Below are 97,457 nucleotides of genomic sequence, written 5' to 3' on the forward strand. Positions count from 1 at the left end.
GAAGGTTTGTAGTCTTTGGCGCGAATCCCAGGTATATTGTTATTGCGGAATTTGCAGGTATGCCGTTTTGTAGCTTTAACCACGCAGTAATTGTGCCGGAATCATTGCTCTCTATCCATGCAGGTATTATTGCACCCCCATCATAGAAGAATTCGAAGTTCGCAGCATTTCCGTTATATGTCAAGTAACTGGAATAATCCGATTCAGGTATCTGAACCTCTTGCTGGAATGGTGCAGGTGTTGCTGTGCCCTGCGAATTAGTTATCACCACATTTGCATAATTTGTTATTCCAGAAGGCAGGGCGAATGATGTTGACGTAGTCGCAGTTGCGGAACTTGGAGTCAGCCCTGCTATTGTAACAGTTGCGATTTGCGACACCAGGTTAGAATAACTTGCCTCGTCATACTGCGCCCATATATGCCCACCCGCTCTGCTGCTGGATGAATCTATCGTGAAAGAATACGTGCCTGACATGCCGCTTTTCATGTCACCTGCGTTTACCGATGGATATCCTGCGCAAGAAGAAGGCGCAGGAGCGCCGTTGGGCACGAAGCACAGGACTACGTTGCTCCATGCAGTGCCTGTTGCCTGGCCTATGGTTGCAGTGAAAGTTGTTCCATGCGCAACAGGCCCGCTGCAAAGGAAGCCAGAATTCGGAAGGCATGTAGTGCCTACCAGAGAAGCAGAGCTGAAAACCCCAAGAGAGAACAGCGCTGCAAGCACTATTGCAATAATCAGTATCGCCCATCCGTATGTCATCAGGTATTCCATGGCGCTTTGCGCTTTGCGCTCGGATTCTAGCTGCATGATACCAAGTAAGATTAACAGGAAATAGATTTATACTTAATGCAGGGAGAGAGATTTGAACTCTCGAACCCGCTAAGGGAACGGGCCCTAAACCCGTCGCATTTGACCAGGCTTTGCTATCCCTGCACAAATCGCTATCTATCGCATATCTTTTTTATTAATCTATAAATAAATGAGCTTCGCAGCTTTATAAAAACAAGTGCCTTTGTATGCCGAAAAAGATAAGCGTGCCTGTGGCAACCGCGGTTGCGCTCGGCGCCATAATAGGCGCAGGTATATTCGTGCTTAGCGGAACAGCGATAGCCCTTGCAGGCACCTACGCCCTGGTGGCGTTTATATTCGTAGGCATAGTCGCAATACTTATTGCATTTCAGCTGGGCGAGCTGGGCTCAATAATGCCAAAGGCCAAAGGCGCAGCGTATTCGTTCGTTTATGAAGCTTTCGGGAGCCAGCTTGGCTTTATAACTGGCGTTCTGCTTTACTTCAGCTTTGCAACCGCAATATCAGCAGTTGCCCTGGGCTTCGGCTCGTACGCTTCAAGCTTCCTGGGCTTGGGCAGCGGCTATTCGATTTACCTTGCAATCGCGCTCATATTCGTGCTGTCCATTGTCAATATATACGGCATAAAGAAGGCAGCAAAGATGGATTTCGGCCTTGTTGTAGTGAAGATAGGCATACTCTCCATATTCGTTGCATTTGCAGTGATATTCGCGCTTTCTGGTGCAAGCCACTTCAGCCTTTCATATCTTGCAACACCTGCAAGCAAGGTGGGCCTTGCAGCCATTTTTGCGGCAAGCGTAGCCATATTCTTCGCATACTCAGGATTTCAGTCCATAAGCACATTTACGTTAGATGTGGACGGCGGCCCGAACATGGCAGCACGGGCAATACTGTATTCGGTAGTCATAAGCATGATAGTATACATATTGGTTGTGCTGGCGCTCATGCTGCTCGTGCCTGTAGCAAAGTTTACTGTTGCAGCAGACCCGCTGGCATTTGCGCTAAGCTATATACACGCGCCAGGCTACATATCGACAATAATAGACATAGGGGCAATGATAGCAACAACTTCCGCCACACTTGCAATGATACTCACATCTTCAAGGATATTATACCAAATAGGCAAGGACAGGCTTTTGCCACATCCTGTAACTAGGTTTAACAGGAAAAGGGACGTTGCAGTCAACGGCGTTGTAATATCTGCAGTGATAGGCGTAATAATGCTTTTCTCCGGGAACATATACATAATAGCTGCAATAAGCAATTTCGGCCTTCTATTCTCGTATTTGCTGGCAAGCTTTGCAGTCATACATTTCAGGCGCATAAAAAGGCTCGGAAGCTTCAAAACACCCTTATACCCTTACGTGCCGATAGTCTCAATCGTTGCGGTCATGGCATTCATGATAGGCATGCCAAAAGAGGCCCTTGTGCTTGGCGTAATGATTATAATATCGCTCATTGTTATCTACTACGCAATAATTGAGATAGACAAGAAAAGGCCGGTAAAGGAAAAGCTTTTCAGGTAGGTAATGCATGATAATCGGAATAATAGGCGCCCCTAACAAGGGCAAAAGCACGCTGTTCTCGGCAATGACGATGGTCGACGCCAAGATTGCAAATTATCCATTCACCACAGTGGACCCAAATAAGGGCGTTTGCTATGCAAGTGCGGAGTGCGCTGAAGCCAAAATAGGGAAGAAGTGCAACCCAAGAAATTCGATATGCATGAACGGGCACAGGTTCATACCTATAAACGTGGTAGATGTCGCAGGCCTCGTTCCAGGGGCCCACGAAGGCAAGGGCATGGGCAACCAGTTTCTCAGCGACCTGTCAATGGCTGATGCATTCATAATAGTTGTTGACGCTACCGGCAAAACCGACCAGGAGGGCAACAGCTGCGACTACTCCGACCCTGCCGAAGACGTCAAAATGGTGGTGGACGAGCTTGTTGAATGGATATCGGGAATCATAGAACGGCATATGCCTTCGCTCAGCAAAAGGGATGACGGCATAGCCGCGATGTGCGAACTGCTGACAGGGCTTAAGATAGGAAAGCGCGAAATAGAGGAAACCATCGACAAGCTGGCACTTACATCATCAAGGATAAACTGGAACGATGTGGGAATTGAGCGCTTTTCAAGGTCCATACTGATGGCCTCAAAGCGTTTCATCGTTGCGGCAAACAAATCAGATGCCAAATCAGAGAAGGCTATGGCATCGCTTAGGCAGTATTGCAGCAGCAATTCAATAGCAGTGGTAGAATGCTCTGCAGCAATAGAACTGGCCCTGCGCAAGGCTTCCTCTTCGGGGGCAATACGCTACGAGCCGGGATCAAGGAGCTTCGAGGTAACTGGCACCATCAACGAAGAGCAGGGCAAGGCGCTTGAAAGAATGGCAGCCTTCCTTAAGAATCAAGGCACCAACGTGCAGGAGCTCATAAACACGCTGGTCTTCAGCACAATGCACTTCATAGTGGTGTATCCCGTAGAGGACGAAAACAAATTCACAGACCATTACGGAAACGTGCTTCCTGACGCAGTGCTCCTTGCTGACGGCTCGACTGCGCAGGAGCTTGCTGCCGCCATACATTCGGAAATAGCGAAGAACATGCTCTACGCGATAAACGCAATCACGAAGATGAGAATAGGGAAGGACCACAAGCTTGCAGATGGGGACATAATAAAGATAGTAAGCGCTGCAAGATAGCTATTTCCTGACCCTGTTGAGAACTGCAATGAGCGTGGAAAACACTATTACTATCACTACGGGTATGCCTATCATGTACTCCTCAAAGTCCTGCAGCGGTATGATCGTAGAAGGGCCTGCATAATAGAGTATTATATACGCTATTACTATGACTACTGCATAGACTATTGAAGAATAAACTCCGTTCAGCACTCCGAGCTTTGTCGCGGTCTTAGTGTCTTCCGATCCCTCTCCAACTCTGTGGCCTATCCAAACCGATATAATCAATGGAAGTATTATTGCGCCCGGAAGATAAAGTATGTATTTGCCCATGCTGGTATAGAAGGCAGTATTGATATGCAGAAGCCCCCCGCCGCTGAACAGGCTTGGCACGACAGTTTCAAAGGCTATGCCTATTACTATGATGAATACCCATAAAAACATAGGCCCGACAAGGCTTATGTCGCGTTTTCGCCTTGCAGCCTTTGCTTCAGGTATCTGGCTCATCGGACTCTTTATCCAAGGGCTGCTGCTCTCTATATCTGTTCCGTCATCGTCGCTTTGCACCGCCACCTTATCACACCACTCATCTAATATATCTGTGAACAATTAAATATTAAAATAGTGGCATTATGACAGCAGCGCATGCAAATGCAGAAACCGCAACCTCTATTAATATTTTGCACCAAACTCCTAATGTGATTAAGTGGCTTCATTATTCTCACCTCAGTCGCAGGCAGGCGTACTGAGCTTTTACGATGCCCCGTCTAAAGGCCCAAAGATAAATCCAAAATTCGTGCTTGTGGCTGTGATAATCTTTGCCCTTGCAGTAATACTGATGGACCATTTCATATACGCATGAGCGCATTGCTCACGCAGCCCTGAATATATCCTTCCTGACTTCCGTGACTTCTCCGCTTTCAGCTATGACGTACAGGACCGACCTTACTGCCTCATCCTGCATCTTGCACTCTTTTGCTATGTCGCTTACCTGCATGCTCTTCTTGCTTATTATTGCCATAATCTGTGGTATCGTTGAGTTTATGAAAGAGCGCATGACTATGTAAAACTTCTTGTTGAAAGCCCTTGTGCCCACAACAACACCGCGCCTTATGCTGTCTTCAAGCGCTGCGGATATCGCCGAAGCTTCGGATTCTGTCGGAACCACTACAAAGCCGTTCTTCTGGAGCTTGCTTATGTAAAGCTCTATGGCATTCTGCTGCACTGGCCTGCCTTGGATTGCTGCAGGCTCGAGGCCCGCTGCGGCTTCGCTATACTGCGGCTTGCCCTTGCGCATCAGGTATAAGTCATACACCCTTTTCTGTATGCTGTAGTGCGTTTTCTGGTTTTCATCCTTGAAAGGCGTTATAACCTTTTTCTTTATAAGGTCCTTGAATACGCCCTTTTCCTTTTCATCGAGTATCTTTGCCACCTCAGGAGTAGTGCGCATGTTGTACCTAAGCGTGTCAAGCTTTTTCAGCACAGATATCTCTTGCTGGCTAAGCTCCGGGCTTGCAGGCTGGGCATTTGCGGCAGGAGCTTCCCTAGCCTTCTGCGCAGCGCCTTCGCTCCCTGTAATAAGCTTTGCTATGTCGCTCCTCTTCGCTATTATGTAATAGCGGTCCTTGTAAGCTATAAAATCAAGGTCGTCCCCTGGCCCAATCTCAAGCGACTTGACTATGTCGCGCGGTATGCTTATCGCAAGGCCATCCTTCGTCTTATAAACTTTAGCTATTCAAAACACCAGGTTTTTATTATTTTAATAATGAATTAATACGATGCAAAGTCTAAAAGAGTTTACCATATACACGAAAAAGTACTTCAGCATAGAGGATTCTTACGCCATACGGGCCAACGGCCAGGCAATGGGCATGGACGAAAAGATGATGGTTGAGAATGCTGGCTCAAAGATTGCTGACTACATAAGGCGCAGGCAAAAGGGAAAGCGCGTACTCTTTGCATGCGGCGTCGGCGGAAAGGGTGCCATAAGCATGTCCATAGCAAGGCACCTTATGAATTTCGCTGAAGTAAGCGTTGCGCTAATAGGCGATGCCTCAAGCATGCACAATGAAAGCGCCAAGTTCAATTTCAAGACCCTTGATGGAATATTGGACATAAAGGAAATAAGCCAGGACAACATTTCCGATCTTAGGAAGATGCTTTCCAATTCGGATGCTGTTGTAGACGGCATCCTCGGCGTAGGGATGCGCGGAAGGCTTTCCGGCCTTGTATCACAGGCTATCAAAGCCATTAACGAGTCAGGCAAATACGTCATGTCCATAGACGTTCCATCCGGCATAAACGCCGATACTGGCATGAAAAACATCCAGGCCGTAGAGCCAGATTTGCTCTTTGTGGTAAACAAGATGAAGGCTTACCTAAAAAGCGCGGGCCAGAGCTATGAGATCAGCGTGGTTGACATAGGGCTTCCCATAACGGCTGAGCTTTTTACTGGCCCTGGCGACGTGATGATAGCCACCAAGCCACGCGAGCTTTTTGCAAGCAAATACGACCACGGCAACGTCCTTGTCGTAGGGGGCAGCACGGATTACAAGGGCGCGCCGCTGCTGTCAGGCATGGCTTCCGAGCATGCGCTTGCCGCCCTTCGCACAGGCTCAGGATACGTGACCGTGTATGCGCCTGCAAATTCCTCAGAGCTTGTTCGAAGCATGAAGCCCGAGCTGATAGTGAAGCAGCTTTCGCCAAAGCAGCTTTCAGATGACGACGTAAAGGCAATCATTTCAACCAGGCATGAGGCAATGGTCCTGGGGCCAGGAATGCAAAATACCTACATGAGCGCAAAGCAGCTCAAATACATAATAAATGCAGAATACGACAAAGGCGTCCCGATGATAATAGATGCCGCAGGAATACGCATGCTCTCGCAGAACAAAAGCCTAATAAAAAAAGGTATGGTGATAACGCCGCATGACGGCGAGTTCAAGTACCTTTCAGGCATCGACACCTCAAAGAGGCCGCTGGAGATGCGCATACACGCAGCAATGGATTTTGCAAGCAATTACAAGTGCGTGCTTGTGCTCAAGGGCCATGAAACCATAATAACCAACGGCTCGCTGCTTAAAATAAACAGGCCAGCCAGCCCCGCGCTCGCCACAATGGGCAGCGGCGACGTACTTGCTGGCATGATAGCCGCATATGCGGCGCAGTGCAAGGAAAACCTTATCGAAGCTGCGACAGCCGCAGTATATGTCCATTCGAAAATAGGCGATGAGCTTTTCGCCGAGAAGGGCCTGCACATAACGGCTTCCGACATAATCGAGTCCATACCCAAAGCACTTAAGGGTTTTGACAGAATAAGCTACTAGCTTTTGCACAAGTGAAGCACAATGGAAGAGCAACCATACAAAAAGCTGCACAAGTCGATATACGGTGCATTGCTGAATGCCATTATGGCAAGCGGCTATGACGTGGATGAATCCACATTGCGCGATTCGATAGAACCCTCGAGGAACTTTGGGGACGTATCAACAAGCATAGCCCAGCGGATCGCAAGCGCCAAGGGCGCAAGCGCCAAGGAAGTTGCGGAGCGCATAATTGCAGCCCTAAAGAAGCCTGATGCGGTAGAAAGTGCAGACGCGGCGAACGGCTTCATAAACTTCAGCCTTGACCGGAGCAAATACTGCTCCAGCTCAATAGCGCAGCTTCTCAGCTCAGGCAGCATCTTCGCTTCCGAAGCAGGTGCTTCGAAAAAGGCAATAATAGAATATCCTAGCATAAACCCGGCGCACCCGATGCACATGGGCCAGGTCAGGAACGTGCTTCTCGGCGAAGCCATTGCCAACCTGATGGGCCGTGCAGGCTATGCCGTGGAGCGCGAGGATTACATAGACGACCTGGGTCTGCAGGTCGCACAAGTCGTATGGGGCCTTACGCACATGGAAAAGCTTGGCATGAAATTCGACCCTTCAAAGAAATTTGACCACATGATAGGGGAAATCTACGTCGCAGTAAACCGCATGCTCAAGGACGACGCAAGCATAAGCGAGGAAGTAAACAACCTGCTTCTTGCAATAGAGCAGCGCGGCACATACGAGTCCAAAATGGCCAGGGAAATGGCTGAGAATTTTGTGCTTGCAGAATACTCTACAATAATATCAATGGGCATATACCACGACGTGCTTGTATGGGAGAGCGACATAGTCCACGAGAAGCTGCTGGAATCTGCACTGAAGATACTTGAGGAAAAAGGAATAACGAGCAAGCCTGCGGATGGCAAGTATGCAAACTGCATAGTAATAGACCATTCAAAGATAGCAGGCATCCCTGATGAGTTCAAGGGCATGAAGGAGGGCACAAAGGTGCTTGTCAGGAGCAATGGAGCGCCGAACTACCTGGCAAAGGACATCGCATTCCACATGTGGAAGCTGGGCTTGATACCCGATACATTCAAGTACCACAAGTTCATGGACCAGGGCGCAATTAAGAAGCCGCTATATTCAACCGGCGAATCAGGAGTGCCAATGGAATTCGGCCGCGCTTCAAGGGCGGTCAATACCATCGACGCAAGGCAGAGCTACGAGCAGGCGATGGTAAAGCTCGCCATAAGGCTTGTCGGGGGCGCGTCGTACGAGGAAAGCATAAAGCACGTGGCTTATGGCGTGGTGGAGCTTGAGGACGCAGCGCTGTCTGGAAGGAAGGGCACATGGGTTGGCTACACGTGCGACGACCTTCTCAGGGAGGCGAAGGAAAAGGCCATGAAGCTCATAACCGAGCGATTCAAGCTCGGCGATGAAGAAAAGGAGGGCATAGCCTCAGACATAGGGATGTCCGCGATAAAATACGAGTTCCTTAAGCTGTCAAACGACAAGACGCTCACTTTCTCGTGGCAGCGCGCACTCAACTTCGAGGGCAATTCCGGGCCGTACTGCGAATACATGTATGCAAGGTCTGCAAGGCTCCTGGAGGATGCAGCTGCAAAGGGCTTTTCAACAGGCGCCATGCCTGAAGGCTATTCCGTAAGCGATGCAGAATTCATGCTTGTAAAGCACATCACGTACGCGCAGGAAATGCTCGAAAAGGCAGCAAGGGAATACAAGCCCAATATAATAGTGGAATATGTATCAAAGCTTGCGACCCTTTTCAGCAAGTTTTACGAGGAGGTGCCTGTGCTAAAGGCGCCTGATGAGGCAAGGGGCTTCAGGCTTTCCATAGTCAAGGCCTTCAACATGCTGATGAAGGAAGCGCTGCTCGCCCTTGGCATAAATCCCGTAGCAAGGATGTAAAACTATAAATTAATGCACTACACAAATCCATAAATATAGGGCCCGTAGCTCAGCTTGGATAGAGCGGCACCCTCCTAAGGTGAAGGTCGCGGGTTCAAAATGGTTTTGTTTAGGCAAAGCTGTGAAATTCCCGCCGGGCCCGAATAAGGTGATCTTATGGCATATGCAGAAGCAAAGGGACAAAAGAAAAAAGACGCAAAGGCAGTATTCCTTATCAAGCCCGCATCAAAGATGGGCGGTCTTGACTATCTGCACGTGGCGCTCATAGCTTTGGTCATAGTATTGGCGGCACTGGCATTTTCGCTTGCGAATTTCAAGACTACCATAGTGTGCCAGTACGGAATGTCGTCAAGCGGCGCATGCATAACTCCGAAATACAATGAATCGCAGGCGCTAGCCGCAGCATCAAAGGTCCTCGCAGGCTACCAGTATGTCAACACCTCGCTCTCAATCCTTGCGTATTACTCGCTGGTAAACCAGTCAAAGGCTTCATACATGCCTGCGACCAATTCATGGCTTGTAGTAGTGCCTTATAAGGATCCATTTTCCAATTCCATACTCAACGTGTCGCTGCAGTTCTACGGCTCAAACCTCACGCTTGAAACACCATACATACAGATGCTGCGCTCTCGAATAGTAACGAACAACAGCGTAGTCGCGCCTGGAGTGCTGCAGCTATCCGGAAAGACCTCCTGCGCCAGCACGCCGCCGATACCTGTTTACATGATAACCGACCCGTATGCGCCTGGCGCCATCGGCGCCATAGAGGAAGGCATAAACATGAGCAAGGAGTATGCAGGCAAGCTTAACATGAGCTACAAGTTCGTATTCTCAAGCTATTCCATAAGCAAGTACAGGGCATACGGAATACAGCAGACACAGCTTTTGGGCGCATATCTTGCATGCGCATCCGCACAGCCGAAGTTCGCGCAATTCGTAAGCACGCTTGGCAGCGTCTACGACGGGAACCCGCTGAGCAATGTCACTCTGTATTCCATGGCAAACGCCACAGGCTTCAACATGAGCGCATTCGGCCAGTGCATGGCAAGCGCGCCGACAACGCTTTCATACCAGGCCGAGCTGGCAAGCTTCTACAACGTAACATCAACCCCCATATTCATAGCAAACTGCAAATACGAAGCCATTCCAGAAACAGCACGCAACGCGATAAACTATTCGCTGGCCAGACTGGGCTGAGGAAATTGCTTGGCGCACATAATAGTTGGTGTTGACACAGGAAAGACCGTTGCGATAGCATGCCTAAGCCTTGAGGGCAAGATGCTGCTAACAGCCCACATGAAGAACGGCGGCATACAATGGCTCATAAACGAGATAAGGGAGACAGGCACCCCAAGCGTCATAGCAAGCGACAAAAAGGACAGGGGCGACACTATAAGGAGGGTCAATTCCGCATTCAATGCGATACTGTTCATGCCAAAATCCGACATATCAATGGCTGAGAAAAAGAGCGCTGCGAGAACTGCAACAATAAAGGACCAGCACGAGCGCGACGCGTATGTGGCGGCAGTAAAGGCTTATAATTATTACGCTAATAAGCTTAAACAGGCTGAGCGCATTGCTTCGAGCAAAAAAAGTGGCAACGTAGACGCGATACTTGACAAAGTAATAAAAAAGCACTCGATAAGCGAGGCGCTAAGCAACAAAAAGGCGAACAGGCAGGTCTCAAAAAGCGTATGGGGCTAAAAAGAACTAGGTGATAGTCTGGCGATCCTAAAGCAGAGAAACGCGAATGTTTCAATACCACGTGTTATACTCAACGAGTACAAGACCAGGCGCATACTCAACCTTTCCAACGCAGTGCCGATAAAGTCAATGCTCATGGCCATGCAGTACGCGACTAAATACGCCGGGCTGGTGTTCTCCAAAAATACAAGCAACCAGCGGCGCCTTTCGCGCATGCACACGTACAGCGCGCGGCTTTCAGCCCTTCTCGGAAAGCTGAACGCCAACGAGCCGGTTGATCCTGATGACCTGCACAGGGAGTTGAAGCTTGCAACAATCGCTTACACTAACCTGTTCTACGGTGCAAGCAGCAGGGACATAAGCTACTTCCTGTCGAGCTGCCTTAGCGAGAGCGTTGTGATAAGGGTGCCGCCTGAGCGCAACATAATAACAATGCCTGCGATATTTGCCGCAAACGGGATTAAGATAGGAAGGGCAACGCAGCTTCTACTAAAATCGCTGCACAGGAAATCGTTCATGGTGTTCAAGGATGCGTGCAAGGCTGCAACCATGGTTGAGCTTTTCCGTGCCTCATCCGCAATGGGCCCATCCAAGAGCGAGGCAGTCTCAAGGCTGGACTCCTATGCAAGCGAAATAGACGAAGTGCTTCGAAACATGGACTACTGGTCCAAGGATGCCGCTGCAAACTACAGCAAGAAGGTGGACCTTATAACAAAGCTTGCAGCGATGGAGAGCCATACTGGCATAAGTGCGACTGACATAATAGAAGGCAGCCTTGCGCCGTACAGCGATGCAAAGCATACAATTATAAGAAAATAGCGCGTAAATCTAAACTGTGCTCCCGTCGTCTAGTCCGGTCAAGGACGCAGGCCTCTCAAGTCTGAAACTCGGGTTCAAATCCCGGCGGGAGCATCTGAATATAGGGGTTATATATAAATCAAAGATTTTGAACATCTTTCGAACGTAAGATTTATGTATTTTACCTCCCTAACTTATTGGGGGTAAAATGGTTCAGAAAAAAATAACCAGTGCAGAATTGCGTTCGCTTGGCATAGCAGGAGTAATAGTTGCTGTTGTTCTTATCGCTGGAGGGTCTGGCAGTGGAACTTTTCAAACACATATCATCATATACCTCCTTTCAGCAATATTTGGGATACTGGGAATTGGCAGTATAGTAAAACCGGATAGCTTTGGGCCAATATTGGCTGCGCTAGTTAACGGGCTTCAAGGCTCTGGAAGCACCTTCTCTTCAAAAAGCAGAGCTAGTAGTTCCAGTAGTACCAAGAGCACATACATTTATCAAGATAATCGGGGTGCTAAAGGGCCAATCATAACGAGAGTTGGATCAGAAGGCGATGACAATATCAACACGGCAGACAACAAGTAAAAAGGATAATAAGGCAATCGGAGAAATGTAGATAGCCTTTGGGGGTTGCTTTAATTGCTGGGACGTTAGTTGGAGCTGCCACTACCGTAACACTAAATATTCTGCACATAGTTACTTTGGCCATATGCTTTGTAATAGGTGCTTTCTTCATCCACTCTAGTGTAAGAAAGAGGTATAGTTAAATGCATATAGGATCAGGAACTCAGTTGTAGATAATCTTTAATCAACTTTCTAGATAACTTAATCACATCTATCGTTTTACTGCTAATGTCAGCAAATTTTTTGTGCTCCATAATTTCCATATTTTGTTCTGAGTCTATATCTACAGACCCATGTCCTATATAGTTACGGAGATTCTGATAGGTATCTAAATCACTACCCTTGAAAGGTATATTTTTATTATTGAGAATTTTTTCTATGTATCTTCTTTTAAGACCAGATTCAGTGCGGCTACCACTGATATTTTTACCATATATCCATAAGTTTTGTATGTCTGCATACGCAGTTCCTTTTGCTAATTCATCGTTCCTGAACTCTCGTTTTGCCATAGTCTCTATAGATCTCCAAGCAGAGAAGAAAGACAGTTCTGGTATAAACCATGCACGGATAGCTTCTCCAGAGAAGATTATTGCTTTATCTAATAGTATATCAATATTCCCAAGTGCAAGTGTTTTGTTGGCTATGTCAGGCGCATTATGAATATTGCTTATTATTTCATTAGGTAGTACATCATCAAAAACAGGCAAGTCTGAGGTAAAGAATGGATCTAATATATCTTTATGCATATATGAACTTCTATCAAACATAATCAGAGATATTGAAAATTCGGCGCCAGCTGCAAAAAGTAAATGCCCCTGAACACGCCGGCGCATAGGTACGAATCCCTTATACCATCTTTCTGTTGAATCCTGATACAAATCCGATTTTAATTTAATTACTTTTTGAGAATCTTGTGCTGTAATCTGCGGTAGTTGATTTGTGCTTTGGTTTGGAATAGCGATATGCACAAACTGATTCGGAGTTAAATGTGCGAGCATGAAGTACTCAGAATCTTGTAACGCATTTCTGTTGACATATTCAGTTTGATTATACAGATCTATGAAATTTGTTTCATCAGCATCGATGGGGTTATTGAAAGTCTGGGTTTTATCTGCCCTTTCGAATCTGAGTATATATAGGAAAATTCCTAATGCCCATGCCCCTGTAATCCCTCCAAGAACTTCACGCAATGTTTCAATATTGACCTTAACTATAGAAAAATCGAAACTGATAAGTAATAAAATTAAGAGTATCGGTGCTGTTCGAATTAAGATGAGTATTGATCCAATTGCTATATATTTTATCCTATTCTTCCATCCAGAAGACCTCCTAAAACTCTGAAGAGCCTGTATTTTTTTAAATGAAAACACATACGCTATAAACCATTCATAAACAAAGATCGTATATGCGACAATGACTCCTACGATTGTTTCTGAGACAGCTATGGCCGGTTCCACTTTGAAATAAGCTAATCCTAAAAGCAAAAAAATCAAGAATAGTACAATTCCAGAACATAAACCGAGATAAATTAGGTGTTTATTTTTTAATATGCTGAATAAAGCCAAGTAATCACTCATATTTTTCTGAAAACTTTACCGTAGATTTTAATCTTCTTTCCCTCTTTTATGTGCTTCTTCATATACCACAGAGTTGACTTATTCACGCTTAACCTCTTGCGGTCTTGTGGAGTTAGGCTTAGCACCTTACTGCGGACACCTGTGCTGTCTTCACGCTTTATCTTGAACTCTGGTACTTTGAATTGTGGCTTGTCCGACTTGCCCATTATGTAGTTTGCAAGCAACCTGACGTTTTCGTACAGAATATTCTGGTAGCTGTAGTATTTACCATTGTATAACGCCCTTGCATTGAAGTTCAGCTTTATCTTCTCGATTAGTGCTTTAGCTGTGCTTTCCCTTAGCCTTATGTTGTAGTTCTCTGTTACGATAAAGTCCGCCTTCTTGAGCCTCTTTTCCTCTAGTAACTGTATTACAGATAGGTCTACCAGCCACCTATAAAGCTCTTGAACGTCGTAAACAAGCGAGGCTCTGCTGTTCGATAGCTCGTGCAAGAAGCTAATCGATGAATCAAGCCCTATGGAATTGAGGTCTTTCCTAACCTCTGATTCCAGTACAGCATAGCCATAGTTCAGCAAGGCGTTTATCTCATCTGAGGCGTTGCGGTTATGCGAGTTTAAGGTGTTGTTCCTGCTAACGAACTTGAACTCTGGGCACATTTTATTGAACACGTTTATGATCTGAGACCAGTAAATGTCTGCGATTCTACCCTCATACATCATAAGGTTGCGGTAATCGTAAGTTGTCTTCAACTTGAATATGGATTCTTTATTTGATTCTGAACTTATCGTATTTGCATCAATCTCGCTGTAGTATTTTGATAGCTCGCTCAGCAGATTTATGGACTGCTTGACCTTCTCCTTGATTATTGGGTATGCAATCCCATACCGCCTCTTCTCATCTTTATATATCTCATACTGCCTTAGCCTCAGTTTGCTTGATACCGTTTCTTTAGGCAACGTAACGCTTAGCAGATTGCCGTTCCAGTTGAGCATTGTGATAGAGATGTTGTGCTTTACCAGCCATCGCATAGCCTCGAAGCTTATACTGCCTGTATGCCCATCTACTATTACAGAGTCATGCTTTATCTGATGCGGATAGTATTCGTGCCTCTGGTTGTCCAGCTTGTTCTGAATGATTAGACGACGCTTATCTACGCTTATGTTAGTGCCGAATCCTGAGATTAGTAATGGGTTCATTTTGCATCACCATTTACCTAAGCGCACTAGGTTGCCATGAAGATTTTAGATAAGGTTTCTGTTTTGTATATTCTAACTGATCCAGATTTCTTATTGCTGAAGACCTAACCCAAGATATTAATCCAGCACTATGTTCTTTATTTTCATTCCTAAATCTTTTTTCCAGATTAAAAAGTTTTGTTCTATTCTCTTCTACTAATTTAGCTACAGACGGGTTGCAATACGTTTCCGTCAGGTAATTGAAAATGTCATTACTATAGTTTTCATTCAATGTGGTTGCGTCTTTAATTAGTTGGGTTACAACGATACTATCAGAATAATGCCCCAAAAGTTCTATCACCAATGATCGTATGCTATGTTGTTTATATGAGTCAAGGGAGTACACCTTTAAAAGCGAGTGCAAAATGCCCTTTGTCTGTATTATATCAGTAGGTTCAACACCTTTATTTATTTCGCCAAAAAGAAGCATGAAGATTGAATATCTTAGCTTGTCGTCTTTAATCTGTAACTTTTCTACAAATTTATCTAACTGAGTTCCATCTAAAATATATCTTTGTCTATACGCATCTAATTCGGTTAATACAAGCTGGATGTCTTCGCTTTTATCTGAATCAAGCAATTTTAGCACATTATTGATATGTTCTTTGATTTTAGTTGTTTCTTTGAAAAGTAAATATACTGCTTTTTTATCTGTTTCTTTTATTCCAAACTTCTGGATGTCGCCGTAGTAAATTCGGATGAGGATTTTGTCATCACATAAATCATTAATCTTTCGTTCTAACGTAACTTTACTATAGCCAACGATGTTTTGGTGCGCCACACTAAGTTTGGCGATTAAATCCCTTTTACGTATATATGGCATAGTTCCGAAGGCGTTCTTTATCTCTGCCAGAAGGTCTATATCGTTTTTTAATTTTTTCATATCAAAATACCTATTTTTCATATTCGTTCTATATATCAAATTGTATATCATTGTTAATATTAATCTATTTAAACCTTTCTATTAGACCATGCGCTGGAAAAAAGCGCAATATATGAAGTGGTTTCGATGAGATTCAGCAAAAGATACAGAAACTTTGAAGATTGGTTATTCACCCACGATAGGCATACTAGCTACATAAAACGTGTAGTCAGGTTACATTCGCTCTATCCTAAAGCGACTTTGGATCAGCTAAGGGGGCATGTTAAAATAGCTACAAAGAAGCTCAGTAAAAGCAAGCCAAAGCTCATATCCACAAGACCCTGGAACACGCTCAGCCCTAAAGAACAATTAGCAAGGGAGCGAGCTTTAGAGGTTCTGAGTCAAGCCAGGAGATCTAGATTATCACTATCAAAACTCGGCAAAGAACACGGAATATCGGTTAAATCAGTCCTAAAGGCTACTCGTGGCTTCAAGAAGGTAAAGGGTCGCTGGAAAGCAAAGAAGATAGACCATATCTCACGCATAATGGCAATAAACGAGAACGGCAAGGAGCTGTTCATAGAGGTAACTGATTCTCGCTATGCAACACTTATCGGCAAGTACCATAGCTCAGTAAAGGAATACCTCAACACTGGCAATACTGATGTTCTAGTCGATTTTGAAGATAAGAGAGTAAAGGATAGTTCAGGCAAGTGGCATACCCTTGAAACAAATCCCTCAGTTATACGTGAAATCAACGCAAGGCGAGAAGAGCCAGAGTTTTACGATATTTACCAGGTGAACGTATGATACAATGTCCATATTGCAAGCGCAGTTTTGGTAGTGAAGGGTCGTACAGGGTGCATAAGCACCGATTCCATAAAGGTATGGAATATAAGCAACCAGTATTTACGCATGAAGTGGTTCAGCAACCAACACCAGAGCCAGTTGAAGCTGAAAAAGGCATTGAAGAGTCAGACGTTATAACTGAGGATATCTACACGCCACTAAAGATGCGGTATGATGGTGCAATACCAGAACCACAGCCAGAGCAACCTAAACCACAAGAGCCAGAACACCATGATCATAGCATTGTAGAGCGAGGCAAAGATAGCGATGGTGACGGACTTGCCATTCTCGGTGGCATAGGGGCTATAGCAGTTGTTATCATTCTGGCATTACTGGGCAAGAAACAGTGATAACATGCATAAAAACGATAGAGATAGTGTTAAAATGACTGTAAAAATGGATGTAAAGATAAATGATAAAATAACGGATAATAATGATAAAAGGAGCATAAAAGAAGGTAAAAATACGGATAAAAAGCAGAAATTGTTATCAGATATTATCAGCTATTTCTTTGATTCAGCAGAAAAGAACAATCTGGATAACAAAAAGGTCAATAAGGTTGTAAAAGATGTTCAATACCTAGTCAAAAAAGACCCTAAACAGAGGGATACCAAGTGTTTTATATGCGAGAAAGATTAGAACTGCACCATATAGCAGGCAGAAACAACTCTGAGATGACTGTTTCTCTATGCGTACCATGCCACAATGAGATAACAAAGCATCAGAATACGTGGGATGTACGCTGGACTAATCAAAACAACACAGAAACACTACAAAACGGATTCATAATGCAAGGTATTAGGGAATTGCTTTTGCTGAAATACGTCAAAACAGGGGATTACACTTACTATTGCTTAGCAGATTCCCTATGTTATGGCGTAGGCAAAGCACTGGCGAGCAGATGAACGAAGGAATTAGCATAGCATTGCGATGTTATATAGACAACGAACTCAATCCACAGAACGATAACTTTACCTATTATAACGATAATTTAGTGTTTGTTTTTGACACAGAAACAACGATAGACCAGTATCAGAACCTAAAATTTGGGTCTTACAGCATATGGCAGAACGATAAACTGGATGAGTTTGGGCTGTTTTATGATAACAGTTTGGATAACAATGAAGTAAAAACGTTATCGGACTATTCCAATAAAAAGCACATAAAACTGATGACGAAAAGCCAATTTCTTGATTTGTTTATAAACATAGTCTATAAAAGAAGGGCAATTTGTGTTGGTTTTAATTTACCTTTTGACATATCGCGAATAGCGATAGATTATAGCGTATCCAGGAAAGATAGCAACGCCTTCTCTTTCAAGCTATTCGATAACGTCTATATACCTAGAATCATCATAAAGCACATCGATTCTAAACGTTCATTGATAAACTTCTCTACGCCTTACTCTAAAAACTATAAAAAAGTTAACAGATACAGAGGCATATTCGTTGATCTGAGAACGTTATCTTTTGCGTTAACCAACAATAATCACTCTCTTGAAAGTGCATGTAAACTGTTTAACGTTGAGCATAAAAAACTGAAGACTGAAGATCATGGCAAGATAACGCCAGAGTACATACAATACAACATAAACGATGTTTTTGCGTCTTATGACCTGTTTCTTGCATTGAAAAGCGAGTTTTCAAAGTATAAACTGTCAACACCACTGAGCAAACTGTTATCGCCAGCGTCTATAGGCAAGGAATACTTCAAGGAGATGGGCATCAAGCCGTTCCTAGAACTGAACCCCATGTTCCCTAAGCACTTGCTCGGATGGATAATGACCACCTATTACGGTGGTAGAACAGAAGTGCATATACGCAAGTCACCTGTAAAGGTATCATATATCGACTTTACATCCATGTATCCGTCGCAATTCGTATTACTCGGATTATGGGATTACGTTATCGCAGATAACATCGAAGTCATAGAAGATAACAAATTCGATAACTTGCTGGATAGCATACAGCTAAACGACCTTACAAACAAGGATTTATGGAAAACGCTCAATGGTATCGCTCTCGTGGACGTGGATAACGACATCTTGCCACTCAGAGCTAAATACAAAGGCAATGCGGCATACAATATAGGACTGAACTTTGCAAAAGGCAAGGCACTTTGGTACACTTATCCTGACATCATAGCGTCAAAACTGCTTACTGGCAAAGTACCTAAGATAATCAAGGCGTTTCGATTTGTTGCCAAAGGCAAACAGGGCAACCTACATTCAATAAACCTGTTTGGGAAGACAATAGATCCGTATAAAGACGATTTTATTCGCTATCTAATCGAGCATAGACTAGAGGTAAAGCAAAAATTGAAGCAAGACTCTGATAACAAAGATCTCAAGAAAGAGGACTTTATCGCCAAAATAATCGCAAATGCCACCTCTTATGGCATTTTCGTTGAAGTAAACACGCAAAACGAGAGGGTAAATGCAGAAATCTATGGAATAAATAAGTTTACGTGCGAGATAGACAAGAAAGAGCAGTTTGGCAGAGCGTTCAACCCTATTATTGCAACTATGTTAACATCAGGATCAAGGTTAATACTTGCCATGGTGGAAACAGTTGCACGTGAAAACCAAGGCTACTTTGCATATTGCGATACCGATTCACTCTTTGTTAACCCAGAATTAGTGGATAAGATTCAAGCATTCTTCAGGTCTCTGAATCCTTACACTACACCAGTTGAGATGTTCAAGGTAGAAAACGATGAGAATGGCAAGCCTCTAGACGATGTTTGGTTTTATGGCATTTCTGCAAAGCGGTATTGTATGTACAGCATGGAGAGCGGTAAAATCAACATCTTAAAGCATTCATCCCATGGCCTGGGTGGTTTGATAGGTATAAATGAAGATGGGGTAAAAGCTATTTGGAAAGATATACTAGGTCATCATTATAATACACTATCGAAAGCGGAGACAGAGAGCAAATATTCAAACAAATATGTGATTGGTAAACTTGCTTTGACTTCGCCGTTTGTCTTACGGCGTTTTAGACGCACAAACAAGAATAAAAAACTAAAGCCATTCAATTTTGTTATAGTTGGCATTGGGCATAGGTTGGATCCTTCAACCAGGGAACCAATAATACCCATGTTGGCTTACACCAAAAACACAGATATCGTGCCGTTTAGCTCATTTACTGATTACAAAACTGGCAAAGCGTATGTTGACAATACACAGTTTTATTGGAAACCGTTTTCAGAATTCCTCTTAGACTACATGAATCATAACGATGGCAAGTATGATGGGAATATAGGAGAGTTGAAAAGGAAACAAATTGATATCGGAGAGATAGAACACATCGGCAAAGAGTCAAACAACCTTGAAGAAAGCGAAGTTCTCGGCGTTTCTGACGATAATTATACCATATATGGTGCTAGAATTGATGAGAAACTGTGTAAGATAATCCCTAACCTAACTAATATAGATGCAAAACAAATTGGAATATCCAGAACAGAACTGTATTATCTTAATAAGATGGTTAAAGAAGGAAAGAAGATAAGAATGAAAAGGAAGACGTTGAGAAAACTATTAAATAACCTCTACTATTAGTTTAACTATGCCGGCTCGAAAACTAAAATCCTGGAGCTTAAAGGAGATAGCCCAGATAATAGTGATTCCGATCGTAATTGGAATAATCTCAAGCGCTATATATGCATACGTAGTAACTTCTACTGCTCCAGAGCCACTGATTTATATAAGAATCATACAGACCTCTTTTAACTTTCCAATTAATCAACCACATTATATAGCTATTCAATTTAGTAATTATGGCAAAGCTAATTGTGCATATATACACTTTAAGATAAACACGAGAGATGGTATCTTTATACTAACGCCGTCATCAAATATTACTATATATCCGCAGTCAATAATTAAAAGCGGAATTACATATGATAACAAAACAAATTCCGAATGGTTTACAGCTACTATGTCCAATATAGAACCATACGAGTATGGATATATCTCCTTCATAGTAAGTAATACAATCAAATATCCTGACAATCTCTATGTAAACATATCGGATCTTGAAGGATGCGCTTCTCAATACAGGATATTTACTTATGCTCAACTAGAAAATAACTCATCTCTTGTGAATGCGAAGAATTTAACTATAACTTGATAGAAAGATGTAGATTCCGTACATATAGATATAATGAAATTGGTATGTACTAAACTATAGATAAATATTATATTATAAAACAGTCATTTAGGGTGGCCCTCAAAGTTCTATCTTTTTTCTAAGAAGATGGCTAAACCCATCCCTGCAAAAACGACAACTATAGAAATGATTGAAGATAGGATTACATCAAAACTTACTACAGCAGGGGTTAAACTGGAAAGATCAGGCCAGAAAAGATAAAGGCCCACTAATGCTCCCATTCCAAATATTAATGTTTTATATTTCATTTTTAGACCGTTTTCGAAATCCTGAATAATCCAAATAATAGCTAATGCTCCAATGATTATTGCCATTGTGGATCCAAAATAAGCCATTGTGTTTGCAAAAGTAGGGGCCATAGATATGGCGGTGCCTATTATAATTTTGTGTGCCTGAGACAGAGCATAAATTAATTCAGAGTCTATTACTTGTATTACAGGCATGAAAAACCCGGAAATGAATATGCTTGCATAAATCTCCTTTTCTATTAGTTTTGGCATAATTTTTTTTAGTCTGAACTGATATTTATAACTTTCATAAATCTGAAAATGTGTTCAAAATCTTTGATTTATATATAACCCCAGCATCTGAATATAAAGCACAGAGTAACTTTTTGCTAGATAAATTGCTGCCGGGCTGTTAATAGCATGCTCATTCCTAGTTCACTCATGCAGCACTTCATTGTACGAAAGCAATAATAACATGCACAAAGATATCCGAACGATGCAATGCAGATAATAAAACCTAAAAGACTTAGCGAAGGCGATACGGTAGCTATAGTTTCGCCTTCGGCCGGGGTTCCGGCACGGTTTCCGCATATATATGGGCACGGGCTGGATATGATAAAAAAGCACCTCAGGCTTGAAGTTAAGGAGTATAATACAGCTAGGAAAAGCAATGATTACCTTTACACGCATCCGCGTGAAAGGGCGGAAGACATAAACAACGCCTTTGCAGACAAAGAGGTAAAAGCAATAGTCGCAAGCATAGGAGGTGACGATTCGGTAAGGATATTGGATTACCTTGACATGAAAGCCATAAAGAATAACCCGAAGATCATAATGGGATTTTCGGATTCTACTACGTTTTTAGATTATATACACCTAAAAACAGGACTCATTACATACAATGGGCCTACCATAATGGCTGGGTTTGCGCAAACAGAAAGATTTCCAAAATTGTTTTTGGACATGATTAGGAGTTTGCTTTTCGAGCCAACGGAAAAATACGAGTATCACAGCTTCCCTTTCTGGTCAGACGGCTATCCGGATTGGGCTGAAAAGAGCAACGTAGGAAAAATAAATGAAAGGCACAAGAACGATGGATGGCACTGGCTTCAGGGCAATGGCGTAGTGAAAGGCAGGCTTTTCGGTGGATGCGCAGATGCACTTGAATTCATGAAAGGAACGCGCTTTTGGCCTGGAAAAGATTTTTGGGATGGAAAGATATTATTTCTAGAAACTTCCGAAGACAAGCCCATGCCAGATACGGTAAAGTACTGGGTGAGGAATTACGGCAGCCAGGGGATACTAGAACGGATAGCTGCGCTGCTGATCGCCATGCCTTCTGGGTATTCAATGGAAGAAAAAGAGAAAATGGAGAACAAAGTACGCTCAGTCCTCAGCCTGGAATTTGGAGCAGGTAAGATTCCCCTTGTTACCAATATGGATTTTGGACACACAGATCCAAAATTCATCTTGCCAATAGGAGCAATGGCAGAAGTGGATGCATCAAAGAAAAGGTTTAGGCTCTTGGAAAATTCGGTTTCATGAGTTGAAGCCATGGCTCACTCAGGATGAATATCAATCATACGCTTCATATCCTTGTCCGAGAATATCCGAAGCGATCTTCAGGTCCTGTATCTCGTCAGTGCCCTCGTATATGCGCGCAACCCTGCTGTCGAGGAACAGCTGCCCCACTGGCGACATCAGCGAATACCCGAAGCCGCCGTGCACCTGCACTGCTTTGTCCGCAGACTCGAACGCAAGCCTTGACGCAATGCGCTTTGCCAAGGCGGAATGCAGATCAGCATAATTTAGCAGCTGCTTGTCATCAGGGTTTTTATCCGACGCCTCTTTTGCCATTATTGCTTTCAGAAGCGGCCACCTCGCCATCTCAAGGTTATGCCGCATTGCTGCAATGTGCTGCTGTATCAGCTGGTGCTTGCCTATCTCCTTGCCGTGCTGCACCCTCTCTTTAGCCCTCTTCAAAGACGAAGACAAAGATGCTTCTATTACGCCTATGCACGCAGAACCTATGCCTATCCTGCCGTTAACAAGGGCTGAATATGCAACATGGAGCCCCTTGCCCTCTGTTCCAAGTATGTCCTCTTTCTGCACCCTTACATTTTCGAAGCTCAGCATCGCGGTATCTGATGTGAACAGGCCTACCTTTTCCTTAAGCACCGCATCCACGCCAAAGCCTTCAGCCTTCGAATCTATTATGAAGGCTGTTATATTGCCGCCAGCTTTCGACTTAGCAAAGAGTATCATATAGTTGCATATCGATCCGTTGGTGATAAGGTATTTTGTGCCATTTATTATAAAGTCTTGGCCGTCCTTCTCATATGTTGTGCTCATAATGCTCGGGTCGCTTCCTGCCTCCGGCTCTGTAAGCGCAAAAGAAAATATCGAGTCGCCATTTGCCATGGGCTTAAGATACATGCCCTTTTGCTGCTCAGTGCCCCATCTTGAAATCGCATTTGCAGCTATGAATGTCTGTACGTCGTAAAGAGTGGCAAACCCTAAGCCGAGCTGCCCAAGCCTCATTTGCACAAGCGAGTGCGTTATCTGCCTTAAGCCCATGCCCCCCTGCTCCTTGCTTATCGGAATGCCGAAAAGCCCGTGCTTCCTTGCTATGCCTATCGCTTCAGTGTCAAATTCGTGGTTCATGTAGTGCTCGTATTCCGGCATTGCGAGCTCCTCTGCAGCAGCGTCTGCCTCTTCAAACGCATTGGCATCCTCTTTTGAGAAGTTGGTAAAACTCGATGCATATTTTATGTCTTCGGCGAATTCCTGGTCCATCCTATTACCTGCGTTTTTCAAGGTACTGCTTGGCGAGCTCCGCGTAGGCCTTCCAGTTTCTTGTTATCCTTGCCCTGTGCGCCTTACTCACCTTTGCCTTTATCGTTCCTGGAACGCCCATCACTATGCTTCCGTCAGGTATTGCTGTGCCCTCGGTCACAACAGACCCTGCAGCCACAATGCACCAGTCGCCTATTTTTGCTCCCTCCAGCACCATGCTGCCCATGCCTATGAGGCAGTTGTTGCCTATGGTGCAGCCATGCACTATGGCCCCGTGGCCTATTGTTACATTATCGCCGACTATCGTCGGGAACTTATCCGCGGTCCCGTGCATGACGGCATTGTCCTGCACGCTTACGTTCTTGCCTATCATTATGTAGTGCATGTCTCCGCGAAGCACTGCTCCATACCATATGCTGGAATGCTTTCCTATCCTGACATCGCCTATAAGCATTGCGGTTTCAGCTATAAAAGCTTCTTTATCAACTTTCGGAGCCTTTCCCTTGAACTGCATCATTGCCATTTAGTCACCTATACGCCTCATAGCCCTTGCCCAATAGCTCCGAAGCGATCTTTAGGTCCTGTATCTCGTCAGTGCCTTCGTATATGCGCGCAACCCTGCTGTCCAGGAACAGCTGCCCCACTGGCGACATCAGCGAATACCCGAAGCCGCCGTGCACCTGCACTGCCCTGTCCGCAGACTCGAACGCAAGCCTTGACGCAATGCGCTTTGCAAGCGACACGCGCAATTCTACTTCTTCCATGAGCTCCTTATTTTCCGGATTGGCCTCGTAATCCGCTTTCCTTAGCGCCGCGAAGTACGCGGGCCACCTCGCCATCTCAAGGTTCTGCCGCATTGCTGCAATGTGCTGCTGTATCAGCTGGTGCTTGCCTATCTCCTTGCCGTGCTGCACCCTCTCTTTAGCCCTCTTCAAAGATGCGTTAAGCGAGCCTTCAATGACACCCACGCAGCCGGCTGCGACACCGAGCCTTGCATTTAGCAACGCGGAATACGCCACGTTCATGCCCTTGCCCTTCGGCCCGAGCATTGAATCTTCCGGAACTTCCACTTCAGAAAGGTCTATCATGCCTGTATCTGATGTGAACAGGCCTATCTTTTCCTTAAGCTGCGTGCGCGAAACGCCATCGGAATGCGCATCCACTATGAATGCGCTTATCTCGTTCGCAGCATCTGCTGATCTTGCGAATACGATTATGTAGTCAGCTATGGTGCCGTTTGATATCAGGTATTTGGTGCCGTTTATGACATAGCCGGAGCCGGATTTTTTGTATTCGCTTTTGAGCGATGCCGGATCGCTTCCTGCCTCCGGCTCTGTAAGGCCAAAAGCGTATACCTTCTCGCCCTTTACGTTTTTTGGAAGATGTTCGGCTTTTTGCTGCTCAGTGCCCCATCTCTGGATAGTCTGTGCGCACAGGAACACCTGCACGTTGATGAAGCTTGACAGGCCCATGCCGAGCTGCCCAAGCCTCTCCTTTGCCAAAGTGGAAATTATCGGCTGCATGCCAAGGCCGCCATACTCAGTGCTTACAGGTATGCCTATGAGATTGTGCTTTGCAAGAACCTTCGGGCCTTCAGTGTCAAACTCGTGGTTCATGTAGTGCTCGTATTCCGGCATTGCGAGCTCCTCTGCAGCAGCGTCTGCCTCTTCAAACACGTGCAGCTCTTCATCGCTGAACCTGCGCATCATTCCTACATCTTTTACCGATCTGCCAAATAGCTCCTCCATATCACGCACCATGCTGCCCAGTAGATTCCAGCTTCGCTTTTAGGTTTGCGGCTATCTCCTCAACCTTCTCATCGGTGATCTTCCTTATTATCGGCTCGCTGACGCCGCTTATTATGCCTGAAAACTCCGCTACTGCATCCCACGAAACCTTCGATGAAGATGCGCCTGAGCCTGCAACGCTAAGCGTTATGCTTATGCTCACCTCGCTGCCAAGCCCCTTGCCTGAAAGGGAATACCTTGCGGCGCCCTCTTCAGTAGTTCCTACAGTGCCCGAAAGCTTGAACGGGCCCCTGACCATGCCTATGCCCAAATTGATCGTTATTGAAAAATGCGTGCTGTCAAGCTTCTTGAAATCCTTGGAATCCGGAATGCACGAAGCTACAAGCTCAACATTAGAAATCAGATTTTTGACCTCTTCTGGCCCGGCATCCAAGTCTATCGTGCCGCTGAACTTTGTCTGCATGATTATTCTTGCCTAAAAAACTTAATAGCCTTTCCGCATTCCTAAGCCAGGTTTTATTGAGAATGCAGATGCGTGCGCAATGCGGCTTCAGCACTCTAGCATTGCCCTGAACTCCCTTGCGTTCTGCAGCATGTCATGGTCGTTGTTGAAGAATGCGAATATCCTTGAAGGCCTATGCTCCATCGCCATGCTGGCCATAGTGCCAAGCTCTTTTTTGCTGTACATGTATGAATACCAGGAGCGCCTGCCATGGAAGCGCATATATACGACATTATTCTTGTCCCATATTCTGCCATGCACCTCTGGCGAATCTGGCGAAACAACCACGCCCTTAAAGTCCAGCCTTGAAAAATCAAAGGAATACCAGCTGCTGTGCCTGAATTCTACTGCAAGCCTCTTTTCATCGAAGCTCTTCACGAAATCAAGGAGCCTTCCCTGCATGTTTGCAGTAAATTTCGGAGGCATCTGTAGCAGGTAGAGCGATATGCTTTTGTCAAGGGGCCTGAACAGCTCAAGGAACCTGCCAAACAGATCGACAGCCTTGTCGTTAAGCATGTGCATATGCGTAACGTACCTGTTCACCTTTACAACCCAGTCAAGGCTTCTCTTTGCGCTCCATGCACTTACCTGGCTGCTTGACGGGAACCTGTAGAAGCTGGCGTTGAGCTCGATTGCGTTCAGGCCGCTGTTCCTTATGTACCAGTCAAGCGTATGGCCCTCGTTCCATGTATACATCCATCCGGATGTCCCAACACTGCAGCGCATAATATCACCTCTATTGCACAGGCGTGCCTTATGCCTAATGCGGAATTATGCCGTTTGCCGGAATGCTTTTTATAACGCCGTTTATGCCGAACAGCACAATGTGGCTGCCTATAACCACCGGGTTTCCGGGCCCCATATACACTCCTGTTTCAGATTTGCGCGCTACACTGCCGTTCGCAGTTATGGCGAAAGCGGTCCCATTGTAGTTGACATATATGAGATAGCCGTCCAGCACGTTAACGTTTGATGACCCTATGCCTGTGTAAACATCCCATAGCATGTTCCCGTCGGACGCGTTCAGGGCATACAGCGTATTAGACGATGTAGGTTCGACAAGGACCATGCCGTTATAGATGGAAAGCGGTGGCATTTCTATTGGAGGCGCAATCTGCGGCGGCTCCTGCACGCCGTAACCGACCATCCTGTCCCACACTATCTTCCCATTAGACGCGTTCATCGCCACTATGTATAGCCTATAGCCGTTGTCGGCTATTGCTTGCGTATAGCTTGTTATTACATCTCCCATGTATATTACTGGCGAGCAGTCGTCAAGCCCGCCATACGCGTTGATGCCGTCGCTCCATAAGACCTTGCCGTTTGAAGCGTTTATGGCGTAAAACCGGTAAGGCCTCGCGCCTCCGAAATAGACTATGCCGTCAAGCAGCGCAGGCGATGACATGCTGTCGAAAGAAGGTATGCTTGTGTTCCACACTTGGGATCCGGCAATGGCGTTAATTCCGTAAACAGCGCCTGCGCCAGTGGGCTCCACTATTATTCCATTGTAATAAGCTGGCGTTGGCATGTCTTCTCCAAAGGTATTGAATTCCCACATGAGGCTGCCGTTGCGTATGCTTATTGCTGCAATGTAGTTCGTGCCGTTTCCCCTTATTGAAATGCCTTTGAAGTTGTTGTTGCCAAGCCCTATTATCGCCTCGTTGCCTATAGTTATCGGCTGCGTCATAGCCTCATTTGGCAGCGCATCGTACCATATGGTATTGCCTGTTGTTGAGTTTATCGCTATCATGCCGCCAAGGTAAGTGCTCATATAGGTCAACCCGGCCAGTATCTCGCCATCGTAATAGGACGGATTCACTATTATTGAGCCGTTGATGCTGATGTTGAAAGTTCCTGCGCTTCCGTTTATCGCATAGGCATGGTAGTTATTCTGCTCGTATTGGTAGTTGTAGCCTGAATAAAACTGCGGCACGTAAGGCTTCAGGTCAGGTGCTGCTGAGCGCTGCGAGCCAAGCGCGTATGCAGACAGCAGCGCAGCTGCTATGGCAATTGCAATCACTGCAGCCAGTGCCTGTGCACTAGACCTTTTACCTGCTGCTTTCCTAGAAGCTGCCATAGTCTAATAAGGCTAAACCAATATTTAATAATCTGAAGCATTTGCAGCCTCCAGGCATAGAATATTAATTTTTTGTTGGAAAATACTCACTGCATGGGCTCGTAGTCGAGTGGTAAGACGTCCGCTTCACACGCGGGAGATCCGGAGTCCGATTCTCCGCGGGCCCACTAAAATTTTCCTCCATGCCATTGCAGCTTCTCCTGCGATGCAAACTCTATATATTAGGAATTGCAATAATTATTCGGAATTGCGCGTTTAGCCTTTTAAAGTTAATTATAGCATAAATAAATGATCAGGATGAAGCTCTTCAGGCCGGTTCTTGCAGCGCTGCTGTTCATAGTGTTCACTCTTTATTTCACTTACTACTTCGGGCCAACGCTTGTAATGCTTCACATGAACCCTTCATCAAGGCTTTCGTTCTTCATCTCTTCGCCGTTCAACGTTTCTACTGACGGAAGCCTGCTCCTAAATCTTTACATTCCTGCGGTTGTGATCTTCGCGCTGGGGTTCTACCTAAAGAATTTTAACACCGCTTTCCAAAAGAAGTGCAACCTCAGGTCCATATTCCTCATGAGCATTGTGGCGAGCTATGCGAAATCTGTTTTTTCAATGGTGCACTACAACGGCTATGCGGATTTTGGCATCTCCCTTGGGACTTCAGTGATAACGCTGTCGTTCATGGTCGCCTTCATGATTTCACTTGAAGTGTATATAGATGACAAGGAAAAGTACGAGCATCTTTACAGCAGGTTCATGTTTGCAATTATTGCATCGCTACTTGCAATTTTCGCCTTTCTAATAACAATGAGCTTCTTCTTCAATACCACCAGCACGCTGGTCCATGCGGTTGGCCTTACCGCATTCCTCATAATGTTCATTCCTTTCTATGAGCGAGCCAACATAGCTAAGTTTGCAAAGAGGGAAGAGCACGAAATTGAGCGGGCCCTGCACGCGGCAGGCCAGCCTGAATGAGCCCTTAATGCTAAGAAAGCTTTTTATTTGTTTCGCGGACCGCTTTTATGGAAAGATATATATATTTGCTTTGAGATGGCTTCGTGCGCTTTTGTAGGAAAAAGCTTTGTATTTTATGCTGTAGGGGTAGTCTTAATGTCTATTGGCAAATTCAAACCGGTTTTCGCAGCCATGTTGATGGCTGTATTCCTTATCGGAATCGTTCACGCAGCACCTGTTTTGACATCGCTGTCAGCGAGCAACAGTACGATAGATTTAGGCCAGTACGTCACATATAATGTAATAGCCAGCAATGTGATATCTCCTTTTACTGTAAATTTGATATATACTGGTGGTCCAGGGACTGTTGATGAAGAATCTGCAGTAAACGTCATAGAAACTAATTCGATAACATCAAACGGTGTGGTTACATTTACAAGCTTCAACGGCTTTTCTACAACAGGTTCTTATTCATTCAATGCAATAGGAACTTCAAACGGCATATCAGTATCAAGCAACGAAAATACAATAACCGTGAATTCTGCGCTTGGAACGCCAACCATATCATCAGCATCATCCTCTTATGATTCAGGTCAGACAGTCATCCTTACTGCTTCAGCTTCAGGCGGCACGACTCCTTATTCATATCAGTGGTATAATGATACATCAGGAACAGCAATAAGCGGTGCAACATCAAATGTGCTTAGCCTCACTGCAAACTCCCCTTCAACTAAAATATTCAGCTACTTCGTATCAGTCAAAGACAGCGCCACAACCCCAGAAACTGAAAACAGTGTAGCAGCAAGCGTGAAAGTGTATCCTCCACTTAGCGTTACAGTCACCAATTCTACGGTATATCTGGATGCAGGCCAGGAAATAGACTTTACGGCATCAGCTTCAGGCGGCACAGGAGCTGCAGATTATACTTATGAATGGACTTATGGATCTCTGACACCAGTAAGCGGCTGCACTTCAGGGAACACCGCAACAACATGCAAGGTTGAAGCTACTACTGCAGGTACATATACAATAAATGTTGCAGTGACAGACAATGGCATTCCAACCCCAGAGACTGCAAATGCAGAAGCATCTTTGACTGTAAACACCGATCCTGTAATAACCTTAACACCAACACCAGTTGCTGCTGATGGTGGACAGGCAGTAGTATACACTGCTTCAATCACAGGCGGCACCGGTCCCTTCAATGTAGAGCTTTACAATATAACAAAAGTAACCTCTTTTATACCAAATATAATCATTGATGAAGACTCCAGCGGTAATTTCGTATTTACTTCACCTGCATCAGGCGCAGTTGTGAATTTTAATGCCATTGCAACAGATACAGGCACCAATGTGCCATACTTATTTACGTCCGGCAATGTTGAGCTCACTGGCTCGCCATCACCTTATATAACAATAAGCCCGTACAGCGGCTCTAATGCTGGCAACCTGTTTGATGCAGGCCAGCCAATAACATACAAGTTTCAGATTACAGGCGGCACCGGCCCGTTCGAAGTCCTATTGCATAATGTAACTGGTTCAAGTACGCAAATCTCAAATATAAGCGTTCCAAGAAGTAGTACCCGCGTAGAAACTGGCAACTTCATGTTCGATTCAGGTACGGAAGCAGGGACATTTGAATACAATGCTATAGCTACAGATACTGGATTAACGCCTTCATACTATGTTTTCAATTCCATAACAAACACAATAGTGGTGCACGGCGCACCTTCTGTAAGCCTTGCCCCGAGCAATGCCATAGCCGATGCAGGCCAGTCCGAAACGCTTTTGGCATCAGTCACTGGCGGCACACCCCCATATACATACACATTCTACAATCTATCAGGCTCTACTCCAAAACCAATAAGCGGCTGCACTTCAATACCTTCAAGCACATGCACATTCACAACTTCTGCAACAGGCAGCTTTACGTATAATGTAGTGGTGACAGACAGCGCCACTACACCGGAAACCTTCAACTCGATACCGATATCAATAACGGTAAACACTGCACTGGTGGCAAACGCGCCGCTTGTAACTAATTCAATACTTGACCAAGGTCAGAGCTCTACATTAATATCTCAGGCTTCTGGCGGAACGCCACCATACACCTATGAATGGTTTGAAAATTCCGATGATGAAGGCACAGGGCCAGAATACCAGTTCATAACAAGTTCAAGCACACCTAAAGGAACGTATACCTTTGATTATAAAGTAACAGATTCCGCCTCTACGAATTCAGTAGTCACATCAGGTACAAACACGGTAACCGTTAACACAGCTCCTTCAATAACCCTTACGCCAAGCAATTCTGTCTTAGACGCCGGCCAGTACGAGACATTTACAATGCACGTAACCGGCGGCACCGGCCCGTTCGACGTAGAGCTCTACAATATTTCCGGTTCTAAAGCTGTCGGGAACGTGATAATATCCTCACCCGGTGGCAGCAACACAATAACTTTCAAGACATCAAAAACAGGCTCATTCGAATACAACGCCATCGCAACAGACGAAGGCACAACAGAGCATTATACATTCTCTTCTGTAACCAATACCATAACGGTAGACTCTGCCCTTTCCGCAAACCCGATATCGATAAACGGCACAAAGTTTGACATAGGGCAAAGCATCGCGCTTTCAACAACCCCACCAACAACAGGAACGCCACCATACACCTATGACTTCATAATAGAGAGTTCCACAGGAGCAACACTGTTCTCTTCAGGCTACACATCATCAAACACATACATGTACACTGCGAACACTCTTGGCACAGATATTGCCAACGTAATAGTAAAAGACAGCGCATCAACACCATCATTCTCAACATCAAACACTGTAACATTCACAACAGTATCAACTCCTTCAATAACACTAACGCCAAGCAATTCCGTCTTAGACGCCGGTCAGTACGAGACATTCACAATGTCTGTAACAGGCGGCACCGGTCCCTTCAATGTAGAGCTTTACAATATCACTGGCAATACTATAGTCGGCAGTGTCATAGTACCATACGATGGCAGCAACACAATAACTTTCAAGACATCAAAAACAGGCTCATTCGAATACAACGCCATCGCAACAGACGAAGGCACAACAGATCCATACACAGTCACCTCTTCAGTCAATACCATAACGGTAGACTCTGCCCTTTCCGCAAACCCGATATCGATAAACGGCACAAAGTTTGACATAGGGCAAAGCATCGCGCTTTCAACAACCCCACCAACAACAGGAACGCCACCATACACCTATGACTTCATAATAGAGAGTTCCACAGGAGCAACACTGTTCTCTTCAGGCTACACATCATCAAACACATACATGTACACTGCGAACACTCTTGGCACAGATATTGCCAACGTAATAGTACAAGACAGCGCATCAACACCATCATTCTCAACATCAAACACTGTAACATTCACAACAGTATCAACTCCTTCCGTAACCCTTACGCCAAGCAATTCAACGCTTGATGCAGGCCAGTACGAGACATTTACAATGTCTGTAACAGGCGGCACCGGTCCCTTCGATGTTGAGCTTTACAATATTTCAGGCGGAAAGCCAGTTGGCAACGTCATAGTACCATACGATGGCAGCAACACAATAAGCTTCAATGCCTTAAATTCAGGCTCAAGCCCGCTTACACTGAGTTACAACGCCATCGCAACAGACGAAGGCACATCAGATCCATACACAGTCACCTCTTCAGTCAATACCATAACAGTCAATACTAAACCTGTGCTCACAATAAGCCCAAGCAATCCAACAATAGACTCTGGCACCGAAGAAACATATACTATGCACGTAACAGGCGGCACCGGCCCGTTCGACGTTGAGCTCTACAACATTACCGGCGAAAAGCCTCAGGGAAGCAATGTAATAATATCGCTTCCAGGCGGCAGCAACACCATAAGCTTTACAATAAATTCACCAACAGCAATCACCTATTCATTCAACGGAATCGCAACAGACGAAGGCACCACAACACCTTACGTATTCAACTCAACAAAGAGCAGCATAGAAGTGGCCGCAAGCGTCGGAATAACCCTTACGCCCAGCAACATAACGCTTGACGCCGGCCAGTACGAGACATACAATGCCGGAATAACAGGTGGAGTCGGTCCGTTTAATACAGAACTATATAATATAACTGGCTCAAAGCAGCAGGGTGGCACCCACAATGATTCTATAATAAGCGGAGATTACGGCACGTTTACCTTCCAAACCGGAGTGCCAGGAACCTATGAATACAACGCCATCGCAACAGATACTGGCACAACACCACCAGAAAAGTTCAGCTCAAGCCCTCCAAATACCATAGTGGTATATAGTACACCAACAGTAAGTTTAAGCCCAAGCTCACTATATATAGATTATCCACAGCCCGAAACGCTATCTGCAACAGTGACTGGAGGAAGCGGAGACTTCCTTTACACATTCTATGAGCCTTCTAGCGGCACTGCGCCTATATGCTCCCAATCTACAAGCAGTACATGCACGGCTGTCGATGATTACAACGGTATCGGTACTGACACGTTTAATGTAATAGTGACCGATATCGGAGTAACAACGCCTTACACATTCAATTCGCCGCTTCTTAGCGTTTATCTGCATCCTGAGCTCGAGCCTGCTGTAGTGAGCCAACCTACCTCAACCTACACGCTTGACGTAGGTCAGACAATGACCATAAGCGCATCTTCAGCTAGCGGAGGAACCCCGCCATACACATATACATGGTCGATAGCTAGCGGCACATCATGCCCTAGATTTGTGGTACCTGGAAATGTGCATGAATTTAGCTATACCCCAACAGGTCCATCGAGCAATTGTGAATTTACCATAGCCACAGAAGATAGTGCATCTACACCAGAGACAGGTACAAGCACAACATCAAATATAATTATTGATTCTAAGCCTGTAGTTTCATTGTCACCAACAAATCCAGTAATAGATGCAGGCCAAAGCATAGCTCTACATGCATCAGTCACTGGCGGCACCGGTCAGTTCTCATACCAGTGGTATACAGGAATCCCAGGCGGCAGCAACACACTAATAAGTGGAGCCACTGGCACTTCGTATGACGCAAATACACCATCTACAACCTCATACTTTGTAGTGGTCACAGACACAGGCACAAATACGCCATATACATTCAATTCCATAAAAGACACAGTCACAGTAGATGCAGATCCATCAGTAACAGTATTGCCCCCAACTTCAACACTTGATGTAGGTCAGTCAGAAACGCTTTCTGCATCAGTCACTGATGGTACAGGCTCGTTCTCATACCAGTGGTACAACGACACAAAAGGAACAGGCGCAGCAATACCAGACGCAACATCATCCTCGTACACATTCAACGCAAACAACGCAAACACGTTCGAATATTACGTGGTGGTCACAGACACAGGCACAACAACAGGTGCAACGCCTACTATTACTGCTACGTCAAACAATGCAGTAATAACTGTTAACAAGGATCCGTCTATTGCAATATTCCCATCATCTGCCACAATTGACGCAGGCCAGACAATAAAGTTCACAAACAAAACGTCGGATGGAACAGGTCCGTTTACCTACTCGTATTCCGTATCTCCAAACAACGGATTCACTAAAAACGACAACAGCTTCACATTCACAACACCAAACACTTACACCGTGAAAGAAACCGTAACTGACGCAAACGGAGAAACTGCCAATGCAGTTTCAACAGTCACAGTTGATGCAGATCCATCAGTAACAGTATCGCCCCCAACTTCAACACTTGATGCAGGCCAGTCCGAAACGCTTTCGGCATCAGTCACCGGCGGCACCGGCACATATAGCTACCAGTGGTACAACGACACAACAGGCAAAGGCACAACAATATCCGGCGCAACATCATCCTCGTACGCATTCACCGCAAACAACGCAAACACGTTCAAATATTACGTGGTGGTCACAGACACAGGCACAACAACAGGTGCAACGCCTACGATTACCGCTACGTCAAACAATGCAATAGTAAATGTATATAACGACATTACTCCATCTGATATAATCATATCTCCAAGCCCATTCACCGTAGACGTGGGCCAAAGCATAGCCCTGCACGCATCAGTCACCGGCGGCACAGGCACATATAGCTACCAGTGGTACCTCAACGGCAATACATTCGGCACGGATTCAGACACTCTTACCTTTAACGGAAACAGCTCTACTCTATCAACTTCGGTAAATAGAATAGAATTAAAAGTAACAGATACAGGAACGTCTGTAACTCCATACCTAAGTGCAAACTCGCCAATAGATTATGGCACTGTTAACACAGCTCCTTCCGTAACCCTTACGCCAAGCAATTCCGTCTTAGACGCCGGTCAGTACGAGACATTCACAATGTCTGTAACAGGCGGCACCGGTCCCTTCAATGTAGAGCTTTACAACATAACAGGCAATACTATAGTCGGCAGTGTCATAGTACCATACGATGGTAGCAACACAATAACTTTCAAGACATCAAAAATAGGCTCATTCAATTATAACGCCATCGCAACAGACGAAGGCACATCAGGGCATTATACATTCTCTTCTGTAACTAATACAATAACTGTAGACTCTGCCCTTTCCGCAAATCCGATATCGATAAACGGCACAAAGTTTGACATAGGGCAAAGCATTGCGCTTTCAACAACCCCTCCAACAACAGGAACGCCTCCATACACCTATGACTTCATAATAGAGAGTTCCACAGGAACAACACTGTTCTCTTCAGGCTACACATCATCAAACACATACATGTACCCTGCGAACACTCTTGACACAGATATTGCCAACGTAATAGTAAAAGACAGCGCATCAACACCTTCATTCTCAACATCAAATACTGTAACATTCACAACAGTATCAACTCCGTCCGTAACCCTAACGCCAAGCAACACGACTCTTGATGCTGGTCAGTACGAGACATTCACAATGTCAGTCACCGGCGGCACCGGTCCATTCAACGTAGAGCTCTACAACGTTTCAGGCGGAAAGCCTGTCGGCAACGTCATAGTGCTATACGATGGTAGCAACACAATAACTTTCAAGACATCAAACACAGGTCCGTTCGAATACAACGCCATCGCAACAGACGAAGGCACCACGGATCCATACACATTCAGCTCGAACACTGAACTTATTGGAGTAAACAGCAAGCCATCCATAACCCTAACGCCAAGCAACACGACTCTTGATGCTGGTCAGTACGAGACATTCACAATGTCAGTCACCGGCGGCACCGGCCCGTTCGACGTAGAGCTCTATAACATCACTGGTGGAAAGTCTGCCGGAAATGTCATAATACCATATGGCGGCAGCAACACCATAAGCTTCCAGGCAGGCTCCAACACACTATCAAACGCATTCGAATACAACGCCATCGCAACAGACGAAGGCACCACAACACCTTACACATTCAACTCTGCAAGCAATACAATAACAGTATCTCCAGCGCCTACATTAACTCTAACTCCTTCATCGTACTCTGCTGACGCCGGCCAGTACATAATTTATACGGCCAAAGTGTCGGACGCAGGCTTCGGACCATTCAGAGTGCATCTTATGCTAGATAATGTGATTGTGGCAACGGATACGATAACATCTCGTGGAGGCACGGCAACATTATCATATCTTACAAGCAACGCAAATATAGGCGTGCTTTCATTCAATGCCGTAGGAACAGACGAAGGCACCACAACGCCTTACGTGTTCAACTCTCTTCCGGTAACCGCTAACGTATATGCAACTCCAACAACAACGCTTGAACCTAGCAACTCAACGCTTGATGCCGGCCAGTACGAATCGATAAAAGCTCCAATAAGCGGAGGCTCTGGCTACTTTACTGTAGATTTCGTTAGCAAAAATGGAAACATACTGCATACAGACACGCTTACTCCAGGAAACAGCATTGCCTATTACAACTATTCCACAACGGATACTGGCACGTTTGTTGACCACATATCCGCTAAAGACACCGGCGTTACAATACCATACAGCTTCAATTCGCCTACAAACACGATCTATGTATATCAGGCCCCGACAGTGACATCGTTCAGCGTGAGCAACCCAACAATAAGCAATAGCCAGACAGAATATTTCACTGTAAGCGAGGAATACGGCAAAGGCCCGTTCGAAGTAGAGCTCTTCAACGTAAGCAGCAACAGCAGTGTACCAATAACCCCTGGCAATATAGTGACGCCTGGCGGCAGCAACACCATAGGCCTTCCAATGGGCAAGACAGGAAGCTTCACATACAAGATGCTGCTGACTGACTTGGGCACCACAACGCCATACAAGTTCAATTCGTCAACCGAAACCATAAACGTGTACGAGGCCTCTGGTGCAACCCTTAGCGGCAATACGCCACTAGATTCCGGAGAAACAGAAACCCTTACTGTGGACATCTCCAACGGCATAGGGCCATTCGAAGTGGAGCTGTACAATATGACAGGAAGCAAGGAGCTCACAAGCTTCAGCGTGTCAAATTCGGTAAGGTCTGGAAGCTATTCATTCACTGTCGGATCGTTGTCCAACGGTGCAGCGTTTGAGTACAATGCAATAGTTACAGATGAAGCAACAAAGCAGGTAGTATCATCCAATCCTTTCACCGTGACTGTAAACACGGCTCTTGGTGCGCCTCACGCCCCGAGCATTTCAGCCCAGAAAATAGACCAGGGCCAGACAGAAACAGTTACTGATACTATTCCAAGCACAGGCACAAAGCAATACACCTATGAATGGCTAGTAAGCCATAATGGCGGCAGCTATAGCGAGGCTTTAAGCAGCGAGTGCGCAGTGCCAAGCGGCACTGCCTCTGCAGGACAGCTTGTAACATGCAGCTTCGATACAAATCAAACAACTCTTACCGGAAACTATATATACAAATTGCAGGTGACAGATTCTGCAGAGCAGCCAAGCACCGTAACATCAGCACCATCAAATGCAGTAACACTTGCTGCTATACTTATTTCCACCATAAGCTCAGCTCCATCTACGATAGACGCCGGCCAGTCAATCTTAATGTCAGGCAGTGCATCCGGAGGGTTTACGCCTTATTCGTACCAGTGGCTTGCAAAAGCTCCAGGCCAGAGCGCGTACACGGCAAGTGAAGCCAATACTCTCTGCGGAAGCTCTGCACAGTCAAGCTCTTGCGACTTTACAACTGCATCAACAGCCAATCCTGGATTATATGGACTGGAGCTCGTAGCCACAGACAGCGCCACAACTCCAGAAACTGTTACCTCTGCTCCAGTAGCAGTCACAGTAGATGCAGATCCATCAGTAACAGTATCGCCCCCAACTTCAACGCTTGACGTCGGCCAGTCCGAAACGCTTTCGGCATCAGTCACCGGCGGCACCGGCACATATAGCTACCAGTGGTATAACGACACAACAGGAACAGGCGCAACAATACTAGGCGCAATATCATCCTCGTACGCATTCACCGCAAACAACGCAAACACGTTCAAATATTACGTGGTGGTCACAGACACAGGCACAACAACAGGTGCAACGCCTACGATTACTGCTACGTCAAACAACGCAATAATCACTGTGAGCAATAACCCTTCACTTACAATATCTCCGTCATCTGCCACAATTGACGCTGGCCAAACAATAAAGTTCACAAACCATACGTCATACGGAACATCTCCATATACCTACTCGTATTCCGTATCGCCAAGCACCGGATTCACTGAAAACGACAACAGTTTCACATTCGCAACAGCAGGCACTTACACCGTGAAAGAAACCGTAACTGACGCAAACGGAGAAACTGCCAATGCAGTTTCAACAGTCACGGTTAATACAAAACCAACGGTTACGCTGACGCCTTATAGCGGCAACACGATAGGCAATGAGTTCGATAGCAACCAAGTAATAACATACAACGTAATGGTCACCGGTGGAGTCGGTCCGTTCGACGTAGAGCTTTACAACATAACAGGCAATACCATAGTCGGCAACTTAATAACCTCACCAGGCGGCAGCAACACAATAAGCTTCAATGCATTGGATACAGGATCAAATACGCTCATACTGACTTACAACGCCATCGCAACAGACACAGGCACCACGATACCATACACATTCAGCTCTGCAAGCAATACAATATACGTACATCCTGCTCTCGGCTCTGGGCTTATGCTCAGCAACGCCACTTTGGATGTAGGGCAGTCAACACTAATAACGGCAGAGATACATGGAGGCACCCCGCCATATACGTATGAATTCGAGCTAGGCAACACTATAATTAATACAAACAATACTGCAAATACTATAGCATCGTATTTCTTCACGCCAAACAGCATGGAAACTGGCAACAGCGTGACTGTCAACGTACTTGTCACGGATAGCGCAACAACTCCAGCGCACGAAACACTTAGCAACACAATAACAATAATGCCACAGCCAACAGTCACAATAACGCCTAACGCAACAGCTTTCTATCCAGGAAACGTGATAACATACAAAGTAATGGTAACCAACGGCATAGGCCCATTCAATGTAGAGCTTTACAACATCACCGGTGGAAAGCCAGTTGGCAACGTCATAGTGCCATACGATGGCAGCAACACCATAAGCTTCAATGCCTTAAATTCAGGTACAAGCCCGCTTACACTGAGTTACAACGCCATCGCAACAGATACTGGTACAAAAACCCCATACACATTCAGCTCTGCAAGCAATACGATAACGGTTTATAACAAGAGCGTTACTACAACTACTACGACAACCACAACAACCACTACTACAACGACCACAACCATAGCTCCATCTAATGGCGGCGGCACCGGCGGCGGCGCAGGAGCCCCACCATCCTCTGGAGGTGCAGGCGCTTTTGTACCTACTGTGACAAGCTTCAACACAACGAATTCCACATGCTACCAGATAGTTAACTTCACGCAGCACAACTTCGAAATATTGAACTTCAGCAGCATAAGGCTTAAGATAACCGAGAACTACATAAGCCCGAACGACTCAGGCGTAAGCGTGAACAGCACGGCATACGAGCTTTTCGTCGGCAAGCAGGTCAATTTCACATTAGGCGGCAGCAAGTTCTACCTGCTCATGACAAACCTGTCTTACATACCAAAGATAGACACTATAAAGCTTGATGTCTGTGAATACAAGCCAACACCTGCAAAGACGACAACCGTGCCAACAACAAGCACCACCACTGTACCAACAACTATAGCAACAACCACCATAGCGCCAACAACAAGCGCGACTACGACAGTGCCTCCTCCACCACCTGCAAAGGCAGGTCCATACCTAATTGCAGCCGTAATAGCGCTTGCACTGCTGCTGATACTGCTTGGATACTTCCGCAGGACAAGGCGCAATACATCATCCACTGCACAGCACTCTGGAAGCAAGAAGAACAGGTGATTTAACACTAGCGCATGCATTTTTGCATGCGCCTATTTTTTATCTTAAGCCTATAGCGGCCAAATCACTGCTTGCTTGCGGTATTCACGGGCTTTCCTGGCCGTAATACCTGCCTTTGTATGCGCCTCCGCCCCTTGCTTCTTCGAGTATTATCTGGCATATCCTGACGCCAGGCTTGAGCTTAAGGCTTACTGGGGACAGATTCGCTATTTCAAGCACGACCCTGCCGTCGCTGCCAGGCTGCACGAAGCCGCTGCTTACGTGCACGAGCAGCCCAATCCTTGCAAACCTCGACCTGCCCTCTATCCTGCCTGAAATCGCCCGCGGCAGGCTTATCCGCTCCATTGTTATGCCGTTTATGAACTGGCCTGGCTTTATCGTTATCGAGCCTTTCTCTGATATCCTGACCAGCCTGCTAACTACCTTGTGGTCCAGGTTGTCATCCACTTCAAGGGCCTTCGCGCTGCTGCTGAAAACCCTGAATTCATCGCCAAGCCTCAGGTCTATGGACCCTGGGCCTATCTGCGAGTAGTCAAACGGCTCTATCCTGAGCTTGCCGCTTGCAAGCAGCTTCCTTATGCCATTATGCGTTATTACTGACATCCGCTATGGAATTGAAAGGATAAAGCTTAATTACAATAGCACGCAAGGCATGCCAGGCTGCAGCGAAAATGCCTTTAAGATTTTTGCTAAAAATCCATTGCATTTTTGCCTTTTGCAGGTCGTAGAATTGCGAAATTTCCCTCTTTAAATTTTTTACTATATTCTAAACGAAAAACCGCAAACCTTAAATACAAATGCTTAAAAAATAAGTTTAAAGCTGATTATAAATTAAATTTTATTTGAAGGTAATGCGATGGCAAAGTACGTATTGGTTTCAGATTCAAGCCTCTCAGCAAGCTACCGGGACTTTCCGCTCCTGGAATTCCTGCCAAGCGCCCCTGCGCACGCAGTTCCTAATTCGATATACTACTTCCTGAAAGGCCCGCTCTACGATGCAGACTCGGAAGGCAGGTCGAAGATAACCACCTATGCGCTTAGGAAGCTTGAAGCCGCGCTGCTCCAGAGGAACAGCAGGAGCGACGTTGTGGTGGCTCACGAGGACCACCTCGGCCAGCTCATAACTGACGATACTGAAATCATAGCGGTCAACACCATGGACCCGCTCGGCATAGGCCCGCTTACAATGTCATATTTTGTGCTTATGGGCGCCGAGAAAGGCGCATGGGTCGCCAAGGAATGGCGCGCCCTGATGGCCAAGATAAACGCCGCAAGAAAGGGCAAAAAGGCCAAGCTCGTGGTCGGCGGCCCAGGCGTATGGGAATTTACCATACACCCGGAAGAGCTTGACGCGATGAACATAGACTATGCGTTCCAGGGCGAGTCCGAGGACGTCATATGCGACCTGTTCGAGCAGCTTTCCGCAGGCTCGCTGGACAAGAACGAATTCTTCGAAGGCTATATGACAATAGACGATGATTTCCACAGGAGCTATGTCAGCAATCCCAAATTCATATCAAGGAACAAAAGCATAGGCACTTCTGTGCCGTTGGAAAAGATCCCGCTGATACAGGGCCCTGTGCACTCAGGCATGGTCGAGATAATGCGCGGCTGCGGAATAGGTTGCGATTTCTGCGAGGTCACGCTAAGGCCGCTGAGATACTATACCAATGAAATGATAAGGAAGGAAATAGAGGTGAACGTCAAGCTTGGCGGATTCGACAACGCCTGGCTCCATACTGACGAGTTCTTCGGCTTCAGGCACACAAAGCCGACATTCGAGCCCAACGAGGAAGCCCTGATAGACCTTGTAACGAACGTCATGTCAATAAAAGGCGTGAGGCGCACCAACCCCACGCATGCAAGAATATCTCCGGCAGCAGCCTATCCAGAGCTTATAGAGAAGCTTTCTAGGATAATGAAGGCAGGCCTGTCCAACTGGATAGGCGTGCAGGTGGGCGTCGAGACAGGCAGCGACATACTTGCAAAGAAGCACATGCCAAACAAGACCCTGCCGCTGAAGATAGGCGCGGACGGCAGCTGGAGCGAGATCGTATGGCGCGGCACAAGGAACATGAACAAGTACTACTGGAGGCCGGCGTTTACAATACAGTCTGGCCAAAGGGACGAGACGCCTGAAGACAACTGGGACACTGTAGCGCTTATAAACAAGATGAGCAATTCCTACGTCGACAGAAGGCCTTTGGAGTTCACAATAACGCCGATGCAGAATGTGCCTCTCGGCCTTATAAAAAGCAAGGGCTTCAGCGTAGGCATGCTCACGGAATCGCAGTTCGCAATGTACTACGCAAGCTACAGGCACCTTTACAAGATGGCGCTTAGGAACGCAAGGCGCGAAAGCAAGGGCAATCCTGTTGTCAAGATGGGCACTGCATCAGTAATATCGCTTGGCGGCTGGGTCATGATGAAGTTCGTGGAGAAGCTTGCAAGGAAGGCTGGAGTAGACATAGAGAAGGTGAAGCGCTACGGCCTTACAAGCGAGTCGGAAAAGATCGAAACCCTGGTGGAATTCAACAAGACGTGACCCCTGATGCTTCTTAATGAAGAGCTGCGCAATGCGATCATAGACATACCCGATTATCCAAAAAAGGGAGTTGCATTCAAGGACGTCACGCCAGTATTCCAGGACGGCGGCTTATTCTCAAAAACTGTTGAAGCGCTAGCTGCAGAGCTTGCTGGCATTGGCATTGGCAAGGGCTGCTTCATAGCAGGCGTCGAGGCAAGGGGCTTCATAATAGGCGCTGCCCTGGCGCTTAAGCTGAACACCGGGTTCGTGCCGATAAGGAAGGCAGGCAAGCTGCCGAGGGCTGCGATAAAGGAGAGCTATGAGCTTGAGTACGGGACCGCTTCAATAGAGATGGAAAGCGATGCAATGCCGAAAGGCTCGCGCGTTGTAATAGCCGACGACCTGCTTGCTACAGGCGGCACTTCAATAGCCGCCTACAATCTTGTAAGAAGGCAAGGCTCAAACCCCGTGGCGTTCGCCTTTATCGTAGAGCTCTCATACCTGAACGGCAGGCGCAGGCTTCCGTGCAAAGCGGTGTCGCTGCTTTCCTACGCATGATGCAAAGTTTTAAAAAATGCCTGCAAAAAAGGTAGATTATGGAAGATTATGAAATAATAGAGCATGCAAAATCCCCTGAAAAGGACATTGCGTACATAATAAAGGCGATAAATTACGCAATCCCTACATATATACGCATAGAATCTGGCAAGGAGATAAATGTCGGCAGCATCGTGCAGGTCGAAGGCAAGCAGGTGTTTTTCAGCAAGGAGGCCATAGGCTCAGTAAGCGAGCTTAAAAGCGGCGCTGGCATTCCTATAAACACTGACTATGACATAAAATACACTGGTGGCTATTCCAAGGACGGCAAGACCATATACCTCGCTCGCACATTTCCAAAGACCCTGCAAATAGACGGGAAGGAGGTAAGCATGCTCGAATCCATAGGCAGGCACCACGAGCTGGTGGAGAAATGGCTCGTTGACGACATGTACGAATATGCTTACGCCCACGAGATAGCTACGAAGATAGAGAGGCAGTACGTGGAGTCTCTTGGCGTAAGCTGGGAATCCTACAATGCTGCGGTCGGAAAATATCTTCATGATAATTACGAGAAGAAGCTGGAGCGCAGCCCTGCCGACCTTGACGTATCCCCATACGTCTATTCAAACGACACGGAAGCCATGAAGGAAATACGCGAGAGCGTAGCTCCCTGAACCAAATGCCCAAAGCATAGGTTTAATAATTATATTCAACAAAAGTAATATATGGAACCGTAAGAACGGTGCCAAAAGAACATAAGTGTCTTGTTTTGATGCACGCTACACTGCAAAGAGTATGCGCATTCGGCAAGGTGCTTGTTTTGCATACTGCATAACAGTATGGACCATACGTGATTGATTGGAAACATTTGAAAAATTCGGCATTAAGGAAAGCATACTGAGAGCGCTAAGCGAAATAGGGTTTGAAAGCCCGACAGAAGTTCAGGCAGAGACAATACCTGAAGCGCTTGCGAACAAGGACCTGATAGTCAGGTCAAAGACTGGAAGCGGCAAGACCGCGGCATTTGCCATACCTATACTGCAAAGGCTGTCCGGCAGCGGCGTCCAGGCGCTGGTTATAGCGCCGACAAGGGAGCTTGCGCTGCAGATAGAGGGCGTATTCCGCAGCATAGGCAAATATGCTGGTGCCAGGACCGCCATAGTATACGGCGGCGTTTCAATAAACCCGCAGATAGAAAGGATAGAGCGCGGCGCAAACATAGTCGTTGGGACGCCAGGCAGGATAATAGACCTGATGGAGCGGGGCGCCCTTGACCTGTCTTCCATAAAAACGCTTGTGCTTGACGAAGCGGACATAATGCTGGAGATGGGATTCATCGAAGACATACAATATATAATAGAAAAGCTCCCTCCAACCAGGCAGATGATGCTTTTTTCAGCAACGATGCCAAAGAAGATAAAGGAAGTTGCATACGAATACATGCGCTCCATAAAGAGCATAGAAGTCGGCGGCGAAGAGGAGCTCGCAGTGAAGCACATAGAGAACACCTACGCATTGGTGAGCCGCACATCAAAATTTTCAACGCTTCTTGCATACATAGAGCAATACAAGCCCAGAAAGGCGATTATATTCTCGAAGATGCAGCGCAGCACTGAAGTAATTTACAGGATACTGCGCGACCAGGGCTATAGCCCAATAATGCTGCACGGCGGCATGACCCAGGCGAAGCGCGAATACGCAATGCAGAATTTCAGGCATGCCAAAGAGGGCATACTCATAGCGACAAACGTTGCTGCCAGGGGCATAGACATAGTAGACGTATCAGATGTCATAAACTTCGATGCACCCGAAGAGCCTGCAGTTTACCTGCACCGCGTCGGCCGTTCAGCGAGAATGGGCAGGAACGGCAGGGCATTTACGATAATAGAAAGGGAAGATTACGGTCTGGTGGGAAGCATAGAAGCCTTTGCCGGAATAAAGCTTAACAGGATAGACGTAAACGCCAGCAAATTCGAGCACATAAACTTCGGCAAGTATTTCAGCAGGGATAGCGCCAACAGGGGCCATGGATTCCAGAGGCAGCATTCGCAATATCCGCAGCGATCCCAGCATTCCGGCAGCGGCATGAACCGCAGGCGCGAAAGCAAAAGCAGGTTCTACAATAAAAGATAAAGCAATACCTCTACGCCTTTTCAAACATTTTTATGACAGGCGTCTCGCGTGTTGCTTTGAATCCGCCCAAAAGGCTTTCCACATCGGCATCTGCAATTTTCAGGCGTGCCAGTACGAACGCGCCGCTAAAAAGCCTGAGCTCTTTTTCATTCTTGTATACTATTGCTGAATTTGCCTGTGCTATATACTCCTTTGCCTCTTGCGCGCTTACTTCCTTAAGATCAACATTGACAAGGTTGGGCCGCTTTGCGCTATCCTGGCTTTTTGTTTCAGTGCCATTTTCAGGTTCGCGCTGAGCAGCAGGCTCCTTCTTTTTGAATAATGTCATAAAATCACTAAAAACCCATCACATCCCCATATATTTATATGTTGCCATGTGATATTCTTTGCATCGTATGAAGTATTGCCTTTTTGGGCAAGGCCATGCGGCCCGCACATTGCACAATCCAGTGCGCCTCATTTATAAATCTGCACGTCAAATGATATAGGGCAAAGTAAGCCTCATTCCTAATCCGCTTTCCAAGCAGATGATCAGATGTTTGACTATGAATATTGGGGCACGAACACGCTGCCAATAAGCCAGAATATGGCCATGGAAGAATACCTGTTAAGCAGAAGCGCTGCCAGCAAGGTAGCCACTGTGCGCTTTTGGAACGTGCCAAAGGACTCGGTCGTCATAGGATATGGCGAATCAAAAGCCAACATCAAGCATATTGACCAGAGCTTTGACCTTGCGCGGCGAATTACTGGAGGCTCGCACGTGGAATTCGATAAGGCGTGCATTGCGTATTCTTTTACCGTTCCAAGGGACGGCAGCTTCAAGTATTTCAATGACATGCGCAAATATTTTGCCGACATACTGGTAAATTCGCTGGAAAAGCTTGGGGTAGAAGATGTTTATGCAGACAACAGGGCTTCAACAGTAAACGTAGACCAGAAAGTAATTGCGAGCCACGCCATATTCTGGGGCGTTGACAGCGCATTGCTGCATGGGCTGCTTCTGGTAGACCACTACGAAGTGGACAAGATATTCGAGCGCATGCTGCTATCAGAGCGCAGGATCGGCAGGCATACCTATTCCGAATATGATGCCCTGAAATCCGCGCCTGCCGCTTCAGAGATAATAAAAAAGGCACAGGGCCTTTCCGGAGCGGAAAGGACAGACGCTGTAAAGCGCATGATTGCGGATGTCGTATTGCTGGAGGCGACTTCAGGAGCGCATAAAAACATTGGTGTTACCGAAGACGTGCTGAAGAAGGCATCAAGGCTCGTTTCAAGCACGCATTCGGATTCGAGGTGGCTCGATATGCGTACGCCGCAGTATAAAAAGGAGGAAGTAGACGCGATACCTGGCGAAAGCCTTGACGGCAAGCTTAAGGAGAACTTGGGCTACTGCATGTATATAGAAGTGGATGACAGGTCTTTCTCAAGGATGACGCTCCCAAAGGAAGAGCTGCATGATTAGTAAAATATAATAAGTGCCCCTTTGTAAGGGAAAGAATGGTTTTCAGCCATCCCGTCTCAGGTATTTTTCCAATACCCTCATGTCATAACTTCGCCGTTCGTAATGCATTGCCTCAACAATGCTCACTGGCGGACGCGCCTCGGACTTTGATTTCATTTCCATTTTATTCACCTCTTAAGCATGATGCCGATGGCGCTCCAAAGGTGACAAGATATATATTCTGCAGGATATATTTAAATCTTCCTTTTAAGAATACCTCTAGTGTGTTTGAACAATGGCCATCAAAAAGCGTTTACATGATGCAAAGCGCGCCTATGGGGATAAACGTGCTGCTGGCAATTTGCCAGCCAAAAGCAACAACGAAAACCGCAAACGCAACGGCAAGGAGCTCAGAAGGGACATAATAACCATAGCCCTGCTTGCTCTGCTGCTCGTTTCGGCACGTCTATATTTCTATACCGGCCCTGTGTTCAGCAACACCCAGGACGAGGGCATCTATCTAAACATGTTTTCAAGCGCAGTATCATCCCACAATGCAATAAGCTTTGCAGCTTACAGAAATGCAAACTTTTCAGACGTCACAAATGCGCTGTTCAATCCGGTGCAGATGTTTGAATTTTATGACGGGTTCGTCATGCCTGAAATAGCGCTCCAAAAGCTTGTCGGCTTTTCCGCGGCTGCAAGCATTGCATACGTGATGCTCTTTTCCGTAATTGAATTGGTATTCATATTCCTAATATTGAGGAAGATCTCTGGGTATCGTGCAGCTGTCATCGGAGGCCTGCTTCTGGCCTTCCTGCCCATAGACGTACTGTTTTCCACACAGGTACAGCCCCTAATCCCCGCAGTCGCGATGATGGCTGCAGCTACATACTTTCTTGTGCTGTCAATTGAAGAAAAGCGCTCAATGCAAAGGCGCAAATACCTGTTCGTATTGCTAAGCGCAATATTCATAGGCCTGGGCTACCTGATAAATCCTGTCAGCCTGTTTCTGCTGTTTTTCGAGGCCATATACTTCTTGGCCGAAGCACTGCACAAATCAAGGCAGGCAGCCATAAGCATTGCGCTGTTGCTCACAGGATTCGTATTGGCATATTCGATAATGGGCTTTGTATATCTTGCGCAGTCCGGAAATTTCCTGCTCTACCCTGCGGTAGAATCCCACATATACGAATACCAGCTTTACACCCAAAGCATAGTAAGATACAATGCCGGCCCTGTAAGCTTTTCCTACGTCACAGGCAGCCCGCTTTTTTACATACCTATAATATTCAATTTTCTCGATGTAGGCATAACCGGCAAGGTTTACCCGCTGTATTATTTTTCCCTGATGGCGTACGCCTTTGTTGCCTTTATACCAATAGGCATCAAATACAGGATAAGATACACGTCGTTTTTCGGGGCAATGGCGCTCCTTTATTACATATTCATGAACATGCCTACAAAATTCCTATACGCAAACGGCCACCTGTCATTTCTAATGATAAGCATGCAGCCCTACATAAGCACTGTGCTGGAGCTGCCAATCATAATAGTGGTTAGCCTTGGCATAAGCAAATTCCTTGGAACAAAGAGATCCAGGATCGGAGCATACGCCCTTTTGGCGCTGATGATAGCGGCAAACGTGCTATTCTTAGCGCATGACACTAGCTTTTATTCGGCTTCGGTATCCACATTGCATTCTTTTATAGCATTCGTAAAGCAGAACCCTAATGCAGAGTTTTATGCCAACCCTATTTTTGCGGGTGAGGTGAACATCATGACAGGGTCTAAATATTCATTGGTCATGCTGCCATCAAACTGCACAAGCGCATTTCTAAGCAATGTGGCAGCCAATGCGACTACCAAAGAGTATTTCGTAGGAGGCGGAACAATAGCCTTCGCGCTAAGCCCGCAGATAGAAAACGCCACTACCTCATGCCTTGCATCATATAGCGGCATAGCGCTCGTGAAAGAATACAAAAACCCTTTCTCTGCATACAGCAATGAAGCCCCGCCGCTTATGATATACGAAGCTAAATAGCGTGATGCCTTGCATGTTTTTATAATAATGCCAGCAAAAAACGAGCAGAACAGAATAGGCAATGCCTTAGAGGACTACAAAAGCCTGCAGCATGCGTATGGCAGCCTTACCTTGGTGGTGGTAACCGATTCGGAGCAAGATCCTACTAATAATACTGTAGCAAAGTTCAATGAAAATTACGCCGACTTGCGGCTTTTGGCAGGCAGGAGCCATGGCAAGGGCGGAGCCATAATCCAAGGATTCAAGTCCGTAATTAACGAAGCCAGCGATGGGGATATAATCGGCTTTGTGGATGCCGACGATGCAGTGCGCGCCGGCCAGATAATCAAGGTGATAAACGAAATAGCAAGCGGCAATGCAGCCTGTGCAGTGGGCTCGCGCAAATGCAAAGGCGTTAATGCTGCTGGCATACCTTTCTCGCGCAGGGCAATGAGCACACTGTATGCAACCCTTGTGCGCTACATGTTTGGCATCAAGATAAAAGACATGCAATGCGGCTGCAAATTTGTAACGGCCAACGCCCTCAGGGCTGTGATTGAAAGGCTTGCCATAGAGGATGTGGTGTTCGACCTCAATATGCTTTACGAACTCAGCAAGGCCGGAAAACCAATAAGGGAGGTGTGCATAGATTACGTCAACGTAAAAGGAGGCATAAGCCCGAGGGTTTTTCTGATGCTGAAGACGACCATAGAATACAGGATATTCGGCTACGCACATTTTGCTAAGCGCACATAAGCGAAATGCCATGGGATAGCTTATACCGCATAAGACGGCACTAGGTAAACCTTTCCTCCGTATTCAAAGCCTATAGTATAGAATGCATCTTCCTTTGGAAACGGCTGCCTTATCAGCGCACTTGAATTGACGCCTGCAGGTGCGATTGTAAAATTGTAAAATACACCTCCAGGCGTTTGGCTTACACTGCTGACATAATAAGTAAATATTACTGGTATGCCGCTTGCAGGGTTCTGCGTAAAAGTCCTTATATCAGTGCCGTTCATAAAGAACGCAAACTTCACGCTGCTGCCCTGCATGCCCGACAGGTAAGCCGAGCCATTCGGAAATGTAAAAGAAAACCATCTAGGAAGGTAATAGCTTTTCCCGTTTTCAGTATAGTTTACCAAATATCTTGAGATCCTGCTGAAGTTGCCCCTATCGGCAGGCTTATTAAGCGGCGTTATTGTAAGTATGCTGGCGTTGGAAACGTTGAAGAGCGACGCGGCGGCATAGGTGTATGAGGAATAGACGCTTTTGAGCGTAGGCGCAGGGGGCGCCGGAGGCCTGCTAGCAATCCCTATGTACGCTACTGCCACTACTATGATAATCACTATTATGGCTAATATGGCAATCCAAGCCTTTTTCTGCATCATTTAACCGAATTTTTATGCCCTGTTAGCATATTTAATTCTTACTAATCAAAGCATAGCAGGCTCAGCGTTAAACGCCTGTGCGAAAATTGGTGCGCGATACCATGAAACTAGTGCTGCTTTACGGTCCTCCTGGCGTGGGCAAGCTGACAGTAGCAAAGGCGCTGTCCGCGATTACAGGCTACAGAATATACCACAACCATATTGCAGTGGAGGCGATCCTGCCGGTGTTTGATTATGGCACAAAGGAATACAACGAGCTTGTAGCCATATACAGGATGGAATTGCTGAAGAGGGCAATAAACTCAAGCATGAAAGGCCTCATTGCGACTTTTGTCTACGCACCAGGCATTGATGACAGGTACATAAAGCGCCTGATAAGGCATGCGGCATCGCACTCCAGCAAAATCTGCTTTGTCAAGCTGACATGCGACAAGAAAGAGCTGTACAGAAGGGTCAGTGACCAGTCAAGGCGCGAATTCAGCAAGATAAAGTCCAAGAAAGCGTTAAAGCGAATGCTTGAAAAGTATGACATAGACGCAGCAATAAGCTATGTGGACAACATGATAATAGACAATACGCGCATAGGCCCGAAGAAGGTTGCAGCCTTAATAAAGGAGCATTACAAGCTCTGAGCGCGCATATGGCTTGTACCAAAGCCTCATGCGACTGATTTGTGCACTGTTATTACCTTTATCTTGTAATGCTTGTTGTCGTCTCTAACCTGCTTGCATATAACCTCTAGGTTTATTCTTCCGGAAGCGTGTTTTCTCACTTCAACGCCTTCCTCACCTGTGGCGCTTATTTCTTCAGAGTCGTATATTGCGTCTATTAGGTCTGCCGAATTTATTTTGCGCCTGAGCATCATTTCGACTCCATGTTTTGTGATGAGGACATCAGAATTAGAGACCATCGCTTCTTCCCTGCCATGCATGCAAGATGCAGAGCCATTACAATTTTCAGTTTCAGATTTGCGTAAGCGAACCATCAACTCATTTTAATATGCAGCTCAAGTTATAAATACCTTCCCGGATGCCGCAGCTGGCTGTACATTTTATTCAAGGCTTTGCTCCTTTAGCCTATCTCGCTCCTAAAGCGTTAAATCTGCTCATAAAGTAGGGTTAGGAGCACACTTTTAGAGCCAAGCCTGCCATAAGATAGATATAAATATTTGGATTAATAGAGTGACTTTGTGGTATTATGACAACATCGTCAACAACGACGGCAAGCCCGTCAAGCGAAACTTCTAAACAAAAAACAACTAAAGCAAACGATCCTGTTTTTGTTTCTATATTGGCACGATCCTTTAGCCTGGGCCCAAGTTCTTTGGATGACACGGTTGGCAAGTCCCTTGCATATTCCTTCATAAATATGAACGATGAAGATCGTGCCCAAACGATTAATTTTCTAAAAGATGTACCAAATATTGCTAAAATATTTGGCTATTATTTGCAAATAAAGATTGTTGATATTGATGATTCGAGAGAGAACACAATACGCATGTTAAGGGATTCCCGTTACCATGAGCTGTCAAAGAAAGTACCACAAGAAATTTCTGATGATGTGCGCAAGGAAATAGAAAATCTTGAAAAAGAAAATGAAAATGTAAAGCGTGGAATGGCAGAAGGCAAACGTTATATGTACAAAGATTCTTTTAAATAGTAGCAGGCTCTGAAAAGGGCTTAATCACGCCTTTTTCCGTTGTCTATAAGGAATATTAATTTTATGATATCAGGCGTATAGCCCCGAGAGGCGCATTGTAGTAAAAACACTGTCCCAGAAGTCTTTATCCATCTGCAAATGCCAACAATTAAATAAAAATATTTATGTTTGACAACTTCAAGGCAGAACCATTCTGCCCGCCTCTGTTATGTTGAATTTTTCATCAATGTATCCAGTGTCCTTTAACTCGCATAGGTGCTGATATATCATGCTCCTAGCCTTCTTCAGCTCCTTTGCCATGCGCTAAATAACCAAGGCAGGAATGCAGGTATTGCGCAAGTCGTATAAGCTTTGATTGCATAATCTGGCTATGGTGAGCAAATGCCTAGGTACGAAATAGCTGAGGATTTGAGTGAAGGAGTAAAAGATTTGAGCAGGGCAAGGCAATCCTTAATAGAAGAAGTCGAAGCGATGATGTTTTATGATGAGAGGGCCGATGCAACCAAGGACAAAGATCTCAAATTGGTTATGGAGCACAATCGCGATGACGAGAAGGAGCATGCAGCGCTGCTGCTAGAGTGGATAAGAAGGCATGACAAGGCAATGGACAAAGAGCTAAAGGAAATACTCTTTTCAAAGAAAGAGCTCAAGGGATTGGGCGATTGAAGGGAATTTGGCACCATTTTTGCAGTAGTGTACGTATTGTCTTCAATTTAAAATTTGCCAAGCCCTGATAATCGCATATCAGAAAAAGCTGTCCCAGAGGCCGGTTTTAGCGGGCAGACACTCTTGGCGACGTTTAAATAATGGCTTTACGTATCCCAAAGCTAACGCTATATCCGGAAATGCGAAGCTCTAAGGTCAAACCCTATCTATAAGCAAGCCTGTCTCCTCGCCAAGAATTTCAAAATGCCTGAAATCCTTTGTAAGTACTGTCGCACCTATCTTTAGCGCTTGCGCAGATATAAGTATGTCAATATCATCTACTTTCTTGCCCTTGCTGATGAGCTTTGCGGCTATTTCAGACGCTTTGATTACATCATCATAAGAGAGAGCCATTGTTTCAATTTGCGTGAAGAAAAGCGAAACCTGTATGTAAGAAGACTTTAAGCCTTTGGCTTCGTTATATTTTTCGCCAAGCAAAACCTCGTATGCGCATAAGGTGCTTGTGTATAACGATTCTGCTTCGCTCATCTTTTCCCTTGCCTGCTTGTTGCCTTTAAGGAACTCTATCACTGCTGAAGAGTCGAGAAAAAGTTTCAGACCCTCACCTTGAAGCGCCTCCTGATCTTAGCTGCATGCATCTGAAGCGATCTAGCCTCATCGCTACGGATTATTCCAAAAAATTTATCCAGGTCCGCAAGCTTTACGCCTTTGACTTTATCAACAAGCTCTAAAACGAGCTTGGTGAAACTTTTGGAACCTTTTATCGAAGCAAGCTTCTTGTACGCCTCGTCGCTTAGCATGATTGTCTTCATAGCATCAATCTATATATAGTCTATATACATATTTATTTCTTTCTACGGTGTGTTTAATTATTTTGTTTTCACGCATATGGAGAAAAGAGCTGCTTATTAATAAGCTCCGAAAGTGGACGCCTATAAAATAACCGCCCCACCGATGATATACAATAATATACATCCCGTTTGATGATACTATCTCTTCTTTGAAAATTTTTTAAACCTGCCCAAGACACCTTCTGGCTTTTCTATTAGCTTATCTGAAGGCTGTTTATCTGATATCACTTTTGCTTCTGCAAAATAAAATCTTTATTTGGTCTTTTTAGGTTTTTGACAATTTTTACTGGAAACTCTTTGCAATAAGATAAGCCACTAATAAGTAGATAAATTGAGCTAGATAATATTAAATAACTATGTTTACTTAAATATACATATATTTACTTTAATACAACGATAAAATGAATACGATTGAATACTTAATACTTAAAATTGCAAAAGAGAAAGGCAAATTCAGCATTGACAACGGGGATAGGGGCGAATTGCGCGATACTGTGCTCCTATTAGCGAAAAAAGGTTATCTTAAAAACCTTGGACATTCGAATTGTAAAGGTATATGGGGATATGAGATTACTAATGAAGGCTGTCAAGCGTTAGCTGATAACAGATCAGACATTTAAAGTATCTAAGGGCTCTGCTATAACTGTATTCTAGATTTAAAAAAGTCTTCAGTGTTTTTATCCATGAAATAAACATAGCAGCCCAGCATTCCACGCGTTAAAAGAACCCTATAAATATTTTTAACATATTTGGTGAAGTCTATGCCCTTCTTCTTCAATTGAGGATCTGCAGAGGCTTTTGGGTTACCTATCCATCTCTTTTCAACTGGATCATAAACTAGATCAGGACCAAATATAACTCCAACATATTCAAACTCAAATCCTTGAATAGTATAAATACTACCAATCTGATTTATGCCATTAGGATCATAAGCCCAGAGCGATGCTTTTGGTATTCCCGGAGCTAATTTTGCCGCATTGTTCTTTGCTTCCCAAGTCATCTTAAAATCTTTTCCTATTACAACGTCTTTTTTGAGTGTTCCGTCAGGATTTGGATCGCTCCAGGGCCAGCAAAATCCTGCGACTAATCTAGCAGAGTTTTGCTTTTCTGCGTTTTTAGCTTTTATTGCCTCGTATAGTTCAACAGGGCTGTCAAATATTCTAAAGTCCATTTTTTCATTCTTTGTAAGATAGGTATGATCCGTTTCGCGTATGTCTAATGTGTTATCAATCCAGTTCATATATCCATCAGAACCATTACACCTGAATTGTGTTTTTAGCTCGAAATCAAAGGTTTCTGCGCCAAATTTATCAGCAGTTTCCTTTATCAATTTGGTACTGCCTATCTCGTCTGGCCTAACTACCTGAAGGTCGTCTATGAAGAAGATGGTCAATTTTGCAGCCCTTATGAGTTCATCTATTTGTGGCATATCAGATCTATAAATGGATTTTGTATACCTAGAATTGCTTGTTTTTCGTATGCGGTGCGCTTCGTCACAGACTAGCACGTCTATCTCATTTTCTTTTACCATCTTAGAAGAGAAACTATTAAAGTATTTGAATAACTTTGCTGCTCTTATGCCAACTATTTTTCTAAGTGTTGTTGTGAATGCAGCGGATCCAGTAGCATGAAATATTGATAAATCCTTATTTTTAGATAGAAGTTCAGCAATTACATTCAATGCAATAACTGATTTGCCAGTACCTGGACCCCCTTTAACTATTATTACAGATTTCTTACTTGATTTTGTAAGCTTTTTCGCCCTATCCAAAATCGTGTTATAAGCCACCAGCTGCTCATCTATTAGATGAAATATTTTTTCCCCCTTTATTGTTTTACTTGTGTGCTCTAGTAACTTCTTACTGGGCCTTATATCGCTATTTGAAAATCGGTTAAGAAGTTCCAACCCATTTCCAGCAGACAATTTTTCTTTTAAGTACTCGCCTAGCTTATCAAAATCTTCTTTTGTAAATAAAGGAAATTCTTTTAATACCGTATCGAACTTCGGAGATAGTAGAACTGGGTTTGTCTGAAATTTTGAGTAATTATGACAATAGCTACAAGATTCTAATCTAATACTTTCATCACGATTGAATACTGATACAAAGTCTTTTACATATAGATGATATTCTCTAACTTGCACAGACGGATGTGCTTCAAGTCGTTCTCTCCCTCCGACAAATGTAATTATATTATCTTGTATATCACTGTCCTTAACGGTTTCCCATTGTTTAAGTTCTATTATGATTGCATTGCTTGTACCATCTCTAGAATTTCCGAATAACATACAATCTAAGCGCTTAGTACTATATGGCAGTTCATACTCTATTACAATTCCGTTATCTCTGAGCGAATAATGTTCCAACACATCCTTAAGCACTCTGAGAGAATTCCTCCAAGAGTTTACTTCTCCTGGGCTCGGACTTCGTAAATAATAATTTTCGTAAGAAAGTTTTAACTTGTCGGCAATTGTGCCATGTAATGCTTCATCTATAAAGTCGTTAGTCAATCCCTCGTATAATTTCATGTTCACAACTCATTATATTTCTTATTTGAACCTTTAGCTTTCTTTATAGGATACTTTACCGCGTTTTTCTTTATTTTCTTTTCGAGTTCGCTAGATAAATCGAACTTGTTCATTTGGGCAAATCTTAATAGAAAATACAAGACGTCCGCAAGTTCTTCGCCTATCATCTGGCGCTTACTGGAATTTGACATTATCTCTTTAATATCGCCTTCTCTTTTAAATCTGAAGATATCTAAAAGTTCACTAGCCTCCGTTGATACACCTATCGCAAGGTCTTTGGGATTATGAAACTGGTCCCAATCGCGCTCTTCGCAAAACTTTTGCACTTTGCCCTTCAGCTCCTTTATAGTCGTTGAATCATCTCTCATTCTCTCATCTAAGCCCATTCATTATTTTAACCACAGATTTTAACTTTCTTTCCTTCTTTTATGTGTTTAGCCTGTTGAATTCTCTTCTATAACATGTCCTTTACCTTATGGGGGTATAGGGGGATATAGATAATTATACTATAGAGAAACAATTCACTTATAGACAAGCCCTGAGAGAATGCTCTCTTCTCGATAAGGAACCCGCCGTTATTTTGCTGTCCGCTGCGATAAATTTGCTATTAAACCGCATTATCTATATATAAAATAAGAATCACTAATAGTGTACAGTATATCCTATTGCCTTTACATATTGGTTCTAATTTTTGATATAATACTTATAACTAATAAAGAGTAATATGACAAGGATAAAAACTATGATGTACCAAGCAATAAAAGCTAATACCATCAATATTATTAGAAGTATTATTACAGCTAAAATTAGTCTTATATAATCTACAGAGTCAAATTTGGTTAAAGGCTTTGCTTCTCCTACAGATAATTTAAGGAATAGTGTAGGCAAAAACTTTAGGATAGTAAATGAGAGATAATTCTCTTTCTTATTTTTTGCCAAAACATCACTTATTTTAATTGTCTCTTTAATGAAGGAATAATAGGTGTTGCCTCCTTTCCTATAATAAAGAGTTTATCTGAAACTTTTTCAACTTTATTAAATATTCTCCCCATGAAATTATTTACGCCTAAATTAGCCTCCATATAATCCTTGGCTCTTCCTGTCGCATCTTCTTCGTCATAGACGATTTCGACACAAGAAGCCTTCTTTAATTCTTCTTCCTTTAATAGACCCCAGGCCACAAGTGTTTTCATATCTGTTTCCGTATTCAAATTATTTAATTCTATCATTCTATCGTCTACAGAACTAATTGCAGTTATAGGTATATCAAACCATGTTCCAGCAATGCCACTTAATGCACTCTTCTTTTCTTCACTTGTTAACTCTTTTGCTCCAATTTGATATAAAATCAGGAAATAAAGCTTTTTATTAGTCACATATACATTAGTTGCAGTAAAAGATATCGGGAATTCCTTTCTCTCTTTCCCTAACACTTTTTTTATCTCCGCTTCCTTCATAAATACTGTTGGCATTATTGTTCTACTTTCAAATTCTATTCTTTCATTTTTATCTAGCTCTCTAAAAATACCTATATGATTCCCCATAATATCCCTAGCTATAATATCAATAAAAACTAATAAAAATATTGTCATTTGCGTTACTTTATAGGCCGTTGAATTTTCCCCTATAACATGTATTTCATCTTTGGAGAAGATATAGATAATTATACTATAGGGGAACAATCCATTTACAAGTAAGCCCTGAGAGGGAATTGAACCCTCAACCTCCTGTTTTCCTGATTTAATTCTTGATTAAACTTCTTTTCAAGAAGTTTACAAGACAGGCGCTCTGCCATTGAGCTACCAGGGCACCTTTCGCTCTTTTATTTACCTGTTAAACCTATAAATTATTTCCTTTTTAGTCAATGAGTTTGATATGTATGCCTATTACTCCATACTGCCGTTCTTCCTCCTCAGTATAGTATTCCCTCTGCCGATTGATCTGCTCTTCAATGCTTAAATCCTGTTCATGCCCGAACTTTGACTTTTCGAAGTTTGAGAAAAGGTCACGGAAAGACCTGAAAATAGACAGCCCTATAACCTCGACTTTGATTTTTTCTGTTTTTTCCGGCAATTTGCTGAAAATTATAATGTCTCCAATCTTTACGCCTCTTCTTTTTTCATCGTATAAGCGAATTTCTATTGATTTTTTCCCATTCTTTATCTTTTCAAACGGTGCAGGATTTAGGGACATTTCATGCATCATATAATTCACGTTTATTTTAGCCTATGAAAAAGCCAATGTACCTTATGGCTATCGAAGCCGGCTTCTTCAGCTGCCTTATCTTGGACAGTGACTCTACTATGAAATCCAGGTTCCTCTTTTCTATCGCCTTTGTAGCTGCAAGCATCGGCGGATATAGAAGCAATGCAACTATTATGTTTACAAGCACAGCTGCCCTGCTGTAATGCATTGCAATGGTCAACGCGAAAAGCACTATGAAAAGCATAATTGCAGATAGTGTCAGCCTTCCAAGCCTTTTCCACTCCATTCTTATGGAAAACTGGCTGTGCAGGGCCTTTATGTAGAGCAGGTCCATCAATATCGGGCCGACGGCGAATACTGCAATAAGCGCTCCTGCAACCTTTTCATATGGCACAAGTATTGCCAGAAGGGCTACCTCTGCAACCACTACTACTAGCTGGTATTTCATGAACCTCTTTGTATCGCCGTTGCCTATTATGAGCTGGCCCGCAAAGCTGCCTATCAGCCCTATTACTGTGCCTACCGATATGAAGGCGAAGTACAAAGGCGCTCCAACGTATGCGCTTCCGAAAAGAAGCCTTGTCAAGGGCTTTGTTGTCGCTACAGCGTAAGCGAGTATCGGCAGGAGGAAGATGAAAGCGTAGAACACGCTGTTGTTGTAGATTCCTGCAATCCTCTTGCTTATGGATTCGTTGGTTAGCGTATAGGAGAATGCGGGAAGTATCACGAATGTCATGGAAGTCATTATGAGCTCAAAGAACCTTCCAAGCTTGTATGCTGCCCCATAGCTTCCAACCACTGCAGTAGTGGCGAACACTCCAAGCAGCAATATCGCAAGGCTTGTTGTTCCGGATATGGCTATGTTGGAAGTAACTACAGGTATTGAAAACGAAGCCAATTCCTTGGATATTGCCTTTTTGAATCTAGGCACGAAAGTGCCTATATTTCCATAAATGTTAAGGATTGCATAAACAAAGCCTATCAAAAGGCTTATTGCTAGGCCCGCGACAGCTCCAAGCACTCCGTAGCCAAGAAGTACCAGTGCAACAACGAATATTGCCTGCGATATTGCATAGACTATGTTTGCAATTGAAGAGTGCCTTGTTGAGCCCAAGCCTACAAGCACAGCTACTGAAAGGTTGAAAAGAACCGAAAGCAGCACGCACACAGCAGCTATTATTATTGGGTAATACATGCTCGTATTGTGGTATACTGTGCTGGCAAGCACTCCGCTTATTGCTATTCCTATCAGCATTATGATTAATGATATTATTCCTGCGATTGCGAACCCGTTAGACACGAGCTCCTTCTTTCTTTCCCTGCCTACCTCCTTTTCTGACAGCTTTTTCCTGAGCGCAGTGCCCATGCCGAAGTTGCCGCCCATGCCAAGGAGCGTGTAAAGCGCTATTACTATGGTGTATATTCCGTAATCAACTGGCTTCAGGTATCTGGCCAGGAAAATCAGCAATAGCAGGGTGACCACTGCGCTGATTATCTTGCTTGAAATGAAAAAGCTGCCGCTCCTCAAGGCCTTAGAGCCGAGCTCTCTCACTTCAGCAGTCCCTTCCTGATACTCCATTCCAATCTATGTTTAGGATTTCAAAAACTAAAGCTAAATAACAGATGGAAAACGATAAATAAAGTTTTGACATCTTCAAAACTGCAAAATTTAAAATCTAATCTTATCGCTTTTAATAAGGCAACTTTAATTCATTGCTTGCAGCATGGTTGAACCATTTTGGCATAACCCCTAATAAAAAGATAATGCTTTATATTTTATGCTCTGTATCTAAATATGATGTGTGATGCAGTTCAATGCTTTTAGAAAGATAAAAATAATCTATTCGCGGTGGTATTGCCATAAACAGGCATGTATTTGATTAAAACTGGAGCCGTATTATCAATTGATTTTATGAGAGAATTATATATACCAAACAAAAACCACACTATAGGGTATTCAGGCAACAAAATATACAAACCCATGAAACAAATTTCTAATGCTATCGAAAAAGCAGAATTATACAAAAGAATCGAAGAATTTAGGACAACTAAAAAATGGGAGCATATAGCAAGAATAAATCAAACTATCGCACTTTCAGTAAATGAATATTTCAATAAGCTCGGTTCCGCATTTACTCTCTTGCCTTTGACTACTAGGATGATATCTTCTCCAGCCGCATTATACGGCAAAGGGCACATAGACTATACTAGCGACACTGTCCCGGTAAAGTTAAAATGGTTTAATTTAAAAAAAGACATATTTTTATCTGAATCTTCTCAAATCTATCTAGAACTACACCTAATAAATGAAAATTTAAATTCTGTCTACTCAATATACAATTCTTTCAGAAAAGAGAAATCAGATGCTACACACTTAAGCGAATTCCACCACATCGAATTTGAAGGTAAAATTTCGCAAAAGGAAAACATAAGGGTAATGACCAAACTTATCTTTAATACTATAAAGAAATTATTGAATAATAATATTGAAGATTTATCCTACTTTTTATATGATGAGGATATAGAAGATTTAAAAAAATTGTCAAATTCAACAAAAATAAAAGAAATAACTTTTGATCAAGCTTTAGATGTGCTTTACACGTCTACCAAAAACCCAAAATATAAAAAATTCACTACAAAATATTTTGGCTCATGGGAAGAAGTAAAACTTACTAAAGAACTGGATAATATGGTAATAATTTCAGAGTTCCCATTGTATGAAGTGGCATTTTACCATGCCCCAATAATAGACAATAAAAATCGCGAGGTCGCAGACAACTCAGATTTCATCTGGCCATATTATCGTGAATTTGCAGGAAGCGGGCATAGGGTTAGAAATATGTCAGAACTGCTAATCAAAGCTAAAAAATTCAATCTTCCAAGAGAAGATTATAAATATTATATACAGTCTAGAAGTTCACTAACATATAAAGAAACATCTGGATTCGGTATCGGATGGGAGCGCATGCTGCAAGGATTGCTTAAGATGCCTTATATACATTCTGTGGCTACATTCCCTAGGGTACATAATACACTTTATCCTTGATGTCAGGATTGGTGTTATGTTTGGCCAACGAAATAGAAAATTTATATCAAATATACCCATGGCTTAAAATTAATCATAGCGTTGAGGAGTACATAGAACCTCGCTATTATAACAGGTTACTTAAGGATTATATATTCGAAGGCAAAAGCGACATAAATATTTTCAAAAATTTTCTGAATGGTATTGATAAAAATAAACCTATCAAGGCTTTGGAACTCGGATGCGGTTCCGGGAGAGCCACAGAAGTATTCATAAACTATTCAAAAAATAAAAATTTTGATTTGAAATTAGTTGATTTAAGTAAAAATATGCTGGATTTTTCCAAGCGGAGATTTCAAGATTCCGGAAATATACAGTTCATAAAATCTGATTCTATAGATTTCATAAAAAGAACTACGCAGGTATACGACTTAATATTCAGTCTATGGAGCTTTTCGCATTCTGTGCACCAGAACCTTATAAAAAAAGGCATGCCAGAAGGAAAAGTTTATGTCAAAAACGTTCTTAAAAAAATGGTAAAAACTAATATGGCTGATAATTCCAAATTTTTTCTTATACATTTCGATTCGCTTTCCGAAGAGCAGAAAATATTAATGAGGCAATGGAGAAAAGCATTTCCGATATATAAAGAAATCAGGTTTCAAAGCCCGTCAAAACGCCTAATAGATGAGGCATTCAAAGAACTAAAAAATGAAGGCATTATAAAACTTAAAACAAAGCACATTGTAGGAAAAGCCATACACTATACGTCATTCGGCGAAGCTTTGGAAATATTTTTTAATTTCCACATGGAGTCTTATTTTAACAAAAGCCCATTGCTTCCTGAAATGATCAACGAGCTAAAGGAGTATTTTACAAAATTTGCTAATAGTAAAAACGAAATCAAAATCAAGCCAGGCTGTTTCGTATATGAGGTTGAAAAATATGGCTGACCAAAAATTCAATAAAAAGGAACTATACAAAAAAATGGAAAAAGAATTAAATTTGGACGGGACATCAGATAAGCTTGCCAAAGCACCATTCGAAAAGGTAAAACCGATACTTATCCAGATGGCCAGAATCCGTTCGGCAAATACAAAACCTGCAGAAATTCTTAAAGACTACGAATCAAAAGGTGATTTTTACGGAGTAAGCAGCATAAACCCTAAAAAAATTCTTGAATTTGGAATGCTATTTTATTCTGTCCTGCCTTCAAACATTGTCCCTGTCGAAGTGTCGCCAATAATGCCAATTGGGCTCAATTCCGTCTTGACAAAATTAAGCCAAGACATATCATTGGCAACAATAAACAATTCAGAAGTAGTGAGCGACCCTACAACTCCATTAGTTCTCGAATGTGCAAGGATTAAAAAATACAGGGCCATGTCTAGAGGTGAAGTAGCCGAAGACGCACCCATAGAGCTTGCAACTATGAAAAGGGTTTTAAGGCTACAGCCTTTCGATAAAAGCAAAGGCTATATGCAGCATTTTAATTTGCTGGGCATATGCTCTGCTGGTCGCCACAAGGATTCTACACCAATCATAATAAAATTTATGGAAGAGCACGTTAGCGTATGGCTAGACTTTATAGAAAAGTTAAGGGCCAATGGCTACACATTCAATAATGTCAGTTTAAAATTTTCCGATGCGGGATTTTTGGATTACATAATTAAAAAATTCAATCTGCCTAGGGAAACAATAGGCAGAAATGCTTTCAATGAAGATTTTGATTTTATAAAAGAATACTCTATACCTTTGCCTAAAGAGGTTGACTCAATAGGTGATATGATAAAAGCAAACCCCGATAATTTATACTCCTCTTATGGGAAATCATACCTATTTGCTATAGAAAAATTATTGTTGGAAAAATTAAAAAACAAATATAAAAACGTAAAGTTTAGTTTCGATTTTGCAAGAAAAGCTGGCCTTGGCTATTACAATAACGCTTGTTTTCATATATTCGGTTCCAATGGCGAAGGCGAAACTATACAAATTGCAGATGGTGGCACAGTTGATTGGTTGGCAAAGCTTACAAATAACAATAAAGAGCAATGTGTCACTTCAGGGTTCGGTGCAGAACTAATACAAAAACTTTTCTATGACAATATAAAATAAAAAATGCCAAAACGATGATTATATGCAAGCTAAAATTGGAGACCTGGACAAGTTGGACTACAATGAGTTAATATCTATCGTAAAAGAAACCAACAGGCCTCCAGGCGGCAAAAATACTGTTTTTGAAATTATAAACAGGCTGATGGTATCCCAAAATACATCAATATTAGAAATTGGCACCAGTACTGGATTTACTGCTATAGAAATTAGCAGGTTCGTGAAAAGCAAAATAACCTCTGTAGACATAAATGAACTTAGCCTAAAAGAAGCTGGCAGAAGAGCCAAAGGCGAAGGGTACACTAATATACAATTTGTAAAAGCCGATGTTACAAAGCTCCCTTTCAAAAACGAGTCATTTGACGTTGTCATAGTGGGGAATGTGCTCTCCTTACTGCAAAATAGAGAAAAGGCAATAAAAGAATGCATGCGTGTTTGTAAAAAGGATGGGTTTATAGTTGCGATACCTATGTATTATTTAAAAAGGCCAACAAAAAAACTTGTAAACGATGTTTCAAACGCTTTAAAAGTTAAAATAACTCCTTTATACAAAAAAGACTGGGTTGACTTTTTCTCCATAAATGGCCTGGAAATCTACTGGTCCAAAAATTTCAAATTCGATTATATAAAAGATAAAGTAGTTACTTCATTTGTAGATTCGCTAATCAACAAATCCCGCATGAAAGATATAGATAGTGCAGTTCTGCCAAAATTGCATGGTAAATACAAAAAATACATGCTATTATTCAGGGATAATCTGTCCATTATGGGCTATACCATACTTATATTATCCAAGCACAGGGTATGGGAAGATCCGGAGCTTTATACTTCAACAGAAATCTAGCTTTCACTCCCTAACTCCAGATTCCAAAAATTCAAATCTATTGTCTTCAGAGTCAAGTGCAGCTTTTACCCCAATTGGGACTGTAATCTGCGGATCAGTATGTCCTATGTCCACTCCGAATAATATCGGGAACGAATATCCGCTTGTCCTTTCAACCAGCTTTTGCTTTAATAATTCAAGGTCTTCTTGTGTGTAATAAGGCCTTCCGAAGACCATTCCCTTGATTTTTTCAAAAACGCCCAGCATCTCCAATTGGCTCAAATACCAATCCACATAGGGCAAAGGATCTCCTTCCTCAAAATTCTGGCCTTCGGATATTTCCAAAAACAATATGCTGCCATCGTAATCCTGCCAGTATCTAGTTCCTGCCAAGTGGGCAATTGATTCTATGCAACCTCCCAAAATCCTCCCTTCTGCTTTTCCCTGCTTGATCCACTCAAATCCTTTGTTTTTCTCTAATTTTCTCGGCCGTGTCAAGTCCAGCTTCTTGCTCCAATCCAAAAATTCGCCAGTCCATTCTTTTGACGGATTGACTTTACCTATTGGTTCTGTTGAAGCAACTGCCTTATTGAAATAATCTAGGGTATAATCCAATGGCTTGGGATATTCTCCAAACTGCGTGGCTGCGCAGGGCCCATAAAAAGTTACTAAATCTGCCTGGGTATTAAACGCATGGTGAAGTATCGTATTGTCCGAGTACCCGCAAAAAATCTTCGGGTTTTTCTTTATCTCATCAAAATCCAAATACTTTAGCGTCTGCGTAGCAACCGTTCCTCCGGTAAGGGCTATTATCGCTTTTACCTCGCTATCTTTAAAAGCGTCCATTATGTCCCTGGCGCGTTCAATAGCAGTCCCGGATTCCCACAAGTTCACCTTTCTCGTGCATGAGAATTCTTTAACCTTATAATTCTGCGATTCCAAAAACTTTATTGCGTTATCGAGCCTGTGCTGAAAATAGAGCCCTGCAGAAGGCGCAATTATTCCTATGGTGTCTCCTTCGCTTAGCTTTTTTGGTTTTTGCATGGATATAGTTGAATCATAAAAAATATAAATGCCTCCTTTAGCCATGCAAAATTTTGTGGTTTAAAGCAATATGGCTAAAATATGCTAATTATCTAAAAAGATAAATAAAAAAGAAAAAGAAAAGCTCCAATCACTTTCCGAAATACGCTTTGACATTGGGCCTTGTGAAGTACCATAGTATTACTATGCCTATTATGGTGCCTATTGGTATGTCTATAAGATCAAGCACTCCGCCAATCATTATGAGTATGCGCGCCCAGTTCTTACCTGTGAAAAGTGCCAATCCTGTTACGATTGCGAAAATGCCCACTATTAGCACTATAACGCCAAATGCGGCGCCCAATATGCCTATCAAAGCACCTGACACTAGCCCTAATGCGACGTAAATTATCCCTACCAGTATCTGGAACACTGCCAGTATTGTTACGCCTTTTGGCCTATTGCCCCTTCCTGCACCGAACTTGCCGACCTGCGCCTGCATGCCCGGCTGCGCCATGTTGTTGTCTGCCATTGACATCAATTCACCGTTCAGAATTGAGAAGAAAAATTTAAAAATAGCGCTGTAATCCCTTTACAGAATAAAACAGAAAAAATCAAGAAAAAGCAACGATTACTCGTATTCGTTAGGGACTTCCAGCTCCTTATGCCCTGCTTCTTCCAACTTTACGTTTTCTATCTGTGCGTTGCCCTCCTTGTAAGCGTAGTGCACTCCCTGCTTTTCATTCTGCACGTTCCTGTGGCTCCCGTCGCAGAAAGGCTTGTGCTTGGACAGCCCGCACGCGCACATGTGAAGCTCGAAATTCTTCAGCTTCTCGTCGCTTGTCAGGTTCGCGAATCCTGGCACTTCGCCAAGCTTCACAACAAACGGATGGTTCCTGTCATGCCTTACATATCTGCTCATCTATTTCACCTGTGCAGCTTTTGTTTTTAAGCTTATTAAGCGTTGGCACTAATGCTTGTGGAAACCAATAAAACCAAAAATAAAAAGAACCAGAATGCTGCAGGAGCTCATATGTTGCTCCTGTCAGCGTTGAACATCTTGTGGCTTTTTGGCTTTAGCTTTGAGAGTATGTACTTGAAAGCCAATTCCGGATTGCTTGCCTCGCCACATGAGTATATATCCAATGTCGCATAGCTGCTCTCAGGCCACGTATGCAGGGCTATATGGCTCTCTTCTATCAGCGCTATAACCGAAACGCCTCCTGGTATGCCATTGTATGCAGAAAACTTTTTCGTAAGCAGCTCTATTATGTGCATGTTTCCTATTTTGGCGGAATCCACAACCAGCTTTGTCAGGAAATCGAGGTTTGCGGTGAATCGCTCTTCAACCTCGTACATGTTTCCATATACATGTTTTCCCACAATCCTTGGGCGTTGCCTCTGTACGATCTGCGTCTCAGCTATTTTTGCCATCTTTTCTTCACCTATGACCCGTTAAGAGCGGTGCATAAATGCTTATAAAGAAACGTAAATGCTTAAAAAGTTTATTAATCAATTGAAACAAAAATCCAGTAAAGCAAAACATAAAAGTAAACAAGCATGTAACAGAGTACATGCATTTTTGAGCAGGATTTTGCATCCTCATTGGCATGCCGCCATCCTGTGCGCGCAATACGCTTAAATATTATATGCGCATGAGTTGTGAGTGATTTGCATGGAACGCATAGACAATCAGGCTTCGCAAAAAGAGCAAAAAATGGAAAGGATCGAGGTCAAAGAAGCTAACGAGATAATAGGCAAGCAGTATAAGGTTTTGGACCACGGCTTCATAGCGCTTGTAGACTACATGGGGAACGATTCTTCAATAGTGCAGGCTGCAAGGGTGTCCTATGGTGCAGGCACCAAAAGCATCAGGGACGACAGCGGGCTTATAAGATATCTGATGAGGCACGAGCACACAACCCCTTTTGAAATGGTGGAGTTCAAGTTCCTGGCGCGCATGCCGATATTCGCCGCGAGGCAGTGGGTCAGGCACAGGACAGCCAGCATAAACGAGTATTCCGCAAGGTATTCCATAGTAAAGGACGAGTATTATGTGCCTGAGCTCGCGCAGATACAGGCGCAATCAACAACGAACAGGCAGGGCCGCGAAGCAGGAAAGCTATCCGCCGAAACGCAGGAAGCTACTGCCAAGGACATAAAGGCCTTTTCAGGCAAAGCATATGCGCTTTATTCGGACCTGATAGAGCGCGGCGTTGCAAGGGAACTTGCAAGGATGGTGCTGCCATTAAATTTCTATACCGAATGGTATTGGAAGAGCAACCTGCACAACACATTCCACTTCCTCTCCCTGAGGCTTGACCCTCATGCGCAATGGGAGATAAGGCAGTATGCAGTGAAGATGGGCGAAATTGTAAAGAGCGTAGTCCCGGTAGCATACGCTGCATTTGAGGACTTTACCCTTAACGGTGTAAGGCTTTCAAGCAAGGAGCAGGCAGCTGTGGGCATGATTCTAAAAGGCAGCTCTGTCGAGGAAGCTTGCTCAAGCGCAAAGCTAATGCTGCGAAAGGAGGACGGCAAGCCTGTAAAGACTGGCGAAGGGCCGGAGTTTATAGAAAAGCTGGCAAAGATAACGGAAAAGGCAAAGTCGCTTGGCTAGCGGCTATGCAAATCAAACTGGCATGACGTGCGCCGAGAATTCAGAAATATTTAATAATATTATCAAGAAAAGATAAATGCTAATTAAGAATGTTTTTAGGGCTTAATCGGCCAATTACCAATAAAGGTGCAATCAAATGGGAAAGTTTCCTTTAGCAGACGCAGAATTGTCTAGAATATGGATATGCAGGAGGTGCAAGACGCGCAACAAGGCCGGCAGCAAGATGTGCCGAAAGTGCGGTTACAAGGTTCTAAGGCCCAAGAGGAAAGAAGCGAGGTCCAAGAAGTAACGATTAATCGTATGAAGGTGCTAAAATGGCGGATCTAAACCCAACAGAACAGATTATAATGAAGGCGCTGCAGGAGCTCGGTGCAACAAATGAAAAGACAATAAAGACTGCGGACGACATTATGAAGAAGTCCAACAGGCCAAAAGGTCTTGTAACGAACGCTCTTGTAGAACTTACAAAAAAAGGCGTGATAAAGCGCGTTGCGCGAGAGAAGGCTGCAGGCTATTACATACTGAAGATGCAATAATACATGTATGGTGCATTCCGTGGAAGATAAACCTGATGAATTTGTTGATTTCTCTGTGAGATACAAGGAATGGGTCGCGATAAGGAGGCTTGCAATAACAAGCGCTACAAAGCCGGAGGAGATAGCGTACCACCTTGCAGGCATACGCTCTTCTATAGACTCGAAGATGTTCCAGATACTCGGCATAGATGTAGGCATGATTGAAAAATATGCAAAGGATGCGACTTCAGGCATGCGCTCAGGGTTCCCTTCGCTGCTCGAAGCAACGAAGCTTGTAGAACAGCCTGATGCAAAGAAAATCATAGTGGATGCATGCCCTTCCCCTACGCTGAAGCCTTTTGCAAGGACATACATGCTTAACAGGCTTATAGCAAGCGTAGGCGTAGACACGTCCCTGAGCCAGCTCGCCCTTTCAAAGACATTCAAGTACCTGAAGCCACCGAAAGCGCCTGGAAGAATGGCAAAGGGCCTCAAGCCACTAGCGTAACCTATTCTGAATACAGCAGGGATTACAGCCTCGGCCTAAGAACATGGCGCTCGCCATTCTCCACGAATTCCGCTTCCCATGTCCCGTTCACGTTGCGCCTCCTTATAAGGAACCCTTCGGGCAGCTTTCCCCTGAGCATCTCTGCATCCATGTCTATAAGGCTCTTTTCCTCGTCTATCATTGACCTTCTTGCATCGCCCAATATGAGCTTTTCATGGATGGGCTCGTAGTCCTGCGCTTTTAAGGGAAGCCCCTCCTTTCTGTCGATTCCGATAACTAGGTTCCTGGCTACTGATTCCTGCGTGGCTGCTATCTCCATCTGGTAAGCCAGAGCAACCATCCCGCTTCCGAAGAACGCACACGCTCCTGCATCGCCAGGCTGAACTTTGCCGCTCTTGAGGAGGCTGGCTATCGCCACTACTGTAGAGCTGGTATACGAGTTGCCGACCTGCGCCGGCAGCACCAGTGCGTCCTTTATGTGCATGTCATCGAGAAACTTTTCGAATTCCGGCTGCTTCTTAAGCTTTCTCAGCCATTCCCAGTATGCGTTTATCTCCTTGTCAGATTCTATATAGGGCACTATGTCAGTATCATGCACGCCACGGAATTCCACGAGCTTTCCGGTGAAAAGTTCAGCAAGGCCCCTGCTTCCAAGGGGGCTTGCCCCTAGGGACTCCCTCTTCTGCATGGCCTCGAACATGTCCGGCTCGTAGTTCCTGAGGTAGTGCTCGAAAAGGAAGCTAGCGAAGTATATGGCCTGCTTGGGGAAAGGCACATGGCTTATGAAGAACTTCATTTTCTCCATGTATTCGTCGCCATAGATGGCTTTGTTGCTCCTCTCCATGTTGCCCAGTGCCATGGCCACCGCATAGACATAGCCTTTCTCCGAGAACTTTCCGTGCACGAACGGGGTATCAGCTCCAAATTTTGTGAAATCCGGGAAAGGCACGTTGAACCTCCCGTACGCGCCCTTGTAGTTTATGCTTACGAGCTCTGGCTCTGTGGTTACCCACATAAGCGTAGCTGCGCTTCCCTGCGTTGTCTCGGCATCCGGAGCCCTTTTGCTGTCATATACTGCAGTATCGGCAGATATTATTATTGCCGAGCTGCCTATGCCGAAGCTTGAATTTGAATATATCTCACTAAGGGCGCTCGAAAGCGCCAGCCCTGCGCCCGCGCATGCAAAGGTGTTCTGCTGCAGCCCTGAATTTTTCAGTGCCTCGACATACGGCCTGTACCTTTTTTCATCCTCTTCAAGAAGCCTCGAGTACACAAGGCCTAAGGCTATCTCTGCTTCAGGCCTGCTGAAATCCGGATTGCTCTCAGTTGCATAGTATACGCTCACTGGCTTTTCAGCGAAAAACTTCTTCCTGCTGCTTGGATCGGAATCGACGTTCTTTATGAAAGAATATATGGCATTTGCAGCCATGGTGACGTTGGACTGCGAGTATGTCGGAAGCCTGGCCTTCTCTATGCCCAGCCCCTCCTTTATCTTATCAGGCTCAATGGCCCTTTTGCTTTCATCAAGCTTGGCATTCAGCGCGTTAGCGAGCTCGACATAGCTGAAATATGTCTGCGGCGCCTCCACTATGAGCTTGTTTATGCCTATCTTGGGGTCTATCCTTACACGCATTACTTCGCTTTCAGCTTGCAGTTGCCTTGCACCTTCAGATTGTTCAGTCTTATAAGCCATCATGCAAATCGTAAGTGATTGAAAGATTCATGTTAAAAAGACGAAGTAGCAGTTAGACAATCAACGATTGCTGCGGCGCTAACATTTTTACTCTTTCTGCGACTGCTCTATTTTGCTCCAACAGCTGCCAGTGCTCCGGCAACGGGCTTGCAGGTAGAGGCAGCATAACGCTACGGAACTTTGAGTGGCATGTGCATTTTCAACGTGCTACCCCTGCATATCGTTCCAGCACAACAGCTCTTTGCAATGCCAAACCATTTTCAAAATATCAAATTCTAAAATGGCAAGCCTAGTTCAACCGCTAACGCTACTTCTTCAACTATTGTTGAAAGTAACGCTCTTGAGCCATTACGTTTTAACTAACCTAATACGGTCCTTAAAGTAGGTGCAACATAGATGATACCTATTTAATTTTAATATGTCCCTTATATTTACATAAGGTTTGTTCGCATGAGGCCCTTTGCAAAGGTATTTCTGCCTGTCTTTTGCATGACACTTTTATTGATAGCTGCCGACCCCTATGCAGTTACACTCACTCTTTCAAACGGCAACGTAATAGCGTATGGCAACACGGATCTGATAAAGGCGATCCCTTCCAACTCTATGAATGTTACTGAGATATCTATAAACAATATAGTCGTTGCAAACACTTTGACTGCAAACACTGCCTCTACATTCAATTTCGAGGCGTATGGCACGATACACTATTTAAATTCCAACGTGATTGCAGGCAATTCCTACGCAATAAACGCAATAAGCACCAATTCGGTGAATTTGGTGCCTTTAGGCTCTGCACAAGGCAGCATTGGCGATATAGTATCAAATACGATTTCAGTTACAAAGGCTTCCCCTCCACTAATCATATCGGTGCCTTTGGACAGAATGACCTTCGCTTACGGCACGTTTACCCAGTTTAACCAGATACCTGTAAGTCTTTATGCCAATAACGCGCTTGTATCGAACACCATAATAGGAATACACAATTCAACCATCCCCCGCTTTGATTATCCGGAAGGCGTAGCCTTCTCCCCTAACGGTGCATATGCTTACGTTATGAACTATGATAACAACACAGTCAGCATAGTCAATACCTCTACACGTTCCATAATTTCAACCATCTCAGGCTTTCATCATCCGGAAGGCGTAGCCTTCTCCCCCAACGGTGCATATGCATACGTTACGAACTCTGATAACAACACAGTCAGCATAGTCAATACTTCTACACGTTCCATAATTTCAACCATCTCCGGTTTCTACTTTAATACAGAAACATATGGCGTAGCCTTCTCCCCTAACGGTGCATATGCATACGTTACGGACTATAATTTTAACGGCGAGGTCAGCATAGTCAATACTTCTACACGTTCCATAATTTCAACCATCTCTGGCTTCTTCTACGAACCATCTGGCGTAGCCTTCTCCCCTAACGGTGCATATGCATACGTTACGAACTATGATGACAACATAGTCAGCATAGTCAATACCTCCACACATTCCATAATTTCAACCATCTCCGGCTTCAATGCACCCTTCGGCGTTGCCTTCGCCCCCAACGGTGCATATGCATACGTTACGAACTCTGATAACAACACAGTCAGCATAGTCAATACTTCTACACGTTCCATAATTTCAACCATCCCCGGCTTCTACAAACCATCTGGCGTTGCCTTCGCCCCCAACGGCGCCTATGCATACGTTACAAACTCCAATAACAATACAGTCAGCATAATAAATACTGGGTTTGGCTCGTATAAATTCTCTGCTGCAGGCACATATGCGCTTAATGCCAATACGTTGGGCAATGCCAATTACACATCGAATTCGTTATCCATTGCATTTAACGTGATCAACGAATCAATTGCTATAAATACATCAGCAACAACTACTTCGTATGCATACAACGCTAAGGCTCCGTCAATTACTGCTTCTTTAAAAAGCAATTCGATTTCTGGCAACGTATTGAATTCGCTCGCATTCAATTTCAATTCCGGCACTGGCAACATCATAACTTATAACAATGGCAATTCCCTAAAAGTGCAGATGCCATCAAATTCTTTATTTGCTACTGCTGGAAATTACCTATATACCATATCTAGCAAGATGCAGAATGACTTTTTGAACAGCACCAACACAATAACAGTCTATAACGATATTATTCCCAACTCTATAAAGATATCAATACTCAAGGCTGTGCCTGCTGTATCGCTCAATACTCCAAGAAATACAATCTACAATGGTTCATCCGTTTTAACCCGCTATGGTACATTCACCCAGCTTAATCAGATACCTGTAAGTCTTTATGCAAATAACGCGCTTGTATCGAACACCATAATAGGAATACACAATTCAACCATCCCCCGCTTTGATTATCCGGAAGGCGTAGCCTTTTCCCCTAACGGTGCATATGCTTACGTTATGAACTATGATAACAACACAGTCAGCATAGTCAATACTTCTACACGTTCCATAATTTCAACCATCTCAGGCTTTCATCATCCGGAAGGCGTTGCCTTCGCCCCCAACGGTGCATATGCATACGTTACGAACTCTGATAACAACACAGTCAGCATAGTCAATACTTCTACACGTTCCATAATTTCAACCATCTCCGGTTTCTACTTTAATACAGAAACATATGGCGTAGCCTTCTCCCCTAACGGTGCATATGCATACGTTACGGACTATAATTTTAACGGCGAGGTCAGCATAGTCAATACTTCTACACGTTCCATAATTTCAACCATCTCTGGCTTCTTCTACGAACCATCTGGCGTAGCCTTCTCCCCTAACGGTGCATATGCATACGTTACGAACTATGATGACAACATAGTCAGCATAGTCAATACTTCTACACGTTCCATAATTTCAACCATCTCCGGCTTCAATGCACCCTTCGGCGTTGCCTTCGCCCCCAACGGTGCATATGCATACGTTACGAACGATTATAACAACACAGTCAGCATAGTCAACACCTCCACACGTTCCATAATTTCAACCATCCCCGGCTTCTACGAACCATCTGGCGTTGCCTTCGCCCCCAACGGCGCCTATGCATACGTTACAAACTCTAATAACAATACAGTCAGCATAATAAATACCGGGTTTGGCTCGCATAAATTCTCTGCTGCAGGAACGTATTCGCTTACTGCAAATACATTGGGCAATGCAAACTATACCTCAAACACCATTTCAGCGTCGTTCACAATCGCAAAGACCTCCCCGATGCTGCAGTTGAATGTGTGCAGCAACTACACGTACAGCGGCTCTGCGGGATGCCTAATCACTGCTTCCATAAATTCCTTTGGCAACCAGTTGAAGGGATACCTTTACATAAATGGCAATGTAGTTGCGAATTCAACATTTGCATCAAATACAATAACGTTCACTGCGCATGAAGGCGCTGGGGATTATTCAGTAGTCTTCAATACTACGGGAAACGGGAATTATACATCCAACGCCATAAAAAAGGACTTCACGATTGCGAAGGCCTCTCCATCAATAACATTTCCCGTTTTCCCGCAAAATTTTGTCTATAACGGTTCGACAGCTACTGTCGAAGCCGAAATATCCACGTATAACAACCAGTTGCAGGCAAATGCCTTTGTAAATAACGCTTTGGTAAGTTCGTTCTACTCCAGCAATGATTTTGCTGTTGGCCCAGCGGCAGGCAATTACATAATAACTGCCAATACCCTTGGCAATGCAAACTACACATCTGCGTCAGTGTCTAGAACATTGACAATAACCCCTGCGCCTGTGCATCCATCATCTTCAACATCATCGCTCTACATAACAGACAATGTAAATAAAACGTACGCATCAAACAGGAGCGTGTTTGACGTATACTTGATAAACTATTCAGACAATGCAAAGGTGCTGAACATAACGTATTACCAGAATCAGCTGCCTGCAGAGATATCGTTCCCAGCGCATTACTACTTCAGGTTCAATTTTGCATGCGCTTTCACCGCAAACGGCAATTTCTACGTCTCAAACAATACATACGGCCTTCTGGATTCAACGCCATGCGGCACAAACTACACAACCACTGGCGGTTCCTACAGTGCATATTATTTGAAAAGGATAATCCCAACAACCACTACGACTACTACTACGACTACTACAACGACCACTACAACCGTAACTACGACAACTACAACACCTCCATCAATATCCATTACAAACAAGGGCTATGAAGTATCGCTGAATATTGCGCCCCATGAACGATCAAAGATAACAATAATGCAATTGCACATAGCGCTTAACATATATTCCAACTACACAAAGAACATTACAGAAGATGTAACGATAAAGAACGTAACGTCAACGATGCCTTCCGTGCCTATAGGCTATCACGCAATTTCAGGCTTCAACATATCCGCAACGCCGAAGGTGCCTGCAATCAACACTACAGTGACATATGCATGCTCTCTAAATCCATCGCAGATAAAGCCACTGACGCTTGTAAATGGCACCTGGATGCCAGTAACCAGCTATTCAATCAACCAAAGCGCATGCAACATCGCATTCTTCGCTTCTGCACCTGCAGTTGTCGCAGTAGCTACAACCCAGAATATCACTACTACAATTCCTGCTACTACTGCAACGACAACGATACTGACGGTTGCGAAGCCAACCCCAAACTATGAAGAATACGCTATAATCGTTGCAATAGTCATTTTGGCAATCATAATAATCGCATATGCAGCCATGAAGGCCAGTGCAAAGGGAAGTGCATAATGCCAACGATAACTGCTACGGCCTCTTCTTATTCCTATTTTTCATCTCAGGTATGGTATATTTGTTCCAGAAGATCTTGTAGAGCCTAAGCTTATCAGGGATGTCCCTGAGCCCTGGAATGAATGGGAAGAATACCAATATCGCGAAAGCGACCAGCGCCACAGTGCCGTTTTCGAGATCGCCCCACCAAGGTATTCCAGAAGTAATTATCTCCATATAGTTGTAAGGTGCTGTCCAATAGCTGCCTATCTGCCACCAAGCGCTCCCGGCCTTGAGCATGCCCCATTGTGCGGTCCTGAGCCCGTATTTTGTTCCGTATGAATACAGCGCATTGGAATCTGCGAGGAACCTTATTTCGTAAGTTTCGTTAAGCGGGTTCTGAAGGCTCCCGGCAAGCGCGTCCTGGTACAAGCCAGCCTGGGCCATGGACGTAAGCTGCGAGAAAAGTGCGATAGCAGGATTGGAAGAGTTAAGCCCCTTCGAGATAGAGCCGTTTGATTTGAAGTAGGAATAAGCCGAAGCTAGGCTGGAATTCAGAGCAGAAGGCGATTCGTTGAGCAGCATGCTTTCATAGTTCTTGGAGCCTGTCACCTTTATGTATTGCAAGTACGGCCCTGTCACGTAAGCGCTTCTGGTGCTGAACGTGTAAGGGTCTATGGTGTCAAGGTAAGTGGCGGTCCCAGAACTGTAATTGAATTCGCTTATCAATGTCATAGCCATTATGCTTGGCGTGGTATTGGCCACTTGCTGTATGGTGAGCGGTGCTATATATGGAGACCTTAGAAACACTGCAAAGAGCAGTACTATTATAAGCACATAAACCATGCGCTTATACATGGTCTTGTGGTTTGCAGGTACCATGCTGTATGGTATTTCCTTGCGGTAGGGCTTGCTCAATCCTTTTTGCTTGACAAGCATGTAGTGCGCGAACATAAGTAGCGCAAGCAGTATCGGAACTATTGCTATGTGCCAGCTGAGCACTGCAGCCATGTTGAGCGGGTTTATCCAGTAGCCAAGCCCCGTGCCGTTCCACAGGTCAGCTCCAGCTTTTGCATTCCACTGAGAGACAAAGCCGCCTTGTACCCCTATGCCGAATGCATATTCAAGGAATACGAGGAAGAGCATTAGGCTGCCAAGCACCCATACGAGCTTCTTCTTTTTGAACGATGACGTTGCGAACTGCACGAACAGGTGCACAAATATGAGGGTTACGAACGCTTCTGCTGCCCAGAGGTGTATGCTCCTGAAGAAAGTTCCAACAGCTGTAAGGTTCCACCAATATGGCCCGAATATCAACATTACTATGCCTGTGATTGCGAGTACTCCAAAAAGCTCAAGCAGGTATATGCCTATTGTGAAAAAGAAATTGTTGCCGTAAGAAGGCACATCCTTTATGTAGAAGAATTCTACAAGTGATCTGACGCTGTCCAGCATTCCTCTAAGGCCTTTGCCTTCGCTACCACCATCAGCATCTTGGTAATCCTGGCTTCTAGCATCAACGCTGCCGGGCAATGAAGGCACCTATACAACAGATAAGTTTCGTAAAAATCTAAAAACGATAGCTATAATCGCTGCAAGCAGGTATAATGCAGTATATCATGTGGCAAGGGCCTCAAGTTTCATCTTCAAAGGAAGATATGCAAAAACACTGCATAACACATACAATTAAATAAGTGCAATTGGATTTTGTATAAGCTAATGGGATGGTGCAATGGTTTTCATTGACGACTTGGCATTGGAGCTCTTTATGCTAGCGCTCGCTGGCGTAGTATCTTTGTACACCACTGCTTCCGCTTACAGGTATTACAAGGCCAACGGAGTCAAGGGAATAAAGGACTCGATGAGGCCAGGGGCAGTTCCGCTTGGGCTTCTTGGCATAATAATGCTCATACTGGGCCTATTCGGCGAGATGACATGGCCGCTACCAGGAAGCTACAACATCCTTTTCTACGATCCTTTCGTACTTATAGGAATAACGATAACCGGCATATCAGTAGCACTGTGGTTCAGGCAGAACATGCAGTATGTTGGCATATTCGCACTTTTTTCAGGGCTTCTCGCAATATACTACGGCTTCAGCGCTTACTTCATAAAGATGACATCCAGCCCTATTGCAATGCTAGGCCTTTACATAGGGTTTGGCCTGGCTGGCGTGTTTACGTATCCTGCAACGCTCATATACGACAGGCTTCCAGCCAAGAGCAAGGCCTCAAACACCTACACTGCATTGCTAGTAATATTCTGGATATTCCTTCTGCTCGCTTCGCTTCTTGCGATAGTAGTAGGAGTCGCAGCAGTCCCGCAACACCTGCTTTCGCCCCCGTGATTCGGTCTGCCTTTTTGGCAGCCTGGGCCAAGTGCAAAGCCTTACTGCATGTCTGTGCTAGGCCCTTTTAATTTACAGGAAGCAGAAGCAGCATAGCTTAGTTTCAATTTGCGTCAGTGCTTCTTCGTTATTCTCAAGTCAAGGAAATCCTTCACCATTTTCGCCTGGCCTCCGTAGGTAATGGCGTACTGCAGCGTCTTTCTCACGCTGTTGCCACTCTTGGAATAAAGCAGCAATATCATATCGTTTCCAGAAATAAACTTTCCAGCAGGCGGGCTATATTTTTTGGAGTGCAGATATCTAACGATGCTTGCGGTCCTTCTGGAGCCCTTGGTTTTTCTTGTCAAATATGCAACCGCGAAGAACATCGCCGAGCTCTCAAAGATGTTGTTGACAAGATCCTGCACGTCATCTTGCTTTAAGTCATATAGCTTAAGCATGTCCCACAGCTTGCCAGGGTCGTAGAACTTGAACTTGGTGTGCTGCACATGGTGGAAGAAGCCGTGTGCCATCAGAGCACTCAGGCCTATTCTCTCACTACCTTTCAGATAGCTAGGATTTAGGGTTATCAATCCGTTTTCATATTCTTCAGCATCATTGATTTTGTTTGAGATGCGCACCTGCGGCATAGTATGCTCCACATTAAGCAAGGAGCGCAAGAACATGTCTATATTTTGCAGCTCATTAACGAGGTGCCTTTCATCAACCAAATAAATCCCATACGTAAATTGTAAATACTCTACAAAGGTTATAAACTTTATTTTTATAAAGCCAAAGGGTGTGCGATAATGGCCGGGACTACAAAAATAACTGCAGATGGCGGTATCTTTATTTCACCGCACATTTACTTTTTTGCAGTTTCTATACCATTCTATGCTGGCGTTGCAGCTTTCTAGCGCTTTTAGTCACAGAATAATTTAAAATGTAAAGGTCTTTGATTTATATGAAGTTTTATAATAACATAAATCGATAATTTATTGCAAAGCTTCGGCATTGCCATGATTTTTAACGGTGCATAGCTTGGAGACTATTGATTTAGAAACAAGATTCAAAATCATCAGTAAAACATTTTCTATGCTTGAGCAATATTTTGCGCATTGGAACTACGTTCCAAATGCGTCTATAAATAAACTCCATAAAAAGTATGTAAAAGATTTACTTACTACCAACAACAGATATAAATTCGGTTTATTGATGTGCAAGCTGCTCGCAGAATTAAAAAACGGACACACATTCTATTACGATAGGCAATTGCACAACAAAGCAGGAGGGGGCCTGGGCTTCTATGCTTTTTATCACGAGAAAGAAAAGAAATGGGTCGTATTAAGCAGCACAATCAATAAAGTAAAGATTGGGGATATAATATTGAAAATAAATGGGGAACCTACAGAAAAATTTTTCGTTGCTGCTTCGAAATATATATCCGGTTCAAGCGAACTAGAAATAAGGAACAAGTTATTCAAAACATCATTTTTGTTTCCCAAGAAATTAAAAGTAACGACAGACATGGGAACTTTTGCAATAAATAAGAGACCTGTAAAATTTCGTTCCATTAAGCCTGAGCCAGTTTTCAAATTAATAGATCCAAAAACCTGCTATGTAAAACTTCCGAGTTTTGCCAAAGGTGAATATGCCAAATCTGCAGTCAAATTCCTGAAAAAACACCGCAACTGTGAATCAATTATATTAGATTTAAGAAACAATGAAGGCGGCAACACTCCGGCAAACTTGATCAGTGCCTTGATGGATAGGAAGTATCGAAGATTTGCATACAAAGAAGCAATACAAGAGCAGATTTCATACATTTTGGATTCAACCTATGTCAAACGCAATAAAATAAAGACAAGGTATAAACTACAAAGGCCTAAGTGGATTACACCATTAAAAAGCGCTTACAAGGGCAAGGTGTTCATTCTTGTGAATCAATTCACTTTCTCTGCAGGAGAAGACTTTTCCTTTCCGTTCAAAGACAATGGTCGCGCCACGCTTATCGGCATTAAAACTGCCGGAACAAACGGCAGTACATTGATTAAGGATTTCGGAGATGGCATATATTTGGGCATAGGGGTAGTCCAGGCTATCTATCCTAACGGAACAAGGTTCGAAGGAATTGGGATAAAGCCAGATATAGAAGTCTATCCAGCAATGAGCGATATAAAACAAGGCAAAGACTGCATATTGGCAAAAGCCATATCTTTAGCTAAGAAAGGCTAAATCCATGATTTACCAATGCTCTTAAAGCATAAGTGCGACCTCCGGGATTTGAACCCGGGTTACCGCCTTGGCAAGGCGATGTCCTACCAGGCTAGACTAAGATCGCGCATAAATGTTTTCATGTCAAAGTTCTTAAAAACTTTGTTAATTTTCAAGGCGCAAAGCTAAGCAATCAAAAAGGATTATAGCATTTGGCTGTGAAATCTTCGTGTGGTTGCATGATAAATGTAGGCTTGTATTACAGGGTGAAGAGCGGGAACGAAAAGCAGTTTGAGGACACATTTGCTGCAGTATCGGAATATCTGTCTTCAGGCAAGGGATTCAAGCTCGCCAAGCTATACAAGGAGGTTGGCACTAACGAGTACATGATATACAGCGAATGGGACAGCCTGAACGCCTTCACGGAATTCGTAAGGAGCGAGGCCTTTCATAAGGTAACTAGCTCAGGGAAGGACATCCTTGAAGGCCAGCCAAGGCACAGGATATTCTACGAGCAGGGAAAGGATGGTAGCTGATGCTTTTCAGGAAGCCGGAAGAAGAGAGAGAGGTGCAGATTGGCGAGCTTGAGGGTTTTTTCAGGGAGATGTTTGAGCGCGAGTCCGAAAAAGCTGTTAAAAGGGCAGAACAGGTCGAGCCGCACATAACCCATGGCCTGCACATGTTCGAAAAGGCAGCCGAAGCCTTGGCGGAATACAATGGCGAGCCCGATGAGGAATTCATAGGCCGCGCAAGCATAAGCTCTGCGAAGGAGCAGAAGTCGCACTATACGGATGCGCTGCAAAAAGCCTTGGCCTCGCTTGCAGCTGAGCTCAAGGATGCCCATGCAGGCACAAGGTATGAGACCATGCTGCGCAAAAAGGACATCTATACGGAATTCGTATCAAAGGTGCTGTCTTTGAATTCCAGCTTCAAGCTTGCAGTGCTAGGCTATTCGGAGCGAATGGGAGACTTCAAAAAGTCGTTTTCCGTCATAGAGAAGAACCTGAAAGCGCTGGAGTCCGAGCTCGGCTTCGGGTCCGAAGCTTTCAGGCAGTATGAATCCGCAATTGGCCACGTCCAGGCTTTGCTCGGCGGCATGGAGAATATACGCTTGGCCAGCATGCAGAACGACTATACGCAAAAGGATGCCGCCACAGCTTCGAGTTCTGATATCGAGCGCGATCGTTCGGCGCTCGAAGGCAAAATCAGAGAGATCTCCGCAAAAATAAGCGATTGCGAAAAGCGTTCCAAATCCATTTCGGCAGAGATGGAGCTCCTGCTGCTTCCGATAGAGCGCGTATCCAGGAAATACGACCACTCAATTCCAAGCAAGGAAGGAATCGGCCAGTATATAGCAGATCCAGTGAGCAAGCTAGCCAGCGAGCTCTCATACTCGAATTTTGTATCGCTGCTAAATGACATGAGAAAAAAGATAGAGCAGGGGTCGATAGAGATAAAAAATAAAGAGGACGTGCTGTCGCAGATAAGCCTTATCTTAAATACGAACTTGTCAGACATGGCTTATCAGGCCATGAAGCTTGAATCGGAAAAAGCCGAGCTGTCTGAGCAATTGAAATCCTATGATATAGAGCTGCACAAGGTGCACGCCCAGAAATCCAGCACTGATTCGCTCATCAGGGAGCGCGAAACCGCTGCCAAAAGGCTGTCCTATACCAAGGCCGAGGCAGAGCAGCGGAAGCTTACAATAGAAAGGCTTGCCTACGACTTATACAAAGTAAGGCTAAAAATCGTCTGACTGAAACATTAATATATATAAAAGGGCGAAAGGTTAATTGCGTGATATTATGGCTGTTTGTTCTGCATGCGGAAAGAAGATTGCAAAAGGCAAGCAATGCTTCATGTGCGATGATTGTTATAACACATATTGCACAGATGACGGATTTCAGTATACGGATCCCAATGGCGGCTACAAATGCATGAACTGCGGCGGCCATTTGAATTTTATATACTGCACTTATTAGAAAGCTGTAACTGACAGCCTGGCAGTTCTTCAATCTACGTAATCCCTGTAGCTGCCGCTTCCAAGTTTTACCCCTATTTTGAGCTTTTCCAGCATTCTCCTCATATCAGGCCCTGCGCCGCCAGCTATGACCTCGCTTACCTTGTGCTCCATGATGAACTTTGCAATTGTAGCATGATGCAGTCCTTCCTGCTCTGTCTCATGCGCTTCGCCCCACTTGACATCAATTTCTTCTGTCTTTTCGGCCTTCCCATCCTTAACATGGACAATTGCAACTTTAGGAGCTCTTCCAATCCCTGTCAGCATTCCGCCTTCATCTATTGCCGCCATTATTATTTTTTCTTGCAAAAAATCACGCTTCGTATATAAACATATGATATGCTGCAAATACTATTTCGAGCAGCAAGCAGGAATTTAAACTGCTGCAATATCAATTGCCGCTGGTCGGATTTGAACCGACGACATTTCGGTCTTCAGCCGAACGCTCTCCCACTGAGCTACAGCGGCGTTATGATGCCTTAGTGCTAAATTAGTATCGAGGCAATTATTATAACCTTTTATTAGATAAGAATATATAAAAAAGTTTATAAGTCGCTGTGCGATGGAAAAGCATTGGGCCAAGTAGACGGAATTGGAATGGTTGCACTTTGGCAAAGGTTTCAAATTCTACACTGGAAAGCTCCAAAGCGCAGATGGAAAAGGTCAAGAGGCGCCAAGGCAAATGCCACATGCGCTGGAGCAGCAAAGTCATTATAACGTGCTGCCAAACACGTGGCCTGTAGAGCCAAGAGCTTATTAGGCCAGCATACGCCGGAGAACGGCTTAGGAACAAGATTCCAGGCAATGCCGCCAACAGGCCTAAGCGAAACACCGCAGCATCAATGCTTTATAACTTAGTTCTGAATCTTTAAATAAAACTAATAAAGTGGTAATGCTTGGACTGGTCTGATCTAGAGCCGTATTCAAACATAGTCGACACGTCAAACGCAGAGCCCAGGGCATACCAGATAAACATAATAAAGTCTATCGCAGAAGGCAAGAACGAGCTGGTAGTGCTGCCTACGGGCCTGGGCAAGACGCTCATAGCTATATTTGCAATGGCCATGGCCTTGTACAACGGCAAGAAAGCCCTGATGCTTGCCCCTACTAAGCCTTTAAGCGAGCAGCACTTTGCGTCTCTTTCCTCAACGCTCAAAATAAACAGCGAAGAGATACTGCTGCTTACAGGCGCAACAAAGGCCTCCAAGCGGGCCGAGGCGATAAACGCATCGCGCATAATAATAGGCACGCCGCAGACAGCTGCTAACGACCTGAGCAGGGGCAGGCTGAGCCTGAACGATTTTGGCATAGTGGTATTCGACGAGTGCCACAGGGCCGTTGGCAGGTATGCCTATACGTACATAGCAAACGAGGCAAAGCTGCGCAGCGTGCAGATAATAGGGCTTACCGCGTCTCCAGGAAGCGACAGGAAGAAGATTGCAGAGCTAATCAATACCCTAGGCATAACCAAGATAGAGGTCAAGAGCTCTACAGATCCTGACGTACAGCCATACGTGCATGACAAGACGACAAATACGATATACGTGGACACCTCTCCTGAGATAAAGCAGATAATGTCGATACTGAAGCCGCTGATAAATGCGCACCTGCGCAAGCTCTATGACACTGGGCTTAGCCCATTCGCAGACTTTGAGCGCATGCCTAAGCGTAGATTCCTAGAGATAGGGGATTTGATAAAGAAGATAGAAGCCCATAACTACAAGTTTGCAGCAATATTCAACTATGTATACGTGCTTGACCTGGTGCATGCATACGACCTTGTCTCGACAGAGGGCCTTTATCCATTTGCAAGCTACATAAATTCGTTGAAGTCCAAGGAGAAAAAGAGCAAGGTGGTTGAAAGCATAATAAAAAATCCGGAAATTTCAAGGGCCCTGGAAATAGCGGAATCTGGAATGCGTGCAGGCCTCGAGCATCCAAAAATGCTGAAGCTTGTAGAACTGCTTAGGACAAGCCTTTCAGGCAAAAGCATTATCATATTCGCCCAGTTCCGCTCCACAATCAAGGCGATCGTGGAAGCGCTGAACAGCAACGGCATGAATGCACGTGGGTTCATAGGCCGCAAGGAGGGCATAACGCAGGCGGACCAGGCAGCAATAATCAAGGAATTTAGGGAGAAGAAATTTGACATACTTGTTGCTACGTCCATAGGCGAGGAAGGTCTAGACATACCTGCTGTCGACTGCGTAATATTCTACGAGCCAATACCGAGCGAGATACGGAGCATACAGCGCAAGGGCAGGGCCGGCAGATTCAAATTCGGCGAAGTGATAATACTCGTCGCAAGGGCCACGAAGGACGAAGGCTATCTTATGATATCCCGCATAAGGGAGAAAAGGATGCTGGATACTATTATAAAGATAAGGGACCAAATGGAAAACGGTACATACAGGAACGCCAAGCCATTGCGGCAGGCGAGGCTTTGAGATGCTGAATTACGAAATAGTTTTCATGTTCATAGCGGGAGTCGCGTTCCTAGGGTTCATACTCAATGCGCTATTCGACAAGCTAAACATAACTAGCGTGCTGCCGCTTATGCTCATAGGCCTGCTGATAGGCCCTGTGCTGAAAATAGTGCCTACTGGACCTACAAGCACGATAGCACAGCTTACACCTTATGTGACTGCGCTTGCCGTAGCATTCATACTCTTTGACGTAGGCATAAACCTGCGCGTATCAAATATAAAGGCGGTTTTCAAAAGGGCAACAGGATTCACATTCGGCCTTGCCACAATGACAGGCATAATAGTAGGAGTGGTAACGTTCTTCGCTACGCACTATACGCTGGGATGGAGCATAATCGATTCTTTCATATTCAGCTTCGCGCTTTCAGGCCCAAGCAGCATAATAGTGCCAACGCTCGTTAAAGTAATAAAAATGAGCGACGAGCTGAAGACTACGCTGCTCTATGAAAGCGTAGCCTCTGATACGCTGGAGCTCATAATACCTATACTGCTCTTGGACATACTTGCGAGCGCTTCAATCACTGGCTTTGCGATAGCAGGCTTGGTTATCGACGCAGTGGTAGGCTCCATAGTGCTCGGGGTCCTGTTTGCAATATTCTGGCTATTCCTGCTTGGCAGGTTCAAGAATTACAGCGAGGATTACGCATGGATGCTCACTATAGCAATGGTGATTGCGACATACGGGATAGCGCAATTTATAGGTGCCAACGGTGCAATAACTATATTTGTATTCGGAATATTGTTCAGCAATATAGGTTCGGTCAAGCCCAAGGCTGGCGTTGCCCATGAGCCCACATTCATTGAGCGCTATCTTTCTATACCATACAGCATAGACCATGTAAAGGAGTACCAGAAGGAAATAGTGTTCTTCACGAGCACGTTCTTTTTCGTTTACATAGGAATGCTCTTTGCATTGGGCAACGCAACGCTGCCGCTCTTCATATTCGCTCTGCTCATAGCATTCGTCATAATGCTCATAAGGTTCGAGGGTGCAGGCATGCTGAAGCAGTACCTTTCTAATGATGACAAAGAGGCATACAGGCAGAAGCAGTTCATATCATACAACATAGCCAGGGGCCTTTCGCCAGCCATAGTTGCAACATTGCCGCTTGCATACGGCATAACAATACCTGGATTTCTTGATGCGATGTTCATAGTAATACTGTTTACAAACATACTCTCAACATTCGGCATAATGATATCATACAAGAAAAAGCAGCCTGAGATAATCTCGGCCCAGAAGCGCCAGGCGCCCGCGGTGCCGGTATGAAAATTTTAAGAATGGTATATGCATGCACAGATATGTAAAAGGGGCCAGGAGCGAGCGTGAACTGATCAATGCATTCTATGAGAAGAATTTTTCAGTGATGAGAAGCGCAGGCAGCGGCGTGAATTCCCTAAGCCCTGACATAATAGTATTCAGAGGCGGCAAAGGCTACGCGTTCGAGTGCAAGGCCTGGAACAGGTCAAGCCTGTCCATAGAAAGGGAAAAGTACGAAGTGCTGAAGCGCTGGGAGGCGAACACGAAAATGAACACCTTTATCGCATGGAGGATGAATTCCAAGGGCTGGTTCTTCATAAAGCTGGACGAAATGAAAAAGACCGAAAAAAATTATACCGTAACAAAGTCGACCGCCATGGGAATAGGGCGCAATCTGGGAAGCATAATAGCCGATTCGGAATATCTGGAGGGCCAAAAAATCGTATTGCCCTAGCAGAGGCAATATATAAATAATTATGCTGCATATTTCTAATTATAAGATAAAGCATCCAAGGACTGTCATAATAAATGCTCTAAACGGAGTGTGATTATGAATCAAATCTATTATGATTTTAGAATATTTCGTTCTGCAAAGCACGGATTGCAATGCGCAGCCGTGCCAGAATTAGCAGGGCTGAGCATTGTTTTTGACTAGTCCTTAAAGCATGGCAATGAGCCATCGGATGCCGTCCAAAGTGATTGAGATGGCAAAGACTTACATAGACATAGTAAAATACATGGTAGAGGCAAGATTTGAGATTCTTGGCTCTGTAGAAAAGCCTGACATAATAGGCGCGGTTTTCGGCCAAACTGAAGGCCTTCTGGGGGCTGACTTGGACCTCAGGGAGCTGCAGAAGAATGGCAAGATAGGCAGGATAGAAATAGAAAGCGCATCGTCAAACAACAAGACCTACGGCAAGCTGCTTCTTCCTTCATCATTGGGCAAGGTTGAGACCTGCATACTGGCTGCGGCAATAGAATCAGTGGACCGCGTAGGGCCGTTCGAGACCGCCTTTAAGATAGAGAAGATAAGCGACACAAGGGAGGAGAAGCGCGTAAAGGTGATAAACAGGGCCAAGGAGCTGGTCAAGAACCTGCTGGAAAACGTCATACCGGATAGCAAGGAGATAAGCGAGCTTGTGGAATCCGATGTAAAATCCAGCACCGTGACACATTACGGCCCTGACAATCTGCCTGCAGGCCCAGATATAGCAAAAAGCGACAGCATAATAATAGTCGAAGGCAGGGCAGATGTCGTGAACCTTCTGAAAAACGACATAACTAACTGCGTGGCTGTCGGTGGCGCAACCGGCACAATACCAAAGACAGTGGTAGACCTGTGCGGCCAGAAGGACGTCACGCTGTTCCTTGACGGCGACCGCGGCGGCGACATAATATTCAAGAGCATATCAAATGTGGCCGAGGTTGACTATATAGCAAGGGCGCCTGACGGAAAGGAGGTCGAGGAGCTTACAAGAAAGGAGATAATAAAGGCCCTTAGGTCCAGGGTGCCGTTCGAGCAGACTGCAATAGGAAAGGCCCAGGCCAGGGAGGAGCACGAACACGAGCATGAAGGCAACAACCACAGCAACCATTACCAGCCGCAGCAAAAGCAGTACCAGCAGCAAAGGCAGAGGTATGGCTCGCAGCGCACGCAGCAGAGCTATGAGCAGCAGCCTGCCCAGAAGGAAGAGCAGGAGCGCAGCCAGATACTCAGCCCAACGCAGATCGCGCACAGGCTCTCTGACCAAACTACAGAGCCAAATGGGCATGATGATGCTGGCGCCCTCACTGAAGTGGAGATAGACAAGCAGCATCAGGGAATAGCAGGAGTGGAAAACATAGAGTTTGCAAAAAAGCAGCCGCCCCAGGAATCTGAAAAGTACATAAGCGCCCTGGCAGAGCTGAAAAACACGCTGCGCGGCAGGCTTTATGATTCTTCCGGCAAGCTTATAAGCGAGGTGCCGATACGCGAGCTGATGCAAGCGATACAGGAAGCTCCAGCGGTATCATCTATAGTGTTCGACGGGATAATAACACAAAGGCTTGTTGACCTTGCAAATTCCAAGAGTGCGAAGGCAATATACGGCATAAGGGCAAGCCAGATATCTAGGAAATACGATTCGCTATTCCTGTATACGCAGGAGGGCTAGGGCAGCAGTGCTGTCCTGGCTGTCAAGCCTTGCGAACTGCCGCAAGCCATTGATTCCTACTTGTAGAAGTCTTACTAGTTTGAAAGTAAACTAATTTATATTTAAACTATTTAAAAATAGGATAGGGTAAATGGAATGCAGCCGGAGAAAGCGCGAAAAAACGGATTCATGAACAAGGAGATGCGCCGCATGATAATAAAGCTGGTGCTTCTGTCGAAGCTCAAGGCCAAGAAATGCTATACGTACGAGCTTATAAGCATGGTCGGAAGCAGCGGCAAGGCCCACGCTTTCGGCATAGAGAAGCCAGAGCTCAAGAACGACATATACAATACGATGCACGCGCTTGAAAAATCAGGCTACATAAAGCTCTCAGAATCGAAAAACAGTTCAAACAAAAGGTATTATGAGATAACTCCAGAGGGCAGAGCCGCGCTCCAGAAGTCCAAGGGCCTAATGATAAGATACATGCGCGAGCTTGTCAAAATCATAAGGTGACGTTCATGCCAAGGGACATAATAGAACTCAGCAACGTTGTTAAAAAATTCGGAGATTTCACCGCAGTGGACGGCATAAGCCTTAGCGTCAAGGAGGGCGAGATATTCGGTTTGCTGGGTCCCAACGGGGCTGGGAAGACAACCACGATAAACATGCTGTTGGGCCTTCTTACTCAAACTTCCGGAACGATAAAGATCGATGGAATGGACATGAAGCACAACTCCGAAGCGATAAAGCAAAGCATGGGCCTGATGACGCAGGAAACGGTTGTAGACGGCGACCTTACGGCAGTCCAGAACCTTGACATATTCGCTGAGCTTTACAACATGGGCGTTGAGGAAAAGGAAAAGGCAATCCAGCATGCACTGGAAGAGGCAAACCTCCTGGATTTCAAGGACGAGAAAGCTGGCTCGTTCTCTGGAGGCATGCAAAGGAGGCTCAACCTGGTAAAGTCAATGCTTCATAACCCGCACATACTTGTGCTTGACGAGCCTACGACTGGCTTGGATGTGCAGAACAGGGTGTCAATGTGGGAAGACATACGCAAGCTCAACAGGAACGGAGTTACAGTAATACTTACAACGCAGTACCTTGAGGAAGCAGACTCGCTGTGCAATAGGATAGCGATTATAGACCACGGCGAAATAAAGGCGCTCGGCACTCCGTCAGAGCTGAAGAAGATGGTTACCGAAGGCAGCGTCATAGACGTATCACTTAAGTTTGAGGACATAGAAAAGGCATCGCGAGTCATAGAAGCGAAGCTTGGCGTGCGGCCGCGCGTTGTGGCTGACAGGCTGAGCCTGAACGTAAAAAGGGAGGACATAAAAACGCTGAGCAGCGTCATATCCATCTTGGAGAAGGAGAAGATACCAATAATATCTATAGCAATGCACCTGCCGACGCTTGACGATGTTTTCATAAAGCTGACAGGCGCAACGATACGCGATACCCTTGGCGAGCAGCAGTCTGCAGCGTCAAAGGTCATGTGGAGGAGGAGATAATGTCCAATGTTGTAAGCGACACGCTGAAAAAGGCATACATACTGTATAAGCGCGACATGCTGATCTTCAAGAGCAATCTCAGGCCCAACCTTGTCAGGACTATACTCTTCCCGCTGATAATACTCATATTCTTCAGCAATATAGGCGCTGTCCCGCATAATGTGCCTGTAGGAGTGGTGAACAATGCAAACAGCCAGGATTCATACGAGCTGATGCAGGCACTGTATGCCGGCACGTCACAAGGCTCTTTCAAGCTTATATCGATTCCATCATTGCAGCAGGGCCTTTCCGAAGTGAATTCAGGCCAGGTTGCCCTTCTTCTCGTAATAAATCCTACTTTGGGCACTACATCCTCTGCAACATCAATACTAGCTTACTATAGCAGCCCTGATGCCTCAACAGTGGAGGAAATACTGCCGGCAATAAGCAGCATCGCAGCCGGGTCCGGCTCCAAGATAGCTGCAAAAAGCATTGAACCTGCGTCATTAATGCCATCCCAGCCGCAAACGCAGTTCGTGCCTACTCTGACATCCGGCCTGTCTACGAACTATGAGGACTTTCTTGTAGGCGGCGTAATAGCACTGGTTGCCGTATTTGGCACACTTTTCGGCGGGGGATTCACTCTCATAACTGACAAGCAGCTTGGAAACCTAAAAGCCATACTGATAGCGCCGGTCAACCGCTCATCCGTCATGCTCGGCAAGACGCTGTATACCCTTACGCTTGCGGTGATAAGCACTGCGCTCGTGCTTTTCATATCGCTGTTCTTCGGTACCACAATACTGATGGGCATCCTTGGCGTATTCTGGATTTTTGTGCTTGTGCTGCTGCTGACTCTCGGCTTTACTGGCATTTCCCTTACTCTGGCATCCAAGGTCAAAAAGCCCGAAATCTACGCGATATTCACGCAGACGATCGCGCTGCCATTGTGGTTCCTGAGCGGAGCATTCTTCCCAACTACTTCAATGCCTGAATGGATGCAGATCATATCGGTCTTCAATCCTATGACATACGCAGTAAAGGGGATAAGGGATGTTATGATAATAGGCGCATACCCTCTGGGCACAGCGCTCGCACAGATAGCCATACTTGGGCTGTTCTCGATAATAATGCTTGGCATTTCAATAAAAACGTTTAGGGTGCAAATATGAAAAATACAAACAAGGAAATTTACAGCATATTGGGCGCAATGCTGATGGCAATGCTGCTGCTTTCGATGCAGACTGGAATGGCCTCAGCCCAGCAGGCTTCTGCAGAAGGCACACCGCTTTCCATAACGAACCTTCAGGTTTCTCCAACGCCAGTTGTTGCAGGCGACACTGTAAATATTTCGTTCCAGCTGTTCAACTCGTATTCGCAGCCTTTGACTGACGTAAACATACAGCTCGTATCGCCTGACCAGATACTTAATGTGTCGCCCCAGTATAGTTCTATAGCTACAAGCATAGGCACCGGCCTTGTTGGGGCAATAGGCGTCGACGAGTTCAGCTATGCTATCCATATACCCTCTACATTGCCTGCAGGCGAATACACCATATACGTAGTTTCTACCTACAGGACAGTTGAGACCTCTGCCACAGGGCAAAACATAGACACTCCTGGCGAGTCTGAAATACCTATAGACATATACGTATACGGAAAGCCTGCAATAACTGCAACTGCGTTGCCCTCTACGCAGATTACCCCTGGCAACCCGTTTGAGCTTGGCATCACGCTCTCAAACGCAGGCACCGATACAGCAATGAATGTCACAATGCAGCTTCATGGCGCTTCTGGGCTTGCCATAACCGGCACGCCGAAATTCAGCCTGGGCACCATGGCAGTCGGCGTACCGATAAGCATCGATGAGCCGATGTTTGCGCTGGACAACCTGAGCAACGGCGTCCATAACATTACAGCAACCATCGACTACACGAACGAGCTGGGCCATCGGATGAGCGAGAATGTCACAATGCCCATAAGCGTGGCGCTGAATGTGCCGCACATAACGGTTAGCCTCATAGGCTCGATGCCTCCGGAGCTTTACGCCGGTTCTAACCAGAGCCTGCAGCTGCAGATAGAGAATTCCGGCACAGGCGAGGCAAGGAACGTAAGCGTAAGCTTTACTGGCAGCCCGAGCATAGACGTAGGCAGCAGCGTGGACCATTTCTTCATAAGCAGCCTTCCGTCAGGTGCTTCTGCAACGGAAGAGCTGTACATAAACTCGTACTCAGACAACTTCAGCAACACGTCAATAACCGCAAATGCGCATTACTGGAATGCAGACCTAAGCACCGCCTTCAATACGACAGAGCCTATCAGCATACACGTGCAGCCGTCAGCAATATTCAACATCACTTCAGAAGCGGCTTCGCTCAATCCGGGCGCAACATATGTGCCTATAACAGTAACGGTAAGGAACACAGGAAACGAGGAGGCGCAGGCAGTGCTTCTGACGCTTGAAAGCGTATATCCGATAAGCACTGTATCATCCACCAACTACATAAATTCGCTGGCGCCAGGGGCTTCTGAAAACGCTACTTTCTACGTTAGCGTTGACAGCAACGGCAAGCCCGGCAGCTACCCGATAACCCTGTACGAGCAGTGGAAGCAGCCAAACAGCCCGCAAGGCCAGGAATTCGTAGGCTCAAGCTTTTACTATGCAAAAGTGGAATCATCCTCAAGCACAGCAGGCATAGCTGAAGAGGCTATTGCGATAGTCGCGGTTATAATAATTATTGTGGTGGCTGTCCGCGTATCAAGGAAGCGCAAAATGTCGCACTCCGAAAAGCCAAAAAGAAAGGTATAAATTGTTATGAACAGCTTATAAAGTGATTGCGTGGCAGTGGAGAATGCAATACTGGATCAGGCACTGAAAAAATACGGAATTCCAGAATGGGTCAAGCCATATGTCTACACTTACATAAAGTCCGACCCGTTGAATGCTGTAAGGAAAGGCCTAAGCTTCATAGACGTGAAGCGCAAGCGCGGCAAGGTGACGAACGCCTATGTAGAGCTGCCAAATTCAGTGAAATTCGAGCTCGATGACCTGGTGTACATAATAAGCATGTTCTACCATGGAGAGGAAGAAAGCACCAAGGTGCTGCGCCTATGGCTTAAGGACGCGCAGGACTTCCAATATAAAGAGTACGCCGAGCATTTCGAGGCAATGGCAGCAAGCGCAGAAAAGCAGGCAAGGGCTATAAAGAACATGCTTGAGGGCCTGGGCAAAAAGAGCAACCAGATAAACCCCGTAGTGCAGCGCATATTCGATTACATGAAGGACATAAGGGAATGGCCTGAGCGCATAATAGCTTATGACATAATAATAAAGAAGTCGTACGGCAGCACTTTCGGCTCAATATTCTACAAAGTGTTTTATCCTGTGATGCCGGAATACATGCGCACGTTCGGAAAGGCGTTCAATTCGGATGAAAGCATTGCATCCTGGGGCGAAGCCGAGGCCGCAAGGCTAATCCGCGAAGGCGCAGTAAATGCTGCAACACTGGAGCGGCTGTTCGGGGACATGCTTCCGATGATATCTGAATCGGTCAATGCAAACCTTGGCATTGCCGAAAAGGTCGGCATAAAGCAGGAAGTGCTTCTGCTCAGGGACATAGCGGTTGCGTATCCGTTGCAGTTCGCAAAGGAGAACGGCCTCGAGATAGATATCAATGCATTTATGAAGGATGCATTGCAGCGCAAATAGCTGTCCGCACCAATCGGTGGCGCAAAGCCGCAGAATGCATCAAATATAAATATCTGAGCGATAAAACACTTAATAAACAAGGCGGCAGCAATGACCAGCCTCAAACAATGTGGTATAAAATATAACAAGTGATAACATGGCAGGAAATGAAATATCAGAGGACGCAAGAAAGGAGAATGTAATATACATTGGAAAGAAGCCGACAATGAACTATGTGCTGGCCGTAGTGACCCAATTCAACAGCGGCATGCCGGAAGTGACAATAAAGGCCAGGGGCAACGCCATCTCAAGGGCGGTGGACGTAAAGGAAATCGTAATGAACAAGTTTTTGCCTGACATAAAGGAGAAGAGCATAAAGACATCTTCCGAGGACCTTACGAATGAGGATGGCACAAGGTCGAAGGTCAGTGCAATACAGATAGTGCTTGCAAAGTAAGCACTGCCTCTTTTTATTGCATGCTGCAGGCTTATTGCCTGCACGCAGAAAGCTATAAAATCTTTCCAAAAGAAATAAATTCGGCTTTTTGCAAATCTTAAATACGAAGTGCTCAAATGATACGCTCAAATTTCATAAGCGAATTGTCCCAAAGCATGGACGGCAAGGAGGTCACAATAGCTGGCTGGGTGCACGAAGTGCGCGAACTCGGGAAATTGACATTCCTGCTATTGAAAGATATGACTGGCATAGCCCAAGTCGTGGCAAAGAAGGGCGAGGCCAGCGAGTCTATTATAAGCGCCCTTTCCGTGCCTAAGGAAAGCGTTCTAAGCGTCACAGGCACTGTAAAGGCGAACAAGGAATCCAGGTTTGGAGGGGTTGAAATAATCCCAAAAACAGTCGCGAATCTGAACCCGCTTTCGATGCGCATACCTTTCGAAGTCACTGGCAAGGTGCCTGTGGAGCTTGACGTAAGGCTTAACTACAGGTATATAGACCTGAGAAGGATCCAAACCGCTGCTATATTCAAGATAGAATCCACAATACTAAATTCGTTCAGGCAGTTTTTCTACGATCAGGGATTTAACGAGATAAGGCCCTCCTCCATAGTGGCAGAGGCTACCGAGGGCGGTGCAGAGCTTTTCGAGCTCAAATATTTCGAGAGCAAGGCGTTCCTTGCGCAGTCGCCGCAGCTTTACAAGCAGCTCGCAATAATAGGCGGGCTTGACAAAGTGTTCATGGTAATGCCAATATACAGGGCAGAGAAGTCCAACGACACGTATCACTTGAACGAAGTAACGCAGATGGACATAGAGATAGGGTTTGCGGACCATAACGATGCGATCTCGCTTCTGGGAAAAACGCTAGTAAAGATAATATCTGACGTAAGAAGCAAGAACGTAAGCGATCTTGAAGCGTTAAACGTTGACTTAAAGGTGCCAAAGGTTACCACTGTCACATACTCTGAGGTTGTCGAGGGGCTTAAGGCGCACGGCGAGGATATAAAATTCGGCTCCGACTTCTCAAGGGAGCACGAGCTCAAGATAGGCGAGCTGTTCGGGGAAGCGGTAATAGTGACGGAATATCCAACTGCAGTAAGGGCATTCTATTCAATGCCGAAGGAAGGCAATCCAGAGCTATCCAACAGCTTCGACCTAATATACAAAGGCCTTGAGATATCAAGCGGAGCGCAGCGCATACACATGCCAGAGATGCTAATACAGGCAATAAGGAAAAAGGGGCTCGACCCAAAGAATTTCGACTTTTATATAAACGCTTTCAGGTGCGGGGCTCCTCCGCATGCCGGCTGGTCGATAGGGATGGAGAGGCTGGCAATGCGCATAACAAACTCGCAGAACATAAGGGAATGTGCAATGTTTCCGCGGGACAGGAAGCGCCTGTCTCCGTAAGCATTTCAGGTCCTGTACTTCAGCTCGTCGCTCATCATTTCAGGGCTCCACATCGGGTCCCAAACAAGCTCCAGCTCCACCTTGCCGACGCCGCTTAATGCTTCGAGCCTGAGCTGGGCGTCGGCCAGTATAAGGGAAGTAACAGGGCACATTGCGCTGGTCATGGTCAAAGTTACCTTGACCTCGTTGCCCGTTATGTTTATGCCATATATAAGGCCGAGGTTGACTATGTCGGCATCCAGTTCAGGATCCTTGCACTGCCTGAGCGCCTCAACGACATCGCTTTTGCTGACCATTGCAATCACTAAACACTAAAAGAGAGCGCATTTCATATTTTAATCTTTCTGCAAAAACCTTTTCAAAGTGTATATTTTCTGCTGTGCTGCAAGGAATCCGCGGGACCAAGCAAAAAAGAAAAGGAATAGAATAATCAGGTGAGGGCAATCTCTATCTGCACACTGTCAGGCACTGGTATGCGCATTATCTGCCGCAATGCCTGATCGTTTGCGTGCACCTGTATGAGCCTTTTATGGATCCTAAGCTCCCATTTCTCGAAAGTGTGGCTGCCGTCTGCGCCAGGAGCCTTCCTAACCGCATGCCTTATCCTTTTGGTCGGCAGCGGTATCGGGCCGTTAACCTTTACGCCTATGGACTGCGCAATGTCCTTTATCTGCTTCATTACGCTGTCCGCATCGTTTTTAGAGATGCTTGCAAGCTTTATAACGGCAACTCCTCTCATTTAATCACGCGGCTCATTTCTGTGCAGGCGTTATGTCGAGTATGACGCCTGCGCCAACCGTCTCGCCCATATCCCTTATGGCGAATCTTCCAAGCTGCGGGAATTCGCTGTATCTCTCAACTGCTATTGGCTTTGTTGGCTTTATCTTTACGACAGCTATGTCGCCCGTTTTTATCGTCTCAGGGTTTTTCTCAGTAACCTGCCCTGTCTTTGGATCCTTCTTTTCGAGTATGTCCACTATGGTGCATGCAATCTGCGCAGTGTGTATGTGGAACACCGGAGTATAGCCCTTTGCTATGACATTCTGATGGTGCAGCACTATTATCTGAGCGGTGAACTCCGAAGCAACTGTCGGCGGATTGTTTGACGGGCCGACCACATCGCCTCTTTTAATGTCCTTCCTGTCTACGCCCTTTATGTTGAATCCTATATTGTCTCCAGGCTCGGCCTTCTGCAGCTGCTGGTGGTGCATTTCTATGCTCTTGACTTCGGTCTTGACACCGCTTGGCATTATGATTATCGAATCGCCTGGCTTCACAACGCCAGTCTCGACCCTGCCTACCGGCACTGTGCCGAAACCTGATATGCTGTAAACATCCTGTATCGGAAGGCGCAAAGGCTTGTCTACAGGCTTTGGAGGCACTGTAAGCAGGTCAAGCGAGCCTAGCAGCGTAGGGCCGTTATACCATGGCATTTTGTCTGATTTTGCGGCTATGTTATCTCCCTGCAAAGCAGAATACGGTATGAAATTTATGCTGTCTACGTTCTTGTAGCCGAGGGACTTGAGCAGCTGTGTTACGTTCGCCTTTGCTTCCTCGAACTTCTTCTGGTCGTAGTTCGCAGCATCCATCTTGTTTACTCCGACTATTATCTGGCCTATTCCAAGAACATTTGCCAGTATTGCGTGCTCCCTTGTCTGTGACTGGACGCCATCGACTGCGCTTACAACGAGCACAGCTGCATCAGCCTGGCTAGCTCCTGTAATCATGTTCTTGACGAAATCCCTGTGCCCTGGTGCATCTATTATAGTAAAATAATACTTTGGAGTCTGGAAATCCTTATGCATTATGTCTATTGTTATACCCCTCTCTCGCTCCTCCTTGAGCTGGTCCATAACGAACGCGAACTCGAAAGTAGGCCTGTTGAGCTGCTGTGTAAGCTCCTTGTAGCGCTGGATATCCCTGTCTGTAATAACGTGTGTTTCGTAAAGCAATCTCCCTACTGTCGTAGATTTGCCATGGTCTACGTGACCTATGAAAATCAAATTCATGTGTGGTTTTTCTGACATGTGTTTCACCAAATTATTATATATATTCAAACTTTTTTTGCATAGTTCTGCTTGGTATTTTCATTCGTTATAATGCCCGCTGCCAATCGGCAAATGCCATAACTCGAACTTCAAAAACCCATGGATTGACTATAGCAATGGATTAAATCGCCGCGGTTGCCATAAAAAGGCGCATTCACGCGTGCTTTTATGTACTGCTGACAAAATAACCTGTTTTATTTAAGCTAAGATAAATATATAAATCTTTATATAACGCCTCGGCGTATCGCATTTCCGTCGATGCGGCAGCAATGCGCAGGATTCCACGCTGCGGTCAGAAAAGCTTATATATCTTTAGGCGAGTGTATAAATGCATACCTTCTCAGGTGATTCAAATGCCGAAAAAAGAGGACGAAGACGACGAAGAGGACGAAGACGACGAAGACGACGAAGACGACGAAGACGAGGACGACGAGGACGACGACAGCGAGGATTACTAAACATTGCCACAGCACTAAGCTATGCAGCACAAGCATTTTTGTTTTTTTATTTTGCGAGCGTTATTTGTACCTAAGCTAATTGTTTTGACTTTATTTTCCAGCTCCTAATTCTTATTTTTGTTTTACTCATTAATTTGCAGCGTCCAAATCGCTGCACCAAGCCTTGGCGCGAAGCGGTGCAGCG

86 protein-coding genes and 7 tRNA genes are annotated in these 97,457 nt (G+C 44.8%); 54 read left to right on the forward strand and 39 right to left on the reverse strand.

The genetic code is table 11. The annotated features are described in order from the left end of the window. Positions 1 to 808: hypothetical protein (locus M1125_01870; protein MCL5404569.1), on the reverse strand; the 808-nt coding region annotated here is incomplete at its 3' end. Positions 809 to 848: 40 nt separating this feature from the next. Then, positions 849 to 934, reverse strand: a tRNA-Leu gene (locus M1125_01875). A gap of 83 nt (positions 935 to 1,017) precedes the next feature. On the opposite strand from M1125_01875, the gene M1125_01880 reads away from it, so the two are divergent. Further along, positions 1,018 to 2,334, forward strand: a complete 1,317-nt coding sequence (locus M1125_01880; protein ID MCL5404570.1) for an APC family permease — start codon at positions 1,018 to 1,020, stop codon at positions 2,332 to 2,334. A 7-nt stretch (positions 2,335 to 2,341) separates the two neighbouring features. Beyond that, positions 2,342 to 3,514 carry a YchF-related putative GTPase gene (gene ychF, locus M1125_01885; GenBank protein MCL5404571.1) on the forward strand — a complete coding sequence of 391 codons (1,173 nt, stop codon included), beginning with the start codon at positions 2,342 to 2,344 and terminating at the stop codon, positions 3,512 to 3,514. Here ychF and M1125_01890 read toward each other — a convergent pair whose 3' ends face one another. Then, positions 3,515 to 4,066, reverse strand: coding sequence for a hypothetical protein (locus M1125_01890; protein ID MCL5404572.1), 552 nt, complete (start codon positions 4,064 to 4,066; stop codon positions 3,515 to 3,517). 133 nt (positions 4,067 to 4,199) lie between these two features. Here M1125_01890 and M1125_01895 point away from each other — a divergent pair, with 133 nt between their 5' ends. After that, positions 4,200 to 4,355, forward strand: a complete 156-nt coding sequence (locus M1125_01895; protein MCL5404573.1) for a preprotein translocase subunit Sec61beta — start codon at positions 4,200 to 4,202, stop codon at positions 4,353 to 4,355. Positions 4,356 to 4,364: 9 nt separating this feature from the next. Here M1125_01895 and M1125_01900 read toward each other — a convergent pair whose 3' ends face one another. Next, positions 4,365 to 4,976, reverse strand: coding sequence for a hypothetical protein (locus tag M1125_01900; GenBank protein ID MCL5404574.1), 612 nt, complete (start codon positions 4,974 to 4,976; stop codon positions 4,365 to 4,367). A 295-nt stretch (positions 4,977 to 5,271) separates the two neighbouring features. On the opposite strand from M1125_01900, the gene M1125_01905 reads away from it, so the two are divergent. The 8 genes from M1125_01905 to M1125_01940 all read left to right on the forward strand — a co-directional run bounded on the left by M1125_01905 (position 5,272) and on the right by M1125_01940 (position 11,827). Next, on the forward strand, positions 5,272 to 6,819 hold the full coding sequence (locus M1125_01905) for an NAD(P)H-hydrate dehydratase (GenBank protein MCL5404575.1): 1,548 nt from the start codon (positions 5,272 to 5,274) through the stop codon (positions 6,817 to 6,819). 21 nt (positions 6,820 to 6,840) lie between these two features. Beyond that, a complete protein-coding gene (locus tag M1125_01910; GenBank protein ID MCL5404576.1) occupies positions 6,841 to 8,736 on the forward strand; it encodes an arginine--tRNA ligase in 1,896 nt (631 codons plus the stop codon). Positions 8,737 to 8,774: 38 nt separating this feature from the next. Then, positions 8,775 to 8,878 (forward strand) — tRNA-Arg (locus M1125_01915). Positions 8,879 to 8,892: 14 nt separating this feature from the next. After that, complete coding sequence (locus M1125_01920; GenBank protein ID MCL5404577.1) at positions 8,893 to 9,933, forward strand: hypothetical protein; 1,041 nt, start codon at positions 8,893 to 8,895, stop codon at positions 9,931 to 9,933. 9 nt (positions 9,934 to 9,942) lie between these two features. Then, the gene (locus M1125_01925; GenBank protein ID MCL5404578.1) at positions 9,943 to 10,440 is read left to right on the forward strand and encodes a DUF460 domain-containing protein; all 498 of its coding nucleotides are present in this window, start codon (positions 9,943 to 9,945) and stop codon (positions 10,438 to 10,440) included. A 135-nt stretch (positions 10,441 to 10,575) separates the two neighbouring features. Further along, positions 10,576 to 11,259 (forward strand): hypothetical protein, encoded by a 684-nt coding sequence (locus M1125_01930; protein ID MCL5404579.1) that lies wholly within the window; start codon positions 10,576 to 10,578, stop codon positions 11,257 to 11,259. Between the two features lie 18 nt (positions 11,260 to 11,277). Beyond that, a tRNA-Glu gene (locus M1125_01935) sits at positions 11,278 to 11,352 on the forward strand. A 94-nt stretch (positions 11,353 to 11,446) separates the two neighbouring features. Continuing rightward, the gene (locus M1125_01940) at positions 11,447 to 11,827 is read left to right on the forward strand and encodes a hypothetical protein (GenBank protein MCL5404580.1); all 381 of its coding nucleotides are present in this window, start codon (positions 11,447 to 11,449) and stop codon (positions 11,825 to 11,827) included. 194 nt (positions 11,828 to 12,021) lie between these two features. Here M1125_01940 and M1125_01945 read toward each other — a convergent pair whose 3' ends face one another. Genes M1125_01945 through M1125_01955 form a run of 3 tightly spaced genes read right to left on the reverse strand, consistent with a single transcriptional unit; the run spans position 12,022 to position 15,561 of the window. Next, complete coding sequence (locus M1125_01945) at positions 12,022 to 13,431, reverse strand: hypothetical protein (protein MCL5404581.1); 1,410 nt, start codon at positions 13,429 to 13,431, stop codon at positions 12,022 to 12,024. An 8-nt stretch (positions 13,432 to 13,439) separates the two neighbouring features. Continuing rightward, complete coding sequence (cas1, locus tag M1125_01950; GenBank protein MCL5404582.1) at positions 13,440 to 14,639, reverse strand: CRISPR-associated endonuclease Cas1; 1,200 nt, start codon at positions 14,637 to 14,639, stop codon at positions 13,440 to 13,442. A gap of 13 nt (positions 14,640 to 14,652) precedes the next feature. Then, positions 14,653 to 15,561 carry a hypothetical protein gene (locus M1125_01955; protein MCL5404583.1) on the reverse strand — a complete coding sequence of 303 codons (909 nt, stop codon included), beginning with the start codon at positions 15,559 to 15,561 and terminating at the stop codon, positions 14,653 to 14,655. A gap of 126 nt (positions 15,562 to 15,687) precedes the next feature. Between M1125_01955 and M1125_01960 the strand changes: the two genes are divergently transcribed. The 4 genes from M1125_01960 to M1125_01975 all read left to right on the forward strand — a co-directional run bounded on the left by M1125_01960 (position 15,688) and on the right by M1125_01975 (position 19,948). After that, positions 15,688 to 16,350 (forward strand): hypothetical protein, encoded by a 663-nt coding sequence (locus M1125_01960; protein MCL5404584.1) that lies wholly within the window; start codon positions 15,688 to 15,690, stop codon positions 16,348 to 16,350. Between the two features lie 77 nt (positions 16,351 to 16,427). Beyond that, a complete protein-coding gene (locus M1125_01965) occupies positions 16,428 to 16,739 on the forward strand; it encodes a hypothetical protein (GenBank protein MCL5404585.1) in 312 nt (103 codons plus the stop codon). A gap of 4 nt (positions 16,740 to 16,743) precedes the next feature. Continuing rightward, complete coding sequence (locus M1125_01970; protein MCL5404586.1) at positions 16,744 to 17,028, forward strand: hypothetical protein; 285 nt, start codon at positions 16,744 to 16,746, stop codon at positions 17,026 to 17,028. 262 nt (positions 17,029 to 17,290) lie between these two features. Continuing rightward, positions 17,291 to 19,948 carry a hypothetical protein gene (locus M1125_01975; protein ID MCL5404587.1) on the forward strand — a complete coding sequence of 886 codons (2,658 nt, stop codon included), beginning with the start codon at positions 17,291 to 17,293 and terminating at the stop codon, positions 19,946 to 19,948. Between the two features lie 678 nt (positions 19,949 to 20,626). Here M1125_01975 and M1125_01980 read toward each other — a convergent pair. Continuing rightward, positions 20,627 to 21,058 carry a hypothetical protein gene (locus M1125_01980; GenBank protein ID MCL5404588.1) on the reverse strand — a complete coding sequence of 144 codons (432 nt, stop codon included), beginning with the start codon at positions 21,056 to 21,058 and terminating at the stop codon, positions 20,627 to 20,629. Positions 21,059 to 21,286: 228 nt separating this feature from the next. On the opposite strand from M1125_01980, the gene M1125_01985 reads away from it, so the two are divergent. After that, a complete protein-coding gene (locus tag M1125_01985; protein MCL5404589.1) occupies positions 21,287 to 22,330 on the forward strand; it encodes an LD-carboxypeptidase in 1,044 nt (347 codons plus the stop codon). A gap of 30 nt (positions 22,331 to 22,360) precedes the next feature. On the opposite strand, the gene M1125_01990 is transcribed toward M1125_01985, so the two are convergent. The 6 genes from M1125_01990 to M1125_02015 form a co-directional block, all read right to left on the reverse strand. Then, positions 22,361 to 23,581 carry an acyl-CoA dehydrogenase family protein gene (locus M1125_01990; protein MCL5404590.1) on the reverse strand — a complete coding sequence of 407 codons (1,221 nt, stop codon included), beginning with the start codon at positions 23,579 to 23,581 and terminating at the stop codon, positions 22,361 to 22,363. Positions 23,582 to 23,585: 4 nt separating this feature from the next. Next, positions 23,586 to 24,104, reverse strand: a complete 519-nt coding sequence (locus M1125_01995; protein MCL5404591.1) for a gamma carbonic anhydrase family protein — start codon at positions 24,102 to 24,104, stop codon at positions 23,586 to 23,588. Between the two features lie 4 nt (positions 24,105 to 24,108). Beyond that, positions 24,109 to 25,329: an acyl-CoA dehydrogenase family protein gene (locus M1125_02000; GenBank protein ID MCL5404592.1), complete on the reverse strand. Its 1,221-nt coding sequence runs from the start codon at positions 25,327 to 25,329 to the stop codon at positions 24,109 to 24,111. Between the two features lies 1 nt (position 25,330). Further along, positions 25,331 to 25,792, reverse strand: coding sequence for an SRPBCC domain-containing protein (locus M1125_02005; protein ID MCL5404593.1), 462 nt, complete (start codon positions 25,790 to 25,792; stop codon positions 25,331 to 25,333). 87 nt (positions 25,793 to 25,879) lie between these two features. Then, complete coding sequence (locus M1125_02010) at positions 25,880 to 26,557, reverse strand: DUF72 domain-containing protein (protein ID MCL5404594.1); 678 nt, start codon at positions 26,555 to 26,557, stop codon at positions 25,880 to 25,882. A 34-nt stretch (positions 26,558 to 26,591) separates the two neighbouring features. Then, a complete protein-coding gene (locus M1125_02015) occupies positions 26,592 to 27,908 on the reverse strand; it encodes a PQQ-binding-like beta-propeller repeat protein (GenBank protein MCL5404595.1) in 1,317 nt (438 codons plus the stop codon). A 95-nt stretch (positions 27,909 to 28,003) separates the two neighbouring features. Between M1125_02015 and M1125_02020 the strand changes: the two genes are divergently transcribed. The 3 genes from M1125_02020 to M1125_02030 all read left to right on the forward strand — a co-directional run bounded on the left by M1125_02020 (position 28,004) and on the right by M1125_02030 (position 40,274). Next, positions 28,004 to 28,075: transfer RNA gene (locus M1125_02020), tRNA-Val, on the forward strand. Positions 28,076 to 28,205: 130 nt separating this feature from the next. Continuing rightward, complete coding sequence (locus M1125_02025) at positions 28,206 to 28,880, forward strand: hypothetical protein (protein ID MCL5404596.1); 675 nt, start codon at positions 28,206 to 28,208, stop codon at positions 28,878 to 28,880. A gap of 135 nt (positions 28,881 to 29,015) precedes the next feature. After that, positions 29,016 to 40,274: a PKD domain-containing protein gene (locus M1125_02030; GenBank protein ID MCL5404597.1), complete on the forward strand. Its 11,259-nt coding sequence runs from the start codon at positions 29,016 to 29,018 to the stop codon at positions 40,272 to 40,274. An 84-nt stretch (positions 40,275 to 40,358) separates the two neighbouring features. On the opposite strand, the gene dcd is transcribed toward M1125_02030, so the two are convergent. Further along, positions 40,359 to 40,877 (reverse strand): dCTP deaminase, encoded by a 519-nt coding sequence (dcd, locus tag M1125_02035; GenBank protein ID MCL5404598.1) that lies wholly within the window; start codon positions 40,875 to 40,877, stop codon positions 40,359 to 40,361. A 253-nt stretch (positions 40,878 to 41,130) separates the two neighbouring features. Between dcd and M1125_02040 the strand changes: the two genes are divergently transcribed. From M1125_02040 to M1125_02055, 4 genes are all read left to right on the forward strand, one after another. Continuing rightward, entirely contained in the window at positions 41,131 to 42,819 is a 1,689-nt protein-coding gene (locus M1125_02040; protein ID MCL5404599.1) for a B12-binding domain-containing radical SAM protein, read from the forward strand. Positions 42,820 to 42,825: 6 nt separating this feature from the next. Then, positions 42,826 to 43,359 (forward strand): adenine phosphoribosyltransferase, encoded by a 534-nt coding sequence (locus tag M1125_02045; GenBank protein ID MCL5404600.1) that lies wholly within the window; start codon positions 42,826 to 42,828, stop codon positions 43,357 to 43,359. A 38-nt stretch (positions 43,360 to 43,397) separates the two neighbouring features. After that, positions 43,398 to 44,015, forward strand: a complete 618-nt coding sequence (locus M1125_02050; protein MCL5404601.1) for a hypothetical protein — start codon at positions 43,398 to 43,400, stop codon at positions 44,013 to 44,015. A 184-nt stretch (positions 44,016 to 44,199) separates the two neighbouring features. Next, complete coding sequence (locus M1125_02055; protein MCL5404602.1) at positions 44,200 to 45,474, forward strand: DEAD/DEAH box helicase; 1,275 nt, start codon at positions 44,200 to 44,202, stop codon at positions 45,472 to 45,474. A gap of 10 nt (positions 45,475 to 45,484) precedes the next feature. On the opposite strand, the gene M1125_02060 is transcribed toward M1125_02055, so the two are convergent. Beyond that, a complete protein-coding gene (locus M1125_02060) occupies positions 45,485 to 45,802 on the reverse strand; it encodes a hypothetical protein (protein MCL5404603.1) in 318 nt (105 codons plus the stop codon). Between the two features lie 207 nt (positions 45,803 to 46,009). Here M1125_02060 and M1125_02065 point away from each other — a divergent pair, with 207 nt between their 5' ends. The 3 genes from M1125_02065 (at position 46,010) to M1125_02075 (ending at position 49,697) form a co-directional block, all read left to right on the forward strand. Beyond that, complete coding sequence (locus M1125_02065) at positions 46,010 to 46,939, forward strand: hypothetical protein (GenBank protein MCL5404604.1); 930 nt, start codon at positions 46,010 to 46,012, stop codon at positions 46,937 to 46,939. A gap of 340 nt (positions 46,940 to 47,279) precedes the next feature. After that, complete coding sequence (locus M1125_02070; GenBank protein ID MCL5404605.1) at positions 47,280 to 48,962, forward strand: glycosyltransferase family 39 protein; 1,683 nt, start codon at positions 47,280 to 47,282, stop codon at positions 48,960 to 48,962. Positions 48,963 to 48,971: 9 nt separating this feature from the next. Beyond that, positions 48,972 to 49,697, forward strand: coding sequence for a glycosyltransferase (locus tag M1125_02075; GenBank protein ID MCL5404606.1), 726 nt, complete (start codon positions 48,972 to 48,974; stop codon positions 49,695 to 49,697). Between the two features lie 20 nt (positions 49,698 to 49,717). On the opposite strand, the gene M1125_02080 is transcribed toward M1125_02075, so the two are convergent. Then, positions 49,718 to 50,332 (reverse strand): hypothetical protein, encoded by a 615-nt coding sequence (locus tag M1125_02080; GenBank protein MCL5404607.1) that lies wholly within the window; start codon positions 50,330 to 50,332, stop codon positions 49,718 to 49,720. 101 nt (positions 50,333 to 50,433) lie between these two features. Here M1125_02080 and M1125_02085 point away from each other — a divergent pair, with 101 nt between their 5' ends. Continuing rightward, positions 50,434 to 50,964 carry an AAA family ATPase gene (locus tag M1125_02085; GenBank protein ID MCL5404608.1) on the forward strand — a complete coding sequence of 177 codons (531 nt, stop codon included), beginning with the start codon at positions 50,434 to 50,436 and terminating at the stop codon, positions 50,962 to 50,964. Between the two features lie 26 nt (positions 50,965 to 50,990). Here the strand turns inward: M1125_02085 and M1125_02090 are convergent, their stop codons facing one another. Continuing rightward, the gene (locus M1125_02090; GenBank protein MCL5404609.1) at positions 50,991 to 51,263 is read right to left on the reverse strand and encodes a hypothetical protein; all 273 of its coding nucleotides are present in this window, start codon (positions 51,261 to 51,263) and stop codon (positions 50,991 to 50,993) included. Positions 51,264 to 51,529: 266 nt separating this feature from the next. Between M1125_02090 and M1125_02095 the strand changes: the two genes are divergently transcribed. After that, entirely contained in the window at positions 51,530 to 51,991 is a 462-nt protein-coding gene (locus tag M1125_02095; GenBank protein MCL5404610.1) for a hypothetical protein, read from the forward strand. A 381-nt stretch (positions 51,992 to 52,372) separates the two neighbouring features. Beyond that, complete coding sequence (locus M1125_02100) at positions 52,373 to 52,657, forward strand: ferritin (GenBank protein ID MCL5404611.1); 285 nt, start codon at positions 52,373 to 52,375, stop codon at positions 52,655 to 52,657. Between the two features lie 195 nt (positions 52,658 to 52,852). On the opposite strand, the gene M1125_02105 is transcribed toward M1125_02100, so the two are convergent. The 8 genes from M1125_02105 to M1125_02140 form a co-directional block, all read right to left on the reverse strand. Then, positions 52,853 to 53,185, reverse strand: coding sequence for a type II toxin-antitoxin system VapC family toxin (locus M1125_02105; protein ID MCL5404612.1), 333 nt, complete (start codon positions 53,183 to 53,185; stop codon positions 52,853 to 52,855). A 65-nt stretch (positions 53,186 to 53,250) separates the two neighbouring features. Further along, the gene (locus tag M1125_02110) at positions 53,251 to 53,469 is read right to left on the reverse strand and encodes an antitoxin VapB family protein (GenBank protein MCL5404613.1); all 219 of its coding nucleotides are present in this window, start codon (positions 53,467 to 53,469) and stop codon (positions 53,251 to 53,253) included. Positions 53,470 to 54,145: 676 nt separating this feature from the next. Next, on the reverse strand, positions 54,146 to 56,035 hold the full coding sequence (locus tag M1125_02115) for a DUF2075 domain-containing protein (protein ID MCL5404614.1): 1,890 nt from the start codon (positions 56,033 to 56,035) through the stop codon (positions 54,146 to 54,148). A 2-nt stretch (positions 56,036 to 56,037) separates the two neighbouring features. Beyond that, entirely contained in the window at positions 56,038 to 56,421 is a 384-nt protein-coding gene (locus tag M1125_02120; protein MCL5404615.1) for a nucleotide pyrophosphohydrolase, read from the reverse strand. A gap of 561 nt (positions 56,422 to 56,982) precedes the next feature. After that, the gene (locus M1125_02125) at positions 56,983 to 57,717 is read right to left on the reverse strand and encodes a hypothetical protein (protein ID MCL5404616.1); all 735 of its coding nucleotides are present in this window, start codon (positions 57,715 to 57,717) and stop codon (positions 56,983 to 56,985) included. Between the two features lie 14 nt (positions 57,718 to 57,731). Beyond that, positions 57,732 to 57,844: transfer RNA gene (locus M1125_02130), tRNA-Thr, on the reverse strand. 48 nt (positions 57,845 to 57,892) lie between these two features. Next, positions 57,893 to 58,240, reverse strand: a complete 348-nt coding sequence (locus tag M1125_02135) for an ASCH domain-containing protein (protein MCL5404617.1) — start codon at positions 58,238 to 58,240, stop codon at positions 57,893 to 57,895. A 16-nt stretch (positions 58,241 to 58,256) separates the two neighbouring features. Then, positions 58,257 to 59,819 (reverse strand): oligosaccharide flippase family protein, encoded by a 1,563-nt coding sequence (locus M1125_02140; protein MCL5404618.1) that lies wholly within the window; start codon positions 59,817 to 59,819, stop codon positions 58,257 to 58,259. A 333-nt stretch (positions 59,820 to 60,152) separates the two neighbouring features. Between M1125_02140 and M1125_02145 the strand changes: the two genes are divergently transcribed. The 4 genes from M1125_02145 to M1125_02160 are packed head-to-tail and all read left to right on the forward strand — an operon-like array spanning position 60,153 to position 64,221. Further along, complete coding sequence (locus M1125_02145; GenBank protein ID MCL5404619.1) at positions 60,153 to 61,286, forward strand: asparagine--tRNA ligase; 1,134 nt, start codon at positions 60,153 to 60,155, stop codon at positions 61,284 to 61,286. A gap of 20 nt (positions 61,287 to 61,306) precedes the next feature. Beyond that, positions 61,307 to 62,218, forward strand: coding sequence for a class I SAM-dependent methyltransferase (locus M1125_02150; protein ID MCL5404620.1), 912 nt, complete (start codon positions 61,307 to 61,309; stop codon positions 62,216 to 62,218). After that, complete coding sequence (locus tag M1125_02155; GenBank protein MCL5404621.1) at positions 62,211 to 63,380, forward strand: hypothetical protein; 1,170 nt, start codon at positions 62,211 to 62,213, stop codon at positions 63,378 to 63,380. The genes M1125_02150 and M1125_02155 overlap by 8 nt, the downstream gene beginning before the upstream one ends. 22 nt (positions 63,381 to 63,402) lie before the next feature. Continuing rightward, complete coding sequence (locus M1125_02160) at positions 63,403 to 64,221, forward strand: class I SAM-dependent methyltransferase (protein MCL5404622.1); 819 nt, start codon at positions 63,403 to 63,405, stop codon at positions 64,219 to 64,221. A 3-nt stretch (positions 64,222 to 64,224) separates the two neighbouring features. Here M1125_02160 and M1125_02165 read toward each other — a convergent pair whose 3' ends face one another. The 4 genes from M1125_02165 to speD all read right to left on the reverse strand — a co-directional run bounded on the left by M1125_02165 (position 64,225) and on the right by speD (position 66,657). After that, on the reverse strand, positions 64,225 to 65,244 hold the full coding sequence (locus tag M1125_02165; protein MCL5404623.1) for an LD-carboxypeptidase: 1,020 nt from the start codon (positions 65,242 to 65,244) through the stop codon (positions 64,225 to 64,227). A 130-nt stretch (positions 65,245 to 65,374) separates the two neighbouring features. Beyond that, entirely contained in the window at positions 65,375 to 65,761 is a 387-nt protein-coding gene (locus M1125_02170) for a hypothetical protein (protein MCL5404624.1), read from the reverse strand. Positions 65,762 to 65,854: 93 nt separating this feature from the next. Beyond that, positions 65,855 to 66,145 (reverse strand): CDGSH iron-sulfur domain-containing protein, encoded by a 291-nt coding sequence (locus M1125_02175; GenBank protein MCL5404625.1) that lies wholly within the window; start codon positions 66,143 to 66,145, stop codon positions 65,855 to 65,857. A 107-nt stretch (positions 66,146 to 66,252) separates the two neighbouring features. Next, positions 66,253 to 66,657 carry an adenosylmethionine decarboxylase gene (gene speD / locus M1125_02180; GenBank protein MCL5404626.1) on the reverse strand — a complete coding sequence of 135 codons (405 nt, stop codon included), beginning with the start codon at positions 66,655 to 66,657 and terminating at the stop codon, positions 66,253 to 66,255. A 241-nt stretch (positions 66,658 to 66,898) separates the two neighbouring features. Here speD and thyX point away from each other — a divergent pair, with 241 nt between their 5' ends. The 4 genes from thyX (at position 66,899) to M1125_02200 (ending at position 68,866) form a co-directional block, all read left to right on the forward strand. Further along, positions 66,899 to 67,843, forward strand: a complete 945-nt coding sequence (thyX, locus tag M1125_02185) for an FAD-dependent thymidylate synthase (protein ID MCL5404627.1) — start codon at positions 66,899 to 66,901, stop codon at positions 67,841 to 67,843. A gap of 136 nt (positions 67,844 to 67,979) precedes the next feature. Beyond that, complete coding sequence (gene rpl40e, locus M1125_02190; GenBank protein MCL5404628.1) at positions 67,980 to 68,132, forward strand: 50S ribosomal protein L40e; 153 nt, start codon at positions 67,980 to 67,982, stop codon at positions 68,130 to 68,132. 25 nt (positions 68,133 to 68,157) lie between these two features. Next, a complete protein-coding gene (locus M1125_02195; protein MCL5404629.1) occupies positions 68,158 to 68,379 on the forward strand; it encodes a transcriptional regulator in 222 nt (73 codons plus the stop codon). Positions 68,380 to 68,398: 19 nt separating this feature from the next. Beyond that, complete coding sequence (locus M1125_02200; GenBank protein ID MCL5404630.1) at positions 68,399 to 68,866, forward strand: DUF2666 family protein; 468 nt, start codon at positions 68,399 to 68,401, stop codon at positions 68,864 to 68,866. 22 nt (positions 68,867 to 68,888) lie between these two features. Here M1125_02200 and M1125_02205 read toward each other — a convergent pair whose 3' ends face one another. Continuing rightward, a complete protein-coding gene (locus tag M1125_02205; protein ID MCL5404631.1) occupies positions 68,889 to 70,499 on the reverse strand; it encodes a hypothetical protein in 1,611 nt (536 codons plus the stop codon). A gap of 549 nt (positions 70,500 to 71,048) precedes the next feature. Here M1125_02205 and M1125_02210 point away from each other — a divergent pair. Next, on the forward strand, positions 71,049 to 75,299 hold the full coding sequence (locus tag M1125_02210; GenBank protein ID MCL5404632.1) for a YncE family protein: 4,251 nt from the start codon (positions 71,049 to 71,051) through the stop codon (positions 75,297 to 75,299). 15 nt (positions 75,300 to 75,314) lie between these two features. Here the strand turns inward: M1125_02210 and M1125_02215 are convergent, their stop codons facing one another. Beyond that, the gene (locus M1125_02215) at positions 75,315 to 76,811 is read right to left on the reverse strand and encodes a cytochrome b N-terminal domain-containing protein (protein MCL5404633.1); all 1,497 of its coding nucleotides are present in this window, start codon (positions 76,809 to 76,811) and stop codon (positions 75,315 to 75,317) included. Between the two features lie 199 nt (positions 76,812 to 77,010). On the opposite strand from M1125_02215, the gene M1125_02220 reads away from it, so the two are divergent. Next, a complete protein-coding gene (locus tag M1125_02220; GenBank protein MCL5404634.1) occupies positions 77,011 to 77,625 on the forward strand; it encodes a DUF981 family protein in 615 nt (204 codons plus the stop codon). A 113-nt stretch (positions 77,626 to 77,738) separates the two neighbouring features. On the opposite strand, the gene M1125_02225 is transcribed toward M1125_02220, so the two are convergent. After that, positions 77,739 to 78,335 carry a hypothetical protein gene (locus tag M1125_02225; GenBank protein ID MCL5404635.1) on the reverse strand — a complete coding sequence of 199 codons (597 nt, stop codon included), beginning with the start codon at positions 78,333 to 78,335 and terminating at the stop codon, positions 77,739 to 77,741. Between the two features lie 310 nt (positions 78,336 to 78,645). On the opposite strand from M1125_02225, the gene M1125_02230 reads away from it, so the two are divergent. Further along, entirely contained in the window at positions 78,646 to 79,839 is a 1,194-nt protein-coding gene (locus tag M1125_02230) for a S41 family peptidase (GenBank protein ID MCL5404636.1), read from the forward strand. A gap of 33 nt (positions 79,840 to 79,872) precedes the next feature. Here M1125_02230 and M1125_02235 read toward each other — a convergent pair. Beyond that, positions 79,873 to 79,945: transfer RNA gene (locus M1125_02235), tRNA-Gly, on the reverse strand. A 112-nt stretch (positions 79,946 to 80,057) separates the two neighbouring features. Between M1125_02235 and M1125_02240 the strand changes: the two genes are divergently transcribed. Both M1125_02240 and M1125_02245 read left to right on the forward strand, forming a co-directional pair. Continuing rightward, positions 80,058 to 80,354 (forward strand): antibiotic biosynthesis monooxygenase, encoded by a 297-nt coding sequence (locus M1125_02240; GenBank protein ID MCL5404637.1) that lies wholly within the window; start codon positions 80,058 to 80,060, stop codon positions 80,352 to 80,354. Beyond that, complete coding sequence (locus tag M1125_02245) at positions 80,354 to 81,574, forward strand: hypothetical protein (GenBank protein MCL5404638.1); 1,221 nt, start codon at positions 80,354 to 80,356, stop codon at positions 81,572 to 81,574. The genes M1125_02240 and M1125_02245 overlap by 1 nt, the downstream gene beginning before the upstream one ends. 255 nt (positions 81,575 to 81,829) lie before the next feature. Here the strand turns inward: M1125_02245 and M1125_02250 are convergent, their stop codons facing one another. Both M1125_02250 and M1125_02255 read right to left on the reverse strand, forming a co-directional pair. Next, complete coding sequence (locus M1125_02250) at positions 81,830 to 82,147, reverse strand: hypothetical protein (GenBank protein MCL5404639.1); 318 nt, start codon at positions 82,145 to 82,147, stop codon at positions 81,830 to 81,832. 87 nt (positions 82,148 to 82,234) lie between these two features. After that, positions 82,235 to 82,306 (reverse strand) — tRNA-Phe (locus M1125_02255). A 428-nt stretch (positions 82,307 to 82,734) separates the two neighbouring features. Between M1125_02255 and M1125_02260 the strand changes: the two genes are divergently transcribed. From M1125_02260 to aspS, 11 genes are all read left to right on the forward strand, one after another. Next, positions 82,735 to 84,285 (forward strand): DEAD/DEAH box helicase, encoded by a 1,551-nt coding sequence (locus M1125_02260; GenBank protein MCL5404640.1) that lies wholly within the window; start codon positions 82,735 to 82,737, stop codon positions 84,283 to 84,285. Position 84,286: 1 nt separating this feature from the next. Further along, positions 84,287 to 85,594: a cation:proton antiporter gene (locus M1125_02265; GenBank protein MCL5404641.1), complete on the forward strand. Its 1,308-nt coding sequence runs from the start codon at positions 84,287 to 84,289 to the stop codon at positions 85,592 to 85,594. 22 nt (positions 85,595 to 85,616) lie between these two features. Then, on the forward strand, positions 85,617 to 86,039 hold the full coding sequence (gene hjc, locus M1125_02270; GenBank protein ID MCL5404642.1) for a Holliday junction resolvase Hjc: 423 nt from the start codon (positions 85,617 to 85,619) through the stop codon (positions 86,037 to 86,039). 250 nt (positions 86,040 to 86,289) lie between these two features. Then, positions 86,290 to 87,738 (forward strand): DNA primase DnaG, encoded by a 1,449-nt coding sequence (gene dnaG / locus M1125_02275; GenBank protein ID MCL5404643.1) that lies wholly within the window; start codon positions 86,290 to 86,292, stop codon positions 87,736 to 87,738. 135 nt (positions 87,739 to 87,873) lie between these two features. Continuing rightward, positions 87,874 to 88,233 carry a PadR family transcriptional regulator gene (locus tag M1125_02280; GenBank protein MCL5404644.1) on the forward strand — a complete coding sequence of 120 codons (360 nt, stop codon included), beginning with the start codon at positions 87,874 to 87,876 and terminating at the stop codon, positions 88,231 to 88,233. Positions 88,234 to 88,238: 5 nt separating this feature from the next. Next, entirely contained in the window at positions 88,239 to 89,234 is a 996-nt protein-coding gene (locus tag M1125_02285; GenBank protein ID MCL5404645.1) for an ATP-binding cassette domain-containing protein, read from the forward strand. Next, complete coding sequence (locus M1125_02290; protein ID MCL5404646.1) at positions 89,219 to 90,385, forward strand: ABC transporter permease; 1,167 nt, start codon at positions 89,219 to 89,221, stop codon at positions 90,383 to 90,385. Before M1125_02285 ends, M1125_02290 begins: the two co-directional genes overlap by 16 nt. After that, the gene (locus tag M1125_02295; GenBank protein ID MCL5404647.1) at positions 90,382 to 92,022 is read left to right on the forward strand and encodes a hypothetical protein; all 1,641 of its coding nucleotides are present in this window, start codon (positions 90,382 to 90,384) and stop codon (positions 92,020 to 92,022) included. The genes M1125_02290 and M1125_02295 overlap by 4 nt, the downstream gene beginning before the upstream one ends. A 30-nt stretch (positions 92,023 to 92,052) precedes the next feature. Next, positions 92,053 to 92,922 (forward strand): hypothetical protein, encoded by an 870-nt coding sequence (locus M1125_02300; protein MCL5404648.1) that lies wholly within the window; start codon positions 92,053 to 92,055, stop codon positions 92,920 to 92,922. Positions 92,923 to 93,058: 136 nt separating this feature from the next. Further along, entirely contained in the window at positions 93,059 to 93,358 is a 300-nt protein-coding gene (gene albA / locus M1125_02305; GenBank protein MCL5404649.1) for a DNA-binding protein Alba, read from the forward strand. Between the two features lie 116 nt (positions 93,359 to 93,474). Beyond that, on the forward strand, positions 93,475 to 94,767 hold the full coding sequence (gene aspS, locus M1125_02310) for an aspartate--tRNA(Asn) ligase (protein MCL5404650.1): 1,293 nt from the start codon (positions 93,475 to 93,477) through the stop codon (positions 94,765 to 94,767). 5 nt (positions 94,768 to 94,772) lie between these two features. On the opposite strand, the gene M1125_02315 is transcribed toward aspS, so the two are convergent. From M1125_02315 to tuf, 3 genes are all read right to left on the reverse strand, one after another. Next, positions 94,773 to 95,063 carry a metal-sulfur cluster assembly factor gene (locus M1125_02315; GenBank protein ID MCL5404651.1) on the reverse strand — a complete coding sequence of 97 codons (291 nt, stop codon included), beginning with the start codon at positions 95,061 to 95,063 and terminating at the stop codon, positions 94,773 to 94,775. 134 nt (positions 95,064 to 95,197) lie between these two features. Further along, the gene (gene rpsJ / locus M1125_02320; GenBank protein ID MCL5404652.1) at positions 95,198 to 95,506 is read right to left on the reverse strand and encodes a 30S ribosomal protein S10; all 309 of its coding nucleotides are present in this window, start codon (positions 95,504 to 95,506) and stop codon (positions 95,198 to 95,200) included. A 13-nt stretch (positions 95,507 to 95,519) separates the two neighbouring features. Next, positions 95,520 to 96,794: a translation elongation factor EF-1 subunit alpha gene (gene tuf / locus M1125_02325; protein ID MCL5404653.1), complete on the reverse strand. Its 1,275-nt coding sequence runs from the start codon at positions 96,792 to 96,794 to the stop codon at positions 95,520 to 95,522. Between the two features lie 341 nt (positions 96,795 to 97,135). On the opposite strand from tuf, the gene M1125_02330 reads away from it, so the two are divergent. Continuing rightward, a complete protein-coding gene (locus tag M1125_02330; GenBank protein ID MCL5404654.1) occupies positions 97,136 to 97,273 on the forward strand; it encodes a hypothetical protein in 138 nt (45 codons plus the stop codon). Positions 97,274 to 97,457 lie beyond the last annotated feature (184 nt).

The organism is Candidatus Marsarchaeota archaeon (genome assembly GCA_023485295.1).
Lineage (GTDB): Archaea > Micrarchaeota > Micrarchaeia > Micrarchaeales > Micrarchaeaceae > Micrarchaeum_A.

Coding starts and splice junctions, on each gene's coding strand:
- M1125_01880 (MCL5404570.1), top strand. CDS start 1,018: ATGCCGAAAAAGATAAGCGTGCCTGTGGCAACCGCGGTTGCGCTCGGC.
- ychF (MCL5404571.1), top strand. CDS start 2,342: ATGATAATCGGAATAATAGGCGCCCCTAACAAGGGCAAAAGCACGCTG.
- M1125_01905 (MCL5404575.1), top strand. CDS start 5,272: ATGCAAAGTCTAAAAGAGTTTACCATATACACGAAAAAGTACTTCAGC.
- M1125_01910 (MCL5404576.1), top strand. CDS start 6,841: ATGGAAGAGCAACCATACAAAAAGCTGCACAAGTCGATATACGGTGCA.
- M1125_01920 (MCL5404577.1), top strand. CDS start 8,893: ATGGCATATGCAGAAGCAAAGGGACAAAAGAAAAAAGACGCAAAGGCA.
- M1125_01930 (MCL5404579.1), top strand. CDS start 10,576: ATGGCCATGCAGTACGCGACTAAATACGCCGGGCTGGTGTTCTCCAAA.
- M1125_01940 (MCL5404580.1), top strand. CDS start 11,447: ATGGTTCAGAAAAAAATAACCAGTGCAGAATTGCGTTCGCTTGGCATA.
- cas1 (MCL5404582.1), bottom strand. CDS start 14,639: ATGAACCCATTACTAATCTCAGGATTCGGCACTAACATAAGCGTAGAT.
- M1125_01955 (MCL5404583.1), bottom strand. CDS start 15,561: ATGAAAAAATTAAAAAACGATATAGACCTTCTGGCAGAGATAAAGAAC.
- M1125_01960 (MCL5404584.1), top strand. CDS start 15,688: ATGAGATTCAGCAAAAGATACAGAAACTTTGAAGATTGGTTATTCACC.
- M1125_01965 (MCL5404585.1), top strand. CDS start 16,428: ATGGAATATAAGCAACCAGTATTTACGCATGAAGTGGTTCAGCAACCA.
- M1125_01970 (MCL5404586.1), top strand. CDS start 16,744: ATGCATAAAAACGATAGAGATAGTGTTAAAATGACTGTAAAAATGGAT.
- M1125_01975 (MCL5404587.1), top strand. CDS start 17,291: ATGAACGAAGGAATTAGCATAGCATTGCGATGTTATATAGACAACGAA.
- M1125_01980 (MCL5404588.1), bottom strand. CDS start 21,058: ATGCCAAAACTAATAGAAAAGGAGATTTATGCAAGCATATTCATTTCC.
- M1125_01985 (MCL5404589.1), top strand. CDS start 21,287: ATGCAGATAATAAAACCTAAAAGACTTAGCGAAGGCGATACGGTAGCT.
- M1125_01990 (MCL5404590.1), bottom strand. CDS start 23,581: ATGGACCAGGAATTCGCCGAAGACATAAAATATGCATCGAGTTTTACC.
- M1125_01995 (MCL5404591.1), bottom strand. CDS start 24,104: ATGGCAATGATGCAGTTCAAGGGAAAGGCTCCGAAAGTTGATAAAGAA.
- M1125_02000 (MCL5404592.1), bottom strand. CDS start 25,329: ATGGAGGAGCTATTTGGCAGATCGGTAAAAGATGTAGGAATGATGCGC.
- M1125_02005 (MCL5404593.1), bottom strand. CDS start 25,792: ATGCAGACAAAGTTCAGCGGCACGATAGACTTGGATGCCGGGCCAGAA.
- M1125_02010 (MCL5404594.1), bottom strand. CDS start 26,557: ATGCGCTGCAGTGTTGGGACATCCGGATGGATGTATACATGGAACGAG.
- M1125_02015 (MCL5404595.1), bottom strand. CDS start 27,908: ATGGCAGCTTCTAGGAAAGCAGCAGGTAAAAGGTCTAGTGCACAGGCA.
- M1125_02025 (MCL5404596.1), top strand. CDS start 28,206: ATGAAGCTCTTCAGGCCGGTTCTTGCAGCGCTGCTGTTCATAGTGTTC.
- M1125_02030 (MCL5404597.1), top strand. CDS start 29,016: ATGTCTATTGGCAAATTCAAACCGGTTTTCGCAGCCATGTTGATGGCT.
- dcd (MCL5404598.1), bottom strand. CDS start 40,877: ATGTCAGTAATAACGCATAATGGCATAAGGAAGCTGCTTGCAAGCGGC.
- M1125_02040 (MCL5404599.1), top strand. CDS start 41,131: ATGGCAAAGTACGTATTGGTTTCAGATTCAAGCCTCTCAGCAAGCTAC.
- M1125_02045 (MCL5404600.1), top strand. CDS start 42,826: ATGCTTCTTAATGAAGAGCTGCGCAATGCGATCATAGACATACCCGAT.
- M1125_02050 (MCL5404601.1), top strand. CDS start 43,398: ATGGAAGATTATGAAATAATAGAGCATGCAAAATCCCCTGAAAAGGAC.
- M1125_02060 (MCL5404603.1), bottom strand. CDS start 45,802: ATGACATTATTCAAAAAGAAGGAGCCTGCTGCTCAGCGCGAACCTGAA.
- M1125_02065 (MCL5404604.1), top strand. CDS start 46,010: ATGTTTGACTATGAATATTGGGGCACGAACACGCTGCCAATAAGCCAG.
- M1125_02080 (MCL5404607.1), bottom strand. CDS start 50,332: ATGATGCAGAAAAAGGCTTGGATTGCCATATTAGCCATAATAGTGATT.
- M1125_02085 (MCL5404608.1), top strand. CDS start 50,434: ATGAAACTAGTGCTGCTTTACGGTCCTCCTGGCGTGGGCAAGCTGACA.
- M1125_02090 (MCL5404609.1), bottom strand. CDS start 51,263: ATGCATGGCAGGGAAGAAGCGATGGTCTCTAATTCTGATGTCCTCATC.
- M1125_02095 (MCL5404610.1), top strand. CDS start 51,530: ATGACAACATCGTCAACAACGACGGCAAGCCCGTCAAGCGAAACTTCT.
- M1125_02100 (MCL5404611.1), top strand. CDS start 52,373: ATGCCTAGGTACGAAATAGCTGAGGATTTGAGTGAAGGAGTAAAAGAT.
- M1125_02105 (MCL5404612.1), bottom strand. CDS start 53,185: ATGAGCGAAGCAGAATCGTTATACACAAGCACCTTATGCGCATACGAG.
- M1125_02110 (MCL5404613.1), bottom strand. CDS start 53,469: ATGAAGACAATCATGCTAAGCGACGAGGCGTACAAGAAGCTTGCTTCG.
- M1125_02115 (MCL5404614.1), bottom strand. CDS start 56,035: ATGAAATTATACGAGGGATTGACTAACGACTTTATAGATGAAGCATTA.
- M1125_02120 (MCL5404615.1), bottom strand. CDS start 56,421: ATGGGCTTAGATGAGAGAATGAGAGATGATTCAACGACTATAAAGGAG.
- M1125_02135 (MCL5404617.1), bottom strand. CDS start 58,240: ATGATGCATGAAATGTCCCTAAATCCTGCACCGTTTGAAAAGATAAAG.
- M1125_02140 (MCL5404618.1), bottom strand. CDS start 59,819: ATGGAGTATCAGGAAGGGACTGCTGAAGTGAGAGAGCTCGGCTCTAAG.
- M1125_02145 (MCL5404619.1), top strand. CDS start 60,153: ATGAGAGAATTATATATACCAAACAAAAACCACACTATAGGGTATTCA.
- M1125_02155 (MCL5404621.1), top strand. CDS start 62,211: ATGGCTGACCAAAAATTCAATAAAAAGGAACTATACAAAAAAATGGAA.
- M1125_02160 (MCL5404622.1), top strand. CDS start 63,403: ATGCAAGCTAAAATTGGAGACCTGGACAAGTTGGACTACAATGAGTTA.
- M1125_02165 (MCL5404623.1), bottom strand. CDS start 65,244: ATGCAAAAACCAAAAAAGCTAAGCGAAGGAGACACCATAGGAATAATT.
- M1125_02170 (MCL5404624.1), bottom strand. CDS start 65,761: ATGTCAATGGCAGACAACAACATGGCGCAGCCGGGCATGCAGGCGCAG.
- M1125_02175 (MCL5404625.1), bottom strand. CDS start 66,145: ATGAGCAGATATGTAAGGCATGACAGGAACCATCCGTTTGTTGTGAAG.
- speD (MCL5404626.1), bottom strand. CDS start 66,657: ATGGCAAAAATAGCTGAGACGCAGATCGTACAGAGGCAACGCCCAAGG.
- thyX (MCL5404627.1), top strand. CDS start 66,899: ATGGAACGCATAGACAATCAGGCTTCGCAAAAAGAGCAAAAAATGGAA.
- rpl40e (MCL5404628.1), top strand. CDS start 67,980: ATGGGAAAGTTTCCTTTAGCAGACGCAGAATTGTCTAGAATATGGATA.
- M1125_02195 (MCL5404629.1), top strand. CDS start 68,158: ATGGCGGATCTAAACCCAACAGAACAGATTATAATGAAGGCGCTGCAG.
- M1125_02205 (MCL5404631.1), bottom strand. CDS start 70,499: ATGCGTGTAAGGATAGACCCCAAGATAGGCATAAACAAGCTCATAGTG.
- M1125_02210 (MCL5404632.1), top strand. CDS start 71,049: ATGACACTTTTATTGATAGCTGCCGACCCCTATGCAGTTACACTCACT.
- M1125_02220 (MCL5404634.1), top strand. CDS start 77,011: ATGGTTTTCATTGACGACTTGGCATTGGAGCTCTTTATGCTAGCGCTC.
- M1125_02240 (MCL5404637.1), top strand. CDS start 80,058: ATGATAAATGTAGGCTTGTATTACAGGGTGAAGAGCGGGAACGAAAAG.
- M1125_02245 (MCL5404638.1), top strand. CDS start 80,354: ATGCTTTTCAGGAAGCCGGAAGAAGAGAGAGAGGTGCAGATTGGCGAG.
- M1125_02265 (MCL5404641.1), top strand. CDS start 84,287: ATGCTGAATTACGAAATAGTTTTCATGTTCATAGCGGGAGTCGCGTTC.
- hjc (MCL5404642.1), top strand. CDS start 85,617: ATGCACAGATATGTAAAAGGGGCCAGGAGCGAGCGTGAACTGATCAAT.
- dnaG (MCL5404643.1), top strand. CDS start 86,290: ATGGCAAAGACTTACATAGACATAGTAAAATACATGGTAGAGGCAAGA.
- M1125_02280 (MCL5404644.1), top strand. CDS start 87,874: ATGCAGCCGGAGAAAGCGCGAAAAAACGGATTCATGAACAAGGAGATG.
- M1125_02285 (MCL5404645.1), top strand. CDS start 88,239: ATGCCAAGGGACATAATAGAACTCAGCAACGTTGTTAAAAAATTCGGA.
- M1125_02295 (MCL5404647.1), top strand. CDS start 90,382: ATGAAAAATACAAACAAGGAAATTTACAGCATATTGGGCGCAATGCTG.
- albA (MCL5404649.1), top strand. CDS start 93,059: ATGGCAGGAAATGAAATATCAGAGGACGCAAGAAAGGAGAATGTAATA.
- aspS (MCL5404650.1), top strand. CDS start 93,475: ATGATACGCTCAAATTTCATAAGCGAATTGTCCCAAAGCATGGACGGC.
- M1125_02315 (MCL5404651.1), bottom strand. CDS start 95,063: ATGGTCAGCAAAAGCGATGTCGTTGAGGCGCTCAGGCAGTGCAAGGAT.
- rpsJ (MCL5404652.1), bottom strand. CDS start 95,506: ATGAGAGGAGTTGCCGTTATAAAGCTTGCAAGCATCTCTAAAAACGAT.
- tuf (MCL5404653.1), bottom strand. CDS start 96,794: ATGTCAGAAAAACCACACATGAATTTGATTTTCATAGGTCACGTAGAC.